This window comes from Streptomyces sp. A1277 (assembly GCF_004795015.1).
GTDB lineage: Bacteria > Actinomycetota > Actinomycetes > Streptomycetales > Streptomycetaceae > Streptomyces.
The window spans coordinates 1-102753 of sequence record NZ_SSBI01000028.1 but is presented as its reverse complement, the minus strand read 5'-3'; the positions used below and the strand labels follow the sequence as shown (position 1 = coordinate 102753).

The window sequence follows — 102753 nt, the reverse complement described above, 5'->3', positions numbered from 1 at the left end:
TGAGCCCGCCGCCCCGCCCGCCCCGCAGGGCCAGGGCTGGTCCGGGCCCGCCCCGCAGCACGCCCCGGCCCCGGCCACCCGCGAGACCACCGGGCACATCCAGCTGCCGCCGGGCAGGCCGGTACCGCTGCCCGCACCGCCCGCCGAGCCGGGGACCGGCAACGCGACCCTCGCCGTGCTCCTGATCGGCCCGGCCGGCGCCGGCAAGACCACGGTGGCCAGGCTCTGGGCGGCGCGCCGCCGGGTGCCCACCGCCCACGTCAGCCTGGACGACGTCCGCGAGTGGGTCTGCTCCGGCTTCGCCGACCCGCAGGCCGGGTGGAACGACCAGTCCGAGGCGCAGTACCGCCTGGCCCGCCGCACCTGCGGCTTCGCCGCCCGCAACTTCCTGGCCAACGGCATCTCCTGCATCCTGGACGACGCGGTCTTCCCCGACCGCCCCGTCGTCGGCCTCGGCGGCTGGAAACGCCACGTCGGCCCCGGGCTCCTGCCCGTCGTCCTGCTGCCCGGCCTGGAGATCGTCCTGGAGCGCAACGCCGCGCGCAGCGGCAACCGCCGGCTCTCCGACGAGGAGGTCGCCCGCATCCACGGCCGGATGGCCGGCTGGTACGGCTCCGGCCTGCCCATCATCGACAACTCGACGTACGACGTGGAGACCACCGCCCGGGTCCTTGACGACATACTCGCCCGCTCCCTGGCCAGCCCGCCGGCCTGGTGAGACGGCCGCCTCCTGGCCCCGCCCACGGCGGCCCGCCCCCCCCGGTCGGATGCGCTGACCGGGCGGGCCGTGCGCCGCGCTCGTACGCTCGACGCATGTCAGAGGTGTACGCCGTCCGACGCGGACTGCTCCGCGACCGGTGCGCCGCAGTCGGATCCGCGGCCGCCCTGGTCTCCCGCCCCGCCAACGTCCGCTACCTGGCCGGCGGGGCGCCCCCCGGCGCCGTGCTGCTGCTCGGCCCCGGCGAGGACGTCCTGCTCTGCCCCCGCCCCCCGACCGGCGACCCGGCCGACGGGCGCACCGACGAGCACCTGCGGGTGGACCTGCTGGCGGTGGCCGGCGGCGATCCGGTGGTCGCCGCCGCCGACCTGGCCGCGGCGGGCGGCGCGGAGTCCCTGGCCGTCGAGGAGCACGACCTGACGGTCTCGCGGCACCGGGCCATGGCCTCGGTCGCCCCCAGGCTCCGGCTGGCCGATCTCGGCGCCACCGTCGAGCAGTTGCGCATCGTCAAGGACGAGGAGGAGATCGGCTGCCTGCGGATCGCCGCCGAGATCACCGACCAGGCGCTCGGCGAACTCCTCGAATCGATCCTCGTCGGCCGCACCGAACGGCACCTGGCGCTGGAACTGGAACGCCGGCTGGTGGACCACGGCGCCGACGGGCCCGCCTTCGCGACCTCCGTCGCCACCGGCCCGCACTCCGGCCTTGGCCGCCACCGGCCCTCGGACCGGCGCGTGGAGGAAGGAGATTTCCTCTCCGTCCGCCTCGGCGCCAACTACCGCGGCTACCGGTGCGAGATCGGCCGCACCTTCGTCATCGGAACGGCCCCGGCGGACTGGCAGATCGAGCTCTACGACCTGGTTTTCGCCGCTCAGAGGGCCGGCCGGGAGGCTCTGCTGCCCGGCGCCGAGTACCGCGACGTGGACCGCGCGGCCCGCCATCTCCTGGACTCCGCGGGGCACGGTGAGGGCCTCGCACCCTGGACGGGCCACGGGGTGGGGCTCGAAATCGACGAGGACCCGCAGCTGGCACCCGCTGCCATGGGTAAACTGGACGCTTGTGTGCCGGTCACCGTCGAACCGGGGGTCCACCTCCCGGGCCGGGGCGGAGTCCGGATCGATGACACGCTCGTCGTGCGCCCCGAGGCGGACGGCGGACCCGAGCTACTCACCATTACGACCAAGGAGCTGCTCGCGCTCTAGCGCGCGTCCTCGGTCGTTCCACCAGCTTCAGTCCAGGAGATTCCGCAACCGTGGCTTCCACGAACGACCTCAAGAACGGCATGGTGCTCAAGCTCGACGGAGGCCAGCTCTGGTCCGTCGTCGAGTTCCAGCACGTCAAGCCCGGCAAGGGCCCGGCCTTCGTGCGCACCAAGCTCAAGAACGTGCTGTCCGGCAAGGTCGTCGACAAGACGTTCAACGCCGGCGTGAAGGTCGAGACGGCCACCGTCGACCGCCGCGACATGCAGTTCTCGTACATGGACGGCGAGTACTTCGTCTTCATGGACATGGACACCTACGACCAGCTCATGGTCGACCGCAAGGCCGTCGGCGACGCCGCCAACTTCCTGATCGAGGGCTTCACCGCCTCCGTCGCCCAGCACGAGGGCGAGGTGCTCTACGTCGAGCTGCCGGCCGCCGTCGAGCTGACCATCCAGCACACGGACCCGGGCGTCCAGGGCGACCGATCCACCGGCGGCACCAAGCCCGCCACCCTGGAGACCGGCTACGAGATCGGCGTCCCGCTCTTCATCAGCACGGGCGAGAAGATCAAGGTCGACACCCGCTCCGGCGACTACCTCGGCCGGGTGAACAGCTAACCGTGGCTGCCCGGAACACGGCCCGCAAGCGTGCCTTCCAGATCCTCTTCGAGGCCGACCAGCGCGGTGAGTCCGTGCAGACGGTCCTCGCGGACTGGGTGCGGCACTCGCGGTCCGACACCCGTCAGCCGCCGGTCACCGAGTACACGATGGAGCTCGTCGAGGGGTACGCGCAGTACGCGGACCGGATCGACGACCTCATCGTCACCTACGCCGTGGACTGGGAGATCGACCGCATGCCGGTCGTCGACCGGAACATCCTGCGGCTCGGCGCGTACGAGCTGATCTGGGTGGACGCGACCCCGGACGCGGTGGTGATCGACGAGGCGGTGCAGATCGCCAAGGAGTTCTCGACCGACGAATCCCCGTCCTTCGTGAACGGCCTGCTGGCCCGCTTCAAGGACCTCAAGCCGAACCTCCGCCGGGAGCAGTGACACCCGGCGGCGTTCCGCCGACGAAGGGCCCATGGCTGTCGCCGTGGGTCCTTCGGCATGTCCGGGCCGCGGCCCCGCTCGCGCGGCCCCGGGCATACGAACGCCGGGTCCGGCGGGGCACCCCGAAGGGACCCCGCCGGACCCGGCGGCACGTTTCTGCGGGGGCTGGTCAGCCCTCGTCGTGGGCGACGGCGCGGCGCGCGTCCGCGTCCAGCACGCCCCAGCTGATCAGCTGCTCCGTCAGCACGGAAGGCGACTGGTCGTAGATCACGGCCAGCGTGCGCAGGTCGTCCTGGCGGATCGAGAGCACCTTGCCGTTGTAATCACCGCGCTGGCTCTGGATCGTCGCCGCGTAACGCTGGAGGGGACCGGCCTTCTCCGGCGGCACGTGGGCCAGGCGCTCCAGCTGGAGGACGAGCTTCGGCGGCGGCTCGGCGGCGCCGCCGGGCGTCGTGCCGGGCAGGAGCTCCTGGACCGGGACGCCGTAGAAGTCCGCCAGCTCGGCAAGGCGCTGCACGGTCACGGCACGGTCGCCGCGCTCGTACGAACCGACCACGACGGCCTTCCAGCGGCCCTGCGACTTCTCCTCCACGCCGTGGAGGGAGAGGCCCTGCTGGGTGCGGATGGCACGGAGTTTGGCCCCGAGCTGTTTTGCGTATTCGCTGGACATAAGGCTCCCCGGACGCTGGAACGTGCGCGGCTGGGCCGCGTGGCTGGTAACTCACTGTGAGGTTACGCAGCGTTACTTGGGTGCGTCAAGCTGAGATGGTCCGTACCGGCTCCGCCCGGGGGGTGGGGACGGGGACCGGCGCAGGCTCTGGTAACGTTGACGGTGCAATTTCGACGTCCTTTAAGGTCCGTCCCGTGAGGCGGAGAAGGAGGTCCGTTTCTTATGGACGCACAGCACGACGCCACCGGCAACGCGGCACGCCCCGTTCTGGAGGCTCCCGACATCGCCCGGGTCCTGACCCGCATCGCCCACGAGATCGTCGAACGCGCCAAGGGCGCCGACGACGTGGTGCTCCTCGGCATCCCCACCCGCGGGGTCTTCCTCGCCCGCCGGCTCGCCGACAAGCTCGAAGAGATCACCGGCCGCACGATTCCGGTCGGCTCCCTCGACATCACCATGTACCGGGACGACCTCAGGCTGCGCCCCGCGCGCGCCCTGGCCCGCACCGAGATCCCCGGCGAGGGTATCGAGGGCCGCCTGGTCGTCCTCGTGGACGACGTCCTCTTCTCCGGCCGCACGATCCGCGCCGCCCTCGACGCGCTCGGCGACATCGGCCGGCCCCGAGCGGTCCAGCTCGCGGTCCTGGTCGACCGCGGCCACCGCGAACTCCCGATCCGCGCCGACTACGTCGGCAAGAACCTCCCCACGTCGCTGCGGGAGACGGTCAAGGTCCAGCTCGCCGAGGAGGACGGCCGCGACGCCGTGCTGCTCGGGGTCGAGCAGGCCGCCCCCGCGGTCGAGCGCTAGCTTCCCGCCCGTACGGCCCGCCCGCCGTACGGCGGCTTCCGCGCGCCCGCATGCCTGAAAACTCCAGCCACCCGGAGAACACCCAGATGAAGCGTCACCTCATCTCGGCCGCCGACCTCACCCGCGACGACGCCGTCCTGATCCTCGACACCGCCGAGGAGATGGCCCGGGTCGCGGACCGGCCGATCAAGAAGCTCCCCACCCTGCGCGGCCGTACCGTCGTCAACCTCTTCTTCGAGGACTCGACGCGCACCCGCATCTCCTTCGAGGCGGCCGCCAAGCGGCTGTCCGCCGACGTCATCAACTTCTCCGCGAAGGGCTCGTCCGTCTCCAAGGGCGAGTCGCTCAAGGACACCGCGCTGACCCTGGAGGCGATGGGCGCCGACGCCGTCGTCATCCGCCACGGCGCCTCCGGAGCCCCCTACCGGCTGGCCACCTCCGGCTGGATCGACGGCGCCGTCGTCAACGCCGGCGACGGCACCCACGAGCACCCCACCCAGGCCCTCCTGGACGCCTTCACCATGCGCCGCAGGCTCGTCGGCCCGGACACCGGGCTCGGCAAGGACCTCGACGGCCGCAGGATCACCATCGTCGGCGACATCCTGCACAGCCGGGTCGCCCGCTCCAACGTCCACCTGCTGAACACGCTCGGCGCCCACGTCACCCTGGTCGCCCCGCCCACCCTGGTCCCGGTCGGCGTCGAGCAGTGGCCCTGCGACATCAGCTACAGCCTGGACGCCGTGCTGCCGGACTCCGACGCCGTCATGATGCTGCGTGTGCAGCGCGAGCGGATGAACGCGGCCTACTTCCCGACCGAGCGCGAGTACTCCCGCCGCTACGGCCTGGACGGCGAGCGCATGGCGAAGATGCCCGAGCACGCCGTCGTCATGCACCCCGGCCCGATGGTCCGCGGCATGGAGATCACCGCCGAGGTCGCCGACTCCGACCGCTGCACGGTCGTGGAGCAGGTCGCCAACGGCGTCTCCATCCGCATGGCCGTGCTCTACCTGCTGCTCGGCGGCTACGAGTCCGCCCACCCGTCGCCCGCCGCCACCCCCGCCCGTACCGAGGAGAACGAGTAACCATGAGCAAGATCCTTATCCGCGGTGCGAAGGTGCTCGGCGGCGACCCGCAGGACGTCCTCATCGACGGCGAGACCATCGCCGCGGTCGGCGCCGGGCTCGACGCCGGTGGCGCCACCGTGATCGAGGCGGCCGGCCAGGTCCTGCTGCCCGGCCTGGTCGACCTCCACACCCACCTGCGCGAGCCCGGCCGCGAGGACTCCGAGACCGTCCTGACCGGCACCAAGGCCGCCGCGGTCGGCGGCTTCACCGCCGTGCACGCCATGGCCAACACCTTCCCCGTAGCCGACACCGCCGGCGTCGTGGAGCAGGTCTGGCGGCTCGGCAAGGAGTCCGGCTACTGCGACGTGCAGCCCATCGGCGCCGTCACCGTCGGCCTGGAGGGCAAACAGCTCGCCGAACTCGGCGCCATGCACGATTCGGCCGCCGGAGTGAGGGTCTTCTCCGACGACGGCAAGTGCGTGGACGACGCGGTCATCATGCGCCGTGCCCTGGAGTACGTGAAGGCGTTCGACGGGGTCGTCGCCCAGCACGCCCAGGAGCCCCGCCTCACCGAGGGCGCCCAGATGAACGAGGGCATCGTCTCGGCCGAGCTGGGCCTCGGCGGCTGGCCCGCCGTCGCCGAGGAGTCGATCATCGCCCGCGACGTCCTGCTCGCCGCCCACGTCGGCTCCCGGGTGCACATCTGCCACCTGTCGACCGCCGGCTCCGTCGAGATCGTGCGCTGGGCCAAGTCCAAGGGCTGGAACGTCACCGCCGAGGTCACCCCGCACCACCTCCTGCTCACCGACGAGCTCGTACGGTCCTACAACCCCGTCTACAAGGTGAACCCGCCGCTGCGCACCGAGGCCGACGTCATGGCCCTGCGCGAGGCCCTCGCCGACGGCACCATCGACTGCGTCGCCACCGACCACGCCCCGCACCCGCACGAGGACAAGGACTGCGAGTGGGCCGCGGCCGCCATGGGCATGGTGGGCCTGGAGACCGCGCTCTCCGTCGTCCAGCAGACGATGGTCGAGACCGGACTGCTCGACTGGGCCGGCGTCGCCGACCGCATGTCGCTGCGCCCCGCGGCCATCGGCCGGCTCGAAGGACACGGCCGCCCCGTCTCGGCGGGTGAGCCTGCCAACCTCACCCTGGTCGATCCGGCATACCGTGGAGTCGTGGACCCCGCGGGATTCGCCTCCCGCAGCCGCAACACCCCGTACGAGGGGCGCGAGCTGCCGGGCCGAGTGACCCACACCTTCCTGCGGGGCCGTGCCACGGTCGTCGACGGGAAGCTCGCGTGACAACACAGACCCTGTACCAACTGGCCGCCGAGCAGAAATCGGCGGAGGTGACCGACTGGCCCGCCCGCGTCAGCTGGGTGATCGGACTCGTCGTCCTCGTCGTGTTCGTCTACTGGCTGATGCGCCAGGGGTGGAAGTGGCGCGGGAACCTCCAGTCGGACCTGCCCGCCCTCGCGACCACCCCCGAGGGCTACGCGGACGGCGAGAAGCTGCTCACCCTCACCGGCCGTTACCACGCGTCGACCACGGCCGGGCAGTGGCTCGACCGGATCGTCGCCCACGGCCTCGGCACCCGCAGCCGCGTCGAGCTCACCCTCACCGCCGAGGGCCTGGACGTCGTACGGCCCGGCGCGGCGGACTTCTTCGTGCCGGCCGCCGACCTGCGCGGCGCCCGCACCGACAAGGCACTGGCGGGCAAGGTCCTGCCCGAGGGCGGCCTCCTCGTCATCACCTGGGCGCTCGGCGACCAGCTGATCGACTCCGGATTCCGCTCCGACCACTCGGCCGAGCACCCAGCCTGGGTCGAAGCCGTCAACCACCTCACCAGCACTACGGAAGGCATCGCACGATGACGACCTCCACCCGGGGAGCCCAGGTTCCCGCCGTACTCGTCCTGGAGGACGGCCGCGCCTTCCGCGGCCGCGCCTACGGGGCTGTGGGGGAGACCTTCGGCGAGGCGGTCTTCTCCACCGGCATGACCGGCTACCAGGAGACGCTGACCGACCCCTCGTACCACCGCCAGGTCGTGGTGATGACCGCCCCGCACGTCGGCAACACCGGGGTGAACGACGAGGACCCCGAGTCCAAGCGGATCTGGGTCTCCGGCTACGTCGTGCGCGACCCCGCCCGCACCCCCTCCAACTGGCGCTCCCGCCGCACCCTCGACGAGGAGCTGGCCAACCAGGGCGTCGTCGGCATCAGCGGCGTCGACACCCGCGCCCTCACCCGCCACCTGCGCGAGCGCGGCGCCATGCGCGTCGGCATCTTCTCCGGCGACGCCGTCACCGACGACGCCGCGATGCTGGCCCGCGTCCAGCAGGCCCCCGAGATGACGGGCGCCGACCTGTCCGCCGAGGTCGCCACCAAGGAGACCTACGTCGTCCCCGCGATCGGCACCAGGAAGTTCACCGTCGCCGCGATCGACCTCGGCATCAAGGGCATGACCCCGCACCGGATGGCCGAGCGCGGCATCGAGGTGCACGTCCTGCCCGCCACCGCGACGCTGGAGGAGGTGTACGCGGTCGCGCCCGACGGCGTCTTCTTCTCCAACGGCCCCGGCGACCCGTCCACCGCCGACCACCCCGTCTCCCTCATGCGGGGCGTGCTGGAGCGCGGGACCCCGCTCTTCGGCATCTGCTTCGGCAACCAGATCCTGGGCCGCGCGCTCGGCTTCGGCACCTACAAGCTGAAGTACGGCCACCGCGGCATCAACCAGCCCGTGCAGGACCGCTCGACCGGCAAGGTCGAGGTCACCGCGCACAACCACGGCTTCGCCGTCGACGCCCCCCTCGACAAGGTCTCCGACACCGCCTTCGGCCGGGCCGAGGTCTCCCACGTCTGCCTGAACGACCAGGTGGTCGAGGGCCTCCAGCTGCTCGACCGGCCGGCCTTCAGCGTCCAGTACCACCCCGAGGCGGCCGCCGGCCCGCACGACGCCGCGTACCTCTTCGACCGCTTCGTTTCCCTGATGGAGGGCCAGCGTGCCTAAGCGCTCCGATATCCAGTCCGTCCTGGTCATCGGCTCCGGCCCGATCGTCATCGGGCAGGCCGCCGAGTTCGACTACTCCGGCACCCAGGCATGCCGCGTCCTCAAGGCCGAGGGCCTGCGCGTCATCCTGGTGAACTCCAACCCGGCCACGATCATGACCGACCCGGAGATCGCCGACGCCACCTACGTCGAGCCGATCACCCCCGAGTTCGTCGAGAAGATCATCGCCAAGGAGCGCCCGGACGCGCTGCTGCCCACCCTGGGCGGCCAGACCGCGCTGAACACCGCGATCTCCATGCACGACAACGGCGTCCTGGAGAAGTACGGCGTCGAGCTCATCGGCGCCAACGTCGAGGCCATCAACAAGGGCGAGGACCGCGACCTCTTCAAGGGCGTCGTGGAGGCCGTCAAGGAGAAGATCGGATACGGCGAGTCCGCCCGCTCCGTCATCTGCCACTCCATGGACGACGTGCTCGCCGGCGTCGACACCCTCGGCGGCTACCCCGTCGTCGTCCGCCCCTCCTTCACCATGGGCGGCGCCGGCTCCGGCTTCGCCCACGACGAGGAGGAGCTGCGCCGCATCGCCGGACAGGGCCTCACGCTCTCCCCGACCACCGAGGTGCTCCTGGAGGAGTCCATCCTCGGCTGGAAGGAGTACGAGCTGGAGCTGATGCGCGACCGCAACGACAACGTCGTGGTCGTCTGCTCCATCGAGAACTTCGACCCGATGGGCGTCCACACCGGTGACTCGATCACCGTCGCCCCGGCGATGACCCTCACCGACCGCGAGTACCAGCGGCTGCGCGACATCGGCATCGCGATCATCCGCGAGGTCGGCGTCGACACCGGCGGCTGCAACATCCAGTTCGCCATCGACCCGGCCGACGGCCGCGTCATCGTGATCGAGATGAACCCCCGCGTCTCCCGCTCCTCGGCGCTCGCCTCCAAGGCCACCGGCTTCCCGATCGCCAAGATCGCCGCCAAGCTGGCCGTCGGCTACACGCTGGACGAGATCCCCAACGACATCACCGAGAAGACCCCCGCCTCCTTCGAGCCGACCCTCGACTACGTCGTCGTCAAGGCCCCGCGCTTCGCGTTCGAGAAGTTCCCCTCCGCCGACTCCACCCTCACCACCACCATGAAGTCGGTGGGCGAGGCCATGGCGATCGGCCGGAACTTCACCGAGGCGCTGCAGAAGGCCCTGCGCTCCCTGGAGAAGAAGGGCTCGCAGTTCACCTTCACCGGCGACCCCGGCGACAAGGCCGAGCTGCTGGCCGAGGCGGTCCGCCCGACCGACGGCCGGATCAACTCCGTCATGCAGGCGATCCGGGCCGGCGCCACCCAGGAGGAGGTCTTCGACGCCACGAAGATCGACCCCTGGTTCGTGGACCAGCTCTTCCTGATCAAGGAGATCGCCGACGAGCTGGCCGCCGCCGACAAGCTCGTCCCCGAACTGCTCGCCGAGGCCAAGCGGCACGGCTTCTCGGACGTCCAGATCGCCGAGATCCGCGGCCTGCGCGAGGACGTCGTCCGCGAGGTGCGGCACGCGCTCGGCATCCGCCCGGTCTACAAGACGGTCGACACCTGCGCCGCCGAGTTCGCCGCGAAGACCCCGTACTTCTACTCCTCCTACGACGAGGAGAGCGAGGTCGCGCCCCGCACCAAGCCCGCGGTGATCATCCTGGGCTCCGGCCCCAACCGCATCGGCCAGGGCATCGAGTTCGACTACTCCTGCGTCCACGCCTCCTTCGCGCTCAGCGACGCGGGCTACGAGACCGTGATGGTCAACTGCAACCCGGAGACGGTCTCCACCGACTACGACACCTCCGACCGCCTGTACTTCGAGCCGCTGACGCTGGAAGACGTGCTGGAGATCGTGCACGCCGAGACCCTCGCGGGCCCGGTCGCGGGTGTCGTCGTCCAGCTCGGCGGACAGACCCCGCTGGGCCTGTCCCAGGCGCTCAAGGACAACGGCGTGCCCGTCGTCGGCACCCCGCCGGAGGCCATCCACGCCGCCGAGGACCGCGGCGCCTTCGGCCGCGTCCTGGCCGAGGCCGGCCTGCCCGCGCCCAAGCACGGCACCGCCACCACCTTCACCGAGGCCAAGCAGATCGCCGACGAGATCGGCTACCCCGTCCTCGTACGCCCGTCGTACGTGCTCGGCGGGCGCGGCATGGAGATCGTGTACGACGAGACCCGGCTCTCCTCGTACATCGCCGAGTCCACCGAGATCAGCCCCACCCGGCCGGTCCTGGTCGACCGCTTCCTCGACGACGCCATCGAGATCGACGTCGACGCCCTCTACGACGGCGCCGAGCTCTACCTCGGCGGCGTCATGGAGCACATCGAGGAGGCCGGCATCCACTCCGGCGACTCCGCCTGCGCGCTGCCCCCGATCACCCTCGGCGGCCACGACGTCAAGCGGCTGCGCGCCTCCACCGAGGCCATCGCCAAGGGCGTCGGCGTCCGCGGACTGATCAACATCCAGTTCGCGCTGTCCGGCGACATCCTCTACGTCCTGGAGGCCAACCCGCGCGCCTCGCGGACCGTGCCCTTCACCTCGAAGGCGACCGCCGTCCCGCTCGCCAAGGCCGCCGCCCGGATCTCGCTGGGCGCGACCGTCGCGCAGCTGCGCGAGGAGGGCCTGCTGCCGAAGCACGGCGACGGCGGCACCCTGCCGCTGGACGCGCCGATCTCCGTCAAGGAGGCCGTCATGCCGTGGTCGCGCTTCCGCGACATCCACGGCCGCGGCGTCGACACCATCCTCGGCCCGGAGATGCGCTCCACCGGCGAGGTCATGGGCATCGACTCGGCCTTCGGCACCGCGTACGCCAAGTCGCAGGCCGGCGCCTACGGGCCGCTGCCCACCAAGGGCCGCGCCTTCATCTCGGTGGCCAACCGCGACAAGCGCTCGATGATCTTCCCGGCCCGCGAGCTGGTCGCCCACGGCTTCGAGCTGCTGGCCACCTCCGGCACCGCCGAGGTCCTCAAGCGCAACGGCATCAACGCCACGGTCGTGCGCAAGCTGTCCGAGGGCGAGGGCCCGAACGGCGAGCGGACCATCGTCCAGCTGATCCACGAGGGCGGTGTCGACCTGATCGTCAACACCCCCTACGGGACCGGCGGCCGCCTCGACGGCTACGAGATCCGCACCGCGGCCGTCGCCCGCTCGGTGCCCTGCCTGACCACGGTCCAGGCGCTCGCCGCGGCCGTCCAGGGCATCGACGCCCTCAACAACGGAGACGTCGGCGTCCGTTCCCTCCAGGAACACGCGGAACGCCTGACCGCGGCCCGCGACTAGCAGAACCCAGCAGGGGGGCACCGGAAACGGTGTCCCCCTCTTCATGAGGACACCGTGATGTACAAGTTCTTCTTCCAGCTGGTCTTCAAGCGCATGGACCCGGAGCAGGCCCACTACGCCGCCTTCCGCTGGATCCGCCTGGCCGCCCGCATCCCCGTGCTGCGCACCTTCGTGGCCGCCGCCCTCGCCCCCCGCTACAAGGAGCTGCGCACCGAGGCCCTGGGCCTGCGGATGCACGGTCCCTTCGGCCTCGCCGCCGGCTTCGACAAGAACGCGGTCGCGATCGACGGCATGGCGATGCTCGGCTTCGACCACGTCGAGATCGGCACCGTGACCGGCGAGGCGCAGCCCGGCAACCCGAAGAAGCGGCTGTTCCGCCTCGTGGCGGACCGCGCGCTCATCAACCGCATGGGCTTCAACAACGAGGGCTCCGCCGCCGTCGCCGCACGGCTGGCCGCCCGCACCCCGGTCTTCCGCACCACCGTCGGCGTCAACATCGGCAAGACGAAGGCCGTCGCCGAGGCCGACGCCGCCGCCGACTACGTGAAGTCCACCGAGCGGCTCGCCGCCCACGCCGACTACCTCGTCGTCAACGTCTCCTCGCCCAACACCCCCGGCCTGCGCAACCTCCAGGCCACGGAGTCGCTGCGCCCGCTGCTCACCGCCGTGCGCGAGGCCGCCGACCGCACCGTCACCGGCCGCCGCGTCCCGCTGCTCGTCAAGATCGCCCCGGACCTCGCCGACGAGGACGTCGACGCCGTCGCGGACCTCGCCGTGGAACTCGGCCTGGACGGCATCATCGCCACCAACACCACCATCGCCCGCGAGGGCCTGGGCCTGAAGTCCCCCGCGTCCCTGGTGAAGGAGACCGGCGGCCTGTCCGGCGCACCCCTCAAGGAGCGCTCCCTGGAGGTCCTGAGCCGCCTGTACGGGCGTGTGGGGGACCGGATCACCCTGGTGGGCGTCGGGGGCGTCGAGAACGCCGAGGACGCCTGGCAGCGCATCCTCGCCGGCGCCACCCTCGTCCAGGGCTACAGCGCCTTCATCTACGAGGGCCCGTTCTACGCCCGCGCCATCCACAAGGGCCTGGCCGCGCGGCTGGCCGCCTCCCCGTACGCCACGCTCGCGGACGCCGTCGGCGCCGGAACCCGGAAGGCGGCGAAATGACCCTGGAACCCTTCGGTGCCCGGCTGCGCCAGGCCATGGACACCCGCGGCCCGCTGTGCGTCGGCATCGACCCGCACGCCTCGCTGCTCACCTCCTGGGGGCTGAACGACGACGTCGGGGGCCTGGAGCGCTTCACCCGCACGGTGGTCGAGGCGCTGGCCGACCGGGTCGCCGTGCTCAAGCCGCAGTCCGCCTTCTTCGAGCGCTTCGGCTCGCGCGGCATCGCCGTCCTGGAGAAGGCCGTCGAGGAGGCCAGGGCAGCCGGCGCCCTGGTCCTGATGGACGCCAAGCGCGGCGACATCGGCTCCACCATGGGCGCCTACGCGGCGACCTACCTGGACAAGGACTCGCCGCTGTTCTCGGACGCGGTCACCGTCTCGCCGTACCTCGGCTTCGGCTCGCTGCGGCCGGCGCTCGACGCGGCGGCGGTCTCCGGCGCGGGCGTCTTCGTGCTCGCCCTGACCTCCAACCCGGAGGGCGCCGAGGTGCAGCGCGCCACGGCGGCCGACGGCCGTCCGCTGGCCCAGCTGATGCTGGACCACATGGCCGCCGAGAACGCGGGCGCCGCCCCGCTCGGCTCGGTCGGCGCGGTGGTCGGGGCCACGCTCGGCGACGCGGGCGTGGACCTCGCGATCAACGGCCCGCTGCTCGCCCCCGGCATCGGCGCCCAGGGGGCGACGCCGGCGGATCTGCCGGGCGTCTTCGGCGACGCGGTGCGCAATGTGGTGCCCAGCGTCAGCCGGGGCGTGCTGCGCCACGGTCCGGACGCATCCGGGCTGCGCGAAGCCGCCGGACGGTTCGCGGACGAGGTCCGTACGGCCGTCTCGGACCGCTGACCCTGCCACGTAACTGCGTGTTGACGGAATCCTGACCAAAAAACTCAGGTGTTATGCCGGGAATGTCCTGGTCGGCCGAGGCTGACCAGGACTTTTCGTCTGTTCTCGCTGACTCCGGCGGCCTTGGCCGCTAGTCTCCGTCGAGAGCCGACGAGCACAGGTTGTTCGCGGCTCACCAGGTGAGGGGCGATCCCGCCGCCTCACCGGTCCGTATCCGACAGATCGACATCCGAGGTGACGTAGGCGTGGCTCTTCCGCCCCTTACCCCTGAACAGCGCGCAGCCGCGCTCGAAAAGGCCGCCGCGGCTCGCCGGGAGCGGGCCGAGGTCAAGAATCGACTCAAGCACTCCGGCGCCTCCCTCCACGAGGTCATCAAGTCGGGCCAGGAGAACGACGTCATCGGCAAGATGAAGGTCTCCGCCCTGCTGGAGTCCCTGCCCGGTGTGGGCAAGGTCCGTGCCAAGCAGATCATGGAGCGGCTCGGCATCTCCGAGAGCCGCCGGGTCAGGGGTCTTGGCTCCAACCAGATCGCATCCCTGGAGCGCGAGTTCGGCGGCAGCGCCGCCTGACGTTCTCAGGCACCCCTGAGAACCTGGATAATCGCTCCATGGCTGCAACATCCCGGGGGACGTCCCCCGTACCCCCGGACGTACGTCCGCGGCTGACCGTGCTCTCCGGCCCCTCCGGGGTCGGCAAGAGCACGGTCGTCGCGCATATGCGCAAGGTCCACCCCGAGGTGTGGCTCTCGGTGTCGGCGACGACCCGCAAGCCCCGCCCCGGCGAACGCAACGGCGTCCACTACTTCTTCGTGGACGACGAGGAGTTCGACAAGCTCATCGCCAACGGCGAGCTGCTGGAGTGGGCCGAGTTCGCCGGCAACCGCTACGGCACCCCGCGCCGCGCCGTGCAGGAGCGGCTGGAGGCGGGTGAGCCGGTGCTCCTGGAGATCGACCTCCAGGGTGCCCGGCTGGTCCGCCAGTCCATGGCCGACGCCCAGCTGGTCTTCCTCGCGCCGCCGAGCTGGGAGGAGCTGGTGCGCCGGCTCACCGGCCGGGGGACCGAGGCACCCGAGGTCATCGAACGCCGGCTCGGTGCGGCCAAGGTCGAGCTGGCCGCCGAATCCGAGTTCGATACGACGCTGGTCAACACCTCCGTCGAGGATGTGGCCCGTGAGCTGCTAGCCTTGATGCTGGAGGCTTCCGGCCACCGCGCCGGCGGCGAGTGACCCACCGACCGAACCACCGACGCGGGGGCACCGGCCACAAAGCCCCTGACTGTCAAAGATTTCTTTGATCTTCATCCCCTTCGGAAGGCAGAGCGTGTCCTCTTCCATCACCACGCCCGAGGGCATCATCAACCCGCCGATTGATGAGCTCCTCGAAGCAACCGACTCGAAGTACAGCCTCGTGATCTACGCCGCCAAGCGCGCGCGCCAGATCAACGCGTACTACTCGCAGCTCGGTGAGGGCCTCCTCGAGTACGTCGGCCCGCTCGTCGACACCCACGTGCACGAGAAGCCGCTCTCGATCGCGCTCCGCGAGATCAACGCGGGCCTGCTCACGTCCGAGGCCATCGAGGGCCCCGCGCAGTAAGCAGCGAAACGCAACCTCACCTCAGGCCCGGCGGGCATCCCGCCGGGCCTGAGGTGTGCCCGGGGCGACGGACCGGCGCCCGCGCCGGTGAGGCAGCATGGGGGAGTACGTATGCCGGTACGCAGCCGAGTGCGGGGAGACGCAGTGGACAAGCCGAAGGTCGTTCTGGGGGTCAGCGGCGGCATCGCCGCGTACAAGGCGTGCGAGCTGCTGCGCCGGCTGACCGAGTCCGGCCACGACGTCCGGGTCGTCCCGACCGGGTCCGCCCTGCACTTCGTCGGCGCCGCCACCTGGTCGGCGCTCTCCGGCCACCCGGTCTCGACCGAGGTCTGGAACGACGTCCACGAGGTGCCGCACGTACGGATCGGGCAGCACGCCGACCTCGTCGTCGTCGCCCCGGCCACCGCCGACATGCTGGCCAAGGCCGCCCACGGGCTCGCCGACGACCTGCTCACCAACACCCTGCTCACCGCCCGCTGTCCGGTCGTCTTCGCACCCGCCATGCACACCGAGATGTGGGAGCACCCCGCCACCCAGGAGAACGTGGCCACCCTGCGCCGCCGGGGCGCCGTCGTCATCGAGCCCGCCGTCGGCCGCCTCACCGGCGTCGACACCGGCAAGGGCCGGCTGCCCGACCCGGGCGAGATCTTCGAGGTCTGCCGCCGGGTGCTGGCCCGCGGCGCCGCCGCCCCCGACCTGGCGGACCGGCACGTGGTGATCAGCGCGGGCGGGACCAGGGAACCGCTCGACCCCGTCCGCTACCTCGGCAACCGCTCCTCCGGCAAGCAGGGCTACGCACTGGCCCGCACCGCCGTCGCGCGCGGCGCCCGGGTCACGCTCGTCGAGGCCAACACCGGGCTGCCGGACCCGTCCGGCGCCGACGTCGTCCACACCGGCACCGCGGTGCAGCTGCGCGAGGCCGTGCTCAAGGCCGCGGAGGACGCCGACGTCGTGGTGATGGCCGCAGCGGTCGCCGACTTCCGACCCGCCGAGTACGTGACCGGGAAGATCAAGAAGAAGGACGGCCAGGAGCCCCCTCCCCTCGTGCTCGTCCGCAACCCCGACATCCTCGCCGAGGTGGCGGCCGAGCGCGCCACGCCCGGGCAGATCGTCGTCGGATTCGCCGCCGAGACCGACGACGTCCTGGCCAACGGCCGCGCGAAGCTGCGCCGCAAGGGCTGCGACCTGCTGGTGGTCAACGAGGTGGGGGAGCGCAAGACCTTCGGCTCCGAGGAGAACGAAGCGGTGGTGCTCGCCGCCGACGGCACCGAGACGCCGGTGCCCCACGGACCCAAGGAAGCGCTCGCCGACACGGTGTGGGACCTCGTGTCGGCGCGGCTCGGATGAATTCCCCGTGACACGCCGGACCGGCCACAACCCTTGGCACGCCGCGCCGGATCCGGCCGGCAACGGTCCTTCCAGGGCCTCGGGGTACCGGTGGGGCAGGTCACATATCTCCCAAAGGGCGAGACACGTTGTCCGGAGACCGGAGCCGACCGATAAACTGCCCCTGGACCGTACCGGGCGCAGCTCCCGGGCCCGTCCGTCCATGATCAGCCAGCAGCCGCTGCAACCCCAGGGAGCGATGTGTCCCGCCGTCTCTTCACCTCGGAGTCCGTCACCGAGGGTCACCCCGACAAGATCGCTGACCAGATCAGCGACACCATTCTCGACGCGCTCCTGCGCCAGGACCCGTCCTCCCGCGTCGCCGTCGAGACCCTGATCACGACCGGTCTGGTGCATGTTGCGGGTGAGGTCACGACCAAGGCCTACGCCGACATTCCGACGCTGGTCCGCAACAAGGTCCTGGAGATCGGCTACGACTCCTCGAAGAAGGGCTTCGACGGCGCCTCCTGCGGCGTCTCGGTGTCCATCGGCGCCCAGTCCCCGGACATCGCGCAGGGCGTCGACACCGCGTACGAGAAGCGGGTCGAGGGGGACGAGGACGAGCTCGACAAGCAGGGCGCCGGCGACCAGGGCCTGATGTTCGGCTACGCCTGCGACGAGACCCCCGAGCTGATGCCGCTGCCGGTCCACCTCGCGCACCGGCTCTCGCGCCGCCTGTCCGAGGTCCGCAAGAACGGGACCATCCCGTACCTGCGCCCCGACGGCAAGACCCAGGTCACCATCGAGTACGACGGCGACAAGGCCGTCCGCCTCGACACGGTCGTCGTCTCCTCGCAGCACGCCAGCGACATCGACCTCGACTCGCTGCTCGCGCCCGACATCCGCGAGTTCGTCGTGGAGCACGTCCTGTCGCAGCTCATCGAGGACGGCATCAAGCTGGACACCGAGGGCTACCGCCTCCTCGTCAACCCGACCGGGCGCTTCGAGATCGGCGGCCCAATGGGCGACGCCGGCCTCACCGGCCGCAAGATCATCATCGACACCTACGGGGGCATGGCCCGCCACGGCGGCGGCGCCTTCTCCGGCAAGGACCCGTCGAAGGTGGACCGCTCGGCCGCCTACGCGATGCGCTGGGTCGCCAAGAACGTCGTCGCCGCCGGGCTCGCCGCCCGCTGCGAGGTCCAGGTCGCCTACGCGATCGGCAAGGCCGAGCCGGTCGGCCTGTTCGTGGAGACCTTCGGCACCGCCGCGATCGAGACCGAGAAGATCGAGCACGCCATCGGCGAGGTCTTCGACCTCCGCCCGGCCGCGATCATCCGCGACCTCGACCTGCTCCGCCCGATCTACGCCCAGACCGCCGCGTACGGGCACTTCGGCCGCGAGCTGCCCGACTTCACGTGGGAGCGCACCGACCGGGTCGAGGCGCTGCGCGCCGCCGCGGGCCTGTAAGGGCGCCCGAGGCCGACTTCCGCCGGAGCCCGGACGCCGTCACGGTGTCCGGGCTCCGGCCTGTCGCGGTCCCGGGAGGGTACGAGCGAAGGGCGGACGTCGCTGTCAGAGGCGTCTGGTAGGGATGGAGCTGTGAGCAGCGAGAACGAGCGATCCGACGAGCCCGGAGCCGGGGCGCCGGAGCAGCTTGCGCTGATCCGGGAGACCGTGCGCCGGGCGAAGGTGCCGCGCGCCAAGCCGCGCACATGGCGCGGTGCCGCGCTCGCCGAGGAGCTGCCCGTCGCCCGCGTCCTCGTCAACAAGGGCGCGCTCCACCTCGACCAGTACTTCGACTACGCCGTCCCCGAGGAACTGGACGCCGACGCACAGCCCGGCGTCCGGGTCCGGGTCCGGTTCGGGGCCGGAGGGCGCAACGTGCGCGGCGGCCGGCGCGAGGGCGGCGGGCTGATCGACGGCTTCCTGATCGAGCGGCTGGCCGAGTCCGACTACAACGGCGCCCTGGCCGCGCTCGCCTCCGTCGTCTCCCCGGAACCGGTCCTCGGCCCGGAGCTGCTCGCCCTCGCCCGGGCCGTCGCCGACCGGTACGCGGGCAGCCTCGCCGACGTCCTGCAGCTCGCCGTCCCGCCGAGGAACGCCCAGGCCGAGTCCAAGCCGTCGCCCGACCCGCTGCCTCCGTGCGCGCCACCCGCCCCCGGCACCTGGGAGCGGTACGAGCAGGGGCCCGCGTTCCTCTCCGCGCTGGCCACCGGCGGCGCCCCCCGGGCCGTGTGGACCGCGCTGCCGGGACCGTACTGGCCGGCTGAGATCGCCGCGGCCGTCGCCGCGACCCTCGCCTCCGGGCGCGGCGCCCTGGTCGTCGTCCCCGACGGGCGGACCGCAGGACGGGTCGACGCCGCGCTCACCGCCCTGCTCGGCAAGGGCCGGCACGCGCTGCTCACGGCCGGCTCGGGACCCGAGAAGCGCTACCGGGAATGGCTCGCCGTGCGGCGCGGCTCCGTCCGGGCGGTGGTGGGGACCCGGGCCGCGATGTTCGCCCCCGTCGCCGACCTCGGCCTCGTCGTCGTCTGGGACGACGGGGACTCCAGCCACAGCGACGACCGCGCCCCCTTCCCGCACGTCCGGGAGGTCCTGGAGCTGCGCGCCACGCACGGCCGGTGCGCCTTCCTGCTCGGCGCCACCAGCTGCACCGTGGAGGCCGCGCAGCTGGTCGAGAGCGGCTGGGCCCTGCCGCTGCGCGCCGACCGGGACCGGCTGCGGACGGCGGCGCCCGTGATCCGTACCGTGGGCGATGGCGAGCTCGCGCGGGACGGGGCGGCCCGGGCCGCCCGGCTGCCCAGCCTCGCCTGGCAGACCGTCCGGGACGGGCTGCGCACCGGACCGGTGCTGGTGCAGGTGCCCCGGCGCGGATACGCCCCCCGGCTCGCCTGCGAGCGCTGCCGGGAACCCGCCCGGTGCCGGCACTGCGCCGGGCCGCTGGAGGCGCCAGACCAGCAGGACCTGAACTGCGCCTGGTGCGGCCGGGCCGAGACCTCCTGGCACTGCGTGGCCTGCGGCTCCCGCCGACTGCGCGCGCAGATCATCGGAGCCCGCCGCACGGCGGAGGAGCTGGGCCGCGCGTTTCCCGCCGTGCCGGTGCGGACGTCCGGCCGCGACCACGTGCTGGACTCGGTGCCGGACCAGCCCGCACTGGTGGTCAGCACGCCAGGGGCCGAGCCGGTCGCCGAGGGCGGGTACGCGGCGGCGCTGCTGCTGGACGGCTGGGCGATGGTCGGCCGCCCCGACCTGCGGGCCGGCGAGGAGGCGCTGCGCCGCTGGACGGCGGCCGCCGCGCTGGTACGGGGCCGGCCCGAGGGCGGCACGGTGGTGATCGTCGCCGAGCCGACGCTGCGGCCGGTGCAGGCCCTGGTGCGCTGGGACCCGGTCGGGCACGCCCGGCGGGAGCTGGCGGAGCGGGCCGAGCTGGGCTTTCCGCCGGTGTCCCGGATGGCGTCGGTGACGGGGGAGCCGGAGGCGCTGGCCGCGTTCCTGGCCGGGGCGCGGCTGCCGCCGGACGCCCAGGTGCTGGGCCCGGTCCCGGTGCCGGCCGCCGAGCCGGGGCGGCCCCGCAGGCCGTTCGAGGCGCCCCCGGGGGAGACCTGGGAGCGGGCGCTGATCCGGGTGCCGCCGGGAAGCGGGGCGGCGCTGGCGGCCGCGCTGAAGGCCGCGCGGGCGGCGCGGGGGCCCCGCGAGGGGGCCGTGCGGATTCGGGTGGACCCGGCGGATATCGGGTGAGGGGGCGCGGGGCGCGGGTGCGTCCCGGTGGGCGCCTTGTCCTCAAGCGCCGGACGGGCTTGGTTGCGGCCGGTCCGTCTCTGCGGGGTGCGGGTGCGCTCCGCCGGGCGCCCTGTCCTCAAGCGCCGGACGGGTTTGAGGTGCGCACTGCTTGATGTGGGGCCGCCCCGGAGGGCGGCCCCGGTCGGCGGGTCAGCCGTTGCGGGGGCCCGGGAAGGCGCCCGGGCGTACGTCCTCGCGCAGCGCGGGCCGTTCCGCCGAGGGCTGCGGTGAGCGTGCGGCCGGGACGGCGGCGCCAGGAGGCACCGGCGACGGGCGCTGCGCCACGACCTCGGTGGCGGCCTCGCCCGATGCCGCCGGCTGCGGTGTGGCGCGGCGCGCCCCGTAGCGGCGGTGGACGGCCTGTTTGGTGACCCCGAGCGCGGAGCCCACCGCGTCCCAGGAGAAGCCCAGCGAACGGTCGAAGTCCACGGCCGCCGTGACCAGGGTCTCGACGCTGTCCCGCAGTTCCTGGGCCAGTCTGACCGTGGGGGCCGGGGCCCTGCCGTAGACGACGAAGCCCGCGGACGGGCCGGAGCGGCGCGGACGGTAGACGTTGCCCAGTTGGGCGGTGAGCGTGCGCAGTGCGTCCACCTGCCGCCGGACCCGCTCGATGTCCCGCACCAGAAGATGCAGGCTGGCCCGCGCTTGGGCGTCGTGGGTTGCGTGGTCGGCCATGAAGAAGCCTCTCGAACCGGCGTTGAAAGGGATCGGGCCGCACCAGGGCGGCTCGCTTCGGTCAATCTCTCTTGACCAACGCCGCACCCGGGGATCTGGTCACGCTCGGGGGGCGTGTGAGCACGTGCAAGGGGCGCGCGACTACGCGTACGCCCCCCGGCTCCGCGACCCATAGACTTGTGCGTTGCTCGTCACCGTAACGTTTCGGCCTGAGAGGCAGTCAGCCACCCATGAAGCTCGTCTTCGCAGGCACCCCCGAGGTAGCCGTTCCCGCCCTGGACGCCCTGATCGCCTCCGGTCGCCATGAGGTGGCCGCCGTCGTGACCAGGCCCGACGCGCCCGCGGGGCGCGGCCGGCGGCTGGTGGCCAGCCCCGTCGCGCAGCGGGCCGAGGAGGCCGGGATCGAGGTGCTCAAGCCGGCCAGGCCCCGGGACGAGGACTTCCTCGCGCGGCTGCGGGAGATCGCGCCGGACTGCTGCCCGGTCGTGGCTTACGGCGCGCTGCTGCCCCAGGTGGCGCTCGACGTCCCGGCCAGGGGCTGGGTCAACCTCCACTTCTCGCTGCTGCCCGCCTGGCGCGGCGCGGCCCCCGTGCAGCACGCGGTGATGGCGGGCGACGAGGTGACCGGGGCCTCCACCTTCCTGATCGAGGAGGGGCTCGACTCCGGACCGGTCTACGGCGTCCTCACCGAGGAGGTCCGACCGACCGACACCAGCGGCGACCTGCTGACCCGGCTGGCGTTCGCCGGGGCGGGGCTGCTCGCCGCGACCATGGACGGCATCGAGGACGGCACCCTGCACGCCGTGCCGCAGCCCGCCGACGGGGTCACCCTCGCGCCGAAGATCACCGTCGAGGACGCCCAGGTCCAGTGGTCCGCGCCCGCCCTGCGCGTCGACCGGGTCATCCGTGCCTGCACCCCGGCCCCCGGCGCCTGGACGCTGTTCCGGGGCGAGCGCCTGAAGCTGGTCCAGGCGGTCCCGGCCGTGGACCGGGCCGAGCTGGCGCCCGGCGAGCTGGCCGCCGCCAAGAACAACGTGTTCGCCGGCACCGGGTCGCACGCCGTCGAGCTGCTCTGGGTCCAGCCGCAGGGCAAGAAGCCGATGCGCGCGGCCGACTGGGCGCGCGGGGTGCGCATCGTCCCCGGCGAGCTGCTCGGCAGTTAGGGCCTGCCGTCGCCTTCCCGTCGTTCGCCCGCACGGCAGACGGGAGCTTGACGACAGGGCCTGGCGGACGGGCGGGCCGGGGCGGGGACGTAGGCTGGGAGGGTTCGTCCTCTCACCCCCAGCGGAGCACCTTTCACGTGAACGACCAGCCGCGTCGCCGTCCCGCCAAGCCGCATCGCCGCCCCAAGAAGGACCCGGTCCGCTTCCTCGCCTTCGAGGCCCTGCGGGCCGTCGACGAGCGCGACGCGTACGCGAACCTCGTCCTGCCCCCGCTGCTGAAGAAGGCCCGGGCCAAGGGCGACTTCGACCACCGCGACGCGGCCCTTGCGACCGAGCTGGTCTACGGGACGCTGCGCCGCCAGGGCACGTACGACGCGATCGTCGCCGCCTGCATCGACCGCCCGCTGCGCGAGGTCGATCCGCCCGTCCTGGACGTGCTGAACATGGGCGTGCACCAGCTGCTCGGCACCCGCATCCCGACCCACGCCGCGGTCTCCGCGAGCGTGGAGCTGGCCCGGGTGGTGCTGGGGGAGGGGCGCGCCAAATTCGTCAACGCCGTGCTGCGCAAGGTGTCGGCCGACGACCTCGACGGCTGGGTGGAACGGGTCGCCCCCTCCTACGAGGAGGACGCCGAGGACCACCTCGCCGTCGTCCACTCGCACCCCCGCTGGATCGTCTCGGCCCTCTGGGACGCGCTCGGCGGCGGCCGGGCCGGCATCGAGGACCTGCTCGAAGCGGACAACGAGCGGCCCGAGGTCACGCTCGTCGCCCGCCCCGGCCGCTCCACCACCGGCGAACTCGTCGAAGCGCTCGGCGAGGAGAACGCCCTCCCGGGCCGCTGGTCGCCCTACGCCGTGCGGATGGCCGAGGGCGGCGAGCCCGGCGCCCTGGCCGCCGTGAGCGAGGGCCGGGCCGGCGTCCAGGACGAGGGCAGCCAGCTCGTCGCCGCCGCCCTCGCCAACGCCCCGCTGGAGGGCGGCGACACCCGCTGGCTCGACGGCTGCGCGGGCCCCGGCGGAAAGGCCGCCCTGCTCGCCGCCCTCGCCGCCGGACGCGGCGCCGCCCTGCTGGCCGCCGAGAAGCAGCCGCACCGGGCCCGCCTGGTGGAACGCGCCCTGGCCGGCAACCCCGGCCCCTACCAGGTCGTCACCGCCGACGGCACCCGCCCGCCGTGGCGGCCCGGCAGCTTCGACCGCATCCTCATGGACGTCCCGTGCTCGGGGCTCGGTGCGCTGCGCCGCCGCCCGGAGGCCCGCTGGCGCCGCCGCAAGGAGGACCTGGAGAGCTTCGCACCCCTCCAGCGCGGTCTGCTGCGCGAGGCGCTGAAGGCCGTACGGGTCGGCGGAGTCGTCGGATACGCGACCTGCTCGCCGCACCTCGCGGAGACCCGGGTGGTGGTCGAGGACGTGCTCAAGGGGCGCGGCGGGGCGCCCGTCGAGGCCGAGTGGGTGGACGCCCGCCCGCTGATGCCGGGCGTGCCCGCGCTGGGGGACGGCCCCGACGTCCAGCTCTGGCCGCACCTGCACGGCACGGACGCGATGTACCTGGCGCTGCTGCGGCGTACCGCCTGATCGGCCCGTTCGCCCCCGGCCCGGGGGCGAAAACGCCGGGAATGCGCGAACCGTAATGATCCCGTGAGGCTTTGGGGCGCACCGAGGCGGGGAAGTGACGCAGAACATGGCAGGCTTGGCCCATGGCCCAGATCAACCCCAGTATTCTCTCCGCCGACTTCGCGCGCCTCGCCGAGGAGGCGAAGGCAGTCGAAGGTGCCGACTGGCTCCATGTCGATGTCATGGACAACCACTTCGTGCCCAATCTGACCCTCGGGGTCCCGATCGTGGAATCCCTCAGCCGGGCCACGGACACGCCGCTGGACTGCCATCTGATGATCGAGGACGCGGACCGCTGGGCCCCGCAGTACGTGGAGGCGGGCGCCGGTTCGGTCACCTTCCACGCGGAGGCCGCCGCCGCGCCCGTACGGCTGGCGCGCGAGATCCGCGCCAAGGGCGCCCGCGCGTCCATGGCGCTCAAGCCGGCGACGCCCATCGAGCCGTACGAGGACCTGCTCCCCGAGCTCGACATGCTGCTGATCATGACGGTGGAGCCGGGCTTCGGCGGCCAGGCGTTCCTGGACATCATGCTGCCGAAGATCCGCCGCACCCGTGAGCTGATCTCCAAGCACGGCCTCGACCTGTGGGTCCAGGTCGACGGCGGGGTCTCCGAGTCCACCATCGAGCGGTGCGCCGAGGCGGGCGCCGACGTCTTCGTCGCCGGTTCCGCCGTGTACGGCGCCGAGGACCCGGCCGCGGCGGTGCGGGCCCTGCGTGCCAAGGCGGACGGGGCCATCGGGTCGGCCGGCTGGGCGTGCGCCCACTGAGGCCGTGGCGCTGCGGGCCCGCGAGCGCGGGTCGCCCCGGCCAAGGGCAGATGAACGGGGTCCGACGGGACCGGTCAGGGATCGCCGCATCTGACAGGATGAACGGCGTATCAAGAGCGTGAACAGCAGTGAGGAGAACGCGGTGTCTGCAATGTCGGCGGGCCGGTCCGCCCTGCGGATGGGGCCCGCGGAGCTGGTGCAGGCGGCGGCCATGGCCCGCCGCTTCTACCTCGAGGGCAAGTCCAAGATCCAGATCGCCGAGGAGTTCGGCGTCAGCCGCTTCAAGGTGGCCCGGGTCCTGGAGACGGCACTGGAGCGTGACCTGGTACGGATCGAGATCCGCGTCCCGGCGGAGCTGGACGCCGAGCGCTCCGACGCGCTCCGCGCCCGCTACGGGCTGCGCCACGCGGTCGTGGTCGAGTCCCCGGCCGAGGAGCAGGACGACGCGGCGGACCCGGAGAACCTGGGCGAGGTCGCGGCCGACCTGCTCGGCGAACTGGTGAACGAGGGCGATGTGCTCGGGCTCGCCTGGGGCCGCTCCACCATCCACATGGCGGCCGCCCTCGACCGGCTGCCGCCGTGCACGGTGGTGCAGCTCACCGGGGTGTACGACGCGGGCACCGCCGAGCGCGGTTCGGTGGAGGCCGTGCGGCGGGCCGCCCAGGTCTCCGGCGGAGAGGCCCACCCGATCTACGCGCCGATGCTGCTGCCCGACCCGGCCACGGCCGCCGCGCTGCGCCACCAGACGGGGATCGCCCGCGCCTTCGAGTACTTCGACAAGGTGACCGTCGCCGCCGTCTCCATCGGCTCCTGGGAGCCGGGCATCTCGACCGTCCACGACATGCTCTCCGACGAGGAGCGCGAGCACTACGCCTCGCTCGGTGTCGCCGCCGAGATGTCGGCCCACCTCTTCGACGCGGACGGCCGGCGGGTCGGCCGCGACCTCGGTGAGCGGTGCATCACCGTCGAGGCGGACCGGCTGCGCCGCATCCCCGAGGTGGTGGCCATCGCGGGCGGCCAGCGCAAGGCCGCCGCGATCGGCGCGGTCCTGCGGTCCGGCCTGGTCACCAGCCTCGTCACGGACACGGCGGCGGCCGACTACCTGCTGACGGAGTCCGCCGCCCCGCGCCGGCCGGCCCTGGAGCGGGCCGACCCGGACGGCGACTGAAGCACAGGACGACGCCGAGGGGCGGGCGGCCACGGGCCGCCCGCCCCTCGGCGTGTGGTTGAGAGCTCAGTCCTGCGCTAAGCCCAGGACCGTGGCCTCCAGATACTGCTCCGGCTCCTCGTACTGGCTGACGTCGGCCGGGTTGTAGCGGGGCGTCTGGCGGGACCAGTCGAGGTTCCCGCGCATCCAGCTGCGCATGCCGTCGAGATACGGCTCCAGCATCGGGGCGAGCTGCGGATAGGCGGCCAGTAGTTCGGCCTCCGCCGTCAAGAAGCGCTCCGTCTCCCTGGCGATCTCCGCGCAGACGTGCTCCAGGGCCTCCTGCTTGCCGTAGCCGCGGTGGTGGCGGACCAGGTGGACGAGGTTGTGGATCTCGCCGAGCACCTGCTCCTTCTCGTAGGAGTAGACGTCGTTGGCCCAGCACACGACGTTGCACGAGGTCTCCAGCGCGGTGATGAACCGGGGGTCGTTGTGGATCGACTGGGGCGCCTCGATGCCGGCGACGATCTCAATCAGGTCCATGCAGACGTGGATCGCGCCGGTGTGGCGGCGCTTCTCGATGTACAGCGCCTCCGACGGCACCACGTCCGCCGCGCGGTTCCCGGCCTCCCAGGTGGTGGCCGTGGTGAGGTAGGTGATCAGGTGCCAGGCGAAGCGGCGCCGCCAGTGCACCGCGGCGGTCGGGGTCGTACGTTGCCACAGGTCGATGAGGGCGACCACGGCGGCGGGCAGCTCCTCGTTCTCCAGGACGCCCGTACGGGTGCCCTCGACCACGGCCTGCATCAGGGCGACCACGTCCCGTACCCGCTCGGGGCTGCGGCCGAGGTGGCCGTCGTCGAGCTGGTCGTCCACGAGGAAGAGCCAGACGAACCAGTCGGCGACGAGGTCCAGGTTCTCGCTGTCGGCGGTCGGGTACACCATCCCGACGAACGCACCGAAGTCCGCTTGCTCGAAGCGCTCCCTGGCCGAATCCCGGTGCACCAGACCGGTTTTGCGGATCCAGGTGTCGAGGTGAGCGCGTACGTGAGGGACGTGCGGGTTCGTCCGCTGGGGGAACGGGCAGTATATGTCCGGCAGTTCGTTCTCCACGGGCGGGTCTTGATCCTCTCCGGTCGTACGGGTGACGGAAGTTGAGCATGTTCCGTCCGTTCATCCGGGGCGCAGTGGTGACCCACGGGACCTGCGGGTTTGAAGCTACCTGACCCCCTGTCACCAGGTCCAGGGCAGATGATCGGGAATGGTTGAAAGCTGTCCGGGTAAGGTCTGTGGGTAAGGCAGGTTCCACTTGCCCGGGACTCCCGCGACCGTTCCTCGGAGGAACATACGAGAGCGGGAGTCATTTGCTGTGTCTTCGTGGAAGCGACCTGCGCCATTTCGTATGAAAAAATGAGTGTTATGCGTTTTCTTGAGCCCGGCACCGGTCGCTACACGGAGTCCCCCTCGGTCCCGTACGACCTCACGTACGACGACGTCTTCATGGTCCCGGGCCGGTCGGCGGTCGGATCGCGCCAGGGCGTGGACCTGTCCTCGCCCGACGGCAGCGGCACCACCATCCCGCTCGTCGTCGCGAACATGACCGCCATCGCGGGCCGCCGGATGGCCGAGACGGTCGCCCGTCGCGGCGGGATCGTCGTCATCCCGCAGGACATCCCGATCGAGGTCGTCACCGAGGTCGTCTCCTGGGTGAAGACGCGCCACCTGGTGCTCGACACGCCCATCGAGCTGGCCCCGGTCCAGACGGTCGCCGACGCCCTGTCCCTGCTGCACAAGCGCGCGCACGGCGCGGGCGTCGTCGTGGACGACGAGCGGCGGCCGGTCGGCGTGGTCACCGACCACGACCTGTCCGGCGTGGACCGCTTCACCCAGCTCTCCGAGGTCATGTCCAAGGACCTGGTCCTGCTGGACGCGGACATCGACCCGCGCGACGCCTTCAACAAGCTCGACGGCGCCAACCGCAAGCTCGCCCCCGCGGTCGACGCGGAGGGCCGGCTCGCCGGCATCCTCACCCGCAAGGCCGCCCTGCGCGCCACGCTCTACACCCCGGCCACCGACGCGGCCGGCAAGCTGCGGATCGCCGCCGCCGTCGGCATCAACGGCGACGTGGCGGGCAAGGCCAAGCAGCTCCTGGACGCGGGCGTCGACACCCTGGTCGTGGACACCGCCCACGGCCACCAGGAGTCCATGATCAGCGCGGTCCGCGCGGTCCGGGCGCTGGACCCGCAGGTGCCGATCGTCGCGGGCAACATCGTCGCCGCCGAGGGCGTGCGCGACCTCATCGAGGCCGGCGCCGACATCATCAAGGTCGGCGTCGGACCGGGCGCCATGTGCACCACCCGGATGATGACCGGCGTGGGCAGGCCCCAGTTCTCCGCCGTGCTGGAGTGCGCGGCCGAGGCGAAGAAGTACGGCAAGCACGTCTGGGCGGACGGCGGGGTCCGCCACCCCCGCGACGTCGCCATGGCGCTCGCGGCCGGCGCGTCCAACGTGATGATCGGCTCCTGGTTCGCCGGCACGTACGAGTCCCCGGGCGACCTCCAGCAGACCGCCGACGGGCGCTCCTACAAGGAGTCCTTCGGCATGGCCTCCGCGCGCGCCGTGAAGAACCGCACCTCCGACGAGTCGGCGTACGACCGCGCCCGCAAGGCGCTGTTCGAGGAGGGCATCTCCACCTCGCGGATGTTCCTGGACCCGGCGCGCCCCGGCGTCGAGGACTTGATCGACTCGATCATCGCGGGCGTCCGCTCCTCCTGCACGTACGCCGGTGCGGCCTCCCTCGCGGAGTTCGCCGAGAAGGCGGTCGTCGGGGTGCAGAGCGCCGCCGGATACGCGGAGGGCAAGCCGCTGCACGCCAGCTGGAGCTGATCCGCGGCCTCGCTGCCACCGTGCCCCCTCCGGCCGTTCGCGCCGGGAGGGGCACCGGCGTACCCGGGGGCGCGTGGGGGTGGTGAGTTGGCCGGATACCGCGCCCGGAGCGGCCTGGAATGACCGTCAACTCACTCCGTCGATAAGTAGTATGAATCTCCGTCAGCTGACCGCCTCTCTGCTGCAAGGGATCTCATGTCCTTCTTCACCGACCTGGCCCATCAGTACATCGACGGAGAGTGGAGGCCGGGCAAGGGCTCCTGGGACATCGTCGACTTCAACCCCTTCGACGGGACGAAGCTCGCCGCCGTCACGGTCGCCACGGCGGACGAGGTGGACCAGGCATACCGCGCGGCCGAGAACGCCCAGCAGGCGTGGGCCGACACCAACCCGTACGCCCGGCGGACCGTGCTGGAGAAGGCGCTCAGGATCGTCGAGGAGCGCGAGGACGAGATCGGGGACGCGATCGTCGCCGAGCTCGGCGGCACCCGGCTGAAGGCGGCCTTCGAGCTGCACCTGGCCAAGGAGTTCCTGCGCGAGGCCGCCCGGCTGGCGCTGCGGTCCACCGGACAGATCCTGCCCTCGCCGACCGAGGGCAAGGAGAACCGCGTCTACCGGGTCCCGGTGGGCGTGGTCGGCGTCATCAGCCCCTTCAACTTCCCCTTCCTGCTGTCGCTGAAGTCGGTCGCGCCGGCCCTGGCGCTCGGCAACGCCGTGGTCCTCAAGCCGCACCAGAACACGCCCGTCTGCGGTGGAACCCTGGTGGCCAAGGTGTTCGAGGACGCCGGGCTCCCGGCCGGGCTGCTCAACGTCGTCGTCACCGACATCGCGGAGATCGGTGACGCCCTGCTGGAGCACCCCGTGCCGCAGGTCATCTCGTTCACCGGCTCCGACAAGGTCGGCCGGCACGTCGCGACCGTCTGCGCCGCGCACCTCAAGCGCTCCGTGCTCGAACTCGGCGGGAACAGCGCGCTCATCGTGCTGGACGACGCCGATGTGGACTACGCCGTCGACGCGGCGGTCTTCAGCCGCTACGTGCACCAGGGCCAGGTCTGCATGGCCGCCAACCGCATCCTGGTCGACCGGTCGGTGGAGCAGGAGTTCACCGAGAAGTTCGTCGCCAAGGTCGCCTCGCTGACCGTCGGCGACCCCGCCGACCCGGCGACCCAGATCGGCCCGCTCATCAACGCCACCCAGGCCGAGGCGATCAGCACCCTCGTGGACCGCACCGTCGAGGCGGGCGCCACCGCACTGCTGCACGGCCGGGCCGAGGGCAACCTCGTCAGCCCCTCCGTCCTGACCGGGCTCCCGGCGGACTCCCCGGTGCTCTCGCAGGAGATCTTCGGCCCCGTCGCCCTGCTCGTGCCGTTCGACGGCGAGGACGAGGCGGTCCGGATCGCCAACGACACCCCGTACGGCCTGAGCGGCGCCGTCCACACCTCCGACATCGAGCGCGGCGTCCGCGTAGGACAGCGCATCCGCACCGGCATGATCCACATCAACGACGGCACGGTCCACGACGAGCCCGTCGTCCCCTTCGGCGGCGAGAAGAACTCCGGGCTCGGGCGGCTCAACGGCGACTCGATGCTGGAGGCATTCACCACCCAGAAGTGGATCTCCGTGCAGTACGGCCGCTCGCGCTTCCCCTTCTGACCCAGGGCCTGTCGTCACATTCCCGTCTGCCGTGCGACGCCATGCACGCACTCTCGCCGCGCCGGGCCCGGACCCAAGTACGTCCAGTACGAGGGTCTGGGCCCGGCACGCCGAGGAGTGGGGTCTCCCCTGTTCGAGCGAAGCCGAGAACTCGGGGAAGCACCTGACGCCGCGCGGCCCGCCCTCCGGGCGAACGACGGGAATGCGACGACAGGCCCCGGCACCTCCCGCGGTGAGCGCGCCCCGAGGGGCGGGCCCATGGTCTACTGCCGGGGGCGGCACGTGCCGCCCCCGGCACAGCCGTGCCCGCCCGCGCCACCGCAGAGAAGTGACCCGTACGACGTGCGACTGAACGACCTCGACGAACGCATCGTCCACGCCCTGGCCGAGGACGCCCGCCGTTCCTACGCCGACATCGGCTCGATCATCGGCCTGTCCGCGCCCGCCGTGAAACGCCGGGTGGACCGGCTGCGCGCCGAGGGCGCCATCACCGGGTTCACGGTGCGGGTCGACCCGGCGGCGCTCGGCTGGGAGACCGAGGGCTACATCGAGATCTACTGCAGCCGCAACACCTCACCGGAGTCGATCAAGCAGGGCCTCGCCCGCTATCCGGAGGTCGCTTCGGCGTCCACGGTCACCGGCGACGCGGACGCGCTCGTCCAGGTCTTCGCGGCCGACATGCGCCACTTCGAACAGGTCCTGGAGCGCATCGCGGGCGAGCCGTACGTCGAGCGGACGAAGTCCGTGCTGGTGCTGTCGCCGCTGCTCAGGCGGTATTCCTCGGGGTCGCCGGGGTAGCCGCGGCACCTCATCCCGGGCCCGCGCAACGAATCGTCGCCCCGGGCCGGTCCGGCGCAACGGATCGGCGGTCGATGCGCAACGGTCGCGCCTTGTCCGGGCCGAATCGCGGAACGTACCGTCAATACGTCCCCGCCCCGCCCGCACCTCCCGAGGTCAGCCATGCCGCCGTTGCGCACCGCCCTGCTCCAGAGCTCCGGACGCCCCGGCTCGGTCGCAGGCACCGTCGAGCTGCTGGAGGGCGCCGCCCGGCGCGCCGCCGAGGCCGGCGCCCGGCTGCTGGTCTGCCCCGAGATGTATCTGACCGGGTACGCGATCGGGGACGACGTGCCCCGGCTGGCCGAGGCCGCCGACGGGGCCGCCGCCCGCGCCGTCGCCGAGATCGCCGTACGGCACAAGATCGCCGTCCACTACGGCTACCCGGAGCGCGACGGCGACCTCCTGTACAACTCCGCGCAGCTCATCGGAGCCGACGGGACCGCGCTCGCCCACTACCGCAAGACCCACCTCTTCGGCGACTTCGAGCAGAAGTGGTTCACCCCGGGCGAGGAGCCGGTCGTCCAGGCCGTGCTGGACGGTGTCCGCATCGGCCTGCTGACCTGCTACGACGTCGAGTTCCCGGAGAACGTCCGCGCGCACGCCCTGGCCGGTGCCGATCTTCTGCTGGTGCCGACCGCGCTGATGCACCCCTTCTCGTTCGTCGCCGAATCCGTCGTGCCGGTCCGCGCCTTCGAGAACCAGGTCTACATCGCCTACGTCAACCGGACCGGCCCGGAAGGCCCGTTCGACTTCACCGGGCTGAGCTGCCTGGCGGGCCCCGACGGCACGGTCCGCGCCCGTGCGGGGCGTGGCGAGGAACTCCTCACCGCCGACGTCGATTCCGGCCTGCTGGCGGCCTCCCGGGACGCCAACCCGTATCTGCGCGACCGCCGCCCGGGGCTGTACGGCTCCCTCGCCTGAGCCCGCCGCCCGGCCCGCCCCCGCCTTCTTCCCCGCCTTTCCCGCTAGGAGTCCCTACCCCATGACGTCCGTGCCCCCCGCCGTCCAGCACACCGAGGAACCGGCCCCGCCGATCACCATGTTCGGCCCGGACTTCCCCTACGCGTACGACGACTTCCTCGCGCACCCCGCGGGCATCGGCCAGATACCGGCCACCGAGCACGGCACCGAGGTGGCCGTCATCGGCGGCGGGCTCTCCGGGATCATCACCGCGTACGAGCTGATGAAGATGGGCCTGCGGCCCGTCGTGTACGAGGCCGACCGCATCGGCGGCCGGCTGCGCACCGTCGAGTTCGATGGCTGCGCCACGGACGGCGAACCGCTCACCGCCGAGATGGGCGCGATGCGCTTCCCGCCGTCCTCGACCGCGCTCCAGCACTACATCGACCTGGTCGGCCTGGAGACCAAGCCGTTCCCCAACCCGCTCTCCCCGGCCACCCCCTCGACCGTCGTGGACCTCAAGGGCGAGTCGCACTACGCCCGGACTTTTCGCGAACTCCCGCAGGTCTACCGCGATGTGATGGACGCCTGGAACGCATGCCTGGAGGAGGGCGCCGACTTCTCCGACATGAACCGGGCGATGCGCGAGCGCGACGTCCCGCGGATCAGGGAGATCTGGGCCCGCCTGGTCGAGAAGCTGGACAACCAGACCTTCTACGGTTTCCTCTGCGACTCCGACGCCTTCAAGTCCTTCCGCCACCGCGAGATCTTCGGACAGGTCGGCTTCGGCACCGGCGGATGGGACACCGACTTCCCCAACTCCATCCTGGAGATCCTGCGCGTCGTCTACACCGAGGCGGACGACCACCACCGCTCCATCGTCGGCGGCAGCCAGCAGCTCCCGCTGCGCCTGTGGGAACGCGAACCGCAGAAGATCGTCCACTGGCCGCTCGGCACCTCGCTGTCCTCGCTCCACGACGGGGAGCCGCGCGGGGCCGTCACCCGCCTGCACCGCACGGCCGGCAACCGGATCACCGTCACCGACGCCTCCGGCGACATCCGCACCTACCGGGCGGCCGTCTTCACCGGCCAGTCCTGGCTGCTGCTCTCCAAGATCGCCTGCGACGACGCGCTCTTCCCGATCGACCACTGGACGGCGATGGAGCGCACCCACTACATGGAGTCGTCCAAGCTGTTCGTGCCCGTCGACCGGCCGTTCTGGCTGGACAAGGACGAGACCACCGGGCGCGACACCATGTCGATGACGCTGACCGACCGGATGACCCGGGGCACCTACCTCCTGGACGACGGGCCGGACCGGCCGGCCAGCATCTGCCTCTCGTACACCTGGTGCGACGACAGCCTGAAGTGGCTGCCGCTGTCGGCGGCCGAGCGCATGGACGTCATGCTGAAGTCGCTCGGCGAGATCTACCCGAACGTGGACATCCGGGGGCACATCATCGGCAACCCGGTGACGGTGTCCTGGGAGAACGAGCCGTACTTCATGGGCGCGTTCAAGGCCAACCTGCCCGGCCACTACCGCTACCAGCGGCGCCTGTTCACCCACTTCATGCAGGACCGGCTGCCCGCCGACAAGCGGGGCCTGTTCCTGGCGGGCGACGACATCTCCTGGACGGCGGGCTGGGCCGAGGGAGCCGTGCAGACCGCGCTCAACGCCGTCTGGGGCGTGATGTCCCACTTCGGCGGCGCGACCGACGCGACCAACCCCGGCCCCGGCGACCTCTTCGACGAGCTCGCCCCGGTCGAACTCCCGGAGGACTGAACCCACCCGCCCAGGGATGTGCCGGACACCCCCTAAGCTCCCCGTAACGCGGGGAAGGGAGCGGGGAGTGCCGGGGGTACGCGCACAACGCCGGGTCGCGCGGCGGGAGTCCAGGCGGCGCAGGGTGCGGGCGCGCAGGCAGGCCATGGCGGTCGTAGCCTCGGCCGTGGTCGTCGCGGGCGCCGCCGCCGGCGTGCTGTCCGCCCTCGGCGACCAGGGCCGGCACACCACCGCCGCCCCCGACACCCCGGCCTCGCCGACGGCGGCGCCGCTGCCCGCCGTGCCGAGCGCCACGGCCGCCCCGCGTACGCCGTCCGCGCCGGCGTCCGGCACCTCGCGCGCACCCCGGCCGTCGAAACCCGCGCCCACGGCCACCCGGACCACCGCCCCGCCCGCCGGCGCGCTCCTCTACCGCCACCCCGAGTCCCAGGTCCTGGACTGGGTCGCGGCGCACCGCACCGACCCGCGCCGCCCGCTGATCGAGGAACGGATAGCCGCGCGGCCCGCCGCCGTCTGGTTCGCCTCCTACGACCCCGAGGCCGTCACCGGGCAGGTACGGGCGGTCACCTCGGCGGCGGCCCGGGCCGGCCGGACCCCGGTCCTGGTGCCGTACGCCATCCCCGACCGGGACTGCGGCGGGGCGTCCGAGGGCGGCGCACCGGACCTCGCCTCGTACGACGCGTGGATACGGCGGTTCGCGGCGGGGCTCGGCGGCGGGCCGGTGATCGTGATCCTGGAACCCGACTCCGTCGCGCAGTCCGACTGCCTCTCGCCCGGCGGCCTGGCGGCCCGCAACGCCTCGCCGGCCCGGGCCGGCCGCGCCCTGCACGCGGCGAACCCGAAGGCCAGGGTGTACTTCGACGGCGGTCACTCCGGCTGGCACCCCGCCGCGAAGCAGGCCGCGGCGCTGCGGGCGGCGGGGGCGGCGAGCAGCGGCGACGGCATCTTCACCAACGTGTCGAACTTCCACCGCACCTCCGACGAGGCCGCCTACGCCCGGCAGGTGCTGGCCGCGCTCGGCGGCCCGGCGCGGCTGGGCGCCGTCATCGACACCAGCCGGAACGGGAACGGGGCGCCCGAGGGCGAGGAGTGGTGCGACCCGACGGGCCGGGCGCTGGGCCGGGCCCCCACCACGCGGACGGGGGAGGCCCGGATCGACGCCTATCTGTGGGTGAAGCTGCCGGGCGAGTCCGACGGCTGCCAGGGCCCGGCGGGTTCGTTCTCGCCCGACTACGCCTACGCGCTGGCAAGCGGCTGACCGGTCAGGAACCGGCGGCCGGCGGCTCCTCGTCGTACGCGGAGGTGCCCGAGTCGAGCAGCGGCTCCTGCGTCTTGAGGTGGGCCGGGGCGAAGGCGCGCAGCACGTGGTAGCCGGTGATCACGACGATGGTGCCGAGGGCGATGCCGCCGAGCTCGAAGTTGTCGCTGATCTTCAGGCTGACCCCGCCGACGCCGATGATGATGCCCGCGGCGGCCGGCACCAGGTTCAGCGGGTTGCGCAGGTCGACCTCGGCGTTCAGCCAGATCTGGGCGCCGAGCAGGCCGATCATGCCGTACAGGATGACGGTGATGCCGCCGAGGACTCCGCCCGGGATGGCGGCGACGACCGCGCCGAACTTCGGGCAGAGACCGAACAGCAGCGCGAAGCAGGCCGCGGCCCAGTAGGCGGCGGTGGAGTAGACCCGGGTCGCGGCCATCACGCCGATGTTCTCGGAGTACGTGGTGTTCGGCGGGCCGCCCACCGCGGTCGAGAGCATGGAGGCGGCGCCGTCCGCGGCGATCGCCGTGCCCAGCTTGCTGTCCAGCGAGTGCCCGGTCATCTCGCCGACCGCCTTCACGTGCCCGGCGTTCTCGGCGATCAGCGCGATGACGACGGGCAGCGCGACGAGGATCGCCGACCACTGGAAGCTCGGGGCGTGGAACGAAGGCAGCCCGACCCAGTCGGCCTTCCCGACGCCCGAGAGGTCCAGCCGCCAGTGGTCCACGGCCTCGGCGCCGCCGGCGGGGGAGTGGATCTTCCCGAAGACGCGGTCGAGCACCCAGGACAGGACGTAACCGAAGACGAGCCCGAGGAAGATCGCGATGCGGGAGAAGAAGCCGCGCAGGCACACCACGGCCAGTCCGGTGAACAGCATCACCAGGAGCGCGGTCCACTGGTCCTGCGGCCAGTACGTGGACGCGGTCACCGGCGCCAGGTTGAACCCGATGAGCATGACGACCGCGCCCGTCACCACCGGCGGCATCGCCGCGTGGATGATCCGCGCGCCGAACCGCTGCACCGCGAGCCCGGCCAGGAAGAGCACCGCGCCGACCACGAGCACCGCACCGGTGACCACCGCGCTGTTGCCGCCGCTCGCCCGGATCGTCGCGGCGACCCCGACGAAGGAGAGCGAACAGCCCAGGTAGCTGGGTACCTGGCCGCGGGTGGCCAGCAGGAAGATGGCCGTCGCGACACCCGACATCATGATCGCCAGGTTGGGGTCGAGCCCCATCAGGACCGGAGCGACGAACGAGGCGCCGAACATGGCGACCACGTGCTGCGCGCCGAGCCCGAAGGTACGGGGCCAGGAGAGCCGCTCGTCGGGGCGGACCACCGCTCCCGGTGCCGGCGTCTTCCCGTCGCCGTGCAAGGTCCAGCGCACGCCGAGGCCCATGGTTGCTCCCTGTGTGTGAGGTGCGTGAGCCCGGTACCTCGCCCGGTTCGGCGCTCAGCGCGGAAAAGATCAGCGCCATGGTAGTGCCGCCCGGTGTGCGCCTCCCGGCCGGACCCGCCTCGTCCGGTCGCCCGGCGTCAGGGGCGGGGCTCGGCCGCCGGTACGTCCCGCACCGCCGCCCCGGACCCCGCCACCTTGCGGTCACCGGCCCGCAGCACCCCGGCACCGAGCACCAGACCGAACGCCAGCACGGACACCAGACCGAACGACACGACCAGCGAGGTCGCCTCGGCCAGCGAACCGATCGCCGACGGGGCGATGAGCCCGGAGGTGTACGTGATGGTCGCGACGCCCGCGATGGCCTGGGCCGGCTTGGGCCCGCTGCGCCCGGCCGCGGCGAAGGCGAGCGGGACCACCACGGCGATCCCGAGCCCCATCAGCCCGAAGCCGCACATCGCCAGGGCCGCGTGCGGGGCGGTGACCACCAACACCCCGCCGGCCGTGGCCAGGACGCCGCCGGCCCGTACGGTGCGCACCGCGCCGAAGCGGTCCACGACCCGGTCGCCGGCGATCCGTGCGACCGCCATCGTCAGCGCGAACGCGGTCGTGGACGCGGCCGCGAGACCGGCCGAACTGTCCAGTGTGTCGCGGAGGTAGATCGCCGACCAGTCGAGGCTGGCCCCCTCGGCGAACACCGCGCAGAAGCCGACCGCGCCGATGACCAGGGCCGACTTCGGCGGCAGCGCGAAACGCGGCGGCGGCTCCTCGTCCGGCTCGCTGCGCAGGTCCAGCACCCACTGGCAGGCGACCAGGCCCAGGGCGGTCAGCACCAGGGCGGCTATGAAGTGGTGCAGCCGGGCGTCGGCGCCCGTGTGGGCGGCCACCGTGCCCGCCGCCGAGCCGAGCAGGGCGCCCACGCTCCACATCCCGTGCAGCCCCGACATGATCGACTTGTCGAGGCGGTTCTCCACCTCGACCCCGAGCGCGTTCATCGCCACGTCGGACATGCCGGCCGACGCCCCGTAGACGAACAGCGCCGCGCACAGCGTGAGCAGTCCGGGCGCCAGCGAGGGCAGGATCAGTGCCAGCGTCCACAGGGCCAGCAGCCCGCGCAGAGCGGTCCGGGCGCCGAAGCGGTGGCTGACCGCACCGGCCAGCGGCATCGCGATCGACGCGCCGATCGCGGGGAACGCCAGGGCGATGCCGAGCTGACCCGCGCTGACTCCGGCGTGCTCCTGGATCCAGGGCACCCGGGTGGCGAAGCTGCCCGTCACCGCTCCGTGCACGGTGAAGACCGCCGCGACGGCATGCCTGGCCCGCCTCACCTCGTGTGAGCCGAAGACCGTAGCCGTGGAATCCGTTGTCATACCGCCGTGCCCTCCCCTGAGTCCGTCGCCACGATGTGCGGCCCGTAAACTATCAGGAACCCTGCCTGATAAATAGACCGCCCGGTCCTCCACCGCGGCGGTGATCTGGAAGGATCCCGGCATGCCCGCATCACCGAGCACCGCCCGGGCCATCAACGACCGGCTCGCCCTGCGGCTTCTCCAGCAGGACGGCCCGCTGACGGCCACGCAGTTGAAGACCCTCACCGGCCTCTCCCGGCCCACCGTCGCCGACCTGGTGGAACGCCTCCAGGGCGCGGGTCTGATCCATGTGGTCGGTGAGACCGGCGCCGAGCGCCGGGGGCCCAATGCCCGGCTCTACGGGATCGTCGCGGACCGCGCGCTGCTGGCCGGCCTCGACGTACGCACCGACAGCGTCGCCGTCGTGGTCGCGGATCTGCTGGGCGCGACGCTGGCCGAGGCGACGCTGCCGATCGGGAGCGAGACCGAGGGGGCCGACGCCGTCGAGCAGGCCGGCGCCCTGCTGGCGGACACCGCGCGCAGCGCGGGGAGCGCGCCGCTGCACAGCGTCGGCATCGGGGCCCCTGGGCTGATCGACCCCGTCACGGGCGAGCTGCGGGACACCACCGGTCTGCCGTCCTGGCACCGCAGCCTGGTCCGCGCGCTGCAGGAACGGTTGCCGGCGACCGTGCTCGTCGAGAACGAGACGAACCTCGCCGCCGTCGCCGAGCACCGCGTCGGTGCGGCCCGCGACCACGACACGTTCGTCCTGCTCTGGCTCGGCCACGGCGTGGGAGCGGCGGTCATGCTCGACGGGAAGCTGCGACGCGGGGCCTCGGGCGGTGCGGGCGAGATCGGGTTCCTGCCGGTCCCCGGCACGATCGGTACGCCGTCCGCCGTCAACTGCGACGGCGGCTTTCACTCCCTGGCCGGGTCGGCGCCGCTGTGCGAACTGGCCGCCGCGCACGGGATCGCCGCCCCGACGGGGGGCCAGGAGCCCGGAGCGGCGGCGGCCGTGCGGGCGGCGCTCGCGGGGGAGGGGCGGGCAGAGGCGTTTCTCGGCGCGCTCGCCGACCGCCTCGCGCTGGGCGTCGCCGCCGTGGCCTCGGTCCTGGACCCGGGCCTCGTGCTCCTGTCGGGCGAGGTGGGCCATGCGGGGGGCGACGCGCTGGCCGCTCGGGTGTCGGAGCGGCTGGAATCGATGTCCCCGCTGCGGACGGGGGTGAGGGCGGGCCGGCTCGGGGGGACGGCGGTCCTGCGGGGGGCGCTGCTGGTGGCGCGGGAGGCGGCGCAGGACGCGTTGTTCGCCCCGGCGGGGGTGAGGACGTAACCCCGCGCCCCGGGAAGGGGCGAGGTACACGAAACACCTCGCCCCGGAGAGGGGATCAGCAGGCGCCCAGGTCCTGCCAGACGCCCCATTCGCCCGTGGACCCGGGCGTCTCGCCCTTCGTCCACCACTTCGCCTTCCACTGGTGCGACCCGTGGCTGACCGTCGTACCCGCGCCGTACTCCGCGCTCGCGCTCCAGGCCGTCGCCGTGCAGGCGCCGCCCGACGGGCCGGGGGTCGGGCCGGTGGAGCCGGACGGGTCGGGCGTCGGCGTGGAGCCCGTGCCCGGCTCGACGACCGTCGTGCCGCGGGCCAGGTCCGCCGCGAGGGCGTAGGACTTGCCGCCGAAGGTCACGGTCCAGTTGGAGGGCGTGGAGGTGGGCAGGTAGTAGACGAAGTCGACCTGGACCGACGCGCCGGGCTCCAGGCTCTGCCAGGACGGCAGCTTCAGGGAGACGCGGTTGTAGTCGCCCTTCAGCCCGCCGACGTTGTTCGCCGCGGTGTGGTCGCTGCGCACGATCGTGGTGCCGAAGCCCGACTGGTCCTTGGCGTTGGCGGGCGCCGAGGTCGCGTAGTCGAACTGGAACTCCGTGCCGCCCGGCAGCGCCGTCTTCGTGTTGTTGGTGATCTTCAGCTTGGGGCTGATCGGGTAGTTGGAGTCGCCCAGCGGGAACTGGTCGAAGGAGACGTCGATGTCCAGCGCCTGGGTCGGCAGGTCGATGGTGGAGCGCGTGGCCCCGTACGGCGCGGCCTTCTTGAAGGTGTCGTACATCGTGGAGGTGAGCGTCGAGCCGGGCCCGTACTGGCCCTTGGCGGCGTTCCAGCCGTAGTCGCCGGCCAGCTCCCAGATCATCGTGCCGCCGATGCCCTTGTCGGCCACGTAGTCCGCCTTGGCCTGCACGGACTGCTCGTCCTCGGTGGAGAGGAAGACCTTCTTGTCGGCGTTCCACAGCCAGGGCGCGACCAGGGTGGAGTCGTAGTTGCGGACGTAGGTACCGGTCAGCTTCGTGTCCGCGGGGAACCCGTAGTCCGTGACGTAGTCGCCGACGATGCCCTTCTCCAGGTTCTTGGCGTGCCACATCGGGTTGGAGCCGGCGGGCGCCTCCTTGCCGTTGGTGTCCTCGTCGTGCCAGAGGTTGTCGATGCCGACGGCGCCGTCACCGCACTTGGTCAGGCCCGCGCCCGCCGGGCAGTCGGTGGAAGCCGCCTTGCCCCAGAGGCCGTTGGTGCCGCCCTGCACGTTCTTGAAGCCGCGGGTGTAGTACGGCAGGCCGATGTTGATCCGGCCGGACGGCATCGAACCACGGAAGTAGTGGTAGGCCCAGTCGGTGTTGAGGTAGCCGGTCCCGCCGTACTGGGAGGTCGAGTAGACGCTCGCCTGGACGAGCTCCGCGTCCTTGCCGTCGTCGAAGAGCGCGGCGTTCGGGCCGACGTACTCGTTCCAGGCGCCGTGCAGGTCGTACGACATGATGTTGACGTAGTCCAGGTACTTCTGGACCTGGAAGGTCTCCATGCCGCGCAGCAGGTAGCCCGACGAGGGGGCGGCGACGCTGAGCAGGTAGTGGGTGCCGTCGGCGGCGGAGGCCCGGTCGAGCTTCTCGCGCAGGGTCTTCATCAGCGCGGCGTAGCCCTTGACCAGGCCGGCCCGGCGGGCGTTGGACAGCGTCCAGTCCAGCGGGTTCCCGGCGTCCTTCATGGTCGTCGGGTACTCGTAGTCGATGTCGACGCCGTTGAAGCCGTACTTCTTGATGAAGGCGACCGTCGAGTCCGCGAAGGTGTTGATCCCGGCCTGGTTGACCGAGCCGTCGGCGTTGGTGGCCATCGAGTAGAAGCCGCCGGAGTCGACCCGCTTGCCGCTGTCGTCGAAGTAGCCGCCGGTCTCGGCCCAGCCGCCGACGGAGACCATCGTCTTCACGTTCGGGTACTGCTTCTTGAACTTGGTGAGCAGGTTGAAATGACCCTTGTAGGGGAGAGCGGGGTCCATCTCGGCACCGGCGACTCCCGGCCATGTCATACCGGTCGAGGCGTTGTCCGGTCCGTCGGTCCCGACCGAGATCTTGTTGCTGCCGTCGACGTGGGCGAAGGCGTAGTTGAGGTGGGTGACCTTGTCCCAGGGGATGTCGGAGGCGAGGTAGGCGGGTTTGCCGTCCTTGCCGGTCCGCCAGTTCGTGAAGTAGCCGATGACGCGCCGCGGATGGTCGGCGCCCATCTTCTCGCGGCCCTCGGAGTCGTACACGGAGCAGTAGGGGACGGAGACGCCCGGCGTCTCGTAGAGCCCGTCGGGGCGACAGGACTCCTGGTCGGCGGCTTGTGAGGGGGTCGCGGAGAGCGAGCCGATCAGCAGCGCGGCGACACTGGCGCCGGCGGCGAGGAGCGTGGCTCTCGCGCGGGTGGGGGACAGCACGTTCGATTCCTCCTGGGGAGGTCGGCAGAACACAACTGACAAGGGGGCGGGTCGTGTTGGGCCCCGGGCGTGCGCACACCCGGGAACCGGTCCTCGGAGGTGACGCAGAGATTAAGAGGACTAGACCAGTGCGTCAATAGGTCTGGACCATTCATGGTCCATTCCTGCGCGGGTGTCCGAAAAGAGCCCCTGTCACGCGCTGTCTGTGAGCCACTCCACAGCGTTCGCCCGTATGGGTCATGCCCGGTCGTGGCACACTGATCGTGTACCAGCAGCAGCGCACTCCGGGGTCGGTGCAATTCCGAACCGGCGGTTATAGTCCGCGACCCGTCCGCATCCAGCGGCCGGTTGACCAGGTGGGATTCCTGGACCGACGGTTAAAGTCCGGATGGGAGGCAGTGCGCGGCGGGCCGTTTCGCGGGTACGCCGCCGTCGGCGGATGGTTTTCGGGCAACCGGGCCATCCGTGTTTTCCGGCATCCGGCGTCCCCGCCGTGCGTTCCGCTTCTCCTGTCGTCATCGACAGGCCCCGGAGTCCGTGCCCGAAGAGGCAGGAGGACCCGGTGGACACCGCAGCCGACACCACCGCCATGCGCCGAGCCATCGCGCTCGCCGCTCGCGGCCTCGGCTCCACCAGCCCCAACCCGGTCGTCGGATGCGTCGTCCTCGACGCGGCCGGACAGACCGTCGGGGAGGGCTTCCACCAGCGCGCCGGCGGCCCGCACGCCGAGATCCACGCCCTGCGCGCGGCCGGCGACCTGGCCCGCGGCGGCACCGCCTACGTCACCCTCGAACCCTGTAACCACAGCGGCCGCACCGGCCCCTGCGCCCAGGCGCTCATCGAGGCCGGCATCGCCCGCGTCGTCTACGCGGTCGGCGACCCGAACCCGCAGGCCACCGGCGGTGCCGACACCCTGCGCGCCGCCGGGGTCGGGGCCGAGGCGGGCCTCCTCGCCGCGGAGGCCGAAGCGGGTAACGCCGCCTGGCTGACCTCAGTGCGCCTGGGCCGCCCGCACGTCACCTGGAAGTACGCGGCGAGCCTGGACGGCCGGGTCGCCGCCGCCGACGCCACCAGCCGCTGGATCAGCTCCGCCGAGTCCCGCGCCGACGTCCACCGGCTGCGCGCCGAGGCCGACGCGGTCCTCGTCGGCTCCGGCACCGCCCGCGCCGACGACCCCCAGCTCGCGGTACGCGGCATCGACGGCGCCGTCCAGCCCCTGCGGGTCGTCCTCGACACCCGGGCCACCGCCGTACGCCCCGGCGCCCGGGTCCTCGACGCCGGCGCGCCCACCCTGATCGCGGTCGCCGACGACGCCGACAGCCGCCACCTGCCCGACGAGGCCGTCCTGCGCCTGCCCCGCGCGGCCGGCGGACCCGGCCTCGACCTGCCCGCCCTGCTCGCCGCCCTCCACGAGCGCGGCGTGCGCTCCGTACTCCTCGAAGGCGGTCCGGTCCTGGCCGGGGCCTTCGTCGCCGCGGGACTGGTCGACAAGGTCGTCGGCTACCTCGCCCCCGTCCTCCTCGGCGCAGGCCCCGCGGCCCTCGCCGACGCCGGAATCTCCACCCTCACCGAGGCGTTGCGCCTCGATGTGACCGAGACCGTCCGCATCGGCCCCGATCTGCGCGTCACCGCCGTTCCCGGCCCCGCCCGGAAGGAAAACTGAGTGTTCACCGGAATTGTCGAAGAACTGGGTGAGGTCACCGCCGTCGAGAAGCTGGAGGACGCCTCCCGCTTCCGTCTGCGCGGCCCCGTCGTCACCGAGGGCGCCAAACACGGTGACTCGATCGCCGTGAACGGTGTCTGCCTGACCGTCGTGGACCTCGGTGAGCACGAGTTCACGGCCGACGTGATGGCCGAGACGCTGAACCGCTCCAGCCTCGGCGCCCTGACGACCGGCTCCCGCGTCAACCTGGAACGCCCCATGGCGCTCGGCGGACGGCTCGGCGGGCACATCGTCCAGGGCCACGTCGACGGCACCGGCCGCATCCTGGAGCGCCGGGTCTCCGAGAACTGGGAGATCGTGAAGGTCTCCCTGCCGGCCGACCTGACCCGCTACGTGGTGGAGAAGGGCTCGATCACCGTCGACGGCGTCAGCCTGACCGTCGTGGACGCCGGACCGGACTACTTCACCATCAGCCTCATCCCCACCACCCTCGCGCTGACCACGCTCGGCATCAAGGAGCCCGGCGACCCGGTCAACCTCGAAGTGGACGTCATCGCCAAGTACGTCGAGCGGCTGCTCGGCGACGTCGCGCCGCAGAAGGGGGAACCGGCCGCATGAGCGCCCTGCACTGGCTGAACTCCGAGGCATTCACCGTCTTCGGGCAGCACATCATCTGGTCCGACATGATCGGCAACACCATCGGTCTCATCGCCCTGACGCTGGGCTGGCTGCGCTCCATCTGGACCTGGCCCGCCCAGCTCCTGTCCGGCGCCGTGCTCGTCGCCGCCAACGTCTCCGTCCACCAGGCGGGCAGTGTGGGCAAGCAGCTCATCGTCATCGCCGTCGCCGTCTGGGGCTGGCAGCAGTGGACCCGGGGCCGGCAGCAGGCCCAGGACGGCTCCATCGCCGTACGCTTCGCCACCTGGCGCGAACGCGGCTACCTGGCCGGCGGCGCCGCCCTCGGCACCCTCGCGGTCGGCGGCCTGTTCACCGCCTTCCCCTCGCTCTCCTGGAGCCCGTGGGCGGACGCGTACATCTTCGCCGGCACCCTGGTCGCGATGCTCGCCCAGGCCCGAGGGATGGTCGAGTTCTGGTTCGCCTGGCTCCTGGTCGACCTGGTCGGCGTCCCGCTGAACTTCCACAGCGGACTCGCCTTCTCCGGTCTCATCTACGTCGTCTACGGGGCCCTCGTCCTGTGGGGCATGCGCGACTGGTGGCTGCGTACGCGGACACCCGCTCTGGAAGGAGCCACGGCATGACCGCCCAGCCCACCTGGCTGCACCGCGAACACGAGGCCCCCGCCGACGACCTCGCCCTCGACCCCGTCGAGCAGGCCATCCGCGACATCGCCGCCGGCCGGCCCGTCGTGGTCGTCGACGACGAGGACCGGGAGAACGAGGGCGACCTCGTCGTCGCCGCCGAGAAGGCCACCCCCGAGATCATCGCCTTCATGATGAGCGAGTGCCGCGGACTCGTCTGCGCGCCCATGGAGAGCGACGAGCTGGAGCGGCTCGAACTGCCGCAGATGGTCGACCACAACACCGAGTCGATGAAGACCGCCTTCACCGTCTCCGTCGACGCCGGTGCCGCCCACGGCGTGTCCACCGGCATCTCCGCCGCCGACCGCGCCACCACCCTGCGCCTGCTCGCCGGCGGCACCGCGGCCCCCGGCGACTTCGTGCGCCCCGGCCACGTCTTCCCGCTGCGCGCCCGCTCCGGCGGGGTGCTCGCCCGCAACGGCCACACCGAGGCCGCCGTCGACCTCGCCCGGCTCGCCGGGCTGCGGCCCGCCGGGGCGATCGTGGAGATCGCGGGCGAGGACGGCGTCATGCTGCGCCTGCCCCAGCTGGTCCCCTTCGCCCGCAAGCACGGTCTGACGATCATCTCCATCGAGGACCTGATCGCCTACCGGCGCACCAGCGAACCGACCGTCCGCCGCGAGGCCGAGGTCCGGCTGCCGACCCGCTTCGGCGCGTTCACCGCGTACGGCTACCGCTCCACCGCGGACGGCGTCGAGCACGTCGCGCTGGTCCACGGCGACATCGGGGACGGCGACGACGTCCTGGTCCGGGTCCACTCCGAGTGCCTGACCGGCGACATCTTCCAGTCCGAACGCTGCGACTGCGGCCCCCAGCTGCACGCCTCGATGGGCCGCATCACGGACGAGGGCCGCGGCGTCGTCGTCTACCTGCGCGGCCACGAGGGCCGGGGCATCGGCCTGCTGTCCAAGCTGCGCGCGTACGAACTCCAGGAGCGCGGCGCCGACACGCTCGACGCCAACCTGGAGCTCGGCCTGCCCGCCGACGCCAGGGACTACGCCGCGGGCGCCCAGATCCTCAAGGACCTCGGCGTGCGGAGCCTGCGCCTGATGACGAACAACCCGGAGAAGACCGCCGCGATCGTGCGGCACGGCCTGGTCGTCACCGGCCGCGAGCCGATGCCCGTCCAGGCCGGCGAGCACAACCTGCGGTACCTGCGCACCAAGCGCGACCGCATGGGACACGACCTGCCCTGGCTCGACGCCGCCACCGCGTCGACCTGCGGCAACCAGTAGCACCAACCAGCAGTCACCCGTACACAGAAGCAGCAGGAGAGACATGAGCGGCAAGGGCGCACCCGAACTGTCCGTACGCAACTGCGGTGACCTCCGTGTGGCGGTCGTCGCCGCGCAGTGGCACGAGGAGGTCATGGACGGACTCGTCAACGGCGCCCTGCGCGCGCTGCACGAGCTGGGCATCGACGAGCCGACCCTGCTGCGGGTCCCCGGCAGCTTCGAGCTCCCCGTCGTCGCCAAGGTGCTGGCCGGGCGCGGATACGACGCGGTCGTCGCCCTCGGCGTGATCATCCGCGGCGGCACCCCGCACTTCGAATACGTGTCCCACGGCGTCACCAACGGCCTCACCCAGGTCGCCGTCGACACCGGCGTCCCGGTCGGCTTCGGCGTCCTCACCTGCGACACCGAGGAGCAGGCACTCGACCGGGCCGGCCTGGAGGGGTCCAACGAGGACAAGGGGCACGAAGCGGTCACCGCCGCCGTCGCCACCGCCGCCACACTGCGCTCGGTCAGCGAACCCTGGCGCTGAGTGCGGGCGCGGCACCCCGTATTCTGAGCACATCATGGCGAACAAAACCTTCGAAGAGCTCTTCGCCGAGCTGAAGCTCAAGGCCGCCAACGGCGACCCCTCCACCTCCCGCACCGCCGAACTGGTGGACAAGGGGGTCCATGCCATCGGCAAGAAGGTCGTCGAGGAGGCCGCCGAAGTCTGGATGGCCGCCGAGCACGAGAGCAAGGACGCCGCCGCCGAGGAGATCTCGCAGCTGCTCTACCACGTCCAGGTGATGATGGTCGCGCGCGGGATCTCCCTCGACGACGTCTACGCCCACCTCTGAGCACGGCTCCCCGCACCTCCCGCACGTATCCCGCCACCCCTTTCGCAAAGGAAACTCGACCTCATGCTGCGCATCGCCGTCCCCAACAAGGGTGCTATCTCCGGGCCTGCGATGGCGATGCTCCATGAGGCGGGCTACCAGCAGCGCAAGGAGTCCAAGGAACTCGTCCTCGTGGACCCGGCCAACCAGGTCGAGTTCTTCTACCTGCGCCCCCGCGACATCGCGATCTACGTCAGCTCGGGCCGCCTGGACATCGGCATCACCGGCCGCGACCTGCTGCTTGACTCCGGCGCCGAGGCCGAGGAGATCCTCCAGCTCGGCTTCGCCCGCTCCACCTTCCGCTACGCCGCCAAGCCCGGCACCGTCGCGGGCCCGCAGGACTTCGACGGCATGACGATCGCCACCTCCTACGAGGGCGTCGTCGCGAAGCACCTCGCCGATTCCGGCGTCAACGCCTCCGTCGTCCACCTCGACGGCGCCGTCGAGACCGCCATCGAACTCGGCGTCGCCCAGGTCATCGCCGACGTGGTCGAGACCGGCACCAGCCTGCGCAACGCCGGCCTCGAAGTCATCGGCGAGCCCATCATGACGTCCGAGGCGGTCGTCATCCGGCGCACCGGCGCCCCGGCCGACGAGCCCAAGGTCCAGCAGTTCCTGCGCCGCCTCCAGGGCGTCCTGGTCGCCCGCAGCTACGTGATGATGGACTACGACTGCCGCGTCGAGCACCTGGAGCGCGCCGTCGCCCTCACCCCGGGCCTGGAGTCGCCGACCATCTCCCCGCTGCACCACGAGGGCTGGGTCGCCGTCCGCTCCATGGTCGCCGCCAAGGAGGCGCAGCGGATCATGGACGACCTGTACGACCTCGGCGCCCGCGCCATCCTCACCACGGCCATCCACGCCTGCCGCCTCTGACGGCGGGAGACGGAAGAAGCACATGTCAGCCCCCACACCCCCGCCCGGTGCCCCGGCCCTGCCGGTCACCTTCCGGCCGACCCGTACCCGGGTGGTCCTGCTGACCGTCGGAGCGGCGATGTTCGCCGTCATCACCGTCGTCGCCTTCACCCTCGAACAGCTCAGCGGGGGAGAGCGCGTCAGCTTCGTCTTCACCGCGCTGCTCTTCTTCGGCGTCCTGGCGCTGCTCAGCCGCCCCAAGGTCGTCGCGGACGACGAAGGGGTGACCGTGGTGAATCTCACGCGCACCCGGCGGCTCTCGTGGGCGGAAATCGTCCGCGTCAACCTCCGGGCCGGCGATCCGTGGGTCTTCCTCGACCTCAGCGACGGCACCAGCATGCCCGCCCTCGGCATCCAGCCCGGAATCGCCAAGCAGCAGGCCATCCGCGACGCCCGCGCCCTGAGGGACCTCGCCGAGAGGCGCGGCACCGGAACGGACAACGGCTGAGCCCCCTGCCCCGCAGGGCCTCTTGTTGATTACTCTGGAAGACGGCGGCGCCCCGCGCGCGCCCCGCCCCGCACCAAAGGCCCACGAGGCCGGCGGGGCTTTCCTGCGACCCGAGGAGTGACTCCCTCCAGCAATGGACGGATCGTCCGGTAGTACCTGCGCCGCCCCCTCCGTGGAGGCGGCGGCATGACAACCCCCTTGTTGCTGCTCTTCGCGGCATTCCTTCTCATCCTCGCCAACGGGTTCTTCGTGGCGGCCGAATTCGGGCTCGTCACCGTCGAACGGGCGGACGCCGAGCGCGCCGCCGCCGAGGGCGACCGGCGGGCCCGCACCGTCGTCGGCGCCCTGCGCGAACTCTCCTTCCAGCTCTCCGGCACCCAGCTCGGCATCACCATCACCTCCCTGGTGGTCGGCATGCTCGCCGAGCCGGCGCTCGCCCGGCTGCTGAGGGGACCCTTCACCCTGACCGGCCTGCCCGACGGAGCCGTCCCCACCATCAGCGTGGTGACCGGCATGCTGCTCGCGGCCGCCGTCCAGATGGTCATCGGCGAACTCGTCCCGAAGAACTGGGCGGTCTCCAAGCCGCTCCAGGTCGCCCGGTTCGTCGCCGGACCGCAGGACCGCTTCACCCGCCTCTTCCGGCCGGTCATCGGCGCCCTGAACACCGCGGCCAACCGGCTCGTGCGCCTCCTCGGCGTCGAACCGACCGACGAGCTGGCCTCTGCCCGCACCCCCGGCGAGCTGGTCTCCCTCGCCCGGCACTCGGCCGAGGCGGGCACCCTCGAACAGGACACCGCGGACCTCTTCGTACGGACCCTGTCGCTCGCCGGGCTCACCGCCCAGCACGTCATGACCCCGCGCGTGAAGGTCAGCGCCCTCCAGACGTCCGCCACCGCGGCGGACGTCCTCAACCTCACCCGCGCCACCGGCCTGTCCCGCTTCCCCGTCTACCGGGAGCGCATCGACGAGGTCGTCGGCATGATCCACCTCAAGGACGCCCTCGCCGTCCCGGCCGCCGAGCGGCTGCGCACCCCGGCCGGCCGGATCGCCGTGCCGCCGCTGCTGGTGCCCGAGACGCTGCCCGTCGAACAGCTGCTCCAGCGGCTGCGCAAGGAGCAGCCGATCGCCGTCGTCGTGGACGAGTACGGCGGCACCGCCGGGGTCGTCACCCTGGAGGACATCATCGAGGAGCTCGTCGGCGAGGTCCGCGACGAGCACGACGCCGAGGGCGCCGACCGCCCCGAGCTGGCCGCCGCACCGCCCGAGGACGGCAGGCCCGCCTGGGACGCCGAGGGCAGCTGCCGGGTCCTCACCCTGCGCCGGATAGGGCTCGACGTGCCCGACGGCCCGTACGAGACCGTCGCCGGGCTCGTCGCCGATCTGCTGGGCCGCATCCCCGCGCCCGGCGACCGGGCCGAACTGCCCGGCTGGCGGATCGCGGTCCGCCAGGTCGGCCACTACCGGGCCGAGAAGGTCCGCTTCGTGCGCACGGCCGGGGCGACCGGACCGGACGCCTCGCAGCCGGCCGTCCTGGAGGCGGCGCGATGAGCCTGCTCCAGTTGGTCTTCGCCGGACTCCTGGTCCTCGCGAACGGCTTCTTCGTCGGCGCCGAGTTCTCCCTCGTCTCGGTACGGCGCAGCCAGATCGAACCCCTCGCCGCGACCGGATCAGGCCGCGCCCGCCAGGTGCTGTACGGCCTGGAGAACCTGCCGCAGATGATGGCGGCCGCCCAGTTCGGCATCACCGTCTGCTCCCTGACCCTCGGAGCCGTCGCCGAACCGACCGTCGCCCACCTCCTGGAGCCGGTCTTCGCCGCGGTGCACCTGCCCGAGGGGCTGATCCACCCGCTCGGCTACGTGCTGGCGCTCGTCCTCGTCGTCTTCCTCCACCTCGTCATCGGCGAGATGGTCCCGAAGAACCTGGCGATGGCCGCGCCGGAGAAGACCGCGCTGTGGCTCAGTCCCGGCCTCGTCGGCTTCGCCCGGCTCTGCCGCCCGGTCACCGCGGCGCTCGGCGCCTGCGCCCGGCTGGTGCTCCGCCTCTTCGGCGTCGAACCGAAGGACGAGGTGGAGGCCGTCTTCACCAGCGAGCAGCTCAACCGGCTCGTGGAGGACTCCGGCCAGGCCGGACTGCTCGAACCCGAGGCGCAGGAGCGGCTGGAGGACGCGTTGGAGCTGGGCAGCAGGCCCGTCACCGACGTGCTGCTGCGCCGCGCCTCGCTGGTGACGGTGGACCCCTCGGTCACCCCGCGCCGGATCGAGGAGCTGACGGTGCGCACGGGTTTCTCGCGCTTCCCGGTCTGCGCCGAGGGCGGCGGCCCGTTCATGGGCTACCTGCACGTCAAGGACGTCCTGGACCTGGAGGACGGCGAGCGGGCGGTGCCGCAGCACCTGTGGCGCCCGATGGCGACCGTGCGGGCCGAACTCCCGCTGGACGACGCCCTCACCGTGATGCGCCGTGCCGCCACGCACCTCGCCCAGGTCGCCGACGCCTCCGGCCGGGTGCTCGGCCTGGTCGCCATGGAGGACGTCCTCGAAATGCTGGTCGGCGAGGTACGGGACCCGGCGCACCGGGTCGCCGAGCCCCGCCGCACCGAGGAACGCACCGCGGACCCGGACGGGCTCACGGCCCTGGTCGGCTGACCCGCACCCGCACCCCCGGCCACCGGAACGCTCCGGCGGCCGGGGGTGCGGCTCACCGCGCGGGCGGCTCCTGCGGCCCCCGGCCCACCGGCCCGCGCCCCGACAGCACCTCGCCGTACGCCTGCATCAGGTCCGGCAGCCGCAGCGTCGCCAGATCGTCCCGGGTCGGCACCGTCGTACAGGCGGAAAGCCGCAGGTCGCGGTAGGCGCAGCTCTTCTCGTACAGCGTCCGCAGGAAGCGGCCGTTGCCCAGTTCGTCCAGCCACCCCTGGTCGACCACGTGGCCGCTGATGGAGCGCAGCTCGTCCAGCGACTCCTCGTCCCACACGTCGCCGTTCTCCGCGGCCAGCACCTCGCCGATCGCGGTGAGCTCCAGCGGCCGGTAGCTGGGGAAGTCCACCCGGGTGGTGAAGCGCGAGGAGAGCCCGGGGTTGGTGGAGAGCAGCCGGTCCATGCCCTCCGGATAGCCGGCCAGGATGACGACCAGGTGGTCCCGGTTGTCCTCCGCCCGCTTGAGCAGGACTTGAAGGGCCTCGTCGCCGTACGCGTCGCCCTTGCTGTACCCGGTGTTGGAGAGGCTGTACGCCTCGTCCACGAAGAGCACCCCGCCCAGCGCCGAATCGATCAGCTCATTCGCCTTCACCGCGGTCTGTCCCAGGAACTCGCCCACCAGGTCCGCGCGTTGGGCCTCCACCAGATGGTCCCCGCCGAGCAGGCCCAGCGCGTAGAACACCCGGCCCAGGATGCGGGCCACCGTCGTCTTGCCGGTGCCGGAGGGCCCGGAGAAGACGAAGTGCCGCTTCGGCGGCTGTACGGGCAGCCCCTGGCCGGCCCGCAGCCGCGCCATGTTCAACTGCGCGGACAGCGCCTTGACCTGACGCTTCACCGGCTCCAGGCCGACCATTCGCTCCAGCTCGGCCAGCGCCTCGGCCAGCAGGACCGGGTCGCTGGGCCCGGCCGGGAACGGCCGCGGCACCGGCTGCCCCGGGACCGATGGCTTCGCCCGCGCCCCGCCGGGCAGCGGGGAGCCGCCGGCCCCGGGCAGATCCTGCGGCTCGCCGCCCGGCGCCGGCTCCCGTCCGTCCAGCAGCTCGCCACCCGGCGAGTAGTCGCCCTCCGCCCGGCCCTCCGCGAAGGCCGCGTCCGCCTCCAGGCCGGTCAGCGACACGGCGGCCAGGCCGAACGGGTCCTCGGAGCCGTCGAGCCCGTCGTAGTCCGCGATGGCCGCCAGCCGCGCGGAGGTGTCCATGAAGGCGGGGTCGATCCGGTGCACGGCCCGGTAGAGCGGCAGGGCGGCGGCGCTGCGGCCGGTGCCCTCGTGGGCGCGGGCCAGCCAGTAGCGAAGCTCCTTGCGCTGCGGCTGCTCGCTGCGGCAGCGCATCAGGGCCGTCGCGAGCATCGGTTCGGCCTGCCCGTACATCTCCAGCCGCACCCGCGCCATGCCGCCGAAGAGCCCCGCCTCGATGCCCAGCATCGGGTCGTCCAGCAGCCGCTCGGTGTGGCGTACCAGCTGCTCCCAGTCCTTGACCAGGTAGGAGCGGCAGGCGTGCAGGAAGCGGACCTGCGGGTCGGTGTCCACCGGCGCCAGGGCGGCGAGCGCCCGGTCCAGCTCCGGCACGTGGCGGCCGTCCAGCCAGTGCGAGGCGTGCGCCAGCAGCAGATCGCGCGGGGTCTCCAGCACCGGCTGCACCCACCAGCCCAGCCAGTACCAGGAGTTGAGCGTGCGCCGGTAGCGGCCGCGCTGCTCGCCGAAGCGGTCGCGGTGGCGGTGCATGTGCAGGAGCGCCGACGCCGTGTCGACCCGCAGCGCGTGCAGCCCGAGCCAGGCGTCCGCCATGCCCGGATCGTGGCGGACCGCGGCCCGGAATTCCTCCTCGGCCTGCGGATAGGCGCCCATCGTGTAGGCGTCCACGCCCCGCAGCCAGGCGAGGTCGGCCGGGGCCTGTGCGCCCTGCGTGCCGATGTCCATCAGGTCCCCCACAAACGTGCCCCCAGGATGTCCCGCCGCCCGAAAGCCCGCCGAGGCGCGCCGAATCACTGTGCCGTGGACGGGAATTGACCGCACCGAGAGGCATCGTACCTGTGCAGGGAGTATCCGACTAAGGGTGCCGCAGGCCGAAGAAGCGCCGTGACCCAGGGTGAGGGTCAGGGGGCCATTAGTGGCCGGGCAAGTGCGGGGAGCACAGGACGAAGCCCCCGATCACGGGGGAACAACCGGGGGCTTCGCGTCTGTGGAGGCTCCGAAAAGCCGCACATTGAGAACGTAAGACCTGTACCGCCCTCGGGTCAAGCGGAGTTGAGGTACTTCCGGAGCGATTTCCGACCGGTCGGTACGGCGCCGCGCGATGGTCACACCGGGTGACGGAACGGTTCAGCACCGCTCCCGTACGGGCCCCTCCAGCCACTCGTACCCCACGCGCAACTGCCGTATCAGAGCGTCTGCATGGGGGCGCGAGGGGTCGGCCGAGAAGTGTGCCGTCTCGGCGGCGGTCCAGCCGTCCCAGAACCCGCGGAGCGCGGGCCCGTCGCGCCGCCGTCCGCGCTCCCAGGCCACCTCGGCCGCCAGGTCCATCCACAGCAGCCGCGCCAGCAGGGGGCGCAGGGCGCGCCGGCCCGCGCCGACCCCCTCGACCAGGACCACGGGCGCGGGCTCCAGGGTCCGGAGCGGCCCGAAGGCCCGGGCCGTCCAGTCGTACGGCGCGTAGCGCGCGGGCTCGCCGCGCGAGAGCGGGCCCGTCACCTGTTCGCGGAGCCGGTGCGTCCAGGCGAACGGCTCCTCGTGCGTGGCCAGGTCGTCCAGGTGCAGCACGGGCGCGCCGCCGAGCGCCGCCGCGAGACGGGCGGCGAAGGTGCTCTTGCCCGATCCGGCGTGGCCGTCGACGGCGATCAGCCGCACCGGCCCGCAGGACGGCGCGAGGGCGCGCAGTCGCGCGGCGTGGTGCGGGAGGTCGTTCATGTGCCCAGCCTACGAGCCGCGAGCCCCGCGGACGCTCTCGTGCAGCCGCAGGTCACGCCAGTGGTCGGGACCAATATTGGTCGATCGACGCGGGGTGAATCGCTGGCCGAACGGGGATGTGACCCGCGATAGTTGGCGCACTGTTGTGCACCGCAGCCCCATTCCGCTGACGACCGGGGGTCTCGCCCATGCCCAGTCCGACCTCACGCCGAACCGTGCTCGCCGCCGCCGTCGCGGCGGCGGCCGGCGCCGGAACACTCACCTCCGCCGCCTCCGCGGCGGCCGGCACCCCGCGCCACCGCCCCGCGGCCCCGCCCCCCTCGGTGGACAACCACGCCTGGACCACGTACACCGACTGGCGCTGCGGCCACGGCGCCGGCACCCGCGCGGTCGCGGGCCGCCGGGCGGGCCTCGTCATCGGCCATCCGCTGGGCCGCACGGACTACACCGACCCGCACACCGGCACCACCGCCGCGTGGGACTACGCCACCTGGACCTCACCCGTCCACCGCTCGTCCGTCCCCGCGACCGAGGTGATCGCCTCCTGGAACGCGCACACCCCGGCCGGCACCTGGATCCGGATCGAACTGCGCGGCCGCTACTCGGACGGCACCGAGTCCCCCTGGTACGTCATGGGCCGCTGGGCGGCCGGGGACGGGGACATCCGCCGCACCTCGGTGGACGACCAGAGCGACGGCAAGAGCTCCGTCTGGACCGACACCCTCTCGGTGGACGACGCGGCGAGCGGGCTGCGCCTGCTGTCCTACCGGCTCCGGCTCACCCTGTACCGCACCCCGGGCAGCCGGCTCACCCCGACGGTGTGGCGGCTCGGCGCGATGGCCTCGGACATCCCCGACCGCTTCACCGTCCCCGCCAGCACCCCCGGCCTCGTCCGCGAGCTCCCGGTGCCGCGCTACTCGCAGAACGTCCACGTCGGGCAGTACCCCGAGTACGACAACGGGGGCGAGGCGTGGTGCAGCCCCACCTCCTCGCAGATGATCATCGAGTACTGGGGCCGCAAACCCTCCGCCGAGGACCTCGCCTGGGTCGAGCCCGGTATCCAGGACCCCCAGGTCTGCCACGCGGCGCGCTTCACGTACGACAACCAGTACGAGGGCTGCGGCAACTGGCCGTTCAACGCCGCCTACGCGGCGACGTACCGCGACATGAGCGCCGCGGTGACCCGGCTCGGCTCGCTCAGGGACGTGGAGACCCTGGTCCGGGCGGGCATCCCGGTCATCACCTCGCAGTCCTTCCTCAAGGAGGAGCTGACCGGCGCGGGCTACGGCACCTCCGGCCACCTGATGACCGTCATCGGCTTCACCGCCGACGGCGACGTCATCGCCAACGACCCAGCGTCGCCGGACGACGAGGCGGTGCGCCACGTCTACCGGCGGCACGAGTGGGAGACGATCTGGCTGCGCACGCAGCGGTACGACGCGAACGGGCAGGTCAGGAGTGGTACGGGCGGCGTCTGCTACGTCTACTGGCCGTCTGACCCAGCACCGAGTCAGCACCGCGCTCTGCGATCGCTCGGCCTGCTGTGAGCAGGTAGGGCCCCACGCCCACCTCGACCACCTGGCGGCAGCGCTCTCGGCCGTCCTGTGTGAGGTGGCCGTACCGGTCCACCGTGACCTTGATCGAGCGGTGTCCGAGCCAGCGGGACACCTCGTGAATGAAGCTTCCCCTTGATCGTGGACACCTGGAGACTGGGATCTTGAGGTCGGACCAGGGCGAGGGCGGGTCCGGTGAGCTGACCAGCGCCGAGCGCGAGGAGCTGAAGCGGCTGCGCAAGGAGGTCCGCGAACAGCAGCAGACGATCGAGATCATGAAAAAGCGACGGCCTTCGTGCGTCCTGAACGGATGGTGACTGCCGGATAGTCGGTAGGCATCAGATGGTGCGGCACAGGTGATGAGGATTTTGGCCCCTCGGAGTCGCTCTGCGGGGAGAGGCTCCAAACCGCCTCCCGCTGCGCATTCACTGACCCGGCCGGACGCGAAGGCCGAGCCGGCCCCGGACCTGGTCGGCCGCGACTTCCATGCCGAGCGCCCCGGGACCAAGCTGGTCGACGACATCACCTGCCTGCCCACCGCCGAGGGCTGGCTCTACCTCGCCTGCTGGTTGGACCTGGCCACCCGCGAGGTCGTCGGCTACGCCATGGCCGACCACCACCGCGCCGAGCTCGTCGTCGACGCTCTCGACATGGCCCACGGCCGGGGCGGGCTGGAGTCCGGCTGCGTGGTTCACAGCGATCGCGGCAGCGAATACACATCGACCCGGTTTCGGGACCAAATACGGGTGTCGGGGCTACGGCAGCTGCGGACGCACCGGATCATGCTTCGACAACGCCGCCGCGGAGAGCTTCTGGGCCCTCCTCAAGGAGGAGATCGGCACCCGCATCGGGCCCGACCGGGCCACCGCCCGCGCCGAGGTCTTCTCCTTCATCGAGACCTTCTGCAATCGCCGCCGCCCGCGCAAGCACAAGACCTTCGGCTATCTCACCCCGGCCGAGGCCAGGCAGCGGCATCGGCACACCCTTGCGGCATGACGATCACGTGTCCGAGAGCACGGGGAAACCTCACCGCGCCGTGTACCCCCGGAAGGTGATCAGTCGCCAGAGCACGTACAGCCGGTCGTGCTCGACGAAGTCGAGGAACCTTGGCGTCTGCTCGGGGCCCAGGCCATGACCGGCGAGGGCTTCTCGCCGGTCTCCTTCCAGCTCGCGATGCGCTCGTCGCTCCAGACGAGAGCCTTCGGCTTCGTACCCAAGACGGCCGCTGCACGTCCGGTGAGGAGTGCAGCGCAGCATTTGCACGTACCGGCTAGCACACGGGTACTGCACGGGCAGCAGGAATCGCAGCAAGGCCACCGAGGAGCCGCTGCCGGCGCCGCGCTTGCGCATGCCGGTACGAGATGGCCGGTACCCGATCAACAAGTTCGACCTCGACGGCCGCAAGGTCCTGGCCAAGTACAACAAGAACTCCCGGAGCTGCTCCGTCTGGCGAGGCCGGTGCGAGCTCAAGCTCAGCCGGGCTCGGGCCTGGAAGGCTTCCTGGGACATCATCGGCGGCGCGACCGCCTGGGGCGTTTCCGCGGCCCTGTTCGGAGTCGCCAGCGCTGGCATCCTGTCAGCCGTCATGGCGATCCTCGCGGGCGTGGCCACCTGGGTGGCGGTCAACATCCAGCGCGTCCACTCATCGTTCCCGAACCGAGGCGTGAAGATCACGGTCTGGGTCTACGGAAGGATCTCCATCACGCATCAGTGATCTGACCTGACCCCAAGCTGTTCCCGGCCGGAGGCCGCACGAGCCTCCGGCCGGGAACAGCCACACGGCAGGCGTACCAGCGCCCCACCCCCACACCCGACGCAAGCAGAGACCTCAAGGACTCACTGACATGCCGGCACCCACCTTCCCCTACCTGCTGCCCTGGCTCCTGGCGGCGGCCCTGTTGATCGCGGCAGACATCCGCGAACGCGCCGCCCGTAAGCACGACCGGACCGAGGCCGGTCGCGGACGGCTCGACGTCCGCTGGTCCTCGGCAGGCATCTTCGTCGGCGCCTCTTTGATCGGTTCGGTTCTCGGCTCATTGGCAGCCTCCGAATTCCGCGCGATATGGGTCGCGCTCTGGGCGGTCTCCTTCTTGCTCGTATTCATCGCGCTCACGCGGCTGCTGAGGCAATCGCCGGGAGTGAAGGCGACTCTCGCGCTGTCCGTGGTGGCAGCTGTCGCGTCGTTCTTCCTGGGGCGGGGCGTCGTGTAGACCGCACCGCATAGCGCCAAGCCGGCATGGCTATCAGGTTTGGGGGCCGTAGGAAAAGGACCTGCTCAGCCCAAGCCGCCACCACCGTGCTGCTGGGCAGGTCGGCGGCTCGTTCAGGCGTACGCAGTGGGGAGCAAGGGCTGCGCAGCCGTTCGGGGTGGAGATGAGGCAAGTTGACGACATCTCCGTGGCGGCTGCGCGCCCCCTTCTCCCAATGGAGAAGGAGCCCCATCCGTCGGCTAGCGGTTGGTTAACGTCTATGGGAGACCGCTGGCGCCGTCCCTTTTGTTTTACGTTCACGCGACCATTCGAGATCGCTCTTCTAGCCACTGTCGGACCTCCGGCGGTGAGAACCGAAGCTGTTGGCCTACGCGAAAGCTCGGCAGTTCCTCTGCGCTTGCTCCGGTTGCTCGCGAGGACGGTAGTGAGGAATGGCGGCCGCACCAGGCGGGTGGAAGTCGGCCGGGCGACGAGGGCCCTGAAGCCGGCACCGATCCAGCGCGCGACGCACCCGAGCGGACAGGAACGGGCGCCGGCGGAAGTCAGCGCCGGGTCAGCACCAGCGCATCCGCGCTCGATTCGTCCCCCGTCGTCCGAGCTCGTGACCTGCATGTTTGTGCGGGAGGGCGTCGTGTGGTGGAAAGCGCCCTCCCGTTTGGAGACGATCTGGCTGCGGACCAAGCGCCTCAACGCGAGCGGCAGTGTGGTTTCCGGCACAGGCGGCGCCTGCTGCCTGTACTTCCCCGCGCACCCGAATCCCGCCCAGCGCAGGGCACTCGCGGCCGTCGGCATGCGCTGAGGTCCGTGCGGCTCCCCGGGGGAGTGACGGACATCTCTACCCCTGGGGCCCTTCGGGCTGGCACTGTGGTGGGGTCCCGGCCGGGTGCTGGGTACACCTACTGCCGGGCCGACCGAACGAGATGCCATGAGCGCGACTGCCGCCACCCTCACCGCCTCCCGCCGCCGCACCCGTACGGGCGGGCCCGACGACGGTCCCAAGCTGCTGGAGCACGTCCTGGGCTGGACGCTCGTGGTCGTCGTCGCCATGCTCGTCACCCAGCTCCACCTGCTCTAGCCTCCAGCTTCCCGGACATGACAGGGGGCGAGGAGCCCGCCCGGCTCCCCGCCCCTCATGTCCGGTGCGACGACGTCAGTCGATCGCCTTGATCAGCTCGCCGTCGGTGGTGTCACCGCTCAGCTCCCAGAAGAAGGTGCCGCCCAGGCCCTGCTGGTTCTTGTACTGCATCTTGGTGCCGATGGTGGCCGGGGTGTCGTAGCTCCACCAGTTGGTGCCGCAGTGCGCGTACGCCGTGCCGGCGACGGTGCCGGTGGCGGGGCAGCTGTTCTTGAGCACCTTGTAGTCCTCGATGCCCGCCTCGTACGTGCCCGCGGCCGCGCCGGTCGCCGTGCCGCCCGGCTCGTCCTGGGTGACGCCGGTCCAGCCGCGGCCGTAGAAGCCGATGCCGAGCAGCAGCTTCGAGGCCGGGACGCCCTGGGCCTTCAGCTTCTCGATGGCCGCCTCGCTGTTGAAGCCCTCCTTGGGGATGCCCGTGTAGGAGGTGAGCGGGGAGTGCGGGGCCGTCGGGCCCTTGTCGTCCCAGGCGCCGAAGAAGTCGTACGTCATCGGGTTGTACCAGTCGAGGTACTGTGCCGCGCCGCCGTAGTCGACGGCGTCGAGCTTGCCGCCCTCCGAGCCGTCCGCGCTGATCGCCGCGGTGATCAGGTTGTCCGGGCCGAACTTCGAGCGGAGCGCCGACAGCAGGTTGCCGTAGGCGTCGCGGCCGCTGGTGTCACAGGTCAGCCCGCACTCGTTGGGGTACTCCCAGTCGATGTCGATGCCGTCGAAGACATCGGCCCAGCGCGGGTCCTCGACCAGGTTGTAGCAGGACTCGGCGAACGCGGCGGGGTTCTTCGCCGCCTCACCGAAGCCGCCGGACCAGGTCCAGCCGCCGAACGACCAGAGGATCTTGAGGTCGGGGTGGAGCTTCTTCAGCTTGCGCAACTGGTTGAAGTTGCCGGCCAGCTCCTGGTCCCAGGTGTCCGCGACCCCGTCGACGGACTGGTCGGCGGTGTAGGTCTTCTCGTAGTCGGCGTAGGAGTCGCCGACCGTGCACTTGCCGCCCTGGACGTTGCCGAAGGCGTAGTTGATGTGCGTGAGCTTGTCGGCCGAGCCCGAGGTCTCGATGTTCTTGACGTGGTAATTACGGTCGTAGACACCCCAGTTGGTGAAGTATCCGACCACCTTGCTGCCGGCCGCTGTGGGGGCGGCGGGTGCTGCTGCCGGTGCGGCGGCCCGGGGTGCGGCGGGGGCCGCGCCGGCGGAGCCGGTGCCCGCGACGCCCAGCAGGGCGGCGCCCAGGGCAGCGGTACACGCGGCGGCGGCGACAGCCCGCAGGCGGGCTCCCGGGCGGTGCAGTCCGGTCATGGTTGCTCCTCGTGGGGGAGGGGACGTGCCAGTGGACGACCGGCTTCCGGCGCTCCGAAAAACTTGGCATGAACGCGGAAAGCCGGTTCGCTGGGAACCGTAGGTGGACTAGACCAGTCGGGTCAATGGTTCGGACCAACTTCGATGATCTCCATGGCCGTCCGCGGGCACTGATCCGTATGTTCGGTCAACCGGTGACGGATGCCGTCCGATCGGGCATACTCGACCCGCCACAGCCGCCTGCCTGCACTTCTCGTAATCCGGGAGGGCAACATCGGCTGGGGAGCAGTGATTTCGGGCATCGCCCGGAGATCCCCCGGCGGCGCCGCTCACACCCCGCGCGCGCGACCGCCGCAACGCCCGACAGGGAGGAGAGCGCCGTCATGTCCGACCGTGCCCCGCAGTGGGTCGAACGCCGTCTGCCCACCGAGGAGTCCAGCCAGCTCGTCGCACTCGTCCGCGACATCGCCCAGCGGGAGATCACGCCGCGGGCCGCCGAGGAGGAGGAAGCGGGCCGGTTCCCCCGCGAGGTCTTCACCCTGCTCTCCGAGTCCGGCCTGCTCGGGCTGCCCTACGACTCCGCCCACGGCGGCGGCGACCAGCCCTACGAGGTCTACCTCCAGGTCCTGGAAGAGCTCAGCGCCGCCCGGCTCACCGTCGGCCTCGGCGTCAGCGTCCACTCCCTGGCCTGCCACGCGCTCGCCGGCTACGGCACCAAGGGCCAGCAGACCGAACACCTCCCGGCGATGCTCTCCGGCGGCCTGCTGGGCGCCTACTGCCTCTCCGAGCCCGCGTCCGGCTCCGACGCCGCGTCCCTGGTCACCAAGGCCGTACGGGACGGCGAGGACTGGGTCATCACCGGCACCAAGGCTTGGATCACGCACGGCGGCATCGCCGACTTCTACACCGTGCTGGCACGCACCGGCGTCGAGGGCCCGCGCGGCATCACCGCCTTCCTCGTCCCCGGCGACGCCCCCGGACTGGGCGCGGCCGTGCCCGAGAAGAAGATGGGGATGAAGGGCTCGCCCACAGCCCAGCTCCACTTCGACGGGGTGCGCGTCCCGGACGCCCGCCGGATCGGCGAGGAGGGCCAGGGCTTCGCGATCGCCCTGTCCGCCCTCGACTCCGGCCGGCTCGGCATCGCCGCCTGCGCCATCGGCGTCGCCCAGGCCGCGCTGAACGAGGCCCTCGGCTACGCCACCGGCCGCAAGCAGTTCGGCCGCCCCATCGCCGACTTCCAGGGGCTGCGGTTCATGCTGGCCGACATGGCCACCCGGATCGAGGCGGGCCGGGCGCTCTACCTGGAGGCCGCCCGGCTGAGGGACGCAGGCCGCCCCTTCTCCCGCCAGGCCGCCATGGCCAAGCTCTTCTGCACGGACGCCGCGATGCAGGTGACCGTCGACGCGGTGCAGGTGCTCGGCGGGTACGGCTACACGCAGGACTTCCCCGTCGAACGCCTCATGCGCGAGGCCAAGGTGCTCCAGATCGTCGAGGGCACCAACCAGATTCAGCGGATGGTCATCGCCCGCCACCTCGCGGGCCCTGAGTCCCGCTGACCCGCAGTGGCCGGTCCGACCACACGGGCGTCGTCATGATCCGGTTCCAGTCCTGGTCATGACGGCCCGGCAGGGTCCGCCCGGTGCTCTCCCAGTGCCGCAGCAGCGCCCGGTAGATCGGCGGATCGGTCGAATGGGGCACCGGACGCGGCGCGGAACGGGGCGGTTCGGACTGCGACGCCGGTACGGAACCGGGCTGCGGAACCGATTCTTCGGGGGCAGGAGCGGCGAGCCGGCGGCGACCGGGGCCGGCCGTGGAGTGCGGCAGGGTCATACCGGGCCAACGCCGCAGGGCGCGGCCGGGTCACTGGCTGTTCGATTCGGGCGGATGTTCACCCGGTTCTCCGCGGTGGCCGGGCCGCTCGCGCACCCCGGCCGGACGGGCGGGCGGAGGGCTCAGGCGGCCTCGCGCCGCAGCTGCCCCGGCATCCTGATCGGGCGGGAGCCCGCGCCCCCGGCGTGCGAGAACGGCTGCATCCTCCAGTCGAGCCCCTGGGGGAGCGTCAGCAGCAGGGCCGTCTCCTGCTCCTGGGACCCGGCCGTCTCGTCCGCGGGCCGCGCCCCGGCCGCCGCACGCCCCGTACCGGCGCACACGGTGAGCACGAACGGGTTCCACGGGGACGGGCACAGCGCGTGCTCGGGCAGCACGTCCTCGTCGGCCAGCAGCGCGATGGGCTGCGCGCAGTCCGGGCACAGGACCCGGTACATCTCGAATGTGTCGTACGCGTCGGGAGCGGCGTCCTCGAACGGATCGTCGGGCTCCGGTTCGGTACGTCCGGTGAGCTTCAGGCTCTGCATGGGAAATCCCCCCTCGGGTGGGCCGACATGGCGCCGTGGCCTCGGCCACAGCAAGCACTTCCCGCCGCCGATCGGCCGTAACCATTTCGTGTCCGACTACCGGTCCGTAAATATGTGGCGTTGGTCACATGCCCGACGCAGGTGCCGTCCCAAGGGCTGGGCATCTGTGCCGGGAAGGACTCCTGGCCATAGATTGATCCATATGGAGGAGCTGGACCGTCACATCGTGGAGTTGCTCGTCAAGGACGGGCGGATGAGCTACACCGACCTGGGCAAGGCCACCGGCCTGTCCACCTCGGCGGTTCATCAGCGCGTCCGCAGGCTGGAGCAGCGCGGGGTGATCCGGGGCTACGCCGCGGTCGTCGACCCGGAGGCGGTCGGGTTGCCGCTGACCGCGTTCATCTCGGTCAAGCCCTTCGACCCGAGCGCCCCGGACGACATCGCCGAACGGCTCGCCGACGTCCCCGAGCTGGAGGCGTGCCACAGCGTCGCCGGCGACGAGAACTACATCCTGAAGGTCCGGGTCGCCACCCCGCTGGAGCTGGAGAACCTGCTCACCCGCATCCGCTCGCTCGCCGGGGTCTCCACCCGCACCACGGTCGTCCTCTCCACCCCCTACGAGGCGCGCCCGCCGCAGATCTGAGGGGATTCGTCGGACACCCCCTTCCGGGGGTCGCGCGCGGGTCGGGACCCGGCAGGCGGGAGACTGGTCCCCATGACCGAGAGCACCGCCCCCCAGAGCGAACACCGCACCGTGCTGCTGCGCGGTGGAGACGTCCACAGCCCCGCCGACCCCTTCGCCACCGCCATGGTGGTCGAACGGGGCCATGTCGCCTGGGTGGGCTCGGAGGGGGCGGCCGACGCCTTCGCGAGCGGCGTCGACGAAGTGATCGACCTCGAAGGGGCCCTGGTCACTCCCGCGTTCACCGACGCCCACGTCCACACCACCTCGACGGGTCTGGCCCTCACCGGCCTCGACCTCTCCGGCGCCCGCACCCTGGGTGACGCCCTCGCCCGGGTCCGCGCCCACATCGCCGCCCACCCCGCCGACCGGGTCGTCCTCGGACACGGCTGGGACGCTGCGCGCTGGCCCGAGCAGCGCCCGCCCTCGCGCGCCGAACTGGACGAGGCGGCGGGCGGCCGGCCCGTCTACCTGCCCCGGATCGACGTACACTCCGCGGCCGTCACCACCGCACTGCTCGACCTCGTCCCCGGCGTCCGGGCGATGGCCGGCTACCACCCCGAGGGACCGCTGACCGCGGCCGCCCACCACGCGGTGCGGGCCGCCGCCCACGACGCCGTATCGCCCGCCCAGCGCGCCGACGCCCAGCGGGCCGCGCTGCGCCACGCCGCGTCCCTCGGCATCGGCACGGTCCACGAGTGCGGCGGCCCGGACATCTCCGACGAGGACGACTTCACCGGGCTGCTGAAGCTGGCCGCCGGGCAGCCGGGGCCCCGGGTCTTCGGCTACTGGGCCGAGCAGGTGGGCGACGAGAAGGACGCCCTGCGCATCCGCGAGCTGGGCGCGGCCGGGGCGGCCGGCGACCTCTTCGTGGACGGGTCGTTCGGCTCGCACACCGCCTGCCTGCACGAGCCGTACGCCGACGCCCCGCACTCCGGCGCCGCCCACCTGGACGCCGGGCAGATCGCCGCCCACGTCGCCGCCTGCACCGAGGCCGGGCTTCAGGCGGGTTTCCACGCCATCGGGGACGCGGCGCTCTCGGCGGTCGTCGACGGCGTCAGGGCCGCGGCCGAGCGGGTGGGCCTCGGCCGGGTGCGGGCCGCCCGGCACCGCGTCGAACACGCGGAGATGCTGACCCCCGAGACCGTCGCCGCCTTCGCCGAACTGGGGCTGACCGCCTCGGTCCAGCCCGCCTTCGACGCCGCCTGGGGCGGTGAGGAGGGCATGTACGCCCGGCGCCTCGGCACTGGGCGGGCGGGCACCCTGAACCCGTACGCGGCCCTCCTGCGGGCCGGTGTGCCCCTCGCCTTCGGCTCGGACAGCCCGGTGACCCCGCTGGACCCCTGGGGGACCGTACGGGCCGCCGCCTTCCACCGGACGCCCGAGCACCGGATCTCGGTGCGGGCCGGGTTCACCGCGCACACCCGGGGCGGCTGGCGGGCCGTCGGGCGCGACGACGCGGGGACCCTGGTGCCCGGCGCCCCGGCCGACTACGCGGTCTGGCGCACCGACGACCTGGTGGTCCAGGCGCCGGACGACCGGGTCGCGCGCTGGTCGACGGACCCCAGGTCGGGGACGCCGGGGCTGCCGGACCTGACCCCCGGCGCCGACCTCCCGGTGTGCCTGCGCACGGTCGTGTTCGGACAAACTGTCTACGTAAGGCCGAACGAGTGACGTGCGGACATTTCGTACCGCCGATCGAAGGCGGCCCGGCTCTCCCGCTACCTGGGGATCTCCAGGACTGACCAGGCAAGTTCCGTAAACGATGCAGGTCAGGCAACTATTGACAGAATGCGGCCATCGGCCGGTAGGTTCGGCCGAGTCCACCACAGGACGTCCGACCGGTTAAACCTCCACGCAGTCGTCGAACGCCGCTGGGTCACGGGGTGGTGTGCCGCACCGGCGCACCACCACTGACAGCCAGGTTCAGCGCCCGCGCCTCGGGGCGAGGGAAGGATTCAGCCGGACGGAGGGTGCGACCCGGGTGGGGCCCGGACGTTCAGTAGACAACGGCTCTAGGTCGACCCGCAGCCAGCGGGTCCCAGGTCGGCCCGAAGGACACCGGGCCCCGATCCGCACTTCTGTCCCTACTTCCGCTCTTCTGTCCGCCACGACTCCCGCGCCACCCCGACCGGGACGGCATTCCGCGCCTCCGCGCTCGATATGGTGTGCACCTGCGTACGGACGTGAGGGGCAGTAAGTGAACGACGGCGGTCAGCGGCGATTCGGCCCGCTCGGCAGTGTCTTGGTGATCATTCCGACCTACAACGAGGCCGAGAACATCAAGCCGATCGTCAGCCGGGTGCGCGCGGCCGTCCCGGAGGCCGACATCCTGGTCGCCGACGACAACAGCCCCGACGGCACCGGCAAGCTCGCCGACGAGCTGGCCGCGGCCGACGACCAGGTCCACGTCCTGCACCGCAAGGGCAAGGAAGGGCTCGGCGCGGCCTACCTCGCCGGCTTCCGGTGGGGCATGGAGCACGACTACGGCGTCCTGGTCGAGATGGACGCCGACGGCTCCCACCAGCCCGAGGAGCTGCCCCGGCTGCTCACCGCGCTCAAGGGCGCCGACCTGGTCCTCGGCTCCCGCTGGGTGCCCGGCGGCCGGGTGGTCAACTGGCCCAAGTCCCGCGAGATCATCTCCCGCGGCGGCAGCACCTACTCCCGGCTGATGCTGGGGCTGCGGACGCGGGACGTCACCGGCGGCTACCGGGCCTTCCGCACCGAGACCCTCAAGGGCATCGGCCTGGACGAGGTCGCCTCGCAGGGCTACTGCTTCCAGGTCGACCTGGCCCGCCGCGCGGTCGAGGCCGGCTTCCACGTGGTCGAGGTGCCGATCACCTTCGTGGACCGCGAGGTCGGCGACTCCAAGATGAGCCGGGACATCCTCGTCGAGGCGCTCTGGCGCGTGACCGCCTGGGGCGTCACCGGCCGCACCAACCGGGCCCTCGGCCGCCGCACCCCCTGACGCCCGCCGCCCGCGTCCGCACCCCCTTACGGCGTACGGACGCCGGGCCAGGCACACTGGGGGCATGACGACCGGCACACCGCCCCCGACCGCCCGAAGGCGCTCGCGCGCCCGGACCTTCGTACCCCTCGCCGTCGCCGCCTGGGCGGTGCTGGAGATCTGGCTGCTCGTCGTCGTGGCGGACGTCGCGGGCGGGCTGACCGTCCTGATCCTGCTGGCCGCCGGGATCCTCCTCGGCGCCGCCGTGATCAAGCGGGCCGGCCGCCGCGCCTTCCGCAACCTCACCGAGACGCTTCAGCAGATGCCGGGGCAGCCGGGCGCGGACGGCTCCTCGCCCACCCCTTCGAGCAGCCGGGGCAACGGCTTCCTGATGCTCGGCGGACTGCTGGTCATGATTCCCGGCATGGTCTCGGACGTGGCCGGACTGCTGCTCCTGGTGCCACCGGTCCGCTCGGCGCTCAGCAGGTACGCGGAGCGCTCGCTCCAACGGCGCATGCGCACGCTGGCCCCCGACGGCTTCTCGGACGCCTTCCAGCAGGCCCGTATCCACCGCCCGGACGGCAAGGTCGTCCAGGGCGAGGTCATCCGCGACGAACCGTCGCCGCGGGACGCCCGCCCGGACGACGAGCCCCGCCCGCCGCTGACTCCGTGACGCCGATCCGGTAGCGGAACCCGTCCACGACAAGAGCCGCGGGCCGCGACACAACGTGTGTCGCGGCCCGCGGCTCTGTCTCGGTGCTACCGGGTCAGGCAGACTTCCTGCTGTCCCGGGGATGCACGGCGATGTTCATCGCTCCGGAGCGCAGGACCGCCAGCCTCTCGGCCAGCACCTCTTCCAGTTCCTCGCGCGTGCGCCGCTCCATGAGCATGTCCCAGTGCGTACGCGCAGGCTTGCCCTTCTTCTCCTCGGGGCCATCCCCGTCCACCAGGAGTGCCTGGGCGCCACACGCCTTGCACTCCCACTCCGGCGGAATTTCCGCCTCTACCGAGAACGGCATCTCGAATCGATGGCCGTTCGGGCATGCGTACTCCACCGCCTGGCGCGGGGCCAGATCGATGCCGCGGTCCGTCTCGTAGCTGGTAACCACGAGTCGCGTGCCGCGGAGAGCTCGCTCACTCATGAATCGTGCCTCCCGGGCTTGTCGCCCACAGGACAGGTGTCGCTGTCGTCGTCAATCGGTCAACGTCCGGTCGGCGGCAAAGATTCCCGTTGCCGGTCATACGTCGCCCGTCGTGCCGCTGAATTTTCAGGTTTCCCAGGGTTCAGGTACCCACCCGTACCCGGTTTGTCACGTTTGACGGAAGTTGTCACCCAACGGTGCGGAGACTTCCACTCGCGGTAACGGTCACCCGGGGCAGGCCAAAGGCGTACACTACCGGCCTTTTACTTCAACGTCTAAATCCGCTCGGGTACGGGATTTCCCGCCGCCGCCACCGCCTGCCTGAGCGGCACCCGCGCCAGCAGCACCGAACCGACGACGAAGAAGACCACCAACGAGGCGATCGCGTCCCGGTAGCTGCCGGTCAGCTGGTACGCGAGCCCGAACACCAGGGGCCCCAGCCAGCTCAGCCCGCGGTCGCTCATCTCGTACGCCGAGAAGTACTCGGCCTCCTTGCCGCGCGGCACCAGATGCGAGAACAGGGAGCGCGACAGCGCCTGACTGCCGCCGAGCACCAGGCCGATCGCCGCGGCCAGTACGTAGAAGAAGACGGGCGAGCCGGCGGGCAGGAAGTACCCCGCCACCAGGATCAGCGTCCAGACGACCAGCGAGCCGAGGATCGTGCGCTTCGCGCCGTACACCCGGGCCGTCCGCCCCATCGCCAGCGCCCCGGCGACCGCCAGCACCTGCACCAGCAGCACGGCGGTGATCAGCGTGGTCTGGCCGAGGCCCAGTTCCTCGGAGCCGTAGACCGACGCCTGCGAGATCACCGTCTGCACGCCGTCGTTGTAGACGAGGTAGGCGAGGAGGAAGGAGAGGGTCAGCGGATGGCGCCGCATGTCCGACAGGGTCGCCCGCAGCTGCCGCCAGCCGGAGCCCGCCGCCTTCCGGCCGCCCGGCGCCACCGCCACCCCGCGGTCGCGCAGCCGGAGCAGCGGCACGACGGTGAAGACGCCCCACCACACACCCGCCGAGGCCAGGCAGATCCGCACGGCCTCGGACTCGGAGAGGCCGAAGGAGTCGTGGCCGGAGTACAGGATCAGGTTGAGGACGAGGACCAGCGCCCCGGCGGTGTAGCCGAACGCCCAGCCCCGGGAGGAGACCGCGTCGCGCTCGTCGGGCTCCGCGATCTGCGGCAGAAAGGCGTTGTACAGCATCATCGCGATCGCCGTCGCCGCGTTCGCCACGATGAGCAGGAAGGCGCCGAGCAGATAGCGGTGGCCGTCCAGGAAGAACATCGCGGTCGTGGCGGCCGCCCCGGTGTAGGCCGCCGCCGCGAGCAGCGGCTTCTTGCGGCCCGTCCGGTCGGCCGCCGCGCCCACGATCGGCATCAGGACGACGGCGAGGACCAGCGAGGCGGAGACCGAGTACGCGAACAGCGACCCGGCGCGCACCGGGACGCCGAGCGGATGGACGAAGCCGTCGGCGTCGGACGCCGCCTTGGCGACCGACGTCAGATAGGGGCCGAGGAAGACCGTGATGACGCTGGTCGAGTAGACCGAGCAGGCGAAGTCGTAGAAGTACCAGCCGCGCTGCTCCCGGCGCCGCTCGGCCGGGCCGTCGGGTCCGCCGGGGCCCGACGTGCCGCCGGCCCCTTCGGCGGTGTCTGCGGTCTCGGCGGTCATGGCGCCCCCTCGAAATCTCCCCGTGGAGACGTCACCCGGCCGGCGGGTCAGGCCCAGGCCCCCCGCTCGTTCAGCACCGTGCGCAGCGTCTCGATGTGATCGGTCATGATGCCATCCACACCGAGGTCCAGGAGTGCGGCCATCCGCTCCGGTTCGTTCACCGTCCACACGTGCACCTGGAGCCCGCGCGCATGCGCCTCGCGCACGAAGCGCCGGTCGACCACGCGGATGCCGCCCTGGCTCTCCGGGACCTGCGCGCACACCGCCCCCGCCCGCAGGGCCGCCGGGATGCCGTACGAGCGCAGCCGCAGCCCGATGACGCCGCGCACACCGTACGAGGTGGCGAGGCGCGGGCCGCCCAGGCGGTGCGCCCTGGCGGCCCGCGCCTCGGAGAACGAGCCCACGCACACCCGGTCGAAGGAGTCCGTCGCGCGGATCAGCTCCACGAGCGGCCCCAGTGCGGCCTCCGCCTTGATGTCCACGTTCCACCGGGCCTCGGGGAACGCCTCCAGCAGCTCCTCGAACAGCGGCAGCGGCTCGCGCCCGGCGACCCGGGCCCTGCGTATCTCGCTCCACGGCAGCTCCGCCAGCCTGCCCCCGGCGTCCGTCAGCCGGTCCAGCGTGGCGTCGTGGAACGCCACCAGGCGGCCGTCCGCCGAGGCGTGCACATCGGTCTCGAAGTAGCGGTACCCGGCGTCGGCGGCCCGGCGGAAGGCGGCCGCCGTGTTCTCGATCCCGTCCGCCGCGCCGCCCCGGTGGGCGAAGGCGAGCGGGGCGGGATGTTCCAGATAGGGGTGGCGTTCGGAAGTCACCGCCGCAGTATGGACCGCCGGGCCGCCGGGGCGTCGGCCGAGGTGCCCCCGCCGTCCGGTATCGCGAAGACGCGCAGAAAGACCTGGGCGAGCGGGCCGATGGCCAGGGCGTACAGGACCGTGCCCACGCCGAGGGAGCCGCCGAGCAGGAACCCGGTGACCACGACCGCGACCTCGATCGCCGTGCGGACCAGCCGGATCGACCTGCCGGTCCGCCGGTGCAGCCCGGTCATCAGCCCGTCCCGGGGGCCGGGGCCGAACCGGGCGGTGATGTAGAGGCCCGTCGCCACACCGTTGAGGACGATCCCGGCCACCATCACACCGGAGCGGGCCACCAGCCCGTGCACCTCGGGGACGAGCGCGAGCGTGCCGTCCATCGCGAGCCCCACGACGAAGACATTCGAGACCGTGCCCAGACCCGGCCGCTGCCGCAGCGGAATCCACAGCAGCAGCACGATCGCGCCGATGATGATCGAGACCACGCCGATGCTGATCCCGGTGCGCTCGGCGAGCCCCTGGTGCAGCACGCCCCACGGCTCCAGGCCGAGGCCGGCGACGACCAGCAGCGCCGAGCTCGCCCCGTACAGCGCGAGCCCCGCGTACAGCTGGACCAGCCGACGGGTGAGGTGCGCCCCCTGCGGGACGGGGGTGGTGGACAAGGGGTGCCCCCTGGTGTCGTGGTGTTGGACTGCTCCGTGTCACTCTGTGGCAGGGGATCGGCCGCCAACCATGGCCAATCCGAGGAAGGTGGACTGATTATCGTGGCGCAGTGGACTTCGGCGGTCGGGGCGGCCCAGTTGGCCCGCCAGCTCCATGCCCAGCAGCCCCGGCCGGCCGGCCCCGGCAGCCGCCGGCCGCCGGCCTACCGGGCACTCGCCGACGGCATCCGGCTGCTCGTCCTGGAGGGCCGGGTCGCCGTGGCCGCCCGGCTCCCGGCCGAACGGGAGCTGGCCGTCGCGCTCTCCGTCAGCCGCACCACGGTCGCCGCCGCCTACGAGGCGCTGCGGGCCGAAGGCTTCCTGGAGTCCCGGCGCGGGGCCGGCAGCTGGACGGCGGTCCCGGCGGGCAACCCGCTCCCGGCCCGCGGCCTGGAACCCCTGCCGCCCGAGGCGCTGGGCTCCATGATCGACCTGGGCTGCGCCTCGCTGCCCGCCCCCGAGCCCTGGCTGACCCGGGCCGTCCAGGGCGCGCTGGAGGAGCTGCCCCCGTACGCGCACACGCACGGCGACTACCCGGCCGGGCTGCCCGCCCTGCGGCAGATGATCGCCGACCGGTACACCGCCGACGGCATCCCCACCATGCCCGAGCAGATCATGGTCACCACCGGTGCGATGGGCGCGATCGACGCCATCTGCCACCTGTTCGCCGGCCGCGGCGAGCGGATCGCGGTGGAGTCCCCGAGCTACGCCAACATCCTCCAGTTGATGCGCGAGGCCGGTGCCCGGCTCGTGCCGGTCGCCATGGAGGAGGGGCTCGGAGGCTGGGACCTGAACCGGTGGCGCCAGGTCCTGCGGGACGCGGCGCCCCGGCTCGCGTACGTCGTCGCGGACTTCCACAACCCCACCGGGGCGCTGGCCGGTGAGGACCGGCGCCGGGCGCTGGTGGACGCCGCCCGCTCGGCCGGCACGGTCCTGGTCGTCGACGAGACGATGAGGGAGCTGCACCTCGACGACGTGCGGATGCCGCGCCCGGTCTGCGCGTTCGACCCGGCCGGCAGCACCGTCCTCACCGTGGGTTCGGCCAGCAAGGCGTTCTGGGCCGGCATGCGGATCGGCTGGGTACGGGCCGCGCCCGACGTGATCCGCAGCCTGGTCGCCGCCCGCGCCTACGCCGACATGGGCACCCCGGTCCTCGAACAGCTGGCGGTCAACTGGCTGATGCGCACCGGCGGCTGGGAGGAGGCCGTGCAGCTGCGCCGGGACCAGGCCCGGGACAACCGCGACGCGCTCGTCGCGGCCGTGCGCCGCGAGCTGCCGGGGTGGGAGTTCTCCGTGCCGAGCGGCGGGCTCACGCTCTGGGTACGCACCGGCGGCCTGTCCGGCTCGCGGCTCGCGGTGGCCGGCGAAGGGGTCGGGGTGCGGGTGCCGTCCGGGCCCAGGTTCGGGGTCGACGGGGCTTTCGAGGGGTACGTACGGCTGCCGTTCACAGTCGGCGGGCCGGTGGCGGAGGAGGCGGCCCAGCGGCTCGCCGCAGCCGCCCGGCTGGTCGGCGCGGGCGCCGGCGCCGGCGCCGACGCGCCCCGCACCTTCGTGGCCTGAACGGTGCAGGAGGGCCCGCTCCACCGCCGGGCCCTCCTGCACCGATCCCACGCCTCAGTCGCTGACGGCCACGGCCTCCACCCCGGCGGACGCGGTCACGGCCTCCATCCCGGCCGACGAGGCGACGCTTTCCATCCCGGCCGATGAGGCCACATCCTCCACCATGACCGGCTCCGGCGCGCCCGCCTCGACCGCCTGGCGCCGCTCCGGCAGCAGGCCGAGCACCGCCGTGCGCTGCGCCTCGCTGGTGGCGTCGTCGTACGGGTCGGGCGTGGCCGGTACCTGGATGCGCAGGACCGGGCCGGTGCCGAACCGGGCGTAGCCGCGGCCGGGCGGGGCGTCCGGGGGCGGGGTGGTGTGCGGCCCCGTGCCGAGCACGGACTCGATCTGCTCGGCGGAGCAGCGGCCGAGCACCACCCGGGCCCGGGTGTGGGTGCGGATGGTCTCGCCGAGGCCGTCCAGGCTGTCGAACACCTCCGCGAGCACCACGACGACGTTGGCGGCCCTGCCGTGCCGCAGTGGCACCTGGAGCAGTTCCTGCGGGCCAGGCCCGTTGTCGCCGGCCGGGCGGCGGAGCGCGCTCGGGCGGTCCAGCAGGATCCAGAGCGGGCGCGTGACGTCCTCGGGGACGGGGTCGCCGGCCTGCCGGGCCCGGTTCGCCTCGACCAGCCGGCGCTCCGTCTCGTCGGCCGCCCACTCCAGGGTGGACAGCGCGCCGGCCGGGCCGCACTCCACGGCCAGGACGCCTTCGCGCCCGGTGAAGCAGGCGTACTCGCCGGTGCCGCTCCCCTCGATGACCAGGATGTCGCCCTGCTGGAGCGCCTGGAGGGCGATGGACCGCAGCAGCGAGGTGGTGCCGCTGCCGGGCTGTCCCGCGACGAGCAGGTGGGGCTCGGTGGAGCGGGCGCCGGTGCGCCAGACGACGCCGGGGGCGTCGCGGGTGCCGGTGCCTTCGTTCACGGGGACCGTGCGCTGCACCGCGTCCTCGTCCGTGAAGCCGAGGACGGTCTCGCCGGGGGCGGTGACGAAGCGCTGGGCGGTGAGGGAGGTGGGCAGGGAGTCGAGCACGCTCATCACGAGCCGGTTGCCCTCCTCGTCCCAGCTGAAGTGGTACTCCCGGCCGCGGCCCGACTTGGCGTGGAGCAGCTGTTCGATCCGGGCCCGGGACTCGGGCTCGGAGTCGGTGAAGTACGCGGGGTAGGTGACGTGGAGCCGCGAGACGCGGCCGTCGCCGTCGAACTCGTAATCACTGAAGACCTTGTCCCACTCGCCGCCGTGGGTGAACAGCGGGCTGGGGTCCTCGGCCGCGGAGAAGTAGGGGACGAGCGCCTCGTACAGGGCCCGTAGCCGGGCGGTCTCCGCCTCGTCGGGGCCGGTTTTGACGGGGGTGCGCACCCGTCCCTTCCACGCGGCGGCGCCCATCACCGCGACGAGGGCCAGCAGCGGCCCGTACGGGATGAGCGCGACCACGAGTACGCAGGCCGCGACGAGGAACAGCGTGGGACCACGCCGGTCCTTGGGCGTCGCGGCCCACTTGTGCCGTCCTGCGCCGGCCAGCAGCCGCAGACCGCGCGTGAGCGTGATCAGCGGATGGAGCACGTCGGTGGCGCTGTCGGCGGCCGTGCGCGCGATCTCGCGACTGCGAGTGATCGAAGCGCTGCCGCTGCTCAGAATGCGGGGGAGTGGTCGCCGGGCCACGTCTGTCTCCTGGAGGTCGGTGCGGGGGCGGAGGGTCAGAACTTGATCCCGCCCAGAAGGCCGGCCAGGCTCGCTCCGCCCGCGGTGATGCTCGGTGCGATGGCGGTGCCGGCCAGGTAGAAGCCGAACAGGGCGGTGACGAGGGCGTGCGACGCCTTGAGGCCGTCCTTCCTGAAGAACAGGAAGACGATGATGCCGAGGATGACGACGCCTGACATGGAAAGGATCATGAGTGGTTCTCCTGGTCGGGGGGACAGTCACCATGAGTCCTTCCAGGCTCACCCCAAGTATCCATAGGGCAAAAGGCGCAATCGGGTGAAAAGGCGGATTATCCACTCGATCGGCGGACGGGATGCCCGGGCCGGTCGTCCGCCCGTCCGGGCAGTACCCTGTCGGTTCACTCGTACGGCCCCCGCCGTGCATGTCCCGGCAGGCCGGCAGCGGCGCGAATGGTTGAGGAAGGCGGTCCACCCGATGAGCGAAACCCCCGATCCCGAGGTGGTGGAGCTGGCGTCCAAGGTCTTCGACCTGGCACGCGGCGGCGACACCGACGCGCTGGCGGCCTATGTGGACGCCGGGGTGCCCGCCAACCTCACCAACGACCGGGGCGACTCCCTGCTGATGCTCGCCGCCTACCACGGGCACGCCGAGGCCGTCACGGCCCTCGCCACCCGCGGCGCCGACCCGGACCGGGCGAACGACCGGGGCCAGACCCCGCTCGCCGGAGCGGTCTTCAAGGGCGAGGACGCGGTGGTCCGGGCCCTGCTCGACGCCGGGGCCGATCCGGCCACCGGAACACCCTCCGCGCTCGACATCGCACGGATGTTCGGCAAGGACGACCTGCTGGAACTCTTCGGCGCCCGCTGAACGGGTTCGCCGTAAATGTGGTCGCGGTGGCGAAATGGCTGGGTCATCATGACGTCGCGGGTCCGATTCGGGCCACCCGACGAGAGGCAGAGGAAGATGCTCTACACCAGGCAGAAGACGGCGGTCGGCCGATCATGTTGCTGCGCGGCCTAGTGCCTGCCCGGCACGTGGAACTGCACAGTCCCGGTTGCGTCGACAGCTTGATGTGAGGCTTTCCCCATGTTTGATCCGTTCATAGCGCCGAGCGGCACCCTGCTCGGCCTGCTGCAGAGAGGCCGCGGCGACGGCACGCTCCACGCGCTCGCCGCACCGCGCTCCGAGGCCCTGGCGGCTCTCAACCACTGCGTCCTCAGCGACCCCCGCCACGACTGGCAGGTGGAGAACCGCTCCCTGTACTACGCCCGCCTCTACCTCGACCTCGACGGCGGCATCGAGGAGATCGAGCGGCACCTGTCCGACCCCGAGGACCACCTCGACACGGACGACTCGCGCACCGGCCTGGCCCTGGCCGTCCTCGGCCACCTCGCCTCCTACGGACGCGACGACGCCCTCGTCCTCCTGCGGCGCTACGCCGCGACCGGCTCCAACTGGGCCTGGGCCCTGGACGAGCTGGCCCTGCGCGACGACGACGCCGGGCTGCGCTCCCTCGCCGAGCCCGTGCTCGCCCGGTTCCCCGACGACGCCGAGGGGCGCGCCGACCTGGCCGCCACCGTGCGCGACGCCTATGAGCCCCGCCCCTGGCGCCTGTGGGCCGACGACCCGCGCGAAGCGGTCGGCGCCCGGGTCCGGGCTGCCTCGGAACAGGGCTCCTTCGACCGCTGGCAGCGCCAGATGCGCCCCGGGGGCCCCCGGCCCGGCTGGAGCGTCCAGGCCGTCTTCGACTGGGCCCAGCAGGGGCTGGACCGGGGCAGCGTCCTCCATGTGCCGGCCGCCCGCTGCCTCGCCGCCGTCGCGGGCCCCGAGGACCGGCCCGTGATCGTGGAGGCCGCCCGCAGCGGCCCGGAAGCCGCCCGCTGCGCCTCGCTCCACTATCTCGCCGCCGAGGTCCGCGACCCCGTCGTGCTCGACCTGATCGAGGCGGCCGCCACCGAACCCCGGGGCCCAGTGGCCGACGCCGCCGTCGCCGCCTTCGAGCGGATGTGCGGCGAGGCGGCCGTGGACCGCGCCCGCCGCTGGGCCCGCCGCCCCGACGCACTCGGCGCCTCGGCGGCCGGTGTGCTGGCCGGACGTGGCGGACCGCAGGACGCCCCCTCGGTGCTCGGCGCCCTGCGCGACGCCGTACGCGGCGACGGACCGGACGCGCCCCGGCTGTGGGCCCTGGTCGACGGCGCCGGCCGCCTCGGCATCGCCTGCGCCGCCCCCGTCCTGCGCCACGTCTACCGCGAGACGTCCTCCTCCCAGCTGCGCGGCAGGACCGCCCGGGCGCTGGCCGTCACCGACCCGTCCTTCGCCACCGGATTCGCCGTCGAGTGCCTGTGGGACTGCGAGGAGACGACCCGCGAGGTCGCCGCGCTCCATGCCGAGACCGGTGACCTGAGGGTGGCCGAGCGGTTGCGCAGGCTGGCCGCCGACCCCGCCGAGGAGGCCGAGGTCCAGTCGGCGGTACGCAGCAGGATCGGCCCGGACGCCCCGGCGGTCTGACCCGCCGGGCGCAGTCCCGTACGACGGCCGCGCAAGGCCCGCAGAGTGCGGCGCGTCGGGGGCGCGCCGCTCCGGCCCGTCCGCCCGCGCCGGAACCGGCGCCGCGCCCTGTTCCGTGATCACCCGGCGGCGGGCCAGTATGGGGGCATGACCGGGCGCTGGGAGTTCTGGATCGACCGTGGCGGCACCTTCACCGATGTGGTGGGCCGCCGCCCCGACGGGCAACTCGTCACCCGCAAGCTCCTCTCGCACGACCCGGACCGCTACCGGGACGCCGCCGTGGCCGGAATCCGGCTCATGCTGGGGCTCGGACCGGACGAACCGGTCCCCGCAGACCGGGTCGCCGCCGTGAAGATGGGCACCACCGTCGCCACCAACGCCCTGCTGGAGCGGCGCGGCGAACCGACCGTCCTGGTCGTCACCGAAGGCTTCCGGGACGCCCTGCGCATCGCGTACCAGAACCGCCCCCGCCTCTTCGACCGCCGCATCCTGCTCCCGGAAGCCGTGTACGACCGGGTGATCGAGGTCCCCGAGCGCGTCGACGCCCACGGCCGGACCGTCACCCCGCTGGACCGTGAGGCCGTGGCCGCGCGGCTGCGCGAGGCCCGCGCCGACGGGCTGAGCAGCGCGGCCGTCGTCCTGATGCACGGCTACCGCCACCCGGCCCACGAGCAGGCCGTCGCCGCCGAGGCCAGGGCCGCCGGATTCACCCAGATCAGCTGCTCCCACGAGGTCAGCCCGCTGATCAAGCTCGTCCCGCGCGGCGACACCACCGTCGTGGACGCCTATCTCTCACCGATCCTGCGCCGGTACGTCGACTCGGTCGCCGCCGAACTGCCCGGCATCCGGCTCATGTTCATGCAGTCCAACGGCGGCCTGCGCGAGGCCGCGCACTTCCGGGGCAAGGACTCGGTGCTCTCCGGGCCCGCCGGCGGGGTCGTCGGCATGGTCCGCACCTCGGCGCAGGCCGGCCACGACCGGGTCATCGGCTTCGACATGGGCGGCACCTCCACCGACGTCTCGCACTACGCGGGCGAGTTCGAACGCGAGCTGGGCACCGAGGTCGCGGGCGCGCGGATGCGCGTCCCCATGATGAACATCCACACCGTCGCGGCCGGCGGCGGCTCGGTCCTGCACTTCGACGGCCGGCGCTACCGGGTCGGCCCCGACTCCGCCGGGGCGGTCCCGGGTCCCGCCTGCTACCGCAGGGGCGGGCCGCTGACCGTCACCGACGCCCAGGTCATGCTGGGCCGCATCCGGCCCGCGCACTTCCCCGCCGTCTTCGGGCCGGACGGCGACCAGCCCCTGGACGCGGACATCGTGCGCGCACGCTTCGAGGCGCTCGCCGATGAGGTCGCCCGGGCCACCGGCACCAAGCGCACCGCGGCCGAGACCGCCGCCGGGTTCCTGGAGATCGCCGTCCTCGCCATGGCGGGCGCGGTCAAGAAGATCTCCGTGCAGCGCGGGCACGACATCACCCGCTACGCCCTGACCGGCTTCGGCGGGGCCGGCGGGCAGCACGTCTGCGCCGTCGCCGACGCGCTCGGCATCGATACGGTCCTCGTACCGCCGCTGGCCGGTGTGCTGTCCGCGTACGGCATCGGACTCGCCGACGCCACCGCCATGCGCGAGCAGTCCTTCGAAGCCGTCCTGGACGACGGGGCCCTGACCCGGGTACGGGAGCTGGGCGACGAGCTCGCCGCCCGTACCAGGGCCGACCTGCGCGCCGACGGCGTCCCCGACCACGCCATCAGCACCCGGACCCGGGTCCTGCTGCGGTACGAGGGCACCGACGCGAGCCTGCCCGTCGCCCTGGACACGGTGGCCGCCATGACCGAGGCGTTCACCCGCGAGCACCGCGCCCGCTACGGCTTCACGGCGGACCGGCAGCTGGTCGTGGAGACGGTCTCCGCCGAGGCCACCGGGACGGCCGGCGCGCACGCCGAGATCCGGCCGGCCGAGCGGGACGAGGGCGCCCCCACCACACCCCGCCCCCACGACACCGCGCGGATGTTCGCGGACGGCCGGTGGCAGGAGACCCCGCTCCACCGCAGGACCGACCTCAGGGCCACCGACACCGTCACCGGCCCCGCCGTCATCGCGGAGGCCGACGCCACCACCGTCGTGGACCCGGGCTGGCAGGCCGAACTCGCCGCCACCGGCCACCTCGTCCTCACCCGCGCCCGCCCGCGCCCCGCCCGGCAGGCCGTCGGCACCCGCGTCGACCCGGTGATACTGGAGGTCTTCAACAACCTCTTCATGTCCATCGCCGAGCAGATGGGCGTGACCCTGGAGAACACGGCCCGCTCCGTCAACATCAAGGAACGGCTCGACTTCTCCTGCGCGCTGTTCGACGCGCACGGCAACCTGATCGCCAACGCCCCGCACATCCCGGTCCACCTCGGGTCCATGGGCGAGTCCATCAAGGAAGTGCTGCACCGCAACGCCGGAACCATGCGCCCCGGCGACGTGTACGCCATCAACGACCCGTACCACGGCGGCACCCACCTGCCCGATGTGACCGTGGTGACGCCGGTGTTCGACGAGAGCGGCGGCACCCCGGTCCTGAAGTTCCTGGTGGCCTCGCGCGGCCACCACGCCGAGATCGGCGGCATCACCCCCGGCTCCATGCCCGCCTTCAGCCGCACCGTCGAGGAGGAGGGCGTCCTCTTCGACAACTGGCTCCTGGTGCGCGACGGCACCTTCCGCGAGGACGCCACCAGGGATCTCCTCACCACCGCCGCCCACCCCTCCCGCGACCCCGGCACCAACCTCGCCGACCTGCGCGCCCAGATCGCCGCCAACGAGAAGGGCATCGCCGAACTGCGCGCCATGGTCGAGCAGTTCGGGCCCGAGGCGGTGGACGCCTACATGGGCCATGTGCAGGACAACGCCGAGGAGTCGGTGCGCCGCATCATCGCCGGGCTGCACGACGGCGGCTACCGGTACGAGACGGACAACGGCGCCGTGATCGAGGTGACGCTCACGGTCGACCGGGAGGCCCGCGGCGCGGTCATCGACTTCACCGGCACCTCCCCGCAGCAGCCGGGCAACTTCAACGCCCCCAAGTCGGTCGTCATGGCCGCCGTCCTCTACGTCTTCCGCACCCTGGTCGCCGACGACATCCCGCTCAACAGCGGCTGCCTCACCCCGCTGGAGATCAGGGTCCCCGAGGGCTCCATGCTGGCGCCCGCACCGCCCGCCGCCACGGTCGCCGGCAACGTCGAGACCTCGCAGGCCGTCACCGGTGCGCTCTACGCCGCACTCGGCGTCCAGGCCGAGGGCTCCGGCACCATGAACAACCTCACCTTCGGCAACGACCGGGTGCAGTACTACGAGACGGTGGCCAGCGGATCGGGCGCCGGCGAGGACTTCGACGGAACCGACGCCGTACAGACCCACATGACCAACTCCCGCCTCACCGACCCCGAGATCCTGGAGTGGCGCTACCCGGTCCTGCTGGAGAGCTTCGGGGTGCGCGAGGGCAGCGGGGGAGCGGGCCGCCACCGCGGCGGATGCGGGGTGGAACGCCGCATCCGCTTCCTCGAACCGGTCACGGTGGCCCTGCTCACCGGCCACCGCCGCGTACCCCCGTACGGCATGGCGGGCGGCGCACCCGGAGCGCTCGGCAGCCAGCACATCGAGCACCCCGACGGCAGCCGCACCCCGCTGAAGGGCTGCGACAGCGCGGACATCGGCGCCGGGGACGTGCTCGTCCTGCGCACTCCCGGCGGCGGCGGATACGGGGAGCCGGAGGACGGGACCGGGAGCGGCTGAGCGGCGGACGCGCGGGCGGTACGCGCACGCGGCGGGGCGTGACCGACTCCGGGGCAGGCGGGCGGCGGGGCGTGACCGACTCCGGGGCAGGCGGGCCCTTCTGCGCCATTTCGACCGTTGTCAGTCCGAGGACCTAATCTGTGCAGCGTGACTTCGCCTGCCTACACGGACAACGCTGCGCCCCAGCTCAGCGCGGGGCCGAGGCCCGCACCGGGCCCGGCCGCCGACGAGGGGCTCTCGCGGCGGCTGCGCGCGCTCGCCTGCACGGCGCCGCTGCACGACCTGGACGTGCGCAAGGCGAACCTCGCCGGTGAGTACGGCGGCTACGCCATGGCCGAGGTCGCCCTCGCGGCGATCGACCACGTCACGCTCAACATGGACTTCGACACCGGTGCCGACCACGACCAGATAGTGACCAGACTCCTCCCGCGCGTCGCCGCCCAGGCCCCCGCCCGCCCGGCCGCCGAGCACGAACGGGTCGCCCGCTGGGTGCTGGAGAACCTGATCAACGTCGGCAGCGTGGACCGCGGATTCCGCGCCGTCTACGGCACGTTCGGCCCCGACGGCGCCTACGTCCGCCGCGACTACGACTTCAAGCTCATCGAGGAGGTCCCCGGGCACGGCGGCAGCGTCTACCTCAGGGCCACCGACGAAGCGGTCAACGTCCTGGTCGGCGCCCTCGACACGGACGTCACCAGCGCCCAGATCGCCGCCGAGGTGAAGCTGGAGGTGCTGATCAGCCGGGGCAGGCTGGCCGACGCCCAGCTCGCCGCCGAGCAGGCCCGCTACCGGACCGTGCAGTACGCGGAGACGCTCCGCAAGACGCTCGACGCCACCCGGCGCAACGTCCGCGCGGTCGACTGGCTCAACGCCGTGCCCGACATGATCGCCGAAGCGCTCGACCACGTCGCCGACCGCTACCGCCACGAGAACGCGATCCTCACCAACATCCGCAAGGCCCGCGACGAGGCCGAGGACCCCGAGCACAAGCGCCGCGCCGCCGAGCTGGTCGACATCGTCAAGGACTGCATCCGCCGCCACACCCAGCTCCAGTCCCGGCTGCTGGAGGCCGGCCCCCTCTTCCGCGCCGAACAGGACCGGCAGGCATTCGCCGCGCCCGCCGCCCGCACCGGCCTCGACCTGTACGGGCAGCTCCTGGCCCCGCTCCTGCCGCTCCCCGTCGAGCAGGCGACCCGCGCCACCGACGCCTTCTTCGCCCACGGCACGGGCCTGCGCACCCCCGTCTCCGTCCGGGTGGGCGACCTGGTCGACCTGCTCCTGAGCCCGCCGCCGGCCCGCGAACACCTCGGCGCCGAAATGCCCGAGCCGGACCTGATCGCCACCCCGGACGACAGCCGGTTCAGCGAGGAACAGCTGGCCGCCGCGATGGAACTGCTCGACCTGGAGCACGACGCGCCGCGCCGCCTGTCCGGGCTCCTGGCCGACGCCCGGCGGCGCGATGCGGACCTGCCCTACCTGGTCGCCCTGCTCGCGGTGCACGCCGCGAGCCCCCCGGTCGGCACCGCCTACCGCCAGGGCGAGCGCCGCCTGCTGTTCTCCGTGGACGACGGCACCCCGCTGGACGACGACGAGTTCGGCGGCGCCGACCTCATCGTGGGCACCGCCCTGCTCGACGCGGCCGGCATGGCGGCGGACCGCTCGGAGGCCCCATGACCTCCCGCCCACCCCTCCCCGGGGCCACCCCCAGGACCCTTGGCAGAACTTTTCGCATGACCTTCCGCAACAAGGAGCGAGTGTCGTGAGCGACCACCGCGCAGAGCACGCCGACGCGTGGAGCGAGCCCGCCCCCGACCGGCCCGCTTCCGCCTACGAGCCCGACCGGGCCGCGCCCGCCCCGGCCTCCGTCACCCCGGCCGACGCGGCCGACGCCGCCCGGCTCGTCGCCTTCGGCCTCCAGCCCAAGCTGCTGCCCGCCCGCGACGCCGAGTACGCCGAACTGCTGCGCCGCTACCGGGACGACACGGCCTTCGCCCGGCTCGCCGACGCCGTGGCCACCGGACTCGGCCTCATCGTCCTGGAGGTCTCGCCCCGGGCCGGCATGGCCGTCACGGCGGGCGAGGACTCGGTCTTCGCCGTCCGCATGGGCGACTACGCCCGCCGCGCCTCCTCGGACTCCGCCGACCGCTTCCTGCACGGGCTCGCCCACCTCGCCGTCGCCGCCATGGCCTTCCCGCGCCCCGAGGACCTGGCCGACGACGCCTACATCGGCCGGATCACGGTCAACGGCGTCGACGCCTTCGTCCGCCAGGCGTGCAACCGCCTGGCGGAGCGCGCCGAGGAGCAGGGCGACAACACCGACCCGGCCAGCGAGGCCCCGGGCCTGGAGGCGGGCTGGCGCGTCTACGCCAGGCGCAGCGCCACCGGCGCGACGAAGGACGCCCGCCGGCTCGCCGGCTCCACCACCGGCATCATCGGCAAGGCCGTCGCCTTCCTCACCGACTCCGGCTTCCTCCAGCGCACCGGCGACGACGCCGGAGGCACCTACCGCACCACCGCCCGCTACCAGCTCCAGGTCCGCGACATGGCCGGCAGCGCCACCATGGCCGAACTCCTGGAGCTGGGCGTCGTCCCCGTCACCGACGGCAGCGCCACCCTGCTGGCGCCCCCGGACCCCGACGACCTGGAACTGGCGGCCGACGCGGGCCTGCCGTTCCACGGCTGACCACCGCCGGGCCCCGCCGCCCCGACGCCCTCCCCCCGCTCCCTGAACGACGAGAGTCCGCCGCCATGTACGAGCTGTCCCGGGTCCGCCTCTACTCCATCGGGCCTGCCGGCGCGCGCTACGCCGACACCGTGCTCGACCTGCGCGGGGTCGGCGAGCCCGTGCCCCACCCCGCGCCGGCGCAGGCGGAGTTCTTCGAGGAGGAGCCGGTCGGCCCGCCGCGCAGGCCCGCCCCGGCCGGTGTGCTCTTCCTGGAGAACGGCGGCGGCAAGTCCGTCCTGCTGAAGCTGATCTTCTCGGTGATGCTGCCGGGCCACCGCAACACCCTCGGCGGCGCCAGCTCCGGCGTCCTGCGCAAGTTCCTGCTCGCCGACGACTGCGGCCATGTCGCGCTGGAGTGGCAGCACACCCTGACCGGCGAGTGCGTGGTCGTCGGCAAGGTCAGCGAGTGGCGCGGACGCCAGGTCTCCAACGACCCCCGGAAGTTCGCCGAGGCGTGGTACTCCTTCCGGCCCGGCCCCGGACTCGGCCTCGACTCGCTGCCCGTCGCCGAGTCCACCGCGGTCGGCCGCACCGCAGAAGGCGTCTCCGGCGCCCGGGGCAGGCGGCGCACCATGAAGGGCTTCCGGGACGCGCTCACCGAGGCCGGCAAGTTCTACCAGCACCTCGACGTGCACTGGGAGGAGATCCACGACCGCTGGAACGAACACCTCGGCGAACTGGGCCTCGACCCCGAACTCTTCCGCTACCAGCGCGAGATGAACGCCGACGAGGGCGAGGCGGCCGGCCTCTTCGCGGTGAAGAAGGACTCCGACTTCACCGACCTGCTGCTGCGCGCCGTCACCGACACCCGCGACACGGACGGCCTTGCCGACCTCGTCAGCGGCTTCGGCGACAAACTGGGCCGCCGCGCCGAACTCACCGCGGAACGCGACTTCACCGCCGGCTCCGTCGACCTGCTCGGCCGCATCGTCGAGGCCGCCGGGACCCGCGCCCGCAGCCGCGACATCCACGCGGGCGCCGAGCGCCGCACCCGTACCCTGGCCCGCAGGCTCTCCGCCCGGGCCGGCGAGGAGCGCGGCCGGGCCGCCGAGCTGGCTCAGCAGGTCACCGGCGCCACCCACACGGTCACCGGCGCCGAGGAGACCCGCGGCCGCAGCGCCCTGATCGCCGCCGAACTCGCCTACCGCCACGCGTCGCTGGCCCTCACCGCCGCAGAGAAGAGCGCCGCCGCCCAGCGCCGGGAGCTGGGCGACGCCCGCACCCTGCACTCCGCCTGGCAGGCCGCCGAAGCCGTACTGCGCCACCGCGCCGCCGCCGACCGCTCCGCGCGCGTCGCCGTGGCCATCCGGGAGGCCGAGCGCGACGCCGCCCCCGCGCTCGCCGCCCGCGCGAGCGCGGCAGCCGACCTCGTACGGGCCCTGCACACCGCCGCCGAGGCGGGCGAGAGCCGGGCCAACGAGGAGGAGGAGCGCTCCGACGCCCTGCAGAGCGCAGGCGAGGCCGCCCACCGGGACGCCACCACCGCCGCCACCGAGGCCCAGCGCGCCCGCAGCGAGGCCGGCCATCTGCGCCAGCGCCTGGCCGAGGTGGAGCAGGAGACAGCCGAAGCCGTCCGGGCCGGCTGGCTGGACGACACCGCACCCCACGCCGACCCGGCCAGGGCCGCCCTCGCCGCCAACGACGCCGAACAGGCCGCCGTGGCCGCCTGGGACACCGCCCGCGAGGCCGCCGGCGCCGCCACGGACCGGGCCCGGCAGGCCACCGCCGACGAGAGCCGCGCCGAACTGGCCGCGGCGCGGGCCGCCGACGCCGCCCGGGCCGCCGAACAGGCATACGAGGCCGAGCTGAGGGCCGCCGAGTCGATCGCCGCCGAGCCCCGCCTCGCCGAACTGCTCGGGCTGCCCGCCGCCGACCGGACCGGCGGGGTGCCCCGGCCCCGGCAGGCCGCCGCCCCCGGGACCGAGCGGGCCGCCGACGACCAGCACCGCCCCGACGACGGACCCGGCTCCGCACCGGCCGCCCCGGACGGAGCGGAACCCGCCCCGCACGGCGCGCCCACCGCCACCGCCGCCCACCCCCGGGTCGCCGAACACGCCCTGAGCGCCGACGAGTTCGACCGCAGCGCGGATGAGCTGCGCGAGCTCCTCGACCAGAGCGTCGCCGCCGCCGAGCGACGCCTGTTCGAACTGCGCACCGCGGCGGCCGACGACTCCCGCATCCTGGGCGCCCTCGGCGACGGCGGACTCCTGCCGCCGGGACCCGACGTGCTCGCCACCGTGGAGTACTTGGGCGAGCAGGGCATCCCCGCCCTGCCCGGCTGGCGCTACCTCGCCCAGGCCGTCGACCCCGCCGACCACGCGGCCGTCCTCGCCGCCCGGCCCGAGCTGGTCGACGGCGTCGTGATCACCGACCCCGACGCGCACGCCCGCGCCCGCGAAGTCCTCTCCGCCGCCGCCCTGCTGCCGCGCTCCGCCGTCGCCGTCGGCACCGCCGCCGCCCTGCTCGCCCCCGTGCCGGACCCCGGCACCGGCGCGTCCGCGAGCGGCGACGGGGTGTTCCTCGTACCGCCGAACCCGGCCATGCACGACGAGCACGCCGCGGACGAGGAGCGCCACGCCCTGCGCAGCCGGGCCGCCGCCCGCGACGAGGACATCCGCGTGCTCGCCGCCCGCCTCGGCGCTGACCGAGCGCTGGCCTCCCGCATCGGCTCCTGGCGCGCCGACTGCCCGCCCGGCATGCTCGCGGAGCTCGCCGAAGCCGCCCGCACCGCCCGAACGGGCGCCGAGACGGCCGAGGCCGCCCTCGCCGAGGCCCGTACGGTCCGGGCCGAGGCCGACGAGGCCGCCGCCGACACCGCCCGGGTCCGCGAGGAGCGCCAGGAGACCGCCCAGCGCGCCCGCCGAGTGGCCGACGCGCTCGCCGGACTCGCCTTCCGGCTCCGCGAACGGGCCGGCTGGCAGGCCAAGCTGCGCGAACTGGCCGATGAGGCGGCCGAGTCCGAGGCCCGCGCCACCGTCTTCCTGGAGCGCGCCCGCGCCGCCGACGAGGACCGCCGGGCCGCCCAGCGCGCCGCCGACGACGCCCGCCGCACCGCCCGCGCCCTGCGCGCCGAACGGGCCGAGATCGCCGGCGCCCCCGAACACCTCCCGGACCTGGGCGAGGACACTCCGCGCCAGGCCCTGCCCGCCCTGCGCGAGGCATACCGGGCGGCCTCCCAGCTCTACGAGAAGGTCGGCGTCGGCGCCGACCTGCGCGCCGAACAGGCCCGCGCCGAGAGCGACGAGAGCGCAGCGCTCGCCGAGCTGGACCGGCTCACCAACAAGGTCCGCACCCGGGCCGCCCAGCTCCTGGAGGGGACCGACGGCGCCGACGGCCCGTCCCGGCAGGCGGCCGCCGCCCGTGCCGAATCGCTCGTCCAGCTCCTGGAGACCCGGGCGTCGGCGGCCAGCGAGCAGCTGGGCCGGCTGCGCGGTGAGGCCGAGCGCCTGGCGCCCGCCGACGGCGAGAGCCTGCACACCGAACTGCCCGATGAGCAGGTCCCCGCCGACGCCGAACAGGCCCAGGCCCTCCTGCGTACCGCCACCGCCGAGCTGGCCTCCGCGACCGCCGCCCTGGACACCGCCCGGGCCGCCCACGCCGAACTCCTCCACGCCCACCGCACCGCGGAGGACTCTGCGGGCGGCTTCGAGGAGACCGCGGCACTGCTGCGCGACCTGCTGAGGGACCACGGCGCCGATGACGACCCGGAGAGCCCCGAGCCGTACCCCGGCAGCCTGGAGGAGGCCCGGCAGTCCGCCGCCGAGGCCCGCCGCTCCCTGCGCGGCTGCGCCGCCGACCTGTCCGCCGCCGAAGCGGCCGTACGGGAGGCGAGCGACGTCCTCGTACGGCACGCCAACTCCACCCGCTACGAACAGGTCCGCACCCCCGCCCGCCAGCAGATCCGCGAGCTGCCCGCCGCAGCCCTCCCCGAGCACGCCGAGAAGTGGGCCACCGCCTTCGCGCCCCGGCTGCGGGTCCTGACCGACGAGCTGGCCCAGCTGGAACGCAACCGCGACTCGATCGTGGACCGGCTCCGCGGCCTCGTGGAGTCCGCGCTCACCACGCTCCGCTCCGCCCAGCGGCTCTCCCGGCTCCCCGAGGGCCTGGGGGAGTGGTCCGGGCAGGAATTCCTCCGCATCCGCTTCGAGGAACCCGACCAGGCCACCCTCACCGAACGGCTCGGTGACGTCATCGACGAGGCCACCAGGGCGGCCCTCAGGAAGAACTCCGACCTGCGCCGGGACGGGATGTCCCTGCTCCTGCGCGGTGTGCAGGCGGCCCTGGAGCCCCGGGGCATCGCCGTGGAGATCCTCAAGCCGGACGCCGTGCTGCGCGCCGAGCGCGTACCGGTCGGACAGATGGGCGACGTCTTCTCCGGCGGTCAGCTGCTCACCGCGGCCATCGCCCTGTACTGCACGATGGCCGCCCTGCGCAGCAACGACCGGGGACGCGACCGCGCCCAGCACCGTCACGCGGGCACGCTCTTCCTGGACAATCCGATCGGCCGGGCCAACGCCACCTATCTGCTGGAGCTCCAGCGCGCGGTGTCCGACGCGCTCGGCGTACAACTGCTCTACACCACGGGGCTGTTCGACACGACGGCCCTCGCGGAATTCCCGCTGGTGATCAGGTTGCGCAATGACGCGGACCTCAGGGCGGGCCTGAAATACATCAGCGTCGAGGAGCACTTGCGCCCCGGGCTGCCGCAGCAGGACCCGGGCAGCGAGACCGTGCACGGCGAAATCACCGCCACCCGCATGTTCAAGCGGAGCGCCCCGGCCCCGGCGGCGCCGGCCGGTTCCGGGGGCGCCGAGGAGACCCGCACGGCTCCGTAGAGCCGGAGGCGGCGGGCGTGGTCAGGCCCGGGACAGGCGGCGGTCGGCGCCCTGGTGACGTATCCGGGATGCCTCCCGCTGGGCGGCCCGGGCCGCCCGTCGCGCCCTGCGCCGCTCGCGGCGCAGCTGCCGGGCCGAGCTGCTGGGCTCCGAGACCACTCCGTTGCGCTGGTTCCACACCTGGCGGGTGACCCAGACGTCCAGCACCGACCAGGTCGCGACCACCGTGCCCGCCACCCCGCTCAGCACCATCGGGAAGGACAGCCAGGACCCGGCCAGCGCGGTCAGGAACGCCACCATCGCCAGAATCATCGTCAACGACATGATGAGCACCGCCCGCACCGCGGCCGTGCGCACCGGGTCGGGCATCCGCCGCCGCAGCGCCGGCTCCTCGACCCAGAGCGGCTGGCGCGGAACCTCCGCAGGCTCCCGCTCGCTCACGTCTTCCCCCGCCCCGGCCTCCGCCGGCTCCGCCGCGTCACGACGCTCCTGTGTGTCCAAGGCCCTTCAACTCCCACCACTGTCCGACTTCAGGGTTGCTGCCCGGCATACACCCTTTCTACGCGGGCGGTCCGTCGCGTCCTGCCGAGCGCACCCTTGCAGTCCCCCTACCCCCGTACAGACGGACGAGTGGCCATCGGTGAAGATTCCTCCCAGCCGTCACTAAGCGAAGAATTCCAGCCAACCGGGACGGGGAGGAACGTGCCGGTCCCCGGGGCCTCTTCTGTCGCTTTCGTGAATTTCATCTCCAGGAATACCGGGACAAGTCATGGTCAACTCCCGGTAAGGCGGCCGAAAATCGTCCGGACATGCCTTCGAGTTGTCTGTGCGTCGGTAGTAGGCTCGCGCCGTTTGTTGACGAAACACCATCCCCGCCCCGCGGGGGCGAGCTGGGGGAGGCCATGCGCTTTCGCGGAAAGTCCATCCGCAGGAAGATCGTGGCGTTGCTTCTGGTGCCGCTCGTCTCCCTCACCGCGCTGTGGGGATTCGCCACCTATCTCACCGGGCGCGAGGCCGGGAAGCTGCTGAGCGCGAGCACCGTCGTGGAGAAGGTGGGCCACCCCCTGGAGGACACCGTCCGGGTCATCCAGGGCGAGCGCCGCCAGACCCTCGTCTTCCTCGCGGACCCGCGCGCCTCCGACGCCCTGCCCGTACTGCGCAGCCGGCGCGCCGCCACCGACCGGGTGGTGGCCGAGGTCAGCCGCAGCGCGAAGCAGAAGGACATACGAGACGCGCTCGGCCCGAGCGCCGAGACCCAGCTCGGCTCGATACTCGGCGCGGTCGAGGGACTGGACGCCCTGCGCGACTCCGTCGACAAACGCACCATCGGCCGGCTCAAGGCGATGGCTTACTACAACCGCCTCATCGACCCCTGCTACCGCTTCCTGACCGGCCTGCGCACCATGGAGAGCGTCTCCATGGACCAGCAGGTCCGGGCGCTCACCGGACTCTCCCGCGCCCGCGAAATGCTCTCCAGGGAAGACGCCCTGGTCGCCTCGGGCCTCCTGGCGGGCCGCCTCACCGCCCCCGAACTGCGGCAGATGTCCGACCTCGTCGCCCAGCGCGGACTGCTGAACGAGATCAACCTCGACATGCTCCCCGCCTCCGAGCGCCGGCGCGTCCAGCAGTACTGGCAGGGCCCGGACAGCGAGCCGCTGCGCTCCGCCGAGGACAAGATCATCGGCCAGGGCCCCACCACCAGCCCGCGCACCGTGGACGCAGCCCGCTGGCAGGAAGTCGCCCCGCCCGCCCTGGAGCGGCTGGCCAACGACTCGACCGAGATGAACAACCGCTTCCAGGACCGCGGCAAACCCGCGGGCTACGGGGTGCTGATCAAGGCGGGCATCGCCGGCGTCCTCGGCTTCCTGGCCCTGCTCGTCTCCGTCTTCGTCTCCGTGCGCATCGGCCGCGAACTCGTCCGCGACCTCTCCCGGCTCCGCAAGGACGCCCACGAGGTCTCCGGCGTACGGCTGCCGAGCGTGATGCGCCGGCTCGCCGCGGGTGAACACGTCGACGTGGAGACCGAGTCCCCGCACCTGCAGTACGAGCGCGACGAGATCGGCCAGGTCGGCCAGGCCCTCAACACCCTGCAACGGGCCGCCGTCGAAGCCGCCGTCAAACAGGCCGACATGCGCCGGGGCGTCTCCGAGGTCTTCGTCAACCTCGCCCGCCGCAACCAGGTCCTGCTGCACCGCCAGCTGACGCTCCTGGACACGATGGAACGGCGTACCGAGAACACCGACGAACTCGCCGACCTCTTCCGCCTCGACCACCTCACCACCCGCATGCGCCGCCACGCCGAGGGCCTGGTGATCCTCTCCGGGGCGGCGCCGTCCCGCCAGTGGCGCAAACCCATCCAGCTGATGGACGTGGTGCGGGCCGCCGTCGCCGAGGTCGAGGACTACGAACGCATCGAGGTCCGCCGGCTGCCCCGCATCGGCGTGGGCGGCCCCGCCGTCGCCGACCTCACCCACCTCATCGCCGAACTCCTGGAGAACGCCACGGTGTTCTCGCCCCCGCACACCGCGGTCCAGGTGCACGGCGAACGGGTCGCCAACGGCTTCACCCTCGAAATCCACGACCGCGGCCTCGGCATGGCCCCCGACGTCCTCCTGGACGCCAATCTCCGGCTCGCCGAGACCCCCGAGTTCGAACTCTCCGACACCGACCGCCTCGGCCTCTTCGTGGTCAGCCGGCTCGCCCAGCGCCAGAACGTCCGGGTCTCCCTCCAGACCTCCCCGTACGGAGGCACCACCGCGGTGGTGTTCATCCCCGCCGCGCTCCTCACGGACGCCCCCGAGTCGCACGGCACCGGCTTCCGCCTGGACCGCAGGTCCGAGAAGGCCATCGCCAGCAGCAGACCGGGCGGCGACCCGGAGGTCCGGGAGACCGGCGGCGACTCGGTGCCGGGCCGGCCGGGCGCCCTCTCGCCGGTCCCGACCGGACTGGCCGACCCGGCCCTGCTGGACGGGCCCGTCGAGCTCGAAGGCCCCGAGGAGCCCCTGGACTTCACCCGCGACCCGGTCCTCGAAGCGGTCGCAGGACCCGGACTCGACCCCGTACTCGACGGCGTCGCCGACCTGGAGGACACCGAGAGCGAACGCGGCGGCATCTTCCGCGCCCGTGAGCTGCGCCGCGACGGCGACCGCGAGCAGCACCAGCAGGCCGCCGACCACCTCCCGGAATCCGACGGCGTCCGGGCCCTGCGCCCCGAGGGCCCCCGGCCGCTGCCCCGCCGCCGCAGGGCGCCGACCCTGGTCACCGACCGCGGCCGCCGCGTGGACGAGGCGGGCCGTGCCCACCCCGGCACCGAAGGCCCGGAAGCGGTCCGTCCGGTGGACCGCCGCCCCACCGAACCCCGCCGGCCCGCCGGCTTCCGCAAACCCGCCGAACCCGCGGTGCCCGCTCCCCGTTCGCCCGAGCCCGCCCCGGACACGGTGGGCGGCCTGCCCCGCCGGGTCCGGCAGGCCAGCCTCGTCCCGCAGCTGCGCGAGGGACCGGACGGCCGGACGGCCCGCCCCGGCCCGGCGGAGAGCGCCGCGGACATCGAGCGGGACGCCGAAGAGGTACGCAGCCGTATGGCCTCGCTCCAGCGCGGCTGGCAGCGAGGCCGCCAGCAGAACGCCGAGGACGTGACCGGCCACGGCGACACAGCACAAGGAACCACTCCGGGAGGGGACGGTCCATGACCGCACCGAACGCCGCAGCACCCGACTCAGCACGCCAGGGCTCGGGCGAACTGAACTGGCTCCTCGACGAACTCGTCGAGCGCGTCGCCAGCATCCGCAAGGCGCTGGTGCTCTCCAGCGACGGACTTCCCACCGGCGCGTCCAAGGACCTGACGCGCGAGGACAGCGAGCATCTGGCCGCCGTGGCCTCCGGCTTCCACAGCCTGGCCAAGGGCGTGGGCCGGCACTTCGACGCGGGCCGGGTCCGCCAGACCGTGGTCGAACTGGACGAGGCGTTCCTGTTCGTCACGGCGGCTGGAGACGGGAGCTGTCTCGCCGTCCTGGCCGAGTCCGATTCGGACGTGGGGCAGGTGGCGTACGAGATGACGCTGATGGTCAAGCGCGTGGGAGCCCACCTGGCCAACGCGCCCCGGACGACCGGTCAGCCCTCCGGGGGGTGAGCGGACGGCATGAGCGCCGAATCGCCCGGCTCCCCGGACACCCCGGCAAGGCCGCGGACCCCGCGCTGGTACGACGCCGACGCGGGGCCCGTCGTCCGCCCCTACGCGATGACCCGCGGGCGGACCAGCAGCGCGTCCCGCCACCGTCTCGACCTGATCGCGATCGTCGTGCCCGAACCCGCGGCCGACGACCCGGGCAGGGACCAGATGCTCTCCCCGGAGCACGTGGAGATCGTCGAACTCTGCAGTGAGCTGCCCCAGTCGATCGCCGAGCTCGCCTCCGCCCTGGACCTCCCCGTGGGGGTGGTCCGGGTGCTGGTCGGTGACCTCGTCGAGGACGAGCTGGTGCATGTGACCCGTCCCGTTCCGCCGGCCGAGCTGCCGGACGTGAACATTCTTCGCGAGGTGATCAATGGCCTTCGGGCGCTCTAGCCGCAACAGGCGGCCCGTGGAGCCCGTTACCCTCAAAATCCTGGTGGCGGGCGGCTTCGGCGTGGGCAAGACGACGCTGGTGGGCGCGGTCAGTGAGATCAGGCCGCTGCGCACGGAGGAGAGTCTGAGCGAGGCGGGGCGTCCGGTGGACGACCTGGACGGCGTCGAGGCGAAGACCACGACGACCGTGGCCATGGACTTCGGGCGGATCACGCTCCGCGAGGACCTGGTGCTGTACCTCTTCGGCACCCCGGGACAGGACCGGTTCTGGTTCCTGTGGGACGAGCTCGCCCAGGGCGCGCTGGGGGCGGTCGTCCTCGCGGACACCCGGCGCCTGGAGGACTGCTTCGCGGCGATCGACTACTTCGAACGCCGAGACATCCCGTTCGCGGTGGCGGTCAACTGCTTCGAGGGCGCGGACCGCTTCCCCACGGCGACGGTACGGGCCGCGCTCGACCTGGACCCGGGGGTGCCGCTCCTCATGTGCGACGCGCGGGACCGCTCGTCGGCGCGGGACGTACTGGTGGCCGTCGTGGAGCACGCGCTGGCCCGCGCGGACCGGCCGCGCGAGCCCGTGACGACCTAGGGACTTTCCGGACACGGCCTGGGCTCAGCGGCCGTTCTCGGCGAGCCACTTCTCGGCGGTCCGCGCGAGCTCGTGGTCGCGTCCGGCCAGCATCATCCGGATCATCTGCACATCGCCGCGCAGCGACCAGGCGGGGTGGCCGAAGGTGGCCGGGTTGTTCCTCTCGATCAGGAAGTGCGCGGGCCAGGCGGTCCCGTAGCCGATGAGCGGCAGCGCGGCCGCGTACCGCTTGCGGCCGCGCGCCAGCCCGTACGCGGTGACGGCGAGGCCGGTCAGCGTGCCGGTGAGATGGACCCAGCGGGTCGCGGCCCGGGAGTGCATCGCGACGTAGTACGGCCAGAACTCTTCGTACGACTCGAACGTCTGTTGTGACATACGGGAACCGTAATGGCTGGACCGGCAACCGGAAACGGCCCGGCTGCGTCCGAGAGGGAGAAAGGGCGGCCGGAACCCACGGGGGTGGTCCCGGCCGCCCTTTCCGCTGCCCTCGGCGGCCTCAGTGCCCGGCGACGGACCCGCGGGCCACCGGGAAGTCGAAATAGGTGTCGGGGAACAGCTCGGGCTGGAAGGTGTAGTGCCACCATTCCTCGGCCAGGTTCACGAAGCCGGCTTCGGTGAGCGTCTTCTTGAGGAACTGCCGGTTGGCGCGCTGGACGCCCCGGACACGCGGGTCGTCCGTGTGCGAGAGCGTGTCGAAGCAGTCGAAGCCGGTGCCCATGTCGACCGAGTTGTCCGGGAAGCGCTCGGCCCGCGGCGCGTAGCACGGCGCGAGCTTCCCGCCCGGGCGGTACGGCCTGGTCGGCAGCGCGGGCAGCCGTACCAGCGTGAGGTCCACCGTGCTGCCCCGGCTGTGCCCGGACTCCTCCGCGATGTAACCGTCCGCGAACAGCCGGGTCTTGTCGACCCGCGGATAGAACTCGCCCTTCATCGTCTGGTCGGCGAGGTCCTTCGCCCACCGCACGAAGTGGTCGACGGCCCGCTGGGGGCGGTAGCAGTCGTACACCTTCAGCGAGTACCCCTGCCGCAGCAGCCGGAGCTGGGCGCGGTGCAGGGCCTCGGCGGCCGGCCGGGTCAGGATGCAGAGGGACTGGCGGTAGCCGTCGACGGGCTCGCCCATGAAGTCGTGGGCGGTCGGGTAGCGCATCTCCTGGATGATCGTGGGGTCCACCGAACGCAGCGAGACGAACTCCCCGGGCGCCTTCGGTTCGGGTTTCGCCTGCGCCACCGGAGCGGTGACGGTCACGGCGAGCAGGGCGGCGGCAGCGGCTGCCAGGACACGGAAAGCGGTCGCGATACCTGTCATGAGCACATCCTCCAACGTTCGGGCCCGCCGGGAGGCCGATCGGATACAGTCCGCGCGTGTCCGCCACCGTCTCCCGCCCGCCCACCACGCGTACGGAAGGCGCCCGGCCGGCACGAGGAACACGAGAAGGCGGAGGAGCCCGTGAAGAACTCGCACTGCGGCAGCTGCGGAGCCCCGTACACCGCCCTCGCGTCCCCCGACGCCTGGCCCCGCACCTGCGCCGTCTGCGGTGACACCGCCTACCGCAACCCGCTTCCGGTCGCCGTCGCCCTGCTCCCCGTCACCGAAGGCCACACCACCGGTCTCGTCGTCATCACCCGCACCATCGAACCCGCCCTCGGCGGCCTCGCGCTCCCCGGCGGCTTCATCGACCACGCCGAGGACTGGAAGCACGCCGTCGTACGCGAACTGCGCGAGGAGACCGGCATCGAGACCCGTCCCGACGACGTCCGCCTCGCCGACGCCCTCAGCTCACCCGAAGGCCACCTGCTCCTGTTCGGACTGCTCCCCGAACGGCCGGCCACCGCCCTCCCGCCGTCCGCGCCCACCGACGAGACCTCCGGCTACACCCTCCTGCGCGCCCCCGCCCCGCTCGCCTTCCCCCTCCACACCGAGGCCGCCCGCTCCTGGTTCGCCGGCCGCTACCGCTGAGCCCGCTCACAACCCGCGCACCCGCACCCGGCGGTCCACACGCCGCTCCTCGCCGTCCCGCTCCACCACGACCCGCCCGTCCACCAGCCGCGTCGTGTACCGCTCGACCTCCACCGGCTCCCAGCCGTCCCCCGCGTCCCCGACCACCGTCCCGCCACCGGTGCTCCCCTCCACCGGGGCCCACACCTCCAGCTCCACACCGCCGTCCTCGCCCCGCACCGGAATCACCGCCCCGGCGCGCGCGAGCACCGGCACCCGCGACAGCGGCGCCTCGACCACCACCTGCCCCGGCCCCTCGTACACCGCCCCGCTCACCGTGTCGTACCAGCGCCCCGGGGGCAGCCGCACCGTCCGCTCGGACACCCCCGGCTCCAGCACCGGCGCCACCAGCAAGGCGTCACCCAGCAAGAACGCGTCCTCGCACTCCCGCAGCGCCCGGTCCCCGGGGGACGACCACCACAGCGGACGGGCATACGGCGCACCCGTCAGCCCGGCCAGCCGCGCCAGCGTCACCCAGTACGGGCGCAGCCGCTCCCGCTCCACCAGCACCTGACGCGCACCGGCCAGCACCTCGGGCCCGAACTCCCACGGCTCCCGGCGCCCCGCGTCGGACGCCGCGTGCGTACGGAACAGCGGGAGGTACGCCCCCAGCTGGAACCACCGCAGATACAGCTCGGGCGACGGCGACCCGTCGAAACCGCCCACGTCAGGACCCGAGTACGGCACCCCGCACAGTCCGAGACCCACCACCAGCGCCAGCGAAGCCCGCAGCCCCGGCCAGCCCGTCGTCACATCACCGGACCAGGTGCCCCCGTAGCGCTGCATCCCCGCCCAGCCGGAACGCGAGAACAGGAACGGCCGCTCGTCCGGCCGCAGCCGGGCCAGCCCCTCGTACCCGGCACGCGCCATCGCCAGGCCGTACACGTTGTGCGCCTCGCGGTGATCGCCGCCGCGCCCCTCCAGCGCGTGCCGCGCCGAGCGGGGGAGCGACGGGTCGCCGAACGCCGCGAACGACACCGGCTCGTTCATGTCGTGCCACACCCCGGAGAACCCCCGCGCCAGGCGCTCCTCGTACAGCCCGCCCCACCACGCGCGCACCTGCGGATCGGTGAAGTCCGGATAGACGCACGCGCCCGGCCACACCTCCCCGCGCACCACCCGCCCCCGGGCATCCCGCACGAAAGCGCCCGAAGCGCCCACCGCCCGCCCGGAGTCGTAGACCTCGTTCCCCGCCGCCGCGGCGACCGCCGGGTCCACGATCGACACCAGCCGCACCCCCTCCTCCCGCAGCTCCTTCGCCAGACCGGGCAGATCGGGGAACCGCGCGCGGTCCACGGTGAACACCCGGTGCCCGTCGTAGTGGTCGATGTCCAGATGCAGCACCGACAGCGCGAGCCCCCGCTCCCGGTACCCCGCCGCGATCCGGCGCACCTCCCGCTCGCTCCCGAAACCCCACCGGGCGTGCTGCGGACCCAGCGCCCAGGACGGCGGCACCGCGGCCGCCCCCGTCAGCGCCGACCAGCCCGCCAGCACCCGGGCCGGCGTGCCCGCCACCATCCAGCAGCGCAGCGGGCCCCCGTCCATCCGCACCTCCGACATCCCCGGCCGGTCGTGCCCGGACCCGTCCCCCTCCTTGCCCTCCCGCAACGACACCCGGCCCGACCAGGAGTTGTCGTGGAAGACCAGATGCGTCCCCGCGTCCGAGACCACCACCTGCACCGGCATCGTCAGATACAGCGGATCGTCCCCGGGCCCGAACCGCCCGCCCGGGTCGGTGTTCCACAACGCGTACGACCCGTCCCGCAGACGGGGCCCGGCGGCCCGGCCGCCAAGACCGAAGAACCGCGCGTCCGCCGGCACCTCCGAGCGCTGCACCCACCGCGCGTTCCCGCCCGCCACCGGCTCCCACCACCGCGGCGGCAGCTCCCGGCGCAGCACCACCCCGCCCGGCGTCCGCAGCTCCACCGCCCCGTGCCGGGACACCGCGACCGTCAGCCGCTCCGACACCACCTGCCAGCCACCGCCCGCCCCCGGCTCCAGCACGGCCCTCGGATCGGCGGCGGGCGCCTCCCCGGGCAACGCGTACGACGGCAGCGGCTCAGCCCCGTCCCACCCCCAGAAGACCGCCCCGCCCACGGCCACCCGGATCCGCAGCTCCGAACGGGCGAACCTCACCACACCGCCCCCCGGCCCCGGCTCCGCACCCGTCAGGGGCCCCGGCACCCGCGCCCGCTCAGGACCGCGCGACGGCAGCGCCCGCACGTCCGCACGCGCCCGGCGCCACGCCGAGCGCACCGTACGCAGCCCCCGCTTCGAACCGACCAGCTTCACCGAGCGCACCAGGTCACGACCGTCCATGCGGTCACCCTGCCACCCGCAGGGGAGCGAACAGGCCCCGTTCAACTTCAGTTCACCCCGCGCCGAACCCCCGCCGGACCCGCGCCGCACGTGGCCCGACCACATACCGGGACACGAGAGCATGTACGGGCAACCCTGGTGCGAGAGACGATCACATGGCATCGTCCGTGACGTCGCCTCACGCGCACACCCCAGCCCGTGCGCGCGACCTGCGCACACACCGCGTACCCGCTACAGCCAGGGAGCCGCCCCATGACCTCAGCAGCCGACGAAGCCCCCCTGTGGCAGCCCGGCCCCGACCGCATCGCGGCCGCCGCCGTCACCCGCTTCCAGAGCTGGGCCGCCGAGCACCACGGCGCACCGGCCGAGGGCGGCTACGCCAGTCTGCACCGCTGGTCCGTCGACCACCTCGACACCTTCTGGAAAGCCGTCGCCGAGTGGTTCGACGTGCGCTTCTCCACCCCGTACGAGCAGGTCATCGGCGACCGCTCCATGCCCGGCGCCACCTGGTTCACCGGCGCCACCCTCAACTACGCCGAACACGCGCTGCGCACCGCCGAGGACCCCCTGCGCGCCGACGCGCCCGCCCTGCTCCACGTCGACGAGAGCCACACCCAGGCCGCCACCTCCTGGTCCGAGCTCCGCCGCCAGGTCGGCTCGCTCGCCGCCGAACTGCGCGCACTCGGCGTCACCCCCGGCGACCGGGTCAGCGGCTACCTCCCCAACATCCCCCAGGCGATCGTCGCCCTCCTCGCCACCGCCGCAGTCGGCGGCGTCTGGACCTCCTGCGCCCCCGACTTCGGCGCCCGCAGCGTCCTCGACCGCTTCCAGCAGGTCGAGCCCGTCGTCCTGTTCACCGTCGACGGCTACCGCTACGGCGGCAAGGAACACGACCGTACGGACACCGTCGCCGAACTCCGCCGCGAACTGCCCACCCTGCGCGCCGTCGTGCACATCCCGCTGCTCGGCACCGACGCCCCCGAAGGCACCCTCGACTGGTCCGCGCTCACCGCCGCCGACACCGAACCGGTCTTCGAGCAGGTCCCCTTCGACCACCCCCTCTGGGTCCTCTACTCCTCGGGCACGACCGGCCTGCCGAAGGCCATCGTCCAGTCCCAGGGCGGCATCCTGCTGGAACACTTCAAGCAGATCGGCCTCCACTGCGACCTCGGCCCCGAGGACCGCTTCTTCTGGTACACCTCCACCGGCTGGATGATGTGGAACTTCCTCGTCTCCGGCCTCCTCACCGGCACCACCCTCGTGCTGTACGACGGAAGCCCCGGCTACCCCGACGTCAGCGCCCAGTGGCGCGTCGCCGAACAGACCGGCGCCACCCTGTTCGGCACCTCCGCCGCCTACGTCATGGCCTGCCGCAAGGCCGGCATCCACCCGGGACGCGACCTCGACCTCTCCCGCGTCCAGTGCGTGGCCACCACCGGCTCCCCGCTCCCGCCCGACGGCTTCCGCTGGCTCCACGACGCAGTCGCCGACGACCTGTGGATCGCCTCCGTCAGCGGCGGCACCGACGTCTGCAGCTGCTTCGCAGGCGCGGTCCCCACCCTCCCCGTCCACATCGGCGAACTCCAGGCCGCCTGCCTCGGCACCGACCTCCAGTCCTGGGACCCGGAGGGACAGCCGCTGACCGGCGAGGTCGGCGAACTCGTCGTCACCCAGCCCATGCCCTCCATGCCGGTCCGCTTCTGGAACGACCCGGACGGCAGCCGCTACCACGACAGTTACTTCGACGTGTACCCCGGCGCCTGGCGCCACGGCGACTGGATCACGATCACCGACCGCGGCTCCGTCGTCATCCACGGCCGCTCCGACTCCACCCTCAACCGGCAGGGCGTCCGCATGGGCTCCGCCGACATCTACGAGGCCGTCGAACGACTCCCCGAGATCCGCGAGTCCCTCGTCATCGGCCTGGAGGAGCCGGACGGCGGCTACTGGATGCCGCTCTTCGTCCACCTCGCCGAAGACGCCACCCTCGACGACGACCTGCGCGACAGCATCAAGCGCACCATCCGGGAGAACCTCTCGCCCCGCCACGTCCCGGACGAGGTCATCGAGGTCCCCGGTATCCCGCACACCCTCACCGGCAAGCGCATCGAGGTTCCGGTCAAGCGCCTGCTCCAGGGAACGGCCCTGGACAAGGCAGTCAACCCCGGCTCGATCGACAATCTGGCACTCCTCCACTTCTATGAGAAGCTGGCCCGCGAACGCCGCTGACCGCACCACTGTCAGTGCCCCTGATTACTCTGAGTGAGCAATGATCGACAGCGCACTGGGGGAAAGTCATGGCGCAGACCAGGAACAAGCGGACCACCGTCCACGGACGGGCCGGCACCACCATGCGACGCACGCTGCGCCGCGAAGCACCGACCACCATCGGCCTGCTGACCGATGAACAGGACTTCGCGGCGATGCGGCGCTACCGCACCTTCACCTTCGAGGACCACGGCGTCTACCTGGAGCAGGTGGAGGGCCTCCTCAAGACCCTCACCGCCCAGGGCGTGCACACCACGGTCGCCCTCTTCGACCCGCAGGAGTATGCGGAGTACTGCGCGGAGGAGGGAATCGCCCCCGACACCCCGGCCGGCCGCAGCCGCTTCACCGCCGAGATCGCTGCCTGCGGAGCCACCGTCGCCTACGCCGGCCAGCCCCTGGACACCCTGATCCCGGTCCTCGTCGGCCGGGCGGTCCGCCGGGCCACCTGGGAGTACGCCACGATGCTGCTGGCCGGCCTCGGCGACTGCGCGGACTGCGGCCAGGACATCGGCCGCGCGGCCTTCGACCGCGCCTCCCACCTCCTGGAGCGCACCTTGGCGGCGGCCGGCCCCGGCACCCACCACCTGGTGTGCAGCACGCCCACGCAGCACGAGCAGCTGCTCGCCGCCCTGCACACCGACCGGCACGTTACGGGTCCCGCCTGCCTCGACTCCGCGGAGGGCGCCGAGTTCGTCAGCGTGCTGGCCGTCGCCATCGCCCTGGAGAGCCACGGCGGTGTCGTCCTGCGGACGAGCACACCCGGCGCCCCGGACCGGGTGCACGGCTGGCGGCTCACCGAAGGCGGCCTCGTCCCACTGACCGCCGGCGAGGTCTTCAGCGCCTACTGCACCGACGCCGACACCGGTGAACCCGTCGCCCCGGAGTCCGGCGTGGAGTACTGCGCCGGCTTCGACATCGGGGCCGACGAGCCGGAACAGCACCACTGACACGACGAAGGGGCTTCCCACCGCTCTCGGCGGGAAGCCCCTTCACCCATCGTCCGGCCGGCGCGGACCTACTCGCCCGACAGCACCGCCTGCGCCGCGAGGCGCGCCTCCTCGGCGGAGTCCGCCGCACGCGCGGCCGACGCGGCCCGCTCGCACTGGGCGAGCGTGTACTTGGCCAGCGTGGTGCGCACATAAGGAATGGAGGCCGCGCCCATCGACAGCGAGGTCACACCCAGACCGGTCAGCACACAGGCGAGCAGCGGATCGGAGGCCGCCTCACCGCACACACCGCAGCTCTTGCCCTCGGCCTTGGCCGCATCGGCGGACAGCGCGACCAGATCCAGCAGCGCGGGCTGCCACGGGTCCTGGAGCCGGGACACCGCACCCACCTGACGGTCGGCGGCGAAGGTGTACTGCGCCAGGTCGTTGGTGCCCAGCGACAGGAACTCCACCTCCTGCAGCACCGAGCGCGCCCGCAGCGCGGCGGACGGGATCTCGACCATCGCACCGAACTTCGCGTTCAGCCCGGCCGCACGGCACGCGTCGGCGAAAGCCTTGGCGTCGGCGCGGTCGGCGACCATCGGCGCCATGACCTCAAGGTAGACGGGAAGCCCCTCGGCCGCCTTGGACAGGGCGGTCAGCTGGGTGCGCAGCACGTCCGGGTGGTCCAGGAGGCTGCGCAGCCCGCGCACGCCGAGCGCCGGGTTCGGCTCGTCCGCGGGCGTGAGGAAGTCGAGCGGCTTGTCCGCCCCGGCGTCCAGCACGCGCACCACGACACGGCCCTCGGGGAATGCCTCCAGCACCGCTCGGTACGCGGCGATCTGCTTCTCCTCGGACGGCGCCTGCTTGCTGTCGTCCAGGAACAGGAACTCGGTACGGAACAGGCCAACGCCCTCCGCACCCGCCTCGACGGCCGCCGGCACGTCACCGGGACCGCCGACGTTGGCCAGCAGCGGCACCTTGTGACCGTCGGACGTGGCACCGGGGCCGGTCGACGCCGACAGCGCGGCCTTGCGCGCGGCGGCGGCGCTCTCCATCTCCGCCCGCTTCGCGGCGCTCGGCTCGACGAAGATCTCGCCGGTGCTGCCGTCCACCGCGATCAGCGTGCCCTCGGCCAGCTCGCCGGCGCCGGGCAGCGCCACCACGGCGGGCACACCGAGCGCCCGCGCGAGGATCGCGCTGTGGCTGGTCGGCCCGCCCTCCTCGGTGACGAAGCCGAGCACCAGCGCGGGGTCAAGCAGCGCGGTGTCGGCGGGCGCGAGGTCCCGGGCGATCAGGACGTACGGCTCGTCGCTGTCCGGCACACCGGGCATCGGCACACCGAGCAGCCGTGCCACGATCCGGTTGCGCACGTCGTCGAGGTCGGCAACACGTCCGGCCAGGTATTCCCCGGCACCCGCCAGCAGCGCCCGGTACGCGGCGAACGCGTCGTACACACCGCGCTCGGCGGTGCTCCCGACGGCAATGCGCCGTTCGACATCGGCGATGAGCTCGGGGTCCTGGGCCATCATGGCCTGGGCCTCCAGCACGTGCTGGGCCTCGCCACCGGCCAGGTTGCCGCGCGCGATGAGGTCGGCGGCCACGGCCTCCACGGCCTGCCGGGCCCGTCCCTGCTCGCGCTCTGCCTCCTCGGCCGGGATCTGCTTGGCCGGCGGTTCGAGCACAGCGGTGCCCATGTGCCGTACCTCGCCGATCGCCACACCGTGGCTCACGCCTACGCCTCGCAGCGTTGTCTCCATTTCACCCGTCTCCGGTCGTGCGGTGGCCGTTGCCTCCGCGGTGGTGGATATCCAGTCGGCTGTCACTGCGCCGATCGCGTTACTGCCAGCCGAACAGTGTGTCGCCGACCTTTACTTCGCCGGCCTCCACGACGTCGGAGAGGGAATCGGCCGTCGCCTCAAGCGCCACGACCGGGCACACCGGCGACTTGCCGGCCGCCTCCACCGCGGCGGGATCCCACCGGACGATGCCCTGGCCGCGGGTGACGGTGTCGCCCTTGCTCACGAGCAGCTCGAAGCCCTCGCCGTTGAGCTGGACCGTGTCGATGCCGAGGTGCGTGAGCACGCCGTGCCCCTCGCTGTCGACGACCACAAAGGCGTGCGGGTGCAGGGAGACAACGATCCCGTCGACGGGCGCGATCGCCTCGGAGGGCTCGCGCACGGGGTCGATGGCAGTGCCGGGACCGACCATCGCCCCGGCGAAGACCGGGTCGGGGACGTCGGCGAGCCCGATGGCGCGTCCGGCAAGAGGGGACGTCACAGTGGTCATGGGGGCCTCCCAGTGGAGCTTCGAAGGTGCCGCCGCGGCTTGATAGGAGGACGGCGTACTGCTCAGCAGACTAGGTCATAGGAAGTCCCGGTTCCGCCCGAGTCCTGGCGGTTCGAGGACCTAGGTGCGCACCGGAAACGATTTGCCTCGACTCCCCGCAACCTGTACTGTCGTACTCCTGCCTGGCCCCAACGCGACTTTGAGTCGGGGGTCGGCGGCGGCTATTGAGCCCAAACCCTAACCCGAAATCGGGCACCCGCATGTCTGCGGGGGCCTGTCAGGGGGAGCGGAAAGGTTTGATAGAGTCTGAATCGCCGGAAAGGGAAACGCGAAAGCGAAGAACTGGAAAGCGAAAAAGCACGGCCCGCTTCGACCGGGAATCGGACACGAAAGAGTCTGATAGAGTCGGAAACGCAAGACCGAAGGGAAGCGCCCGGAGGAAAGCCCGCAGGGGTGAGTACAAAGGAAGCGTCCGTTCCTTGAGAACTCA

Annotated in this window: 86 protein-coding genes, 2 pseudogenes and 1 riboswitch; of the genes and pseudogenes, 64 read left to right on the top strand and 24 right to left on the bottom strand. The window is 72.6% G+C overall.

Annotation, left to right across the window (positions count from 1 at the left end):
- The 4 genes from E6R18_RS19995 to nusB all read left to right on the top strand — a co-directional run.
- Positions 1 to 718, top strand: a 718-nt coding sequence (locus tag E6R18_RS19995; RefSeq protein WP_136318266.1) for a Pro-rich N-terminal domain-containing protein, incomplete at its 5' end; no start/stop codon positions are given.
- Positions 719 to 813: 95 nt separating this feature from the next.
- Complete coding sequence (locus E6R18_RS19985; RefSeq protein WP_136318264.1) at positions 814 to 1920, top strand: M24 family metallopeptidase; 1107 nt, start codon at positions 814 to 816, stop codon at positions 1918 to 1920.
- 50 nt (positions 1921 to 1970) lie between these two features.
- Complete coding sequence (gene efp, locus E6R18_RS19980) at positions 1971 to 2537, top strand: elongation factor P (protein WP_018524241.1); 567 nt, start codon at positions 1971 to 1973, stop codon at positions 2535 to 2537.
- A 2-nt stretch (positions 2538 to 2539) separates the two neighbouring features.
- Positions 2540 to 2971, top strand: coding sequence for a transcription antitermination factor NusB (gene nusB / locus E6R18_RS19975; RefSeq protein ID WP_136318263.1), 432 nt, complete (start codon positions 2540 to 2542; stop codon positions 2969 to 2971).
- A gap of 169 nt (positions 2972 to 3140) precedes the next feature.
- On the opposite strand, the gene bldD is transcribed toward nusB, so the two are convergent.
- On the bottom strand, positions 3141 to 3641 hold the full coding sequence (bldD, locus tag E6R18_RS19970) for a transcriptional regulator BldD (RefSeq protein WP_018103903.1): 501 nt from the start codon (positions 3639 to 3641) through the stop codon (positions 3141 to 3143).
- A gap of 222 nt (positions 3642 to 3863) precedes the next feature.
- Here bldD and pyrR point away from each other — a divergent pair, with 222 nt between their 5' ends.
- From pyrR to E6R18_RS19900, 14 genes are all read left to right on the top strand, one after another.
- The gene (pyrR, locus tag E6R18_RS19965) at positions 3864 to 4448 is read left to right on the top strand and encodes a bifunctional pyr operon transcriptional regulator/uracil phosphoribosyltransferase PyrR (protein WP_136318262.1); all 585 of its coding nucleotides are present in this window, start codon (positions 3864 to 3866) and stop codon (positions 4446 to 4448) included.
- 86 nt (positions 4449 to 4534) lie between these two features.
- The gene (locus E6R18_RS19960) at positions 4535 to 5530 is read left to right on the top strand and encodes an aspartate carbamoyltransferase catalytic subunit (protein WP_136318270.1); all 996 of its coding nucleotides are present in this window, start codon (positions 4535 to 4537) and stop codon (positions 5528 to 5530) included.
- Between the two features lie 2 nt (positions 5531 to 5532).
- Positions 5533 to 6819 (top strand): dihydroorotase, encoded by a 1287-nt coding sequence (locus tag E6R18_RS19955; RefSeq protein WP_136318261.1) that lies wholly within the window; start codon positions 5533 to 5535, stop codon positions 6817 to 6819.
- Positions 6816 to 7391, top strand: a complete 576-nt coding sequence (locus tag E6R18_RS19950; RefSeq protein ID WP_136318260.1) for a hypothetical protein — start codon at positions 6816 to 6818, stop codon at positions 7389 to 7391. The genes E6R18_RS19955 and E6R18_RS19950 overlap by 4 nt, the downstream gene beginning before the upstream one ends.
- The gene (gene carA / locus E6R18_RS19945; RefSeq protein ID WP_136318259.1) at positions 7388 to 8527 is read left to right on the top strand and encodes a glutamine-hydrolyzing carbamoyl-phosphate synthase small subunit; all 1140 of its coding nucleotides are present in this window, start codon (positions 7388 to 7390) and stop codon (positions 8525 to 8527) included. The genes E6R18_RS19950 and carA overlap by 4 nt, the downstream gene beginning before the upstream one ends.
- Positions 8520 to 11828, top strand: coding sequence for a carbamoyl-phosphate synthase large subunit (carB, locus tag E6R18_RS19940; protein WP_136318258.1), 3309 nt, complete (start codon positions 8520 to 8522; stop codon positions 11826 to 11828). Before carA ends, carB begins: the two co-directional genes overlap by 8 nt.
- Positions 11829 to 11885: 57 nt before the next feature.
- The gene (locus E6R18_RS19935) at positions 11886 to 12995 is read left to right on the top strand and encodes a quinone-dependent dihydroorotate dehydrogenase (RefSeq protein WP_136318257.1); all 1110 of its coding nucleotides are present in this window, start codon (positions 11886 to 11888) and stop codon (positions 12993 to 12995) included.
- Entirely contained in the window at positions 12992 to 13831 is an 840-nt protein-coding gene (gene pyrF / locus E6R18_RS19930) for an orotidine-5'-phosphate decarboxylase (protein WP_136318256.1), read from the top strand. Before E6R18_RS19935 ends, pyrF begins: the two co-directional genes overlap by 4 nt.
- A gap of 245 nt (positions 13832 to 14076) precedes the next feature.
- Entirely contained in the window at positions 14077 to 14400 is a 324-nt protein-coding gene (locus E6R18_RS19925) for an integration host factor (protein ID WP_018524251.1), read from the top strand.
- Positions 14401 to 14438: 38 nt separating this feature from the next.
- On the top strand, positions 14439 to 15056 hold the full coding sequence (gene gmk / locus E6R18_RS19920) for a guanylate kinase (protein WP_136318255.1): 618 nt from the start codon (positions 14439 to 14441) through the stop codon (positions 15054 to 15056).
- Positions 15057 to 15150: 94 nt separating this feature from the next.
- On the top strand, positions 15151 to 15423 hold the full coding sequence (gene rpoZ / locus E6R18_RS19915; protein WP_003970369.1) for a DNA-directed RNA polymerase subunit omega: 273 nt from the start codon (positions 15151 to 15153) through the stop codon (positions 15421 to 15423).
- Between the two features lie 144 nt (positions 15424 to 15567).
- A complete protein-coding gene (gene coaBC / locus E6R18_RS19910; RefSeq protein ID WP_136318254.1) occupies positions 15568 to 16770 on the top strand; it encodes a bifunctional phosphopantothenoylcysteine decarboxylase/phosphopantothenate--cysteine ligase CoaBC in 1203 nt (400 codons plus the stop codon).
- A gap of 240 nt (positions 16771 to 17010) precedes the next feature.
- Positions 17011 to 18219, top strand: coding sequence for a methionine adenosyltransferase (gene metK / locus E6R18_RS19905; RefSeq protein WP_136318253.1), 1209 nt, complete (start codon positions 17011 to 17013; stop codon positions 18217 to 18219).
- A gap of 132 nt (positions 18220 to 18351) precedes the next feature.
- Positions 18352 to 20490, top strand: coding sequence for a primosomal protein N' (locus E6R18_RS19900; RefSeq protein WP_136318252.1), 2139 nt, complete (start codon positions 18352 to 18354; stop codon positions 20488 to 20490).
- A gap of 192 nt (positions 20491 to 20682) precedes the next feature.
- Here the strand turns inward: E6R18_RS19900 and E6R18_RS19895 are convergent, their stop codons facing one another.
- Positions 20683 to 21207, bottom strand: coding sequence for a hypothetical protein (locus E6R18_RS19895; RefSeq protein WP_136318251.1), 525 nt, complete (start codon positions 21205 to 21207; stop codon positions 20683 to 20685).
- A gap of 230 nt (positions 21208 to 21437) precedes the next feature.
- Here E6R18_RS19895 and fmt point away from each other — a divergent pair, with 230 nt between their 5' ends.
- The 4 genes from fmt (at position 21438) to E6R18_RS19875 (ending at position 25915) form a co-directional block, all read left to right on the top strand.
- Positions 21438 to 22370, top strand: a complete 933-nt coding sequence (fmt, locus tag E6R18_RS19890) for a methionyl-tRNA formyltransferase (protein WP_136318250.1) — start codon at positions 21438 to 21440, stop codon at positions 22368 to 22370.
- A gap of 137 nt (positions 22371 to 22507) precedes the next feature.
- The gene (locus E6R18_RS19885) at positions 22508 to 23941 is read left to right on the top strand and encodes a transcription antitermination factor NusB (RefSeq protein WP_136318249.1); all 1434 of its coding nucleotides are present in this window, start codon (positions 22508 to 22510) and stop codon (positions 23939 to 23941) included.
- A gap of 122 nt (positions 23942 to 24063) precedes the next feature.
- Positions 24064 to 24747 carry a ribulose-phosphate 3-epimerase gene (gene rpe, locus E6R18_RS19880; protein WP_136318248.1) on the top strand — a complete coding sequence of 228 codons (684 nt, stop codon included), beginning with the start codon at positions 24064 to 24066 and terminating at the stop codon, positions 24745 to 24747.
- A 151-nt stretch (positions 24748 to 24898) separates the two neighbouring features.
- Positions 24899 to 25915: a sugar-binding domain-containing protein gene (locus tag E6R18_RS19875; RefSeq protein ID WP_136318269.1), complete on the top strand. Its 1017-nt coding sequence runs from the start codon at positions 24899 to 24901 to the stop codon at positions 25913 to 25915.
- Between the two features lie 66 nt (positions 25916 to 25981).
- Here E6R18_RS19875 and E6R18_RS19870 read toward each other — a convergent pair whose 3' ends face one another.
- Positions 25982 to 27004 carry a terpene cyclase gene (locus E6R18_RS19870; RefSeq protein WP_136318247.1) on the bottom strand — a complete coding sequence of 341 codons (1023 nt, stop codon included), beginning with the start codon at positions 27002 to 27004 and terminating at the stop codon, positions 25982 to 25984.
- 306 nt (positions 27005 to 27310) lie between these two features.
- Between E6R18_RS19870 and E6R18_RS19865 the strand changes: the two genes are divergently transcribed.
- The 6 genes from E6R18_RS19865 to E6R18_RS19835 all read left to right on the top strand — a co-directional run bounded on the left by E6R18_RS19865 (position 27311) and on the right by E6R18_RS19835 (position 35208).
- The gene (locus E6R18_RS19865) at positions 27311 to 28777 is read left to right on the top strand and encodes a GuaB1 family IMP dehydrogenase-related protein (RefSeq protein ID WP_136318246.1); all 1467 of its coding nucleotides are present in this window, start codon (positions 27311 to 27313) and stop codon (positions 28775 to 28777) included.
- A gap of 195 nt (positions 28778 to 28972) precedes the next feature.
- Positions 28973 to 30430 carry an aldehyde dehydrogenase family protein gene (locus E6R18_RS19860; RefSeq protein WP_136318245.1) on the top strand — a complete coding sequence of 486 codons (1458 nt, stop codon included), beginning with the start codon at positions 28973 to 28975 and terminating at the stop codon, positions 30428 to 30430.
- 342 nt (positions 30431 to 30772) lie between these two features.
- A complete protein-coding gene (locus E6R18_RS19850; RefSeq protein WP_018103925.1) occupies positions 30773 to 31228 on the top strand; it encodes an Lrp/AsnC family transcriptional regulator in 456 nt (151 codons plus the stop codon).
- 162 nt (positions 31229 to 31390) lie between these two features.
- Positions 31391 to 32188 carry a carbon-nitrogen hydrolase family protein gene (locus E6R18_RS19845; RefSeq protein WP_136318244.1) on the top strand — a complete coding sequence of 266 codons (798 nt, stop codon included), beginning with the start codon at positions 31391 to 31393 and terminating at the stop codon, positions 32186 to 32188.
- Between the two features lie 61 nt (positions 32189 to 32249).
- A complete protein-coding gene (locus E6R18_RS19840) occupies positions 32250 to 33950 on the top strand; it encodes an NAD(P)/FAD-dependent oxidoreductase (RefSeq protein WP_136318243.1) in 1701 nt (566 codons plus the stop codon).
- A gap of 145 nt (positions 33951 to 34095) precedes the next feature.
- Positions 34096 to 35208 carry a glycoside hydrolase family 6 protein gene (locus E6R18_RS19835; RefSeq protein WP_136318242.1) on the top strand — a complete coding sequence of 371 codons (1113 nt, stop codon included), beginning with the start codon at positions 34096 to 34098 and terminating at the stop codon, positions 35206 to 35208.
- Between the two features lie 4 nt (positions 35209 to 35212).
- Here E6R18_RS19835 and E6R18_RS19830 read toward each other — a convergent pair whose 3' ends face one another.
- Positions 35213 to 36604, bottom strand: a complete 1392-nt coding sequence (locus tag E6R18_RS19830) for a solute carrier family 23 protein (protein WP_136318241.1) — start codon at positions 36602 to 36604, stop codon at positions 35213 to 35215.
- A 137-nt stretch (positions 36605 to 36741) separates the two neighbouring features.
- Positions 36742 to 37971: an MFS transporter gene (locus E6R18_RS19825; RefSeq protein WP_136318240.1), complete on the bottom strand. Its 1230-nt coding sequence runs from the start codon at positions 37969 to 37971 to the stop codon at positions 36742 to 36744.
- A 121-nt stretch (positions 37972 to 38092) separates the two neighbouring features.
- Here E6R18_RS19825 and E6R18_RS19820 point away from each other — a divergent pair, with 121 nt between their 5' ends.
- Positions 38093 to 39280 carry an ROK family transcriptional regulator gene (locus E6R18_RS19820; RefSeq protein ID WP_136318239.1) on the top strand — a complete coding sequence of 396 codons (1188 nt, stop codon included), beginning with the start codon at positions 38093 to 38095 and terminating at the stop codon, positions 39278 to 39280.
- Positions 39281 to 39335: 55 nt separating this feature from the next.
- Here E6R18_RS19820 and E6R18_RS19815 read toward each other — a convergent pair whose 3' ends face one another.
- Positions 39336 to 41681, bottom strand: a complete 2346-nt coding sequence (locus E6R18_RS19815) for a chitinase C-terminal domain-containing protein (RefSeq protein ID WP_136318238.1) — start codon at positions 41679 to 41681, stop codon at positions 39336 to 39338.
- Positions 41682 to 41956: 275 nt separating this feature from the next.
- Positions 41957 to 42087: riboswitch (FMN riboswitch) on the top strand.
- 156 nt (positions 42088 to 42243) lie between these two features.
- On the opposite strand from E6R18_RS19815, the gene ribD reads away from it, so the two are divergent.
- The 10 genes from ribD (at position 42244) to E6R18_RS19765 (ending at position 50775) form a co-directional block, all read left to right on the top strand.
- A complete protein-coding gene (gene ribD / locus E6R18_RS19810) occupies positions 42244 to 43344 on the top strand; it encodes a bifunctional diaminohydroxyphosphoribosylaminopyrimidine deaminase/5-amino-6-(5-phosphoribosylamino)uracil reductase RibD (RefSeq protein WP_136318237.1) in 1101 nt (366 codons plus the stop codon).
- Entirely contained in the window at positions 43345 to 43962 is a 618-nt protein-coding gene (locus tag E6R18_RS19805; protein WP_136318236.1) for a riboflavin synthase, read from the top strand. It abuts the gene before it with no gap.
- Positions 43959 to 44603, top strand: coding sequence for a nicotinamide mononucleotide transporter family protein (locus tag E6R18_RS19800; RefSeq protein ID WP_136318235.1), 645 nt, complete (start codon positions 43959 to 43961; stop codon positions 44601 to 44603). Before E6R18_RS19805 ends, E6R18_RS19800 begins: the two co-directional genes overlap by 4 nt.
- Positions 44600 to 45898, top strand: a complete 1299-nt coding sequence (locus E6R18_RS19795; RefSeq protein ID WP_136318234.1) for a bifunctional 3,4-dihydroxy-2-butanone-4-phosphate synthase/GTP cyclohydrolase II — start codon at positions 44600 to 44602, stop codon at positions 45896 to 45898. Before E6R18_RS19800 ends, E6R18_RS19795 begins: the two co-directional genes overlap by 4 nt.
- A gap of 43 nt (positions 45899 to 45941) precedes the next feature.
- On the top strand, positions 45942 to 46427 hold the full coding sequence (ribH, locus tag E6R18_RS19790; RefSeq protein ID WP_136318233.1) for a 6,7-dimethyl-8-ribityllumazine synthase: 486 nt from the start codon (positions 45942 to 45944) through the stop codon (positions 46425 to 46427).
- Positions 46428 to 46461: 34 nt separating this feature from the next.
- Complete coding sequence (locus E6R18_RS19785; RefSeq protein ID WP_018551335.1) at positions 46462 to 46734, top strand: phosphoribosyl-ATP diphosphatase; 273 nt, start codon at positions 46462 to 46464, stop codon at positions 46732 to 46734.
- Positions 46735 to 46797: 63 nt separating this feature from the next.
- Positions 46798 to 47646 (top strand): ATP phosphoribosyltransferase, encoded by an 849-nt coding sequence (gene hisG, locus E6R18_RS19780; RefSeq protein ID WP_136318232.1) that lies wholly within the window; start codon positions 46798 to 46800, stop codon positions 47644 to 47646.
- Positions 47647 to 47668: 22 nt separating this feature from the next.
- On the top strand, positions 47669 to 48133 hold the full coding sequence (locus E6R18_RS19775) for a PH domain-containing protein (RefSeq protein ID WP_136318231.1): 465 nt from the start codon (positions 47669 to 47671) through the stop codon (positions 48131 to 48133).
- A 186-nt stretch (positions 48134 to 48319) separates the two neighbouring features.
- The gene (locus E6R18_RS19770; RefSeq protein WP_136318230.1) at positions 48320 to 49681 is read left to right on the top strand and encodes a hemolysin family protein; all 1362 of its coding nucleotides are present in this window, start codon (positions 48320 to 48322) and stop codon (positions 49679 to 49681) included.
- Positions 49678 to 50775 carry a hemolysin family protein gene (locus E6R18_RS19765; protein ID WP_136318229.1) on the top strand — a complete coding sequence of 366 codons (1098 nt, stop codon included), beginning with the start codon at positions 49678 to 49680 and terminating at the stop codon, positions 50773 to 50775. Before E6R18_RS19770 ends, E6R18_RS19765 begins: the two co-directional genes overlap by 4 nt.
- A gap of 52 nt (positions 50776 to 50827) precedes the next feature.
- On the opposite strand, the gene E6R18_RS19760 is transcribed toward E6R18_RS19765, so the two are convergent.
- Positions 50828 to 52744 carry an AAA family ATPase gene (locus tag E6R18_RS19760; RefSeq protein WP_206308326.1) on the bottom strand — a complete coding sequence of 639 codons (1917 nt, stop codon included), beginning with the start codon at positions 52742 to 52744 and terminating at the stop codon, positions 50828 to 50830.
- A gap of 402 nt (positions 52745 to 53146) precedes the next feature.
- Complete coding sequence (locus E6R18_RS19755) at positions 53147 to 53731, bottom strand: hypothetical protein (RefSeq protein WP_136318227.1); 585 nt, start codon at positions 53729 to 53731, stop codon at positions 53147 to 53149.
- Between the two features lie 188 nt (positions 53732 to 53919).
- Here E6R18_RS19755 and E6R18_RS19750 point away from each other — a divergent pair, with 188 nt between their 5' ends.
- The gene (locus E6R18_RS19750) at positions 53920 to 55278 is read left to right on the top strand and encodes a peptidase C39 family protein (RefSeq protein WP_136318226.1); all 1359 of its coding nucleotides are present in this window, start codon (positions 53920 to 53922) and stop codon (positions 55276 to 55278) included.
- 170 nt (positions 55279 to 55448) lie between these two features.
- Entirely contained in the window at positions 55449 to 55601 is a 153-nt protein-coding gene (locus E6R18_RS34100) for a hypothetical protein (protein WP_168712397.1), read from the top strand.
- A gap of 438 nt (positions 55602 to 56039) precedes the next feature.
- On the opposite strand, the gene E6R18_RS34935 is transcribed toward E6R18_RS34100, so the two are convergent.
- Both E6R18_RS34935 and E6R18_RS19740 read right to left on the bottom strand, forming a co-directional pair.
- Complete coding sequence (locus E6R18_RS34935) at positions 56040 to 56177, bottom strand: hypothetical protein (RefSeq protein ID WP_240799789.1); 138 nt, start codon at positions 56175 to 56177, stop codon at positions 56040 to 56042.
- A gap of 132 nt (positions 56178 to 56309) precedes the next feature.
- A pseudogene (locus E6R18_RS19740) lies at positions 56310 to 56492 on the bottom strand (site-specific integrase); the annotation flags it as partial.
- A gap of 140 nt (positions 56493 to 56632) precedes the next feature.
- On the opposite strand from E6R18_RS19740, the gene E6R18_RS19735 reads away from it, so the two are divergent.
- From E6R18_RS19735 to E6R18_RS19720, 4 genes and pseudogenes are all read left to right on the top strand, one after another.
- Positions 56633 to 56998 carry a hypothetical protein gene (locus E6R18_RS19735; RefSeq protein WP_136318224.1) on the top strand — a complete coding sequence of 122 codons (366 nt, stop codon included), beginning with the start codon at positions 56633 to 56635 and terminating at the stop codon, positions 56996 to 56998.
- A 130-nt stretch (positions 56999 to 57128) separates the two neighbouring features.
- On the top strand, positions 57129 to 57494 hold the full coding sequence (locus E6R18_RS19730; protein ID WP_136318223.1) for a hypothetical protein: 366 nt from the start codon (positions 57129 to 57131) through the stop codon (positions 57492 to 57494).
- A gap of 658 nt (positions 57495 to 58152) precedes the next feature.
- Positions 58153 to 58293: pseudogene (locus E6R18_RS19725) on the top strand (peptidase C39 family protein); the annotation flags it as partial.
- 126 nt (positions 58294 to 58419) lie between these two features.
- The gene (locus E6R18_RS19720) at positions 58420 to 58569 is read left to right on the top strand and encodes an SCO1431 family membrane protein (RefSeq protein WP_136318222.1); all 150 of its coding nucleotides are present in this window, start codon (positions 58420 to 58422) and stop codon (positions 58567 to 58569) included.
- A 75-nt stretch (positions 58570 to 58644) separates the two neighbouring features.
- Here E6R18_RS19720 and E6R18_RS19715 read toward each other — a convergent pair whose 3' ends face one another.
- Entirely contained in the window at positions 58645 to 59919 is a 1275-nt protein-coding gene (locus tag E6R18_RS19715) for a glycoside hydrolase family 18 protein (protein WP_136318221.1), read from the bottom strand.
- Positions 59920 to 60302: 383 nt separating this feature from the next.
- On the opposite strand from E6R18_RS19715, the gene E6R18_RS19710 reads away from it, so the two are divergent.
- The gene (locus E6R18_RS19710) at positions 60303 to 61475 is read left to right on the top strand and encodes an acyl-CoA dehydrogenase family protein (RefSeq protein ID WP_136318220.1); all 1173 of its coding nucleotides are present in this window, start codon (positions 60303 to 60305) and stop codon (positions 61473 to 61475) included.
- A gap of 396 nt (positions 61476 to 61871) precedes the next feature.
- Here E6R18_RS19710 and E6R18_RS19700 read toward each other — a convergent pair whose 3' ends face one another.
- On the bottom strand, positions 61872 to 62273 hold the full coding sequence (locus tag E6R18_RS19700) for a hypothetical protein (RefSeq protein WP_136318218.1): 402 nt from the start codon (positions 62271 to 62273) through the stop codon (positions 61872 to 61874).
- Between the two features lie 202 nt (positions 62274 to 62475).
- Here E6R18_RS19700 and E6R18_RS19695 point away from each other — a divergent pair, with 202 nt between their 5' ends.
- The 4 genes from E6R18_RS19695 (at position 62476) to fxsA (ending at position 66575) form a co-directional block, all read left to right on the top strand.
- A complete protein-coding gene (locus E6R18_RS19695; RefSeq protein ID WP_136318217.1) occupies positions 62476 to 62916 on the top strand; it encodes an Lrp/AsnC family transcriptional regulator in 441 nt (146 codons plus the stop codon).
- Positions 62917 to 62988: 72 nt separating this feature from the next.
- Positions 62989 to 64629, top strand: coding sequence for an amidohydrolase (locus tag E6R18_RS19690; protein ID WP_136318216.1), 1641 nt, complete (start codon positions 62989 to 62991; stop codon positions 64627 to 64629).
- Positions 64630 to 65155: 526 nt separating this feature from the next.
- Complete coding sequence (locus tag E6R18_RS19685; RefSeq protein WP_136318215.1) at positions 65156 to 65923, top strand: polyprenol monophosphomannose synthase; 768 nt, start codon at positions 65156 to 65158, stop codon at positions 65921 to 65923.
- Positions 65924 to 65987: 64 nt separating this feature from the next.
- Positions 65988 to 66575, top strand: coding sequence for an FxsA family membrane protein (gene fxsA, locus E6R18_RS19680; RefSeq protein ID WP_136318214.1), 588 nt, complete (start codon positions 65988 to 65990; stop codon positions 66573 to 66575).
- Between the two features lie 94 nt (positions 66576 to 66669).
- Here fxsA and E6R18_RS19675 read toward each other — a convergent pair whose 3' ends face one another.
- From E6R18_RS19675 to E6R18_RS19660, 4 genes are all read right to left on the bottom strand, one after another.
- Positions 66670 to 67044: an RNA polymerase-binding protein RbpA gene (locus E6R18_RS19675; RefSeq protein ID WP_136206772.1), complete on the bottom strand. Its 375-nt coding sequence runs from the start codon at positions 67042 to 67044 to the stop codon at positions 66670 to 66672.
- Positions 67045 to 67319: 275 nt separating this feature from the next.
- Entirely contained in the window at positions 67320 to 68708 is a 1389-nt protein-coding gene (locus E6R18_RS19670; protein WP_136318213.1) for an MFS transporter, read from the bottom strand.
- A gap of 47 nt (positions 68709 to 68755) precedes the next feature.
- Positions 68756 to 69520 carry a glycerophosphodiester phosphodiesterase gene (locus E6R18_RS19665; protein WP_136318212.1) on the bottom strand — a complete coding sequence of 255 codons (765 nt, stop codon included), beginning with the start codon at positions 69518 to 69520 and terminating at the stop codon, positions 68756 to 68758.
- The gene (locus E6R18_RS19660) at positions 69517 to 70179 is read right to left on the bottom strand and encodes a hypothetical protein (protein ID WP_136318211.1); all 663 of its coding nucleotides are present in this window, start codon (positions 70177 to 70179) and stop codon (positions 69517 to 69519) included. Before E6R18_RS19660 ends, E6R18_RS19665 begins: the two co-directional genes overlap by 4 nt.
- Positions 70180 to 70281: 102 nt before the next feature.
- Here E6R18_RS19660 and E6R18_RS19655 point away from each other — a divergent pair, with 102 nt between their 5' ends.
- Positions 70282 to 71778 carry a PLP-dependent aminotransferase family protein gene (locus tag E6R18_RS19655; protein WP_136318210.1) on the top strand — a complete coding sequence of 499 codons (1497 nt, stop codon included), beginning with the start codon at positions 70282 to 70284 and terminating at the stop codon, positions 71776 to 71778.
- 54 nt (positions 71779 to 71832) lie between these two features.
- Here the strand turns inward: E6R18_RS19655 and E6R18_RS19650 are convergent, their stop codons facing one another.
- Positions 71833 to 73476, bottom strand: a complete 1644-nt coding sequence (locus E6R18_RS19650) for a hypothetical protein (protein ID WP_136318209.1) — start codon at positions 73474 to 73476, stop codon at positions 71833 to 71835.
- Between the two features lie 35 nt (positions 73477 to 73511).
- The gene (locus E6R18_RS19645; protein WP_018103962.1) at positions 73512 to 73706 is read right to left on the bottom strand and encodes a hypothetical protein; all 195 of its coding nucleotides are present in this window, start codon (positions 73704 to 73706) and stop codon (positions 73512 to 73514) included.
- Between the two features lie 244 nt (positions 73707 to 73950).
- Here E6R18_RS19645 and E6R18_RS19640 point away from each other — a divergent pair, with 244 nt between their 5' ends.
- From E6R18_RS19640 to E6R18_RS19615, 6 genes are all read left to right on the top strand, one after another.
- Positions 73951 to 74343, top strand: a complete 393-nt coding sequence (locus tag E6R18_RS19640; RefSeq protein WP_136318208.1) for an ankyrin repeat domain-containing protein — start codon at positions 73951 to 73953, stop codon at positions 74341 to 74343.
- A 219-nt stretch (positions 74344 to 74562) separates the two neighbouring features.
- Entirely contained in the window at positions 74563 to 75984 is a 1422-nt protein-coding gene (locus E6R18_RS19635; protein ID WP_136318207.1) for a HEAT repeat domain-containing protein, read from the top strand.
- 147 nt (positions 75985 to 76131) lie between these two features.
- Entirely contained in the window at positions 76132 to 79761 is a 3630-nt protein-coding gene (locus tag E6R18_RS19630; RefSeq protein WP_136318206.1) for a hydantoinase B/oxoprolinase family protein, read from the top strand.
- A gap of 147 nt (positions 79762 to 79908) precedes the next feature.
- Positions 79909 to 81435 (top strand): hypothetical protein, encoded by a 1527-nt coding sequence (locus E6R18_RS19625; RefSeq protein WP_136318205.1) that lies wholly within the window; start codon positions 79909 to 79911, stop codon positions 81433 to 81435.
- 85 nt (positions 81436 to 81520) lie between these two features.
- Positions 81521 to 82444: a hypothetical protein gene (locus E6R18_RS19620; protein ID WP_136318204.1), complete on the top strand. Its 924-nt coding sequence runs from the start codon at positions 81521 to 81523 to the stop codon at positions 82442 to 82444.
- A 65-nt stretch (positions 82445 to 82509) separates the two neighbouring features.
- Positions 82510 to 87321 (top strand): hypothetical protein, encoded by a 4812-nt coding sequence (locus E6R18_RS19615; RefSeq protein ID WP_136318203.1) that lies wholly within the window; start codon positions 82510 to 82512, stop codon positions 87319 to 87321.
- A gap of 21 nt (positions 87322 to 87342) precedes the next feature.
- Here the strand turns inward: E6R18_RS19615 and E6R18_RS19610 are convergent, their stop codons facing one another.
- Positions 87343 to 87762, bottom strand: a complete 420-nt coding sequence (locus E6R18_RS19610) for a hypothetical protein (RefSeq protein ID WP_206308327.1) — start codon at positions 87760 to 87762, stop codon at positions 87343 to 87345.
- A gap of 461 nt (positions 87763 to 88223) precedes the next feature.
- On the opposite strand from E6R18_RS19610, the gene E6R18_RS19605 reads away from it, so the two are divergent.
- The 4 genes from E6R18_RS19605 to E6R18_RS19590 are packed head-to-tail and all read left to right on the top strand — an operon-like array spanning position 88224 to position 92468.
- A complete protein-coding gene (locus E6R18_RS19605; RefSeq protein WP_168712396.1) occupies positions 88224 to 91010 on the top strand; it encodes a nitrate- and nitrite sensing domain-containing protein in 2787 nt (928 codons plus the stop codon).
- A complete protein-coding gene (locus E6R18_RS19600; RefSeq protein ID WP_136318202.1) occupies positions 91007 to 91450 on the top strand; it encodes a roadblock/LC7 domain-containing protein in 444 nt (147 codons plus the stop codon). Before E6R18_RS19605 ends, E6R18_RS19600 begins: the two co-directional genes overlap by 4 nt.
- A 9-nt stretch (positions 91451 to 91459) precedes the next feature.
- Positions 91460 to 91882, top strand: coding sequence for a DUF742 domain-containing protein (locus tag E6R18_RS19595; protein WP_136207120.1), 423 nt, complete (start codon positions 91460 to 91462; stop codon positions 91880 to 91882).
- Positions 91863 to 92468 (top strand): ATP/GTP-binding protein, encoded by a 606-nt coding sequence (locus E6R18_RS19590; protein WP_136318201.1) that lies wholly within the window; start codon positions 91863 to 91865, stop codon positions 92466 to 92468. The genes E6R18_RS19595 and E6R18_RS19590 overlap by 20 nt, the downstream gene beginning before the upstream one ends.
- A 24-nt stretch (positions 92469 to 92492) precedes the next feature.
- Here E6R18_RS19590 and E6R18_RS19585 read toward each other — a convergent pair whose 3' ends face one another.
- Together E6R18_RS19585 and E6R18_RS19580 are read right to left on the bottom strand one after the other, a co-directional pair.
- Positions 92493 to 92843, bottom strand: a complete 351-nt coding sequence (locus E6R18_RS19585; protein ID WP_136318200.1) for a DUF962 domain-containing protein — start codon at positions 92841 to 92843, stop codon at positions 92493 to 92495.
- Positions 92844 to 92964: 121 nt separating this feature from the next.
- A complete protein-coding gene (locus tag E6R18_RS19580) occupies positions 92965 to 93771 on the bottom strand; it encodes a M15 family metallopeptidase (protein WP_136318199.1) in 807 nt (268 codons plus the stop codon).
- Between the two features lie 141 nt (positions 93772 to 93912).
- Here E6R18_RS19580 and E6R18_RS19575 point away from each other — a divergent pair, with 141 nt between their 5' ends.
- Entirely contained in the window at positions 93913 to 94422 is a 510-nt protein-coding gene (locus tag E6R18_RS19575; protein WP_136318198.1) for an NUDIX domain-containing protein, read from the top strand.
- A 6-nt stretch (positions 94423 to 94428) separates the two neighbouring features.
- Here E6R18_RS19575 and E6R18_RS19570 read toward each other — a convergent pair whose 3' ends face one another.
- Positions 94429 to 96780, bottom strand: a complete 2352-nt coding sequence (locus E6R18_RS19570) for a TIM-barrel domain-containing protein (protein ID WP_136318197.1) — start codon at positions 96778 to 96780, stop codon at positions 94429 to 94431.
- Between the two features lie 252 nt (positions 96781 to 97032).
- Between E6R18_RS19570 and E6R18_RS19565 the strand changes: the two genes are divergently transcribed.
- Positions 97033 to 99009: an acetoacetate--CoA ligase gene (locus E6R18_RS19565; RefSeq protein WP_136318196.1), complete on the top strand. Its 1977-nt coding sequence runs from the start codon at positions 97033 to 97035 to the stop codon at positions 99007 to 99009.
- 68 nt (positions 99010 to 99077) lie between these two features.
- Positions 99078 to 99995 (top strand): hypothetical protein, encoded by a 918-nt coding sequence (locus E6R18_RS19560; protein ID WP_136318195.1) that lies wholly within the window; start codon positions 99078 to 99080, stop codon positions 99993 to 99995.
- 68 nt (positions 99996 to 100063) lie between these two features.
- On the opposite strand, the gene ptsP is transcribed toward E6R18_RS19560, so the two are convergent.
- Positions 100064 to 101734, bottom strand: coding sequence for a phosphoenolpyruvate--protein phosphotransferase (gene ptsP, locus E6R18_RS19555; protein ID WP_136318194.1), 1671 nt, complete (start codon positions 101732 to 101734; stop codon positions 100064 to 100066).
- A 79-nt stretch (positions 101735 to 101813) separates the two neighbouring features.
- Positions 101814 to 102263: a PTS glucose transporter subunit IIA gene (locus E6R18_RS19550; RefSeq protein ID WP_136318193.1), complete on the bottom strand. Its 450-nt coding sequence runs from the start codon at positions 102261 to 102263 to the stop codon at positions 101814 to 101816.
- Positions 102264 to 102753: the final 490 nt, after the last annotated feature.

Bases quoted from the DNA above. Each gene is read 5' to 3' on its own strand.
- bldD (WP_018103903.1), bottom strand. From the start codon at position 3,641: ATGTCCAGCGAATACGCAAAACAGCTCGGGGCCAAACTCCGTGCCATC.
- E6R18_RS19730 (WP_136318223.1), top strand. From the start codon at position 57,129: ATGCCGGCACCCACCTTCCCCTACCTGCTGCCCTGGCTCCTGGCGGCG.
- E6R18_RS19690 (WP_136318216.1), top strand. From the start codon at position 62,989: ATGACCGAGAGCACCGCCCCCCAGAGCGAACACCGCACCGTGCTGCTG.
- E6R18_RS19605 (WP_168712396.1), top strand. From the start codon at position 88,224: ATGCGCTTTCGCGGAAAGTCCATCCGCAGGAAGATCGTGGCGTTGCTT.
- E6R18_RS19800 (WP_136318235.1), top strand. From the start codon at position 43,959: ATGAGCGCCCTGCACTGGCTGAACTCCGAGGCATTCACCGTCTTCGGG.
- E6R18_RS19835 (WP_136318242.1), top strand. From the start codon at position 34,096: ATGGCGGTCGTAGCCTCGGCCGTGGTCGTCGCGGGCGCCGCCGCCGGC.
- E6R18_RS19895 (WP_136318251.1), bottom strand. From the start codon at position 21,207: ATGGCCGACCACGCAACCCACGACGCCCAAGCGCGGGCCAGCCTGCAT.
- ribH (WP_136318233.1), top strand. From the start codon at position 45,942: ATGAGCGGCAAGGGCGCACCCGAACTGTCCGTACGCAACTGCGGTGAC.
- E6R18_RS19615 (WP_136318203.1), top strand. From the start codon at position 82,510: ATGTACGAGCTGTCCCGGGTCCGCCTCTACTCCATCGGGCCTGCCGGC.
- E6R18_RS19560 (WP_136318195.1), top strand. From the start codon at position 99,078: ATGGCGCAGACCAGGAACAAGCGGACCACCGTCCACGGACGGGCCGGC.
- E6R18_RS19845 (WP_136318244.1), top strand. From the start codon at position 31,391: ATGCCGCCGTTGCGCACCGCCCTGCTCCAGAGCTCCGGACGCCCCGGC.
- pyrF (WP_136318256.1), top strand. From the start codon at position 12,992: ATGACCCTGGAACCCTTCGGTGCCCGGCTGCGCCAGGCCATGGACACC.
- E6R18_RS19590 (WP_136318201.1), top strand. From the start codon at position 91,863: ATGGCCTTCGGGCGCTCTAGCCGCAACAGGCGGCCCGTGGAGCCCGTT.
- E6R18_RS19585 (WP_136318200.1), bottom strand. From the start codon at position 92,843: ATGTCACAACAGACGTTCGAGTCGTACGAAGAGTTCTGGCCGTACTAC.
- E6R18_RS34935 (WP_240799789.1), bottom strand. From the start codon at position 56,177: ATGAAGGAGAAGACCTCGGCGCGGGCGGTGGCCCGGTCGGGCCCGATG.
- E6R18_RS19720 (WP_136318222.1), top strand. From the start codon at position 58,420: ATGAGCGCGACTGCCGCCACCCTCACCGCCTCCCGCCGCCGCACCCGT.
- E6R18_RS19935 (WP_136318257.1), top strand. From the start codon at position 11,886: ATGTACAAGTTCTTCTTCCAGCTGGTCTTCAAGCGCATGGACCCGGAG.
- E6R18_RS19735 (WP_136318224.1), top strand. From the start codon at position 56,633: ATGCCGGTACGAGATGGCCGGTACCCGATCAACAAGTTCGACCTCGAC.
- E6R18_RS19715 (WP_136318221.1), bottom strand. From the start codon at position 59,919: ATGACCGGACTGCACCGCCCGGGAGCCCGCCTGCGGGCTGTCGCCGCC.
- hisG (WP_136318232.1), top strand. From the start codon at position 46,798: ATGCTGCGCATCGCCGTCCCCAACAAGGGTGCTATCTCCGGGCCTGCG.
- E6R18_RS19750 (WP_136318226.1), top strand. From the start codon at position 53,920: ATGCCCAGTCCGACCTCACGCCGAACCGTGCTCGCCGCCGCCGTCGCG.
- carA (WP_136318259.1), top strand. From the start codon at position 7,388: ATGACGACCTCCACCCGGGGAGCCCAGGTTCCCGCCGTACTCGTCCTG.
- E6R18_RS19820 (WP_136318239.1), top strand. From the start codon at position 38,093: ATGCCCGCATCACCGAGCACCGCCCGGGCCATCAACGACCGGCTCGCC.
- E6R18_RS19830 (WP_136318241.1), bottom strand. From the start codon at position 36,604: ATGGGCCTCGGCGTGCGCTGGACCTTGCACGGCGACGGGAAGACGCCG.
- E6R18_RS19710 (WP_136318220.1), top strand. From the start codon at position 60,303: ATGTCCGACCGTGCCCCGCAGTGGGTCGAACGCCGTCTGCCCACCGAG.
- fxsA (WP_136318214.1), top strand. From the start codon at position 65,988: ATGACGACCGGCACACCGCCCCCGACCGCCCGAAGGCGCTCGCGCGCC.
- E6R18_RS19785 (WP_018551335.1), top strand. From the start codon at position 46,462: ATGGCGAACAAAACCTTCGAAGAGCTCTTCGCCGAGCTGAAGCTCAAG.
- E6R18_RS19875 (WP_136318269.1), top strand. From the start codon at position 24,899: ATGTCGGCGGGCCGGTCCGCCCTGCGGATGGGGCCCGCGGAGCTGGTG.
- E6R18_RS19760 (WP_206308326.1), bottom strand. From the start codon at position 52,744: ATGGACATCGGCACGCAGGGCGCACAGGCCCCGGCCGACCTCGCCTGG.
- E6R18_RS19765 (WP_136318229.1), top strand. From the start codon at position 49,678: ATGAGCCTGCTCCAGTTGGTCTTCGCCGGACTCCTGGTCCTCGCGAAC.
- E6R18_RS19825 (WP_136318240.1), bottom strand. From the start codon at position 37,971: ATGACAACGGATTCCACGGCTACGGTCTTCGGCTCACACGAGGTGAGG.
- E6R18_RS19860 (WP_136318245.1), top strand. From the start codon at position 28,973: ATGTCCTTCTTCACCGACCTGGCCCATCAGTACATCGACGGAGAGTGG.
- E6R18_RS19570 (WP_136318197.1), bottom strand. From the start codon at position 96,780: ATGGACGGTCGTGACCTGGTGCGCTCGGTGAAGCTGGTCGGTTCGAAG.
- E6R18_RS19645 (WP_018103962.1), bottom strand. From the start codon at position 73,706: ATGATCCTTTCCATGTCAGGCGTCGTCATCCTCGGCATCATCGTCTTC.
- E6R18_RS19840 (WP_136318243.1), top strand. From the start codon at position 32,250: ATGACGTCCGTGCCCCCCGCCGTCCAGCACACCGAGGAACCGGCCCCG.
- E6R18_RS19865 (WP_136318246.1), top strand. From the start codon at position 27,311: ATGCGTTTTCTTGAGCCCGGCACCGGTCGCTACACGGAGTCCCCCTCG.
- E6R18_RS19985 (WP_136318264.1), top strand. From the start codon at position 814: ATGTCAGAGGTGTACGCCGTCCGACGCGGACTGCTCCGCGACCGGTGC.
- E6R18_RS19955 (WP_136318261.1), top strand. From the start codon at position 5,533: ATGAGCAAGATCCTTATCCGCGGTGCGAAGGTGCTCGGCGGCGACCCG.
- gmk (WP_136318255.1), top strand. From the start codon at position 14,439: ATGGCTGCAACATCCCGGGGGACGTCCCCCGTACCCCCGGACGTACGT.
- E6R18_RS19755 (WP_136318227.1), bottom strand. From the start codon at position 53,731: ATGAACGACCTCCCGCACCACGCCGCGCGACTGCGCGCCCTCGCGCCG.
- fmt (WP_136318250.1), top strand. From the start codon at position 21,438: ATGAAGCTCGTCTTCGCAGGCACCCCCGAGGTAGCCGTTCCCGCCCTG.
- E6R18_RS19550 (WP_136318193.1), bottom strand. From the start codon at position 102,263: ATGACCACTGTGACGTCCCCTCTTGCCGGACGCGCCATCGGGCTCGCC.
- E6R18_RS19670 (WP_136318213.1), bottom strand. From the start codon at position 68,708: ATGACCGCCGAGACCGCAGACACCGCCGAAGGGGCCGGCGGCACGTCG.
- E6R18_RS19775 (WP_136318231.1), top strand. From the start codon at position 47,669: ATGTCAGCCCCCACACCCCCGCCCGGTGCCCCGGCCCTGCCGGTCACC.
- E6R18_RS19640 (WP_136318208.1), top strand. From the start codon at position 73,951: ATGAGCGAAACCCCCGATCCCGAGGTGGTGGAGCTGGCGTCCAAGGTC.
- E6R18_RS19795 (WP_136318234.1), top strand. From the start codon at position 44,600: ATGACCGCCCAGCCCACCTGGCTGCACCGCGAACACGAGGCCCCCGCC.
- rpe (WP_136318248.1), top strand. From the start codon at position 24,064: ATGGCCCAGATCAACCCCAGTATTCTCTCCGCCGACTTCGCGCGCCTC.
- E6R18_RS19770 (WP_136318230.1), top strand. From the start codon at position 48,320: ATGACAACCCCCTTGTTGCTGCTCTTCGCGGCATTCCTTCTCATCCTC.
- ptsP (WP_136318194.1), bottom strand. From the start codon at position 101,734: ATGGAGACAACGCTGCGAGGCGTAGGCGTGAGCCACGGTGTGGCGATC.
- E6R18_RS19635 (WP_136318207.1), top strand. From the start codon at position 74,563: ATGTTTGATCCGTTCATAGCGCCGAGCGGCACCCTGCTCGGCCTGCTG.
- E6R18_RS19695 (WP_136318217.1), top strand. From the start codon at position 62,476: ATGGAGGAGCTGGACCGTCACATCGTGGAGTTGCTCGTCAAGGACGGG.
- pyrR (WP_136318262.1), top strand. From the start codon at position 3,864: ATGGACGCACAGCACGACGCCACCGGCAACGCGGCACGCCCCGTTCTG.
- E6R18_RS19580 (WP_136318199.1), bottom strand. From the start codon at position 93,771: ATGACAGGTATCGCGACCGCTTTCCGTGTCCTGGCAGCCGCTGCCGCC.
- E6R18_RS19700 (WP_136318218.1), bottom strand. From the start codon at position 62,273: ATGCAGAGCCTGAAGCTCACCGGACGTACCGAACCGGAGCCCGACGAT.
- E6R18_RS19565 (WP_136318196.1), top strand. From the start codon at position 97,033: ATGACCTCAGCAGCCGACGAAGCCCCCCTGTGGCAGCCCGGCCCCGAC.
- E6R18_RS19675 (WP_136206772.1), bottom strand. From the start codon at position 67,044: ATGAGTGAGCGAGCTCTCCGCGGCACGCGACTCGTGGTTACCAGCTAC.
- E6R18_RS19630 (WP_136318206.1), top strand. From the start codon at position 76,132: ATGACCGGGCGCTGGGAGTTCTGGATCGACCGTGGCGGCACCTTCACC.
- E6R18_RS19595 (WP_136207120.1), top strand. From the start codon at position 91,460: ATGAGCGCCGAATCGCCCGGCTCCCCGGACACCCCGGCAAGGCCGCGG.
- E6R18_RS19600 (WP_136318202.1), top strand. From the start codon at position 91,007: ATGACCGCACCGAACGCCGCAGCACCCGACTCAGCACGCCAGGGCTCG.
- E6R18_RS19960 (WP_136318270.1), top strand. From the start codon at position 4,535: ATGAAGCGTCACCTCATCTCGGCCGCCGACCTCACCCGCGACGACGCC.